The organism is Sphingorhabdus buctiana, from assembly GCF_042680825.1.
GTDB lineage: Bacteria > Pseudomonadota > Alphaproteobacteria > Sphingomonadales > Sphingomonadaceae > Sphingorhabdus_B > Sphingorhabdus_B buctiana.
This window is the reverse complement of record NZ_JBHUEL010000004.1, coordinates 114876-226444: the sequence shown is the minus strand read 5'-3', so window position 1 is coordinate 226444 and position 111569 is coordinate 114876. Positions and strand designations below refer to the sequence as shown.

At 56.8% G+C, this 111569-nt stretch carries 116 protein-coding genes, 1 tRNA gene and 1 other RNA gene (2 of these 118 cut by a window edge); 66 read left to right on the top strand and 52 right to left on the bottom strand.

Annotated elements, in window-relative coordinates:
- The 3 genes from ACFSAG_RS06210 to recA form a co-directional block, all read left to right on the top strand.
- Window positions 1-617, top strand: the final stretch of a protein-coding gene (locus ACFSAG_RS06210) for a M13 family metallopeptidase (protein WP_381512521.1). Its footprint begins 1429 nt before the window's first position; 617 of the gene's 2046 nt are visible here — the last part of the coding sequence; its start codon lies off the left edge, out of view; it ends in the stop codon at window positions 615-617.
- A 99-nt stretch (window positions 618-716) separates the two neighbouring features.
- The gene (locus ACFSAG_RS06205) at window positions 717-3044 is read left to right on the top strand and encodes a hybrid sensor histidine kinase/response regulator (protein ID WP_381512831.1); all 2328 of its coding nucleotides are present in this window, start codon (window positions 717-719) and stop codon (window positions 3042-3044) included.
- Window positions 3045-3184: 140 nt separating this feature from the next.
- On the top strand, window positions 3185-4279 hold the full coding sequence (gene recA, locus ACFSAG_RS06200; RefSeq protein ID WP_374611454.1) for a recombinase RecA: 1095 nt from the start codon (window positions 3185-3187) through the stop codon (window positions 4277-4279).
- A 113-nt stretch (window positions 4280-4392) separates the two neighbouring features.
- Here recA and ACFSAG_RS06195 read toward each other — a convergent pair whose 3' ends face one another.
- The gene (locus tag ACFSAG_RS06195; RefSeq protein WP_381512517.1) at window positions 4393-6426 is read right to left on the bottom strand and encodes an elongation factor G; all 2034 of its coding nucleotides are present in this window, start codon (window positions 6424-6426) and stop codon (window positions 4393-4395) included.
- 225 nt (window positions 6427-6651) lie between these two features.
- On the opposite strand from ACFSAG_RS06195, the gene ACFSAG_RS06190 reads away from it, so the two are divergent.
- The 3 genes from ACFSAG_RS06190 (at window position 6652) to alaS (ending at window position 10826) form a co-directional block, all read left to right on the top strand.
- Window positions 6652-7470 (top strand): class I SAM-dependent methyltransferase, encoded by an 819-nt coding sequence (locus tag ACFSAG_RS06190; protein ID WP_381512515.1) that lies wholly within the window; start codon window positions 6652-6654, stop codon window positions 7468-7470.
- A gap of 18 nt (window positions 7471-7488) precedes the next feature.
- Window positions 7489-8115 (top strand): glutathione S-transferase family protein, encoded by a 627-nt coding sequence (locus ACFSAG_RS06185; protein ID WP_381512513.1) that lies wholly within the window; start codon window positions 7489-7491, stop codon window positions 8113-8115.
- Window positions 8116-8180: 65 nt separating this feature from the next.
- Window positions 8181-10826 carry an alanine--tRNA ligase gene (gene alaS / locus ACFSAG_RS06180; RefSeq protein ID WP_381512510.1) on the top strand — a complete coding sequence of 882 codons (2646 nt, stop codon included), beginning with the start codon at window positions 8181-8183 and terminating at the stop codon, window positions 10824-10826.
- Here the strand turns inward: alaS and ACFSAG_RS06175 are convergent.
- The 4 genes from ACFSAG_RS06175 to ACFSAG_RS06160 all read right to left on the bottom strand — a co-directional run bounded on the left by ACFSAG_RS06175 (window position 10804) and on the right by ACFSAG_RS06160 (window position 16403).
- Entirely contained in the window at window positions 10804-12594 is a 1791-nt protein-coding gene (locus tag ACFSAG_RS06175; RefSeq protein ID WP_381512507.1) for a cation:proton antiporter domain-containing protein, read from the bottom strand. The genes alaS and ACFSAG_RS06175 overlap by 23 nt on opposite strands.
- A 40-nt stretch (window positions 12595-12634) precedes the next feature.
- Window positions 12635-13858, bottom strand: coding sequence for an NADP-dependent isocitrate dehydrogenase (locus tag ACFSAG_RS06170; protein ID WP_381512505.1), 1224 nt, complete (start codon window positions 13856-13858; stop codon window positions 12635-12637).
- Window positions 13859-13980: 122 nt separating this feature from the next.
- A complete protein-coding gene (locus tag ACFSAG_RS06165; protein ID WP_381512502.1) occupies window positions 13981-15711 on the bottom strand; it encodes an N-acyl-D-amino-acid deacylase family protein in 1731 nt (576 codons plus the stop codon).
- Window positions 15712-15740: 29 nt separating this feature from the next.
- A complete protein-coding gene (locus tag ACFSAG_RS06160; protein WP_381512500.1) occupies window positions 15741-16403 on the bottom strand; it encodes a GntR family transcriptional regulator in 663 nt (220 codons plus the stop codon).
- Window positions 16404-16521: 118 nt separating this feature from the next.
- On the opposite strand from ACFSAG_RS06160, the gene ACFSAG_RS06155 reads away from it, so the two are divergent.
- From ACFSAG_RS06155 to ACFSAG_RS06145, 3 genes are read left to right on the top strand one after another with little or no spacing between them, the layout of a single operon-like run.
- Entirely contained in the window at window positions 16522-17256 is a 735-nt protein-coding gene (locus tag ACFSAG_RS06155; protein ID WP_374611435.1) for a phosphatidylserine decarboxylase, read from the top strand.
- A gap of 32 nt (window positions 17257-17288) precedes the next feature.
- Window positions 17289-18059 carry a CDP-alcohol phosphatidyltransferase family protein gene (locus ACFSAG_RS06150; protein ID WP_381512496.1) on the top strand — a complete coding sequence of 257 codons (771 nt, stop codon included), beginning with the start codon at window positions 17289-17291 and terminating at the stop codon, window positions 18057-18059.
- 54 nt (window positions 18060-18113) lie between these two features.
- On the top strand, window positions 18114-19442 hold the full coding sequence (locus ACFSAG_RS06145; protein ID WP_374611430.1) for a DNA recombination protein RmuC: 1329 nt from the start codon (window positions 18114-18116) through the stop codon (window positions 19440-19442).
- A gap of 3 nt (window positions 19443-19445) precedes the next feature.
- Here ACFSAG_RS06145 and ACFSAG_RS06140 read toward each other — a convergent pair whose 3' ends face one another.
- From ACFSAG_RS06140 to ACFSAG_RS06110, 7 genes are read right to left on the bottom strand one after another with little or no spacing between them, the layout of a single operon-like run.
- The gene (locus tag ACFSAG_RS06140; protein WP_381512492.1) at window positions 19446-20249 is read right to left on the bottom strand and encodes a TrmH family RNA methyltransferase; all 804 of its coding nucleotides are present in this window, start codon (window positions 20247-20249) and stop codon (window positions 19446-19448) included.
- A gap of 4 nt (window positions 20250-20253) precedes the next feature.
- Window positions 20254-20532: an HPr family phosphocarrier protein gene (locus tag ACFSAG_RS06135; protein WP_374611426.1), complete on the bottom strand. Its 279-nt coding sequence runs from the start codon at window positions 20530-20532 to the stop codon at window positions 20254-20256.
- Window positions 20529-20933: a PTS sugar transporter subunit IIA gene (locus tag ACFSAG_RS06130; protein WP_374611424.1), complete on the bottom strand. Its 405-nt coding sequence runs from the start codon at window positions 20931-20933 to the stop codon at window positions 20529-20531. The genes ACFSAG_RS06135 and ACFSAG_RS06130 overlap by 4 nt, the downstream gene beginning before the upstream one ends.
- A 44-nt stretch (window positions 20934-20977) precedes the next feature.
- Window positions 20978-21913, bottom strand: a complete 936-nt coding sequence (rapZ, locus tag ACFSAG_RS06125) for an RNase adapter RapZ (protein WP_374611422.1) — start codon at window positions 21911-21913, stop codon at window positions 20978-20980.
- Complete coding sequence (locus ACFSAG_RS06120) at window positions 21910-22389, bottom strand: HPr kinase/phosphorylase (RefSeq protein WP_381512487.1); 480 nt, start codon at window positions 22387-22389, stop codon at window positions 21910-21912. The genes rapZ and ACFSAG_RS06120 overlap by 4 nt, the downstream gene beginning before the upstream one ends.
- A complete protein-coding gene (locus ACFSAG_RS06115) occupies window positions 22386-23969 on the bottom strand; it encodes a sensor histidine kinase (RefSeq protein WP_381512484.1) in 1584 nt (527 codons plus the stop codon). The genes ACFSAG_RS06120 and ACFSAG_RS06115 overlap by 4 nt, the downstream gene beginning before the upstream one ends.
- On the bottom strand, window positions 23938-24645 hold the full coding sequence (locus tag ACFSAG_RS06110; protein WP_381512480.1) for a response regulator: 708 nt from the start codon (window positions 24643-24645) through the stop codon (window positions 23938-23940). Before ACFSAG_RS06110 ends, ACFSAG_RS06115 begins: the two co-directional genes overlap by 32 nt.
- Window positions 24646-24830: 185 nt before the next feature.
- Between ACFSAG_RS06110 and ACFSAG_RS06105 the strand changes: the two genes are divergently transcribed.
- Together ACFSAG_RS06105 and ACFSAG_RS06100 are read left to right on the top strand one after the other, a co-directional pair.
- Window positions 24831-26432 (top strand): phosphoenolpyruvate carboxykinase, encoded by a 1602-nt coding sequence (locus tag ACFSAG_RS06105; RefSeq protein WP_381512477.1) that lies wholly within the window; start codon window positions 24831-24833, stop codon window positions 26430-26432.
- Window positions 26433-26469: 37 nt separating this feature from the next.
- Window positions 26470-26919 (top strand): hypothetical protein, encoded by a 450-nt coding sequence (locus ACFSAG_RS06100; RefSeq protein ID WP_381512474.1) that lies wholly within the window; start codon window positions 26470-26472, stop codon window positions 26917-26919.
- A 6-nt stretch (window positions 26920-26925) separates the two neighbouring features.
- Here ACFSAG_RS06100 and ACFSAG_RS06095 read toward each other — a convergent pair whose 3' ends face one another.
- From ACFSAG_RS06095 to ACFSAG_RS06085, 3 genes are all read right to left on the bottom strand, one after another.
- Complete coding sequence (locus ACFSAG_RS06095) at window positions 26926-28794, bottom strand: DUF885 domain-containing protein (protein WP_381512471.1); 1869 nt, start codon at window positions 28792-28794, stop codon at window positions 26926-26928.
- A gap of 113 nt (window positions 28795-28907) precedes the next feature.
- On the bottom strand, window positions 28908-29357 hold the full coding sequence (locus tag ACFSAG_RS06090; protein WP_374611411.1) for an NfeD family protein: 450 nt from the start codon (window positions 29355-29357) through the stop codon (window positions 28908-28910).
- A 1-nt stretch (window position 29358) separates the two neighbouring features.
- Window positions 29359-30276 carry an SPFH domain-containing protein gene (locus ACFSAG_RS06085; protein WP_374611409.1) on the bottom strand — a complete coding sequence of 306 codons (918 nt, stop codon included), beginning with the start codon at window positions 30274-30276 and terminating at the stop codon, window positions 29359-29361.
- Between the two features lie 80 nt (window positions 30277-30356).
- On the opposite strand from ACFSAG_RS06085, the gene ACFSAG_RS06080 reads away from it, so the two are divergent.
- The 5 genes from ACFSAG_RS06080 to ACFSAG_RS06060 are packed head-to-tail and all read left to right on the top strand — an operon-like array spanning window position 30357 to window position 35970.
- Window positions 30357-31187, top strand: coding sequence for an HpcH/HpaI aldolase/citrate lyase family protein (locus tag ACFSAG_RS06080; protein ID WP_381512466.1), 831 nt, complete (start codon window positions 30357-30359; stop codon window positions 31185-31187).
- A gap of 13 nt (window positions 31188-31200) precedes the next feature.
- The gene (locus ACFSAG_RS06075) at window positions 31201-32700 is read left to right on the top strand and encodes a M28 family peptidase (RefSeq protein ID WP_381512464.1); all 1500 of its coding nucleotides are present in this window, start codon (window positions 31201-31203) and stop codon (window positions 32698-32700) included.
- A 60-nt stretch (window positions 32701-32760) separates the two neighbouring features.
- Window positions 32761-34227 (top strand): IMP dehydrogenase, encoded by a 1467-nt coding sequence (guaB, locus tag ACFSAG_RS06070; protein WP_381512462.1) that lies wholly within the window; start codon window positions 32761-32763, stop codon window positions 34225-34227.
- A gap of 9 nt (window positions 34228-34236) precedes the next feature.
- Entirely contained in the window at window positions 34237-35421 is a 1185-nt protein-coding gene (locus tag ACFSAG_RS06065; RefSeq protein WP_381512459.1) for an RsmB/NOP family class I SAM-dependent RNA methyltransferase, read from the top strand.
- 36 nt (window positions 35422-35457) lie between these two features.
- Window positions 35458-35970 (top strand): tetratricopeptide repeat protein, encoded by a 513-nt coding sequence (locus tag ACFSAG_RS06060; protein WP_374611399.1) that lies wholly within the window; start codon window positions 35458-35460, stop codon window positions 35968-35970.
- A 1-nt stretch (window position 35971) separates the two neighbouring features.
- On the opposite strand, the gene ACFSAG_RS06055 is transcribed toward ACFSAG_RS06060, so the two are convergent.
- Entirely contained in the window at window positions 35972-36448 is a 477-nt protein-coding gene (locus ACFSAG_RS06055) for an RNA pyrophosphohydrolase (RefSeq protein ID WP_381512455.1), read from the bottom strand.
- A 10-nt stretch (window positions 36449-36458) separates the two neighbouring features.
- Window positions 36459-37412, bottom strand: a complete 954-nt coding sequence (locus ACFSAG_RS06050; RefSeq protein WP_374611395.1) for an alpha/beta hydrolase — start codon at window positions 37410-37412, stop codon at window positions 36459-36461.
- Between the two features lie 165 nt (window positions 37413-37577).
- Between ACFSAG_RS06050 and ACFSAG_RS06045 the strand changes: the two genes are divergently transcribed.
- The 4 genes from ACFSAG_RS06045 to ACFSAG_RS06030 are packed head-to-tail and all read left to right on the top strand — an operon-like array spanning window position 37578 to window position 42989.
- Window positions 37578-39464, top strand: a complete 1887-nt coding sequence (locus ACFSAG_RS06045) for a 2-oxoacid:acceptor oxidoreductase subunit alpha (protein ID WP_374611393.1) — start codon at window positions 37578-37580, stop codon at window positions 39462-39464.
- Window positions 39461-40477: a 2-oxoacid:ferredoxin oxidoreductase subunit beta gene (locus ACFSAG_RS06040; RefSeq protein ID WP_381512450.1), complete on the top strand. Its 1017-nt coding sequence runs from the start codon at window positions 39461-39463 to the stop codon at window positions 40475-40477. Before ACFSAG_RS06045 ends, ACFSAG_RS06040 begins: the two co-directional genes overlap by 4 nt.
- 56 nt (window positions 40478-40533) lie before the next feature.
- A complete protein-coding gene (locus ACFSAG_RS06035; RefSeq protein WP_381512447.1) occupies window positions 40534-41493 on the top strand; it encodes a metal-dependent hydrolase in 960 nt (319 codons plus the stop codon).
- A 56-nt stretch (window positions 41494-41549) separates the two neighbouring features.
- Window positions 41550-42989, top strand: a complete 1440-nt coding sequence (locus ACFSAG_RS06030) for a cryptochrome/photolyase family protein (protein WP_381512443.1) — start codon at window positions 41550-41552, stop codon at window positions 42987-42989.
- Here ACFSAG_RS06030 and ACFSAG_RS06025 read toward each other — a convergent pair.
- Together ACFSAG_RS06025 and purF are read right to left on the bottom strand one after the other, a co-directional pair.
- On the bottom strand, window positions 42945-43649 hold the full coding sequence (locus ACFSAG_RS06025) for an SDR family NAD(P)-dependent oxidoreductase (RefSeq protein WP_374611387.1): 705 nt from the start codon (window positions 43647-43649) through the stop codon (window positions 42945-42947). The genes ACFSAG_RS06030 and ACFSAG_RS06025 overlap by 45 nt on opposite strands.
- A gap of 3 nt (window positions 43650-43652) precedes the next feature.
- Complete coding sequence (gene purF / locus ACFSAG_RS06020) at window positions 43653-45104, bottom strand: amidophosphoribosyltransferase (RefSeq protein ID WP_381512439.1); 1452 nt, start codon at window positions 45102-45104, stop codon at window positions 43653-43655.
- 145 nt (window positions 45105-45249) lie between these two features.
- On the opposite strand from purF, the gene hisI reads away from it, so the two are divergent.
- Window positions 45250-45609, top strand: a complete 360-nt coding sequence (hisI, locus tag ACFSAG_RS06015; RefSeq protein WP_374611385.1) for a phosphoribosyl-AMP cyclohydrolase — start codon at window positions 45250-45252, stop codon at window positions 45607-45609.
- Window positions 45606-46136, top strand: coding sequence for a hypothetical protein (locus ACFSAG_RS06010; RefSeq protein ID WP_374611383.1), 531 nt, complete (start codon window positions 45606-45608; stop codon window positions 46134-46136). The genes hisI and ACFSAG_RS06010 overlap by 4 nt, the downstream gene beginning before the upstream one ends.
- Before the next feature lies 1 nt (window position 46137).
- Here the strand turns inward: ACFSAG_RS06010 and ACFSAG_RS06005 are convergent, their stop codons facing one another.
- Window positions 46138-47103: an SPOR domain-containing protein gene (locus ACFSAG_RS06005; RefSeq protein WP_381512435.1), complete on the bottom strand. Its 966-nt coding sequence runs from the start codon at window positions 47101-47103 to the stop codon at window positions 46138-46140.
- Between the two features lie 281 nt (window positions 47104-47384).
- On the opposite strand from ACFSAG_RS06005, the gene ACFSAG_RS06000 reads away from it, so the two are divergent.
- Genes ACFSAG_RS06000 through ACFSAG_RS05990 form a run of 3 tightly spaced genes read left to right on the top strand, consistent with a single transcriptional unit; the run spans window position 47385 to window position 50147 of the window.
- Window positions 47385-48101: an AAA family ATPase gene (locus ACFSAG_RS06000; RefSeq protein ID WP_374611379.1), complete on the top strand. Its 717-nt coding sequence runs from the start codon at window positions 47385-47387 to the stop codon at window positions 48099-48101.
- 21 nt (window positions 48102-48122) lie between these two features.
- On the top strand, window positions 48123-48716 hold the full coding sequence (locus tag ACFSAG_RS05995) for a hypothetical protein (RefSeq protein WP_374611377.1): 594 nt from the start codon (window positions 48123-48125) through the stop codon (window positions 48714-48716).
- Between the two features lie 33 nt (window positions 48717-48749).
- Window positions 48750-50147 (top strand): SPOR domain-containing protein, encoded by a 1398-nt coding sequence (locus ACFSAG_RS05990; RefSeq protein WP_381512432.1) that lies wholly within the window; start codon window positions 48750-48752, stop codon window positions 50145-50147.
- Window positions 50148-50185: 38 nt separating this feature from the next.
- Here the strand turns inward: ACFSAG_RS05990 and ACFSAG_RS05985 are convergent, their stop codons facing one another.
- Genes ACFSAG_RS05985 through ACFSAG_RS05970 form a run of 4 tightly spaced genes read right to left on the bottom strand, consistent with a single transcriptional unit; the run spans window position 50186 to window position 54011 of the window.
- On the bottom strand, window positions 50186-51403 hold the full coding sequence (locus ACFSAG_RS05985) for a dihydroorotase (RefSeq protein WP_381512430.1): 1218 nt from the start codon (window positions 51401-51403) through the stop codon (window positions 50186-50188).
- Window positions 51400-52395 (bottom strand): aspartate carbamoyltransferase catalytic subunit, encoded by a 996-nt coding sequence (locus ACFSAG_RS05980; protein WP_374611371.1) that lies wholly within the window; start codon window positions 52393-52395, stop codon window positions 51400-51402. The genes ACFSAG_RS05985 and ACFSAG_RS05980 overlap by 4 nt, the downstream gene beginning before the upstream one ends.
- Before the next feature lie 48 nt (window positions 52396-52443).
- Window positions 52444-52902: a Holliday junction resolvase RuvX gene (gene ruvX / locus ACFSAG_RS05975; protein ID WP_381512426.1), complete on the bottom strand. Its 459-nt coding sequence runs from the start codon at window positions 52900-52902 to the stop codon at window positions 52444-52446.
- Window positions 52899-54011 carry a DUF3089 domain-containing protein gene (locus tag ACFSAG_RS05970; protein ID WP_381512424.1) on the bottom strand — a complete coding sequence of 371 codons (1113 nt, stop codon included), beginning with the start codon at window positions 54009-54011 and terminating at the stop codon, window positions 52899-52901. The genes ruvX and ACFSAG_RS05970 overlap by 4 nt, the downstream gene beginning before the upstream one ends.
- A 139-nt stretch (window positions 54012-54150) precedes the next feature.
- On the opposite strand from ACFSAG_RS05970, the gene gatC reads away from it, so the two are divergent.
- The 5 genes from gatC to ACFSAG_RS05945 all read left to right on the top strand — a co-directional run bounded on the left by gatC (window position 54151) and on the right by ACFSAG_RS05945 (window position 58978).
- Window positions 54151-54438, top strand: coding sequence for an Asp-tRNA(Asn)/Glu-tRNA(Gln) amidotransferase subunit GatC (gene gatC, locus ACFSAG_RS05965; RefSeq protein ID WP_115548257.1), 288 nt, complete (start codon window positions 54151-54153; stop codon window positions 54436-54438).
- Complete coding sequence (gene gatA / locus ACFSAG_RS05960) at window positions 54438-55922, top strand: Asp-tRNA(Asn)/Glu-tRNA(Gln) amidotransferase subunit GatA (protein WP_381512419.1); 1485 nt, start codon at window positions 54438-54440, stop codon at window positions 55920-55922. Before gatC ends, gatA begins: the two co-directional genes overlap by 1 nt.
- 1 nt (window position 55923) lies before the next feature.
- Entirely contained in the window at window positions 55924-57396 is a 1473-nt protein-coding gene (gene gatB, locus ACFSAG_RS05955) for an Asp-tRNA(Asn)/Glu-tRNA(Gln) amidotransferase subunit GatB (protein WP_374611364.1), read from the top strand.
- 107 nt (window positions 57397-57503) lie between these two features.
- Window positions 57504-58100 carry a hypothetical protein gene (locus tag ACFSAG_RS05950; protein ID WP_381512416.1) on the top strand — a complete coding sequence of 199 codons (597 nt, stop codon included), beginning with the start codon at window positions 57504-57506 and terminating at the stop codon, window positions 58098-58100.
- The gene (locus tag ACFSAG_RS05945) at window positions 58097-58978 is read left to right on the top strand and encodes a hypothetical protein (RefSeq protein WP_381512413.1); all 882 of its coding nucleotides are present in this window, start codon (window positions 58097-58099) and stop codon (window positions 58976-58978) included. Before ACFSAG_RS05950 ends, ACFSAG_RS05945 begins: the two co-directional genes overlap by 4 nt.
- A gap of 24 nt (window positions 58979-59002) precedes the next feature.
- Here ACFSAG_RS05945 and ACFSAG_RS05940 read toward each other — a convergent pair whose 3' ends face one another.
- Window positions 59003-59452: a hypothetical protein gene (locus tag ACFSAG_RS05940; protein WP_381512410.1), complete on the bottom strand. Its 450-nt coding sequence runs from the start codon at window positions 59450-59452 to the stop codon at window positions 59003-59005.
- Here ACFSAG_RS05940 and ACFSAG_RS05935 point away from each other — a divergent pair.
- From ACFSAG_RS05935 to ACFSAG_RS05895, 9 genes are all read left to right on the top strand, one after another.
- Complete coding sequence (locus ACFSAG_RS05935) at window positions 59438-59824, top strand: hypothetical protein (RefSeq protein ID WP_381512407.1); 387 nt, start codon at window positions 59438-59440, stop codon at window positions 59822-59824. The genes ACFSAG_RS05940 and ACFSAG_RS05935 overlap by 15 nt on opposite strands.
- The gene (locus ACFSAG_RS05930) at window positions 59821-60282 is read left to right on the top strand and encodes a M48 family metalloprotease (RefSeq protein ID WP_381512404.1); all 462 of its coding nucleotides are present in this window, start codon (window positions 59821-59823) and stop codon (window positions 60280-60282) included. Before ACFSAG_RS05935 ends, ACFSAG_RS05930 begins: the two co-directional genes overlap by 4 nt.
- Window positions 60279-60986, top strand: coding sequence for a M48 family metalloprotease (locus tag ACFSAG_RS05925; protein WP_381512400.1), 708 nt, complete (start codon window positions 60279-60281; stop codon window positions 60984-60986). Before ACFSAG_RS05930 ends, ACFSAG_RS05925 begins: the two co-directional genes overlap by 4 nt.
- A 47-nt stretch (window positions 60987-61033) precedes the next feature.
- Window positions 61034-61603: a hypothetical protein gene (locus ACFSAG_RS05920; protein ID WP_381512398.1), complete on the top strand. Its 570-nt coding sequence runs from the start codon at window positions 61034-61036 to the stop codon at window positions 61601-61603.
- A gap of 104 nt (window positions 61604-61707) precedes the next feature.
- Window positions 61708-61792 (top strand) — tRNA-Leu (locus ACFSAG_RS05915).
- An 86-nt stretch (window positions 61793-61878) separates the two neighbouring features.
- Entirely contained in the window at window positions 61879-63384 is a 1506-nt protein-coding gene (gene tig / locus ACFSAG_RS05910; protein WP_381512395.1) for a trigger factor, read from the top strand.
- 175 nt (window positions 63385-63559) lie between these two features.
- Complete coding sequence (locus ACFSAG_RS05905) at window positions 63560-64195, top strand: ATP-dependent Clp protease proteolytic subunit (RefSeq protein ID WP_381512392.1); 636 nt, start codon at window positions 63560-63562, stop codon at window positions 64193-64195.
- Window positions 64196-64344: 149 nt separating this feature from the next.
- Window positions 64345-65607, top strand: a complete 1263-nt coding sequence (gene clpX, locus ACFSAG_RS05900) for an ATP-dependent Clp protease ATP-binding subunit ClpX (protein WP_381512389.1) — start codon at window positions 64345-64347, stop codon at window positions 65605-65607.
- Window positions 65608-65866: 259 nt separating this feature from the next.
- On the top strand, window positions 65867-69166 hold the full coding sequence (locus ACFSAG_RS05895; RefSeq protein ID WP_381512386.1) for a TonB-dependent receptor: 3300 nt from the start codon (window positions 65867-65869) through the stop codon (window positions 69164-69166).
- Window positions 69167-69218: 52 nt separating this feature from the next.
- Here ACFSAG_RS05895 and mtgA read toward each other — a convergent pair whose 3' ends face one another.
- The 3 genes from mtgA to ACFSAG_RS05880 form a co-directional block, all read right to left on the bottom strand.
- A complete protein-coding gene (mtgA, locus tag ACFSAG_RS05890) occupies window positions 69219-69920 on the bottom strand; it encodes a monofunctional biosynthetic peptidoglycan transglycosylase (RefSeq protein WP_374611344.1) in 702 nt (233 codons plus the stop codon).
- 51 nt (window positions 69921-69971) lie between these two features.
- Window positions 69972-70877: an RNA polymerase sigma factor RpoH gene (rpoH, locus tag ACFSAG_RS05885; protein ID WP_381512383.1), complete on the bottom strand. Its 906-nt coding sequence runs from the start codon at window positions 70875-70877 to the stop codon at window positions 69972-69974.
- A gap of 68 nt (window positions 70878-70945) precedes the next feature.
- Entirely contained in the window at window positions 70946-71887 is a 942-nt protein-coding gene (locus tag ACFSAG_RS05880) for an RluA family pseudouridine synthase (protein ID WP_381512380.1), read from the bottom strand.
- 22 nt (window positions 71888-71909) lie between these two features.
- Here ACFSAG_RS05880 and ACFSAG_RS05875 point away from each other — a divergent pair, with 22 nt between their 5' ends.
- The 12 genes from ACFSAG_RS05875 (at window position 71910) to ACFSAG_RS05820 (ending at window position 81136) form a co-directional block, all read left to right on the top strand.
- Complete coding sequence (locus ACFSAG_RS05875; RefSeq protein WP_381512377.1) at window positions 71910-72314, top strand: M67 family metallopeptidase; 405 nt, start codon at window positions 71910-71912, stop codon at window positions 72312-72314.
- Between the two features lie 61 nt (window positions 72315-72375).
- Window positions 72376-73014 (top strand): histidine phosphotransferase family protein, encoded by a 639-nt coding sequence (locus ACFSAG_RS05870; protein ID WP_381512374.1) that lies wholly within the window; start codon window positions 72376-72378, stop codon window positions 73012-73014.
- An 87-nt stretch (window positions 73015-73101) separates the two neighbouring features.
- Window positions 73102-75495 carry a chemotaxis protein CheA gene (locus tag ACFSAG_RS05865; protein ID WP_381512371.1) on the top strand — a complete coding sequence of 798 codons (2394 nt, stop codon included), beginning with the start codon at window positions 73102-73104 and terminating at the stop codon, window positions 75493-75495.
- Window positions 75496-75930 carry a chemotaxis protein CheW gene (locus tag ACFSAG_RS05860; RefSeq protein ID WP_374611333.1) on the top strand — a complete coding sequence of 145 codons (435 nt, stop codon included), beginning with the start codon at window positions 75496-75498 and terminating at the stop codon, window positions 75928-75930. It begins immediately after the preceding gene.
- 106 nt (window positions 75931-76036) lie between these two features.
- On the top strand, window positions 76037-76399 hold the full coding sequence (locus ACFSAG_RS05855; RefSeq protein ID WP_381512368.1) for a response regulator: 363 nt from the start codon (window positions 76037-76039) through the stop codon (window positions 76397-76399).
- 10 nt (window positions 76400-76409) lie between these two features.
- A complete protein-coding gene (gene cheB, locus ACFSAG_RS05850; RefSeq protein ID WP_381512365.1) occupies window positions 76410-77498 on the top strand; it encodes a chemotaxis-specific protein-glutamate methyltransferase CheB in 1089 nt (362 codons plus the stop codon).
- A 41-nt stretch (window positions 77499-77539) separates the two neighbouring features.
- A complete protein-coding gene (locus ACFSAG_RS05845; RefSeq protein ID WP_381512362.1) occupies window positions 77540-78361 on the top strand; it encodes a CheR family methyltransferase in 822 nt (273 codons plus the stop codon).
- A gap of 41 nt (window positions 78362-78402) precedes the next feature.
- A complete protein-coding gene (locus ACFSAG_RS05840; protein WP_381512359.1) occupies window positions 78403-79092 on the top strand; it encodes an N-acetylmuramoyl-L-alanine amidase in 690 nt (229 codons plus the stop codon).
- A gap of 4 nt (window positions 79093-79096) precedes the next feature.
- Window positions 79097-79465, top strand: an RNA gene (rnpB, locus tag ACFSAG_RS05835) — RNase P RNA component class A.
- A gap of 102 nt (window positions 79466-79567) precedes the next feature.
- The gene (locus tag ACFSAG_RS05830) at window positions 79568-79843 is read left to right on the top strand and encodes a hypothetical protein (RefSeq protein ID WP_381512357.1); all 276 of its coding nucleotides are present in this window, start codon (window positions 79568-79570) and stop codon (window positions 79841-79843) included.
- Between the two features lie 77 nt (window positions 79844-79920).
- A complete protein-coding gene (locus ACFSAG_RS05825; RefSeq protein WP_381512355.1) occupies window positions 79921-80550 on the top strand; it encodes a Yip1 family protein in 630 nt (209 codons plus the stop codon).
- Between the two features lie 52 nt (window positions 80551-80602).
- Window positions 80603-81136: a J domain-containing protein gene (locus ACFSAG_RS05820; RefSeq protein ID WP_381512353.1), complete on the top strand. Its 534-nt coding sequence runs from the start codon at window positions 80603-80605 to the stop codon at window positions 81134-81136.
- Window positions 81137-81142: 6 nt separating this feature from the next.
- Here ACFSAG_RS05820 and ACFSAG_RS05815 read toward each other — a convergent pair whose 3' ends face one another.
- The 10 genes from ACFSAG_RS05815 to ACFSAG_RS05770 form a co-directional block, all read right to left on the bottom strand.
- The gene (locus ACFSAG_RS05815; RefSeq protein WP_381512350.1) at window positions 81143-81544 is read right to left on the bottom strand and encodes a SufE family protein; all 402 of its coding nucleotides are present in this window, start codon (window positions 81542-81544) and stop codon (window positions 81143-81145) included.
- Between the two features lie 26 nt (window positions 81545-81570).
- On the bottom strand, window positions 81571-81813 hold the full coding sequence (locus tag ACFSAG_RS05810; RefSeq protein WP_374611316.1) for a hypothetical protein: 243 nt from the start codon (window positions 81811-81813) through the stop codon (window positions 81571-81573).
- Between the two features lie 21 nt (window positions 81814-81834).
- Complete coding sequence (locus ACFSAG_RS05805) at window positions 81835-82113, bottom strand: hypothetical protein (protein WP_381512347.1); 279 nt, start codon at window positions 82111-82113, stop codon at window positions 81835-81837.
- Window positions 82110-82418, bottom strand: a complete 309-nt coding sequence (locus ACFSAG_RS05800) for a hypothetical protein (protein WP_374611311.1) — start codon at window positions 82416-82418, stop codon at window positions 82110-82112. The genes ACFSAG_RS05805 and ACFSAG_RS05800 overlap by 4 nt, the downstream gene beginning before the upstream one ends.
- A gap of 10 nt (window positions 82419-82428) precedes the next feature.
- Window positions 82429-82728, bottom strand: coding sequence for a hypothetical protein (locus ACFSAG_RS05795; protein ID WP_374611734.1), 300 nt, complete (start codon window positions 82726-82728; stop codon window positions 82429-82431).
- Window positions 82729-82772: 44 nt separating this feature from the next.
- Complete coding sequence (locus tag ACFSAG_RS05790; protein ID WP_374611309.1) at window positions 82773-83063, bottom strand: hypothetical protein; 291 nt, start codon at window positions 83061-83063, stop codon at window positions 82773-82775.
- Window positions 83064-83088: 25 nt separating this feature from the next.
- Window positions 83089-83472, bottom strand: coding sequence for an envelope stress response membrane protein PspC (pspC, locus tag ACFSAG_RS05785; protein ID WP_374611307.1), 384 nt, complete (start codon window positions 83470-83472; stop codon window positions 83089-83091).
- A 1-nt stretch (window position 83473) separates the two neighbouring features.
- Window positions 83474-83764, bottom strand: coding sequence for an envelope stress response membrane protein PspB (pspB, locus tag ACFSAG_RS05780; RefSeq protein ID WP_374611305.1), 291 nt, complete (start codon window positions 83762-83764; stop codon window positions 83474-83476).
- Between the two features lie 4 nt (window positions 83765-83768).
- Window positions 83769-84437 carry a phage shock protein PspA gene (pspA, locus tag ACFSAG_RS05775; protein ID WP_374611303.1) on the bottom strand — a complete coding sequence of 223 codons (669 nt, stop codon included), beginning with the start codon at window positions 84435-84437 and terminating at the stop codon, window positions 83769-83771.
- A gap of 124 nt (window positions 84438-84561) precedes the next feature.
- Window positions 84562-84744, bottom strand: a complete 183-nt coding sequence (locus tag ACFSAG_RS05770; protein WP_374611301.1) for a hypothetical protein — start codon at window positions 84742-84744, stop codon at window positions 84562-84564.
- A 173-nt stretch (window positions 84745-84917) separates the two neighbouring features.
- Between ACFSAG_RS05770 and pspF the strand changes: the two genes are divergently transcribed.
- Entirely contained in the window at window positions 84918-85985 is a 1068-nt protein-coding gene (pspF, locus tag ACFSAG_RS05765) for a phage shock protein operon transcriptional activator (RefSeq protein WP_381512341.1), read from the top strand.
- A 4-nt stretch (window positions 85986-85989) separates the two neighbouring features.
- Here the strand turns inward: pspF and ACFSAG_RS05760 are convergent, their stop codons facing one another.
- The 8 genes from ACFSAG_RS05760 to ACFSAG_RS05725 form a co-directional block, all read right to left on the bottom strand.
- The gene (locus ACFSAG_RS05760; protein WP_381512338.1) at window positions 85990-86619 is read right to left on the bottom strand and encodes a class I SAM-dependent methyltransferase; all 630 of its coding nucleotides are present in this window, start codon (window positions 86617-86619) and stop codon (window positions 85990-85992) included.
- A 115-nt stretch (window positions 86620-86734) separates the two neighbouring features.
- Entirely contained in the window at window positions 86735-87409 is a 675-nt protein-coding gene (locus ACFSAG_RS05755) for a nitroreductase (protein WP_381512336.1), read from the bottom strand.
- Window positions 87410-87473: 64 nt separating this feature from the next.
- Entirely contained in the window at window positions 87474-88037 is a 564-nt protein-coding gene (locus ACFSAG_RS05750; RefSeq protein WP_374611293.1) for a urate hydroxylase PuuD, read from the bottom strand.
- A 97-nt stretch (window positions 88038-88134) separates the two neighbouring features.
- On the bottom strand, window positions 88135-88770 hold the full coding sequence (locus tag ACFSAG_RS05745) for an inner membrane-spanning protein YciB (RefSeq protein WP_374611292.1): 636 nt from the start codon (window positions 88768-88770) through the stop codon (window positions 88135-88137).
- Window positions 88767-89693 carry a signal recognition particle-docking protein FtsY gene (gene ftsY, locus ACFSAG_RS05740; RefSeq protein ID WP_374611290.1) on the bottom strand — a complete coding sequence of 309 codons (927 nt, stop codon included), beginning with the start codon at window positions 89691-89693 and terminating at the stop codon, window positions 88767-88769. Before ftsY ends, ACFSAG_RS05745 begins: the two co-directional genes overlap by 4 nt.
- Window positions 89690-90931: a tRNA (N(6)-L-threonylcarbamoyladenosine(37)-C(2))-methylthiotransferase MtaB gene (gene mtaB / locus ACFSAG_RS05735; RefSeq protein WP_381512334.1), complete on the bottom strand. Its 1242-nt coding sequence runs from the start codon at window positions 90929-90931 to the stop codon at window positions 89690-89692. Before mtaB ends, ftsY begins: the two co-directional genes overlap by 4 nt.
- Window positions 90928-91734: a diaminopimelate epimerase gene (gene dapF / locus ACFSAG_RS05730; protein ID WP_381512331.1), complete on the bottom strand. Its 807-nt coding sequence runs from the start codon at window positions 91732-91734 to the stop codon at window positions 90928-90930. Before dapF ends, mtaB begins: the two co-directional genes overlap by 4 nt.
- A gap of 70 nt (window positions 91735-91804) precedes the next feature.
- Window positions 91805-93370, bottom strand: coding sequence for a putative bifunctional diguanylate cyclase/phosphodiesterase (locus ACFSAG_RS05725; RefSeq protein ID WP_381512328.1), 1566 nt, complete (start codon window positions 93368-93370; stop codon window positions 91805-91807).
- Between the two features lie 373 nt (window positions 93371-93743).
- Here ACFSAG_RS05725 and ffh point away from each other — a divergent pair, with 373 nt between their 5' ends.
- The 7 genes from ffh (at window position 93744) to ACFSAG_RS05690 (ending at window position 99187) form a co-directional block, all read left to right on the top strand.
- Entirely contained in the window at window positions 93744-95231 is a 1488-nt protein-coding gene (gene ffh / locus ACFSAG_RS05720; RefSeq protein ID WP_381512325.1) for a signal recognition particle protein, read from the top strand.
- A gap of 50 nt (window positions 95232-95281) precedes the next feature.
- The gene (rpsP, locus tag ACFSAG_RS05715; RefSeq protein ID WP_381512324.1) at window positions 95282-95761 is read left to right on the top strand and encodes a 30S ribosomal protein S16; all 480 of its coding nucleotides are present in this window, start codon (window positions 95282-95284) and stop codon (window positions 95759-95761) included.
- A 3-nt stretch (window positions 95762-95764) separates the two neighbouring features.
- Window positions 95765-96244 carry a ribosome maturation factor RimM gene (rimM, locus tag ACFSAG_RS05710; RefSeq protein ID WP_381512321.1) on the top strand — a complete coding sequence of 160 codons (480 nt, stop codon included), beginning with the start codon at window positions 95765-95767 and terminating at the stop codon, window positions 96242-96244.
- Window positions 96241-96945, top strand: a complete 705-nt coding sequence (gene trmD, locus ACFSAG_RS05705) for a tRNA (guanosine(37)-N1)-methyltransferase TrmD (RefSeq protein ID WP_381512318.1) — start codon at window positions 96241-96243, stop codon at window positions 96943-96945. The genes rimM and trmD overlap by 4 nt, the downstream gene beginning before the upstream one ends.
- A 42-nt stretch (window positions 96946-96987) precedes the next feature.
- Complete coding sequence (gene rplS, locus ACFSAG_RS05700; protein ID WP_374611275.1) at window positions 96988-97380, top strand: 50S ribosomal protein L19; 393 nt, start codon at window positions 96988-96990, stop codon at window positions 97378-97380.
- Between the two features lie 107 nt (window positions 97381-97487).
- On the top strand, window positions 97488-98513 hold the full coding sequence (locus ACFSAG_RS05695; RefSeq protein ID WP_381512314.1) for an aspartate-semialdehyde dehydrogenase: 1026 nt from the start codon (window positions 97488-97490) through the stop codon (window positions 98511-98513).
- Window positions 98514-98533: 20 nt separating this feature from the next.
- Window positions 98534-99187 (top strand): 2-hydroxychromene-2-carboxylate isomerase, encoded by a 654-nt coding sequence (locus ACFSAG_RS05690; protein ID WP_381512310.1) that lies wholly within the window; start codon window positions 98534-98536, stop codon window positions 99185-99187.
- Here ACFSAG_RS05690 and ACFSAG_RS05685 read toward each other — a convergent pair.
- From ACFSAG_RS05685 to ACFSAG_RS05675, 3 genes are read right to left on the bottom strand one after another with little or no spacing between them, the layout of a single operon-like run.
- On the bottom strand, window positions 99184-100743 hold the full coding sequence (locus ACFSAG_RS05685) for a DHA2 family efflux MFS transporter permease subunit (RefSeq protein ID WP_381512307.1): 1560 nt from the start codon (window positions 100741-100743) through the stop codon (window positions 99184-99186). The genes ACFSAG_RS05690 and ACFSAG_RS05685 overlap by 4 nt on opposite strands.
- Complete coding sequence (locus ACFSAG_RS05680; protein ID WP_381512304.1) at window positions 100718-101776, bottom strand: HlyD family secretion protein; 1059 nt, start codon at window positions 101774-101776, stop codon at window positions 100718-100720. Before ACFSAG_RS05680 ends, ACFSAG_RS05685 begins: the two co-directional genes overlap by 26 nt.
- Window positions 101769-102209, bottom strand: a complete 441-nt coding sequence (locus tag ACFSAG_RS05675) for a MarR family winged helix-turn-helix transcriptional regulator (RefSeq protein ID WP_381512301.1) — start codon at window positions 102207-102209, stop codon at window positions 101769-101771. The genes ACFSAG_RS05680 and ACFSAG_RS05675 overlap by 8 nt, the downstream gene beginning before the upstream one ends.
- A 102-nt stretch (window positions 102210-102311) precedes the next feature.
- On the opposite strand from ACFSAG_RS05675, the gene ACFSAG_RS05670 reads away from it, so the two are divergent.
- The 4 genes from ACFSAG_RS05670 to ACFSAG_RS05655 all read left to right on the top strand — a co-directional run bounded on the left by ACFSAG_RS05670 (window position 102312) and on the right by ACFSAG_RS05655 (window position 106165).
- Window positions 102312-103064, top strand: a complete 753-nt coding sequence (locus tag ACFSAG_RS05670; RefSeq protein WP_381512300.1) for an alpha/beta fold hydrolase — start codon at window positions 102312-102314, stop codon at window positions 103062-103064.
- On the top strand, window positions 103061-103591 hold the full coding sequence (locus ACFSAG_RS05665) for a hypothetical protein (RefSeq protein WP_381512297.1): 531 nt from the start codon (window positions 103061-103063) through the stop codon (window positions 103589-103591). The genes ACFSAG_RS05670 and ACFSAG_RS05665 overlap by 4 nt, the downstream gene beginning before the upstream one ends.
- Window positions 103592-103652: 61 nt before the next feature.
- The gene (locus ACFSAG_RS05660; RefSeq protein ID WP_381512294.1) at window positions 103653-105464 is read left to right on the top strand and encodes a M2 family metallopeptidase; all 1812 of its coding nucleotides are present in this window, start codon (window positions 103653-103655) and stop codon (window positions 105462-105464) included.
- A gap of 23 nt (window positions 105465-105487) precedes the next feature.
- A complete protein-coding gene (locus tag ACFSAG_RS05655; protein ID WP_381512291.1) occupies window positions 105488-106165 on the top strand; it encodes an SIMPL domain-containing protein in 678 nt (225 codons plus the stop codon).
- Window positions 106166-106171: 6 nt separating this feature from the next.
- On the opposite strand, the gene ACFSAG_RS05650 is transcribed toward ACFSAG_RS05655, so the two are convergent.
- The 3 genes from ACFSAG_RS05650 to ACFSAG_RS05640 form a co-directional block, all read right to left on the bottom strand.
- Window positions 106172-106954, bottom strand: a complete 783-nt coding sequence (locus ACFSAG_RS05650; RefSeq protein WP_381512289.1) for an SDR family NAD(P)-dependent oxidoreductase — start codon at window positions 106952-106954, stop codon at window positions 106172-106174.
- Window positions 106955-106962: 8 nt separating this feature from the next.
- Entirely contained in the window at window positions 106963-108396 is a 1434-nt protein-coding gene (locus ACFSAG_RS05645) for an AMP nucleosidase (RefSeq protein WP_381512287.1), read from the bottom strand.
- Between the two features lie 115 nt (window positions 108397-108511).
- On the bottom strand, window positions 108512-108991 hold the full coding sequence (locus tag ACFSAG_RS05640; RefSeq protein ID WP_381512284.1) for a peroxiredoxin: 480 nt from the start codon (window positions 108989-108991) through the stop codon (window positions 108512-108514).
- Between the two features lie 227 nt (window positions 108992-109218).
- On the opposite strand from ACFSAG_RS05640, the gene ACFSAG_RS05635 reads away from it, so the two are divergent.
- From ACFSAG_RS05635 to ACFSAG_RS05625, 3 genes are all read left to right on the top strand, one after another.
- A complete protein-coding gene (locus ACFSAG_RS05635) occupies window positions 109219-109707 on the top strand; it encodes a hypothetical protein (protein WP_374611252.1) in 489 nt (162 codons plus the stop codon).
- Between the two features lie 97 nt (window positions 109708-109804).
- On the top strand, window positions 109805-111202 hold the full coding sequence (ahcY, locus tag ACFSAG_RS05630) for an adenosylhomocysteinase (protein ID WP_381512281.1): 1398 nt from the start codon (window positions 109805-109807) through the stop codon (window positions 111200-111202).
- 113 nt (window positions 111203-111315) lie between these two features.
- Window positions 111316-111569 carry the beginning of a PAS domain-containing sensor histidine kinase gene (locus ACFSAG_RS05625; RefSeq protein WP_381512278.1) on the top strand. The gene runs 2110 nt beyond the window's last position, so 254 of the gene's 2364 nt are visible here — the first part of the coding sequence; the start codon lies at window positions 111316-111318; its stop codon lies beyond the right edge, outside the window.

Here is a 111569-nt window from a genome sequence, read left to right as displayed (position 1 = left end):
TCAACGCCTATGCCAATTTCAGCATGAACGAGATCGTATTCCCTGCGGCAATTTTGCAGCCGCCCTTCTTTGATCCGAAGGCAGATGCAGCCATCAACTATGGCGGTATCGGTGCAGTAATCGGCCATGAAATCAGCCATCATTTCGATGACCAAGGGTCGAAATACGACCAGAATGGGCGGCTTTCCGACTGGTGGACCGAGGCGGATGTCGCAGCATTCAAAAAGGCGAGCGAAGCGCTGATCAAGCAATATGATGCTTATGAGATTTTTCCGGGTGCCAATGTGAAGGGCGAATTTACCCTGGGCGAGAATATCGGCGATCTGGCAGGACTTACCGTCGCATATGAAGCGTACAAGGCGTCGCTTGGCGGCAAGGAAGCACCGGTAATCGATGGCTATACCGGCGACCAGCGCTTCTTCCTGGGTTGGGCACAGGTGTGGCGGCGCAACTATCGTGAGGCCAACCTCAGAAACCGGTTGATAACCGACCCCCACAGCCCTTCTGAACAGCGTGTTTGGGTGGTGCGCAACCTTGACAAATGGTATGAGGCGTTCCAGCCGAAAGCAGGACAGAAGCTTTACCTCGCTCCGGGGGAACGCGTTCGTATCTGGTAAATAAGGAACCCTAAATTGGCTGGCAGCCTTCCATCTTCGCAAATCGGAAAATCGGGGCGCGAAGGTGGCGGGGCTGCTGATGCCTATCGGTCCCATGCGATCATCATTGCGGCGGCGGTCGCGCTGTCACTGTTGCTCGTCTGGCTAGTGACGGGCGAAGCAATTTTGCTGGTCGTCACGGCGGCCGGTTTGATAGGTCTTGGCGGCTTCCTCTTTGTCGCTGCGCGTTTGCAGCGCCCGGTCGACGCGAGCGGCGATACCTCCCCTCCAGACTGGTCGGTCGCATATTCCGCAATTGAACTCGATCGCGCTGCCGTTGCTATCAGCGACCGGGCAGGGCGATTGCTTTGCGCCAACGGACGTTTCAACCTTTGGTTTGAAGGGTTGCAGGCCCCGCCCGATCTTGGCCTTTCGGAATCTGACCGCGAATTGTTGCTGAAAGCAGGGCGCTCCGCCTGGCGGGACGGTCGGGCAAGCGTAGATGCAATTTCCAAACGCGCAATCACCTATCGGGTCGATGTGAAGCGGACTGGCGCGGCGGACGAATATTTGTTGTGGCGCTTTGCACAGGTCGAAAGCATCAGCACAGAAGCGCTCGCCATCGACTTGGTCGCGGGCAAGGTGGGACGAGCTTTGGCCCAGGCCGGAGTCATGGCGGTCACCGTTGGCCCGGAGGGGCGGGTGCGTTCGTCAAATGCGGCATTCGCCTTGCGGGCAGCGGGCAGCGAAACCGCGAACATTGCCAACCGTGACTGCGCCGCACTGTTGCGAATGGACGAAAAAGGAACGGTCTATTTCGCCCGCGAAGGTCGCCATGCTTCGCCCATAAGGCTGCTTCATGTTCCGTTGTCTGCTGATGGACCTGATGGTGCCGCCATCTTGCTGGCACTGGATGACGATGGCCGCGCAGCACAAGATGGCGCGGGCCATATGCATGTCGAACAACTGCTCTCCAACCTGCCACTCGGACTTGCACTGGTCGACCGCGACGGACGTTTCCTTTTCGCGAATGATGCCTTTTTGCGTGTTGCCGGCGTGCATGATGGCAAGCTGCCCTCTTATCCGGGTGACCTAGTGGTCGCAGAAGATAAAGCCGCAGTATCGGATACGATCCGGCGCTATGCGGGTGGTCAATCGATGTCGGGCGATATCGCGGTTCGCCTCATCGATCAGCCCGATGAAGCAATTGCGCTTTCCATCGCAGGTCTGCGCGGCTTGGGTAATGCCGCTGTATTGCTGGGGCTCAAGGACAATAGCGAAGAGGTGAAGCTGAAGCGTCAGGTTGCCCAGGCGACCAAGATGCAGGCGGTCGGTCAACTCGCTGGCGGCGTTGCCCATGATTTCAACAATATCCTGACCGCCATCATTGGCTATTGCGATCTGATGCTGTTGCGCCACCCACCGGGTGACAGCGATTATGACGATATCCAACAGATCAAGAACAACTCGAACCGCGCTGCCAGCCTGACGCGCCAGTTGCTCGCTTTCTCGCGCCAACAGACTTTGCGACCGCAGATATTGCAATTGCCTGACGTGGTTGCCGAAGTTTCGCACCTGTTGAAGCGATTGCTGGGCGAGGGTGTCCAGCTTGAGGTCAATCATAGCCGCGGCATCGGCGCCGTGCGTGCCGACCCGGGGCAGCTTGAACAGGTGATCATCAACCTTGGGGTAAATGCCCGCGATGCGATGCCCAATGGCGGGACATTGCGGATAGAGACGAAACCGGTTTCTCCTGCTGACGTGCGAGCAATGCGCAGTGAGATCCTGCCTATAGGCGAATATGCTCTGCTCTCCGTATCCGATACCGGAACCGGGATACCGCGCGATCATATCGGAAAAATTTTTGAGCCCTTCTTCACCACCAAGGAAGTGGGGAAGGGCACTGGACTGGGCCTTTCGACCGTATACGGTATCGTCAAGCAATCGGGCGGGTTCATCTTTGCCGATTCAGAGGTTGGCAAGGGAACCCGCTTCGATGTCTATTTGCCCACGCATGTTGGCGATGTGAGCGCAGGCGAAGCAAAAGCCGAACCGGTGAAGGAAACGCCCGAAGAGGAAATGTGGGGCAATGCCAATATCCTCTTGGTCGAAGATGAGGATATGGTGCGCGCCGTCGCCGAACGTGCGCTGGTACGGCAGGGATATACCGTGGAGACTGCGCGCGACGGCGAGGAAGGGCTTCAGCATTTTGCCGACGGCAAGCGGTATGACCTCATCATTTCCGACGTTGTGATGCCCAATATGGATGGGCCGTCAATGGCGCGGAAGTTGCGAGCCGATTATGGCGACGTGCGCATCCTGTTCATGTCTGGCTATGCAGAGGAACAACTGCGGCAATCGATCAATCTCGATAATGTCCATTTCCTGCCAAAGCCATTTTCGGTCCAGCAGATTGCCGAAGCGGTGAAAAACGCGCTAAAAAATTGATGTATCTGTAATATAAGGATTATAATTTATTGTTCCACTCTTGTTCTATGAGAACAAAGGCGATACACAATGCTTAGTTCCTGTAATGTTCCGGTGGTGGGAATGGCAGGAACAGGGCACGCTATCCAAGGAGTGGAACAATGGCAGCAAGTCTTAAAGTCATCGAAGGGGATCAGGCAAAGACCATGAATAATGCAGAACGTGAACGCGCGCTTGAAGCTGCGCTGGCCCAGATCGACCGTGCATTCGGCAAGGGATCTGCAATGAAATTGGGCAGCCGAGAGGCTATGCAGATTGAGGCAATTTCGACTGGCTCGCTAGGTCTCGACATTGCCCTTGGAATTGGTGGCCTTCCCAAGGGCCGCGTCATCGAAATCTATGGTCCGGAAAGTTCGGGCAAGACCACGCTTACACTGCACGCCATTGCCGAAGCGCAAAAGGCGGGTGGTACGGCAGCGTTTATCGATGCCGAGCATGCGCTCGATCCGGTTTACGCGAAAAAGCTGGGCGTCGATATCGATAACCTGATCGTTTCGCAGCCCGATACCGGCGAACAGGCGCTGGAGATTGCGGATACGCTGGTGCGTTCCAACGCAGTCGACATTCTCGTGATTGACTCGGTTGCCGCACTTGTGCCGCGCGCCGAAATAGAGGGCGAGATGGGTGACAGCCATGTCGGCTTGCAGGCCCGCTTGATGAGCCAAGCCTTGCGCAAGATCACGGGTTCAATCAGCCGGTCGAACTGCATGGTAATCTTCATCAACCAGATCCGTATGAAGATCGGTGTGATGTATGGTTCGCCGGAAACCACCACTGGTGGTAATGCGCTGAAATTCTACGCTTCGGTTCGCCTCGATATTCGCCGCACCGGCCAGATCAAGGACCGTGAGGATATCGTTGGCAACACCACCCGGGTGAAGGTTGTCAAGAACAAGGTCGCGCCACCGTTCAAGCAGGTGGAATTCGACATCATGTATGGCGAAGGCATCTCCAAGACCGGCGAACTGCTTGATATCGGCGTCAAGGCCGGGTTGGTCGAGAAATCGGGTAGCTGGTTCAGCTATGACTCAATCCGTATCGGCCAGGGTCGTGAAAATGCGAAAATCTGGCTGCGCGAAAATCCTGAAATGGCAGCCAAGCTGGAAGCAGCCATTCGCGGCAAGACCGACCAGGTGGCAGAGGAAATGATGGTCGGCTCGCCTGAAGATGATGGAACCGAACTGATCGACGAATAATCGTCCACCGTCCCCCAAGGCTCTCTCCCAAGGAGCCGAAATGCGCACCACGCCTGATCGGTGCGCTCGGCCCGCCCCGGACCACCCTGGGGCGGGCCATTGCGTTTAGACCATCAAGCGGGTTCGAGCGTTGCTTGCTTGACGACCTCGTCCGCAAGTTTTCCGGAAAGTTCGGAGAGATGGTCGAATTTTGACGTGAAGGTTGCCAATCCCTGACTCAACGACCTCAATTCGGCATCTAGGCCGTTGAGGCTCGAAACGGGAAGGTGGGCTTCGACCATCTCCCAGCGTTGCCAATCGGGATGTGTTCCAAGGTTCAGAATCTGGCCGCGTCTGGACGAAACCACGGAACCCATTTTGGAACCTGTGCCCGGCGGGGCTGCAATTGCGACATGGACGACAGGTTCGAGCAAATAAGGTTGGCATTGCGCCAATGCCTCGCTCATCGCAAGCTTGCCTGCCAGCCTGAAGGCCAGCTCCGAACTGTCTACCGAGTGATAGCTGCCGTCGATCAGCGTCACGGCGACATCGACCACCGGGAAACCCAGTGGCCCGCGCTCCATCGCATCGCGAACCCCGGCTTCTACAGCGGGTATCCACTGCTTTGGCACAACCCCGCCCGAAATTTTCTCTTCAAAGACGAATCCCGAACCGCGTGGCAACGGCCGAACCTCGATCACAACATCGCCATATTGGCCGTGCCCACCGGATTGCTTTTTGTGCCGTCCCCGTTGCGTCACACCTTTCCGGATCGACTCGCGATATGCGACACGGGGGGCGTGGGTCACGACTTCGACGCCATAACGGCGCTTCAACCTCTGTAATGTCACATTCAGATGCTCGTCATTGACGCCCCGCAGCAACGTTTCATGGCTCGTCTTGTCCTGAGTCCATTCGAGCGCTGGGTCCTCTTCAACCAGCTTGTGCAGCGCTGTGGAGAGTTTGACATCATCTTGGCGATTTCTGGCGCGCAGTGCGACGGTTGCATTGCGCGGAGGCATGTCGATCAATTCTGCTGACCCAGCATCGCAGGTAGAACTGAAAATCATTCCGCAGCGCGCGGCATCGGCTTTCGCGATTGCAACAATGTCTCCCGCGTCGGCTGCCTGCAGTTTGTTCGTTTTGTCCCCTTGCACGGCGAACAAGGCGCCAGCGCGCATATCTGCCGACAGTTCGGCACCTTCATTCAAACCGCTCCCCAACACCCGAGCCAATGCCAACCGCCCGACTGCACCGCCATTTGCTACCTTGAACACATGCACGCCGTCGCCCTTGGTTCCCATTCTTTCGGCAGCCTGTTGGACTGATGGTGCTTCATGGCGGAGCATTTTCAGCAATCGATGGATACCAAAGCCGTTGAGCGCAGATCCAAACATCACCGGTACGACCCAGCCTGCACGCGCTTCCTCGGTCAGATCCTGCAAGACTCGCTCAAGGTTGGGCTGCTCATCCATCAGCAGTGTTTCGAGCAACGCATCGTCATGGTCGGCAAGTGTTTCGAGCATGTGGAAACGCTCATTTGCTTCACGTACTGCCAGATCCGCTGGGATATCGATCCGCTCGCTCTCTTTCCCCGGTACATAGCGATGGGCCCGCTCCAAGGCGATATCGATGAAACCGGTTATCTTTTCACACTCACGTATCGGAATCTGCCGCGCTACCAATGGCGGCCCGCTAATGGGCTGCATGGCGGCTAGCAAGTCGCGAATTCGGCCGCGCGCGGCATCGATCTTGTTCACGAAGACTGCATGCGGGATTTGGAGCGTTTCCAACCGGCGCAATATGGGTTCTGCAAGCGCCGCCCGCTCAGGTTCAGGGTCGACCACAACGATCGCCATGTCAGCACTTCCCAATGCGGCATAACCGTCCGCAGCAAAGCCCACCGAACCGGGGGTATCTATAATCGCAAACTTGTCTCCCAGATATTCGAAGCGGCTGAGGTTGATCTCGGTCGAGCCGCGCCGTGCGCGCGCTTCCGGGCTTGAATCGCCGATGGTGGTTCCGGCTTCGACCGATCCCAGCCGGTTGATTGCTCCCGCTGCGTACAACATCGTTTCCGAAAGGCTGGTCTTCCCGGATCCTGCCGGGCCAACAAGGGCGATCGCCCTTACTCCGATCGTTTTGGCGCCTTCGGTGGTGCTTGCCATCATTCGTCTCCTCTTGTCCAAGTGGAGCGTGCTGGCGCAGCCTTCAGGATGTGCGCCAACGCGCGACAAAAACATCAGGGGCTGGCAAATATGTCAGGGCGGGACGGGGGATTTGGCCGTGGCGCATTTGCCAGTCCCTGACCAGATGGATGCTGCGCCTAAGCGGGCTGAGTCGCAAGTGCAAAAGTGGTTGCACGCGCTGCTCCCTCGACTAGGGTCGACGGCATGACAGACAAGAGCGAATGGCAGGGGCAGGTTGGTTCGAGTTGGGCCCGGCAGTGGCAACGCACCGATCGCTCCTTCGCACCTTTGACCGCAATCTTGCTGGAACGAATTTCCAGTTTCGCAGATACAAGACGCATTGCAGACATAGGTTGCGGTGCTGGCGAGCTTTCAATCGAGCTTGCAGCTGCGCGCCCGGATACAGAAGTGCTTGGGCTGGATATCTCCCCCGATCTCATTTCGGCCGCATCCGCGCGCGGTTCGCATCACCCCAATCTGCGCTTCGCCGTTGCCGACGCGTCCACATGGAGCGATCTTTCCTCTGCGCCTGACCTTTATGTTTCCCGGCATGGCGTGATGTTTTTCGACGATCCCGTTGCCGCGTTTTCCAATTTGCACGGTTCAGCGGCGCCGCGCGCGAGTTTGGTTTTTTCCTGCTTCAGGAGCCCGAGTGAAAATGCCTGGGCAAGCAAGATTGGCGCGCTTGTACCGTCGGCACCCGCTGCCAATCCACATGCGCCGGGGCCATTTGCCTTTGCCGATTCTGCGCACGTTGCAGGGATATTGTCCGCGGCAGGCTGGGGCGACATTGCTTTCGAACCTGTCGATTTTGATTATGTCGCGGGAAGCGGTGAGGATCCTATATCCGACGCGCTCGACTTTTTTGGGCATATTGGCCCTGCAGCCCGCGCGATCCGGATGCTCGAAGGCGATGCCCGAAAACAGTTTCTGGACCGGCTGCGCATGCTCGCCGAAAGCCATCTGCAACAAGACAAGGTACGTTTTTCGGCCGCTGCCTGGATTGTTACCGCAAAGAAATAACCGATCGAGGAGAGAGACATGAGCCTTAAGGTCCATCACCTGAACAACAGCCGCTCGCAGCGCATCCTTTGGCTGTTGGAGGAGCTGGGGACCGATTATGAAATCGTCCATCACCAGCGTGATGCTGTCACGAACCTCGCCCCGCCAGAACTCCTCGAGGTCCATCCGCTGGGCAAGTCGCCGGTGATCGATGACAATGGACAGATCGTTTATGAATCCGCTGCGATCGTTGAATATCTGTGCGAACGCCATGGCGGGGCGCATCTGGTTCCTGCCCGCGGTACCGACGACCATATCCGCTACCTTGAATGGATCCACTTTGCTGAAGGGTCGGCGATGACACCGATCCTCCTCAATCTCTATACATCGCGTCTGGGCGATGCAGCCGCGCCGCTGCGACCGCGCATCGACCAGCAACTGGAAAGCCACTTCCGCTATATCGAAGACCGCTTGCTTCCGTCTGGTTGGCTGGTTGGTGACAGCATGACAGGTGCCGATATCATGGTCAGCTTTCCTGCCGAAGCAGCAGTCAAAATGGCCTTGGCGGAAGACAAGCCAAAGCTGACCGCCTATGTCGAAAAAATCCATTCTCGGCCCGCCTGGAAAACCGCGCTCGAAAAGGGCGGGCCCTATGCATATGCATAATCGCTGACACTAAGCGATATAACCGGCTTGCAGCACGCTTTGCCGTCGCCTAAGTCGCGGCTGCTATGACTTCGACCAATGACATCCGCCGCGGCTTCCTCGACTATTTTGGGGGCAATGATCATGATGTGGTGCCTTCCGCGCCGCTCGTGCCGTATAACGACCCGACCCTGATGTTCACCAATGCAGGGATGGTGCCGTTCAAGAATGTGTTCACCGGCCTTGAAACGCGCGCGCTTCCACGTGCAGCTTCGAGTCAGAAATGCGTGCGCGCCGGCGGAAAGCATAATGACCTAGACAATGTCGGCTATACCGCGCGCCATCATACCTTCTTTGAAATGCTGGGGAATTTTTCCTTTGGCGATTATTTCAAGGAACAGGCCATCCATCATGCGTGGACGTTGCTGACCAAAAATTGGGGCCTTAATCCCGATAAGCTGACGGCGACAGTCTATCACACCGATGATGAGGCGTTTGACCTTTGGAAGAAGATCGCGGGCCTTCCGGAGCATCGCATCATCCGCATCCCCACCAGTGACAATTTCTGGTCGATGGGTGATACCGGACCGTGCGGGCCGTGCAGTGAAATCTTCTACGATCATGGCGAGCATATATTCGGTGGTCCCCCGGGAAGCCCCGATGAAGATGGCGACCGTTTTGTCGAAATCTGGAACCTCGTCTTCATGCAATTCGAACGGCAGGATGATGGCACCGATGTGCCGCTGCCCAAGCCGTCCATCGATACCGGCATGGGGCTGGAGCGTATCGCCGCCGTCATGCAGGGCGTGCACGACAATTATGATACCGACACTTTCAAGGCGCTGATTGCTGCATCCGAGGAATTGACCGGAACTAAAGCGGAAGGCGAAAGCAAGGCGAGCCACCGCGTGATCGCGGATCACCTGCGTTCGACCAGCTTCCTTCTGGCGGATGGCGTGATGCCTTCCAACGAAGGGCGCGGCTATGTGCTTCGCCGCATCATGCGCCGCGCAATGCGTCACGCGCACTTGCTTGGTGCAAAAGAGCCCTTGATGCACCGTCTGGTCGGCAGCCTTGCCGCTGAAATGGGTGCAGCCTATCCTGAACTGCTTCGCGCCCAGCCGCTGATTGAAGCGACGCTGAAACAGGAAGAAACGCAGTTCCGCCGCACGCTCGACAAGGGCCTCAAGTTGCTTGACGAGGCAACCGCAAAAATGGGGCAGGGCGATATCCTACCTGGCGAAACCGCGTTCAAGCTCTACGATACATATGGCTTCCCCTATGACCTGACCGAAGACGCATTGCGCGCGCAGGGTTTTGGCATCGACCGCGAAGGTTTCGATGCGGAAATGGCGCAGCAGAAAGAACGCGCCCGTGCAGCCTGGAAGGGTTCGGGTGCCAAGGCTTCGGACGAAGTCTGGTTCGATATTGCCGAACGCGTCGGGTCGACCGAATTTACCGGCTACACCGCCAGCGAAGGCGAAGGGCAGGTGATGGCGCTGGTCAAGGATGGCGCTGAAGTGCAATCCGCCAAGGCAGGCGATAGCGTAACCCTGATCACCAACCAGACGCCATTTTATGGCGAAAGCGGTGGCCAGATGGGCGATGCGGGCAGCATTTCCAGCCTTTCCGGTTTTGCAGCGACGGTCAACGACACGTCGAAACCGCTCGGTCGCCTGCACGCGCACCAGCTTACCGTTGATGCCGGTGAAGTGAAGGTAGGCGACGTCGTCCAGCTCAAGATCGATACCGCGCGTCGGGATGCTCTGCGATCAAACCATAGCGCCACGCACTTGCTGCATGCCGCATTGCGTAACCGCCTTGGCGGCCATGTGACGCAGAAGGGCAGCCTTGTGGCACCCGATCGCCTGCGTTTCGACTTCTCGCACAACCAGGCGGTGTCGCCCGAGGAAATTGCGGATATCGAAGCGGAAGTGAACGCGCAGATTCGCCGTAACACCGCAGTGACCACGCGCCTGATGGCCCCCGATGAGGCAGTGGCGGCAGGCGCACTCGCACTCTTTGGCGAGAAATATGGCGATGAAGTCCGCGTTCTTAGCATGGGTGACACCGGCGGTGCCAATTATTCGGTTGAGCTTTGCGGCGGTACCCACGTCAACGCGCTTGGCGACATTGCCTTGATGACGATCGTCTCCGAAGGTGCGGTGGCAAGTGGTATCCGCCGCATCGAAGCATTGACTGGTGAAGCCGCGCGGCAGCATCTGGCGCGTCGCGAAGGTCAGTTGAAGGATATCGCATCGCTGCTGAAAACTGCGCCCGATGAAGTGGCGGCGCGTGTTGAAACGCTGCTTGCAGAACGCCGCGCGCTCGAAAAAGAACTGTCCGATACCAAGACCAAGCTGGCGCTTTCTGGGGGCTCAGGTCCCAAGGCCGAAGCCGAGAAGGTGGGCGATACCAACTTCATGGGTCAGGTCATCCCCGGTATCGAGCCCAAGGCGCTGCGTGGCCTGGCCGATGAGCAGATGAAGGCACTCGGTGGCGGCGTGGTTGCAATCATTGCGGCGAATGAAAACGCTAATACCGTTGTCGTTGCTGTATCGCAGGATCTTGTCGGCAAATTCTCTGCCCCTGATCTCGTTCGTGCTGCGACAGCGGCGATGGGCGGGCAGGGTGGCGGCGGCCGTCCGGAAATGGCCCAAGGCGGCGGCCCTGCCGGTAGCGATCAGGCGCAGGCAGGCATCGATGCGATCAAGGCTGCGCTGGCTGGCTGAGCCGCGAGCGCAGCTTTAATCGCGGGGCTTCCTCCAGCTCCGCACCTTCCTTGATAGCGCGGCGGAACTCGTCGCGCTTTTCATGGATTGACGCGATAACAGGCCCCATTGCCACGCCCAGGTCGACCAATACCGCCTCTGAAAGCTGCAACGAGCTTTCGAGCGTTTCCGGAACTGCATCGGTTGCGCCCGCCAGATAGAGTTCAGCTGCATGCTCTGCATCGCGCGCGCGCGCGACTATCGTCAGGTCAGCGAATTGCGCGCGGATCCGCTTGGTCACTTTAGCCGCAAGCACCGGATCGTTCATCGTGAGCACGAGGCCTTTGGCGGTTTCGAGGTTCAAGCGATTCAAGGTGTGGGCTTTCGCTACATCGCCGAAAATCACATTATAGCCTTCGCGCCGCGCGGCGATGACGGCATCGACGTTGTTTTCCACTGCAAGATAGGGCTGGTTATGCGTGGTGAGCATATCGGCAACCAAAATGCCGACGCGGCCAAAGCCTATCAATATCGTGCGCGGCTCACCCGTGTTGCCGATATCCTCCTCCAGCGCCAATCCGGTGGATCGCACTTCTATGCGGCGTGCCATATCGTGCCCGATACGCGCCAATATCGGCGTGATCATCAATCCGATTGCTGTTGTTACCTGCCAGAATTTGGCGGTTTCCGGATCTATGATTTGTGCCGCACTAGCCGCGCCCAATACGATAAGCGTCGTCTCGGATGGGCTGGCCATCAGCAGGCCGGTCTCCGTTGCAACCCCAGGACGTGCGCCAGCGAATTTCAACAAGCCGCTGACCACTATTGCATTGGCGAGCAAGGTTACAACTACCGCGGCCGCCAGTTTATCCCAATTGGTGATGATGAAGCCGATGTCGATCTGCATGCCGATGCTGATCAGGAAGACACCCAGTGCCAGCCCTTTGAACGGCTCGACGACGGTTTCCACCTCGCCCTGATAGTCGGTTTCCGCAATGAGCAGGCCTGCGATCAGCGCGCCGACAATCGGTGACAATCCGACCGCAGCGGTCGCAAGGCTCGAAAGGATGACGACAAGCAAGGTCGCCGATATGAACAGTTCGGGGCTCTTCGTGCGCGCAGCCTGCCCGAACAAAGGTGGCAACAAGAAACGGCCCGCGATTAGCATGACGATGATGACGGCGAGCCCCTGCCACATGACCGTGAACAGGCCGTCCCACCCGCTGCCACTGGCTGCTTGCGGTCCGAGTACGCCCAGTACGAAAATGATCGGGACGATCGCGAGGTCTTCAAACAGCAGCATTGCAAATGCTGAACGACCTACTGATGATGTTGTACCCGCTATCGGTAGTACAAGTGCAGTTGAAGACAATGAGAGGGCGAGGCCTAGACCTATCGCTTGGACAGGGCTGTAGCCGACTGCATATAGCGCACCGCCGATGAGGATGGCTCCTCCAAACAGTTCGGCTGCACCAAGCCCGAATACTTGCCTGCGCATGCGCCATAATCGGCGAAATGACAGCTCCAGCCCGATGCCGAAAAGCAACAGGATGATGCCGAATTCGCCGATGCGGGCAATATCTTCGATATCGGAAATGGTGATCCAGCGCAGCCACGGTATCTGGTCGGCCAATGCACCGAGCCCCATGGGGCCGACGAGGACGCCCACCAGCAGGAAACCGATGATAGGCGTGATGCGCAAACGCGCAAAAGCCGGGATAACAATCCCGGCGGCGCCCAAGATGATGAGCGTGTTATTGAGTCCTTCGGTATGTAACTCGGCGGCCATGCTCCCTTCTTAAGGGGAGCAAGCCGCCGATGTCAGCAACTTACTGCCAACTGCCCATTTTTTGTTCGAGATTGGCGCGAACCGCTTCGAAGAACTGCTCGGTCGTCATCCATGCCTGGTCCGGACCGATCAGGATCGCAAGGTCCTTGGTCATGGCGCCATTTTCAACCGTCTCGATGCAGACCTGCTCAAGCGTTTCGGCGAAGCGGGTGACTTCGGGCGTGTCGTCGAACTTGCCGCGATATTTCAGGCCGCCGGTCCAGGCGAAGATCGACGCAATCGGGTTGGTCGAAGTCGCTTTGCCCTGCTGGTGCTGGCGATAGTGGCGGGTTACGGTGCCATGCGCGGCTTCCGCTTCCACGGTCTTGCCATCGGGGGTCATCAGGATCGAGGTCATCAAACCGAGCGAGCCGAAGCCCTGTGCAACCTGGTCTGACTGGACGTCGCCGTCATAATTCTTGCACGCCCAGACGAACTTGCCGCTCCACTTCAGCGCCGAAGCGACCATGTCGTCGATCAGGCGGTGTTCGTAAACGATGCCCGCGGTGTCGAACTTCTCCTTGAAGCCTTCGGTTTCGAAAACTTCCTGGAACAGATCCTTGAAACGGCCGTCATAGGCCTTGAGGATGGTGTTCTTGGTCGACAGGTAGACCGGCCAGTTGCGGCCAAGGCCGTAGTTGAAAGAGGCGCGGGCGAAATCGCGGATCGAGTCGTCCAGATTGTACATCGCCATGGCAACGCCCGACGACGGGAACATGAAGACTTCTTCGTCGATCTTCTCGCCATTTTCACCGTCCCAAACGAGGCGCAGCTTGCCGGGGCCGGGGATGCGAACGTCGGTTGCCTTATACTGGTCGCCAAAGGCATGGCGGCCAACAACGATAGGGTCGGTCCATCCCGGGATCAGGCGGGGAACGTTTTCGATTACAATCGGTTCACGGAAAACAACGCCGCCCAGAATGTTGCGGATGGTGCCGTTGGGCGACTTCCACATCTTCTTCAGGCCGAATTCTTCGACGCGTGCTTCGTCGGGGGTGATGGTCGCACATTTCACGCCAACGCCATATTCGCGGATCGCATTCGCGCTCTCGACGGTCACGCGGTCGTCGGTCGCATCGCGATGTTCGACGCCGAGGTCATAATATTTCAGGTCAATGTCGAGATAGGGCAAAATCAGGCGTTCACGGATCCATTCCCAGATGATCCGGGTCATTTCGTCGCCATCTAGTTCGACGACGGGGTTCTTCACCTTAATTTTTGCCATGACGAAGCTGCTTTCCTTGGGGATTCTGTGTTGTTGTGGCTGCGCCATAGCAAAGTTTGCCAGCCAATCAACTGCCAGTAGGCGGCAGCGATTGGCTGGCGGAATAAGGCGCTAAGCCGGGATCAGGCGGCGAGTTGCATTGCGCTGCGGCGGACAAGCCTTCCGGGCAGTTCGCCGGTATGTTCACCGTTGCGATAAGTGATGCGGCCGTTGACGATCGTTGCGACTATGCCGTCGACTTTTTGCAGCATCCGCTTGCCGCCAGCGGGCAGGTCGTAAACGATCTCAGGTACGCGCAATTGCAGCCTGTCGAAATCGATCACGTTGATGTCCGCCTTCATCCCCGGTGCCAGCAAACCGCGATCGGTTAGTCCGACGGTAGCGGCGGTTTTCGAGGTCAGTTCGGCAATCGCTTTAGGCAGTTCAATGCGTTCATGTTCGGCTGCATCGCGTGCCCAGCGTTGCAGGAAATATGTCGGGAAGCTGGAATCGCAGATAAGGCCATAATGCGCGCCGCCATCTGCAAGCGCCATAACCGTATCCGGATGACCCAGCATTTCGCGAACGGCCGACAGATTGCCCTCCGTATAATTGGCGGCAGGCAGGTAGAACATCCGGCGACCGTCATCCTGAAGCAGCCGGTCATAGGCATATTCGTGAAGGCTGAGCCCAGCTGCCTGCGCGCGCGCCTCCATCCTGCTCGCGCGATCAGGTTCATAGTTAGGCCGTCCGTCCTCCCATTCACTGGTAGCGCGGAAAGCATCGATAAGCGCCAAAGTTACCGGATTGCTGTCTTCCGGGCTTTCGGAGAGCAATTGCGAGCGGAATTGCGGATCGCGCATTTTTGCAACGCGCTCTGCCAGCGGCAGTGCTGCAATCGCCTTGTAGCTGGGGTGAGAGCTGAAGGCATGGAGGCTGAGGTCAAGGCCATAGAACATTCCGACCGGTCGCGGCGCGACCTGTCCGCGCATTTGCAAGCCGTCCTGGCGGGCCTGCTCAAGCCCGCGAAGCATCGCGCGCCAACCGGGGCCGGGCTGGTTTGGAACATCGAGCAGTGTGAACGAAACAGGGCGCTTCCCATGCTCGGCCAAACCGCGAAGCAGCGCGAATTCTTCGCCAGCATCGTTGGATGGGGCAGGGATCATCTGAAAGACGCCGGCATTGGCTTCGACCAACCCGTCCATCAAGGCGCAAAGTTCGTCAAATTCGGAGTAAAGGCTGGGCGCGAGTTCTCCGGCGCGCGTGCGGTGCATCATGTTGCGTGAAGTGGTGACGCCGAATGCGCCTGCTTCGATAGCTTCCTTCACCAATGTCCGCATCTGTTCGAGGTCTTCGGCGGTCGGAGGTTCGTGGCGCGCCGCGCGCTCACCCATCACGAAGATGCGGACGGCCGAATGCGGCACCTGCGTAGCGACATCGACATCGAGTTCACGCTTTTCGAGTGCATCGAGATAATCGGGGAAGGTTTCCCAATTCCAGGGCAGGCCATCGACCATCACCACCTCTGGAATATCTTCAACGTCCTCCATCAATTTGACCAGCATGTCGCGCTGATGCGGGCGGCAGGGTGCAAAGCCGACACCGCAATTACCCATCAAAACGGTCGTGACACCATGGTTTGATGAGGGGGACATACGGTTTTCCCAAGTTGCCTGGCCATCGAAATGCGTGTGGATGTCAACAAATCCCGGTGTCACCAGCTTTCCATCGGCGTCGATTTCCTGCTTGGCGCTTCCTTCGACCTTGCCGACTGCAGCAATCTTTCCGCCGGAGACTGCGACGTCACCGGTAAAAGCCGGTTTACCACTGCCATCGACGATTACGCCGTTCCTGATGATCAGATCATATTGCATGCTGTCTCTCTCCCCAAAAATTCTGCCTGCTACAGTTGTTGCAGGGCTTCCCTGATGCTGCGGACATATTTCCGTGCTTGTTCCTCTGCATTTGCGGAATCGCCGGCAATGACTGTGTGCCCGATTTGCGCCAGTTCCTGCGCATGCCCTTTTCGAAAGTCGGCAAAGCCGAATTGTGCCCGCATCGCATGGACGCGAACCTGATCCATGATCCGGCTAAGTTCGGCATTACCGGCAATTTGGGAAAGCGCGCCAAACAGATGGCGGCGGGCGCGCATATAGAGCGCGCGATCATCGGATTGTGACGATTGCATCAATTCGTCGATAGCGGCGTCCAGCCGACTTGCATCAGCACCAGCGGCGATGCGGCGGGCGGCGCTGCGTGAAACCAGACCAAACAGCAATTCGGTCAATTCGAGCGTCATGATCGCGTCTTCGCGCGAAACATGCACGATATGTGCGCCTCGATTGGGCTCAAGAGCAACGATTCCAAGCGCGTTCAAATGCTGCAAAGCTTCGCGGATTATCTGTCGCCCTGCTGCATAGCGCAGGCACAAATCCGCTTCGACAAGGCGTTGTCCGGGTGCAAATCCACCACTTTCCAACCGATCAATAACGTCGCGCGCGATTTGCGCGGCGGTCATTCGCACATTCGATGCAGATCGTGTCGCTTCGGATCCAGTGATAGCCATTTAAACTGGCTATCGCTGGGCTCGACAGATTGTCAACAGATTGTCGACAATCCGGGGGTTTCGTAGCGTTCAAGCTAATAGTTGTAACATCGCGCCACAGTCCCTAGAAGGCGCTCGCATGACAAAACAGGAACTGACAAACCGGGGCACCGGGGTCGCAAAATGGTCGTTCCCTCCGGTTCATCCGGAAGGACGCAAGTTCGGACTGATCGCCGCTGCTGTAACCGCGATTTTCGCCTTCATGGCTTGGGAGACGCTTGCCTGGCCGATGGCGGGTATCACCATCTGGACGCTGGCATTTTTCCGCGATCCGGCCCGCGCAACCCCCGTTGATGACCGCTTCATCGTGGCTCCAGCAGACGGTCTTGTGACCTTGATCGAAACTGTCATGCCGCCGGTCGAGCTTGCTGGCCCTGCGGGACTGGGCGACCAACCGATGACGCGTGTCTCGATTTTCATGAGCGTGTTCGATGTCCATATCAACCGCGCGCCAATCCGCGGCACCATCAAACGCGTGGCCTATATCGCAGGCAAGTTCCTGAATGCCGACCTCGATAAGGCGAGCGAAGAGAATGAACGCCAGCATTTCCTTGTCGAGCGCCCCGATGGTGTGCGTATCGGCTTTACGCAGATTGCCGGCCTTGTCGCGCGCCGCATCATCGCTTTCGTAAAGGAAGGCGACGTGGTTGCCGCTGGCCAACGCGTGGGTTTGATCCGCTTTGGCAGCCGTGTTGACGTTTATCTGCCGCATGGCACAGCACCGCGCATCATCAAAGGCCAACGCTGCATTGCGGGCGAGACAATCCTAGCTGAAATCGGCGTGGACCAGGATCTACGTGCAATCGCCCATTGACACTGGCGGTCGCTGGCCTGAAACCGTGACGCATGGATAAACTCCAGAGACCGGGCATTTCGCTCCGCGCGATTGCGCCCAACGCCGTCACCGCAATGGCGCTGTGCACCGGCCTGTCGGGTGCATGGTTTGCGATGCAGGGCCGTTGGGAAGCTGCGATTGCAGCCATAGTCGGCGCAGGCATACTTGACGGCATGGACGGCCGCATCGCCCGTATGCTCAAGGGTGAAAGCAAATTCGGCGCGGAACTGGATTCGCTTTCGGATGTGACGGCCTTTGGCGTAACGCCCGCCCTCGTTACCTATATGTGGGCGCTGCAGCATATGCCGCGCTTCGGTTGGTCGATCACTGTGTTTTTTGCGCTGTGCATGGCCTTGCGTCTCGCACGATTCAATGCGCGGATTGACGTGCAGGATCAGCCCCATAAATCGGCTGGCTTCAATACCGGCGTACCAGCGCCGGCGGGTGCAGGGCTCGCCTTGTTCCCGATGATCATCTGGCTGGAAACGGGGCTGGATATAGCCCGCAACTATTATTTGGTTGCGCCTTGGTTGCTGTTCGTCGCTTTGTTGATGGTTTCCAGCATTGCGACATTCAGCTGGAAATCCATTCGTATCCCTGCCGACATGCGCTTTTTTGCCCTTGTTGCGATCGCGGGCTTTGCCGCCGCACTGATTACGGCGCCGCTCATCACCCTCGCGGTGGTTTGCGTGGTTTATCTGGCGCTCATCCCCCTCAGCATGTGGCGCTATGGATTGGTCAAAAAGGCACGCAAGTCCGCCATTCCCGCTGAAGGTGCTTGACCCAGCCAAGCAGGTGGCTATGTTCCGCTTTCGTTCCTTTGCAGGCGAAGTTCAGTGGATCCGATAGTTGCCATCATCATAGTCGTAACAGCATTGCTGCTGGGCCTTGGCATCGGCTGGGTTCTGGGTGGGCGCGTCGGGCGGGCAGGGGCGGAGACTACCACTCAGCTCCGTGCGATGCTCAACGAGGTCGTTGAAGAACGGGATGCTGCCAAGGATCGTCTGGCGCGGCTGGAAACCTCGCTTGAGGAGCGCGAACGCGGCTTTGATGAGCAGTTGAAGGCACTTTCAGAAGCCAAAGACTTGCTGTCGGCCCAGTTTGGCGAGATCGGGCAAAAACTTTTGGGTGAAGCGCAGCAGGCCTTCCTCCAGCGCGCGGATGAGCGTTTCCACCAGGCGGGTGAGAAAAATGAAGAGCGCTTGAAGCAACTTCTGGCTCCCGTGGGCGAACGGTTGAAGGCCTATGAGGAACAGGTCGGCAAGATCGAAAAGGAACGTACCGAAGCCTATGGCGCGCTCACCGGATTGATCGACCAGATGCGGGCAGGGCAGGAACGGGTACAAAGCGAGGCTGCACGCCTCGTCAACAGCCTGCGCAACGCCCCCAAGGCGCGCGGTCGTTGGGGTGAGCAACAGCTGAAGAACGTACTCGAAAGTTGTGGCCTTGCCGAACATGTCGATTTTGTCACCGAGGCGAGTGTTACCGTTGAAGATGGCCGGTTACGGCCTGACGCGATCGTGCGCGTTCCGGGCGGTCGCAGCCTTGTCATCGATGCCAAGGTCTCGCTCAACGACTATCAGGACGGTTTCAACGCCGATGATGATGAGACGCGGCATCTGGCCATGGCGCGCCATACCGCATCGATGAAGAACCATATCGAGGGGTTGTCGCGCAAAGCCTATTGGGATCAGTTCGATGATGCCCCCGATTATGTCATCATGTTTGTGCCCGGAGAGCATTTCCTGGCGGCTGCACTCGAACATGATCCGACATTGTGGGACCACGCATTCGAAAAGCGCGTTTTGCTTGCAACCCCGACCAACCTTGTGGCGATTGCACGTACCGTCGCCAGCGTGTGGCGGCAGGAAGGATTGGCGCGTGAAGCTAAGCAAATCGGCGCCTTGGGCAAGGAAATGTACGATCGCATCGCTGTTGCCGCACAGCATCTGAAATCGGTTGGCAGCGGACTGACATCAGCGGTCAACAACTACAACAAATTCGTCGGCAGTTTCGAACGCAATGTGGTTTCGACTGGTCGCCGCTTTGCCGAACTGAATATTGAAACCGGAAAACGCGAATTGGAAGAAGTACCGCTCGTAGAGGCGGTGCCACGTTATTCAGGCGATGGTGAGCAAGGTCTGCTTGCCTCGAACGAACAATAAAGTTCAGGCACGCCGGAACTGGTTAAGCACCTCATAGGCCATCACGGCCGTCGCAACCGCGGCATTGAGGCTGTCCGCCTTGCCCCGCATCGGCATTTTCACCAGCAGGTCGCATTCCTCTTCATAAGCTTCGGGTAACCCTTGGGCTTCATTGCCTGTCAGGATGAAGCATGGCGCGCGATAGCTGGGTGCCTGGTAATCGACATCGGTCTGCAAGCTGGTGCCGATCAACTGGCCGGGGCCATTGCGCAGCCAGGGAAGGAATTCATCCCACCGGCATTGCACCAGTTTTTGCGTGAAGATTGCGCCCATGCTGGCACGAACGGCCTCAACTGAAAAAGGATCGGTGGAATCATCGAGGAGGATTAAACCGCCTGCGCCAACCGCATCGCCAGTGCGCAGCATAGTGCCAAGGTTGCCGGGATCGCGCATCGCCTGCGCCACCAGCCAGATCTGTGCGCTGTTCCGGTCGAGCGATTCGAGAGGTGTGGCGGTTTCACGATAAACGCCGATGACTGTTTGCGGATTATCCTTGCCCGACAATTTCGACAGGATGTCGGCGCTGGTTTCGATGACGTCGCCACCGGCGGCAAGCACTTCGCCCTCGAGTGCTATTTCGAGGCTGTGGGCATCGCGATCAGAGCAACGAAACAGCATTTCGGGAAGGAAACCAGCTTCGCGTGCTTCGGTAAGGATCCGCAAGCCTTCGGCAAGGAAAAGGCCTTCACGCTTGCGGTGTTTCTTTTCACGGAGCGATCGTACCCGCTTGACCAGCGGGTTGGAAAACCCGGTAATTTCCCGGCGCATGGGATTAATCTTCGCCGAAGCCGTCTGTGACGAGTCCGGCGAGTTTTTCGAGTGCCATTTCGGAATCCTCGCCTTCAACATGGATGACGATATCGCTGCCCTTGGCGGCACCCAACATCATCAGACCCATGATAGAGGTACCGGTGACCGTTTGCCCGTCCTTTTCGACATGGACCTTAAGTCCATCGGGCAAGCGACTGACAAATGTAACAAATTTTGCACTCGCGCGGGCATGTAGGCCCTTCTGGTTAACGATGGTCAGCGTGCGACTGACCCGACTCACCGCGATGCCTCCAGCAATTCGGAAGCGACACTGATATATTTGCGACCTGCATCGCGCGCAGCGAGCACGGCATCCGACACGCTCATATTCTTGCGTGCGCTTTCAAGGCGGATGAGCATCGGCAGGTTGACGCCGGCAATCACCTCGATCTTGCCCACTTCGAGCAACGAAATGGCGAGATTTGAGGGCGTGCCGCCGAACAGGTCGGACAGGATGATAACGCCTTCGCCGCTATCGACATCCTTGATCGCCTGGGAGATTTCCTTGCGACGCGTTTCCATATCGTCGCGCGGTCCGATGCAGATGGTTGCAATCTGCTTTTGTGGGCCGACCACATGCTCCATGGCGACGACAAATTCGCTCGCCAATGTGCCATGGGTAACCAAGACAAGTCCGATCATGCGTATCCCGCTACCATATCCCTGTTAGAAACCCCAATTCTTCTTCAATCGTTATACATGGGGCGCGCCTGATTACCTTGCCATTCGAGCGCGTCAACAGGCCTTGAGTGGAGATTGCGATGTTTTACGCTTGGGGAGTAACCATCTTCGCGAAGCAAACGGGCAAATTCCTCGGTCACAAACACCGAGCGATGCCGCCCTCCGGTGCAGCCGAAGCCGATCGTGACATAAGCTTTGCCCTGTGCGTCGTATCGTGGAAGCAGGAAGCGCAATAGATCGGCAATGCGATCAAAGGCCTCCTGATAGCCTTCATCCGCCGATACATATTCTCCGACAGCGCGATCGAGCCCTGTCATCGGACGTAATTCCGGATCCCAGTGCGGGTTTTGCAGGAAGCGAAGGTCAAAAATGAGGTCGGCATTGGGCGGGACACCGCGCGAAAAGCCGAAACTGACCAAGGAAACGGTCATTTTGCCATCTGGCTGACGGAACCGGTCGCGAATTTCTGCCTGAAGGTCACTTGCCGACATGTGGCTAGTGTCAATCACCAGGTCCGACCAGTCGCGCAGCGGCTCCATCAACGCACGTTCTTGCGCAATCCCGTCGATGGCTGGTCGATCTTGCGCAAGCGGATGGCGCCTTCGTGTTTCCGAATAACGGCGCTCGATTTCAGCGCCTGCACAATCGACAAACAATGTCATGATTTCGACATCGTCGCGCTTTTGAAGCTGCCTTATCTCGTTGATCAAGCGCGTTGGTTCGAACCCACGGGTCCGGCTGTCAAATCCGATTGCCAATGGCATATCAGCATCGCCCGAACCTTCGGCTTGCGGCAGATCGAGCAGCGGCTTTGCGAGGCGTACTGGAAAATTGTCAATCGCTTCCCAGCCAAGATCTTCCAAGGTCTTGAGAACGGTCGATTTTCCTGCCCCAGATAGTCCGGTGACAAGCAAAATCCTGCTGGTCGTTCCTATGCTCACACCGCGCTCCGTTCGTAACCTTGCGTAAACAATCGCACTGGAACGCGCTTTTCGTCAATGATCCGTTTGAGTAGCATCTCGGCTTTCAGCGGTGCCGATTGTTCAAATGGGGTAAGCGGGTAGGCAGGAACCGACCAGCCCGAAAGCGAAACGACGCTGCTGTCGTCGGGTAATCGTTCGGCTACATCACCAAGGTTAAGTGCAAGAGCCAATGGCGCACTCTCCACATGGGGAATGTTCATGATCCCCACACCGCGCACCTCGATCATGCCGGCAATATTCGGCTTCGACCTGATGATCGGGCCGGTTTTGCCACTGACAATGTCGCAATAATCATCGCAGATGAGGGCAGCACCTCGATCTATGAGCCGCAAGGCCAGATCGGATTTGCCGCCACCGGACGGACCTGTCAGCAAGACACCCTGACCATTTATTGCGACAGCAGTCGCATGGACGAGGGTTGCGCTGTTATTCATCCCGCTGGCTCCGGCGCCTGTGCAGCGGGCAGGCTGATGCGGAAGCACGCGCCTTTCAAGCCATCCTCGCGATCGTCGACGCTGATGCTGCCATGATGACCCTCGATGATCGTGCGCGCGATAGCGAGGCCGAGGCCGCTATGCTTGCCAAAGCCTTCATTTTCTGGGCGGGCACTGTGGAAACGGCGGAAAACGGTTTCCCGCTCGTGCGGGGGAATTCCCGGTCCTTGGTCGCTAATCCTGATGATCACCTCATCGTCGCTGCGTGTCGCGGATATTTCCACCACGCCGTCCGGAGGTGAAAAGGATACCGCATTATCCAGCAGATTAGTGAGTACACGCTCGATGCGGATATCCTCTCCCATGACTACGGTTATCCCTCGGCGCGGCCGCGCAAAGGCAATCCGCACTGTTCCGTCTGCCGCTCGGTTTTCGCGTGCCTCCAGCAACTGTTCGATCATGTCACCCATGTCGATGGGTTCGAAATTGGCCTTGGCGAGTTGGGCGTCGATCCTGCTGGCGTCGGAAATGTCACTGATCAGTCGATCCATCCGCTGTACATCGGCATGCGCCACTGCCATCAATTGGGCGCGCAACGCCGGATCAGAGACGTTGTCGATTCCATCCAGCGCTGAGCGTAACGAGGCGAGGGGGTTTTTGATTTCATGCGCTACATCGGCAGCAAATGCCTCGGTTGCATCAATGCGCTGGCGCAGCGCGCTACTCATGTCGGAAAGCGCGCGGGCGAGCATGCCGATTTCGTCTCGGCGCGACGGCATGCGGGGAATGGTGACATCTGGCGAACGGCCAAGGCGCACCCGAACTGCCGCGCGCGCCAGATATTGCAACGGCCGCACAATGGTTCGCGCAAGGAACAGTGACAGCAGGACGGAGACCACCAACACCACCAGCATGAATATGCCGATGCTGAAACGCTCCGCCCGCACCAGAGAACGCACATCGCGCGGATTACCGGTCGTCAGCAATCTGGTTCCGTCGGGCATGATTGTCGCTGCCGAGACGACATGGGTCAAGTCTGGTGCAAAACGGACCAATGAATTGCCTAGGCCTGCTTTCAATTGACGCAATTCGGGCCAAGCCGCAGCGTTGTCCTTTGACGGTTCCTGGTAACTGGCCAAGTCGGGCGCTTGCACGAGGAAATCGAAGCCCATGTCCATCCAGCGGGCAGCGGTTTTCCTCCACGGCTCTTTGCTGGGGTCCGCCAATTGAAACGTCACACCAACCGCAGCCGCACTGTCATAAGTTTTTTCGCCACTCTGGTTATAGAGGCGCACCCGCGATTTCCCGTTCTTGGCAAAAGCGGAGAGTGTCGCTTGCGCATCTGCGGGAGACATTCTGGCGATGGCCGAGGCCAGCAGAACAACTTGTGTTTCAGCGGCTTCCTGGCGCTCAGCCACCAGCCTCGTCCGATAGCTGTCGAGGAAAAAGAGCCCGCTTGCCATCAATGCGAGTGCAAAAAGATTAACGGCGAGGATGCGCGACGTCAGGGATAGTTTGCGGCTCCAGCGTAACTGGAATCGATCAGTATCAGGCGTCTGCAAAGCGATATCCAGCGCCATAGAGCGTGTCGATTGCAGAGAATTCGGGGTCTATTTCCCGAAACTTCCGGCGCAGGCGCTTGATGTGGCTGTCTATGGTGCGATCATCGACATAGACGTCGTCATGATAGGCAATGTCCATCAACTGGCTCCGCGTGCGAACCACGCCTGGCCTAGCTGCCAGTGCTTCAAGAATGAGGAATTCAGTAACCGTAAGCGTTACCGGCTTGCCTTTCCATTTCACATGGTGACGGGCAGGGTCCATTTCCAAATCGCCGCGATGTAGCGGTTCGGGTTCATCCTTGCTTTCCTCTTCAAGGCTGCGGCTGCGCACCGCCGTACGCCGCAAGATTGCCTTGACGCGAGCAACCAGCAGACGCTGCGAAAAGGGCTTGGTGATATAGTCGTCGGCACCCATTGCGAGGCCGAGCGCCTCATCGAGTTCTTCATCCTTTGATGTCAGGAAAATTACCGGCATATCGGATTTTTCGCGCAAACGCCGAAGTAGCTCGAGGCCATCCATGCGCGGCATCTTGATGTCGAAAATGCCAAGGTCGGCAGGGTTCTCCAAAAGTGCTTTCAGCGCGGCCTCCCCATCGGGATAGAGGCGTGTGACATAGCCCTCCGCTTGCATGGCAATCGAAACCGATGTGAGGATATTGCGATCGTCGTCGACAAGGGCGATGGAGGCTGACATTGTCGCGCTTATAGAAAGGCATTGGGAAAGCATCAATGCCGGGCAGAAAGGCAATGTTGCAGGGTGTGACAATTTTCTTGAGTAAAATGCTGCGGGGAGCGTTTGACGAAAAGTCAGCGGTAGGTTAGGGGCCGCTACATTCCCCGTGCATACCTATGCACAGTCATTTTCAAAAGGAAGCCATCGTGTCCGTAACGCCGAACTTCTCGCTCGAAAAACAAGGCATTAACACCAGTGCTAAGATTTTCTGGAACCTCGGTACGGCTCCCTTGGTCGAATCGGCCCTGGCAAATGGTGAAGGCAAGCTGGCGAAAGACGGTCCGTTGGTCGTGCAAACCGGAAAGCACACCGGTCGTTCAGCTTCGGACAAATTCATCGTGCGCGATGCGAACACCGAAAGCACCATCCATTGGGGCAAGACCAATGTCGCGATGGACCCCGCACATTTTGCTGCACTGAAAGAGGATTTCTACGCGGCGCTCGCGGCCAAGGACAAGCTTTACGTAGCCGACCTGTTCGGTGGCTCGCAGCCCGAATATCGCGTCAATGTTCGCGTGATCAACGAATTCGCGTGGCACAATCTGTTCATCCGTACGCTACTGGTGCGTCCGGAAGCGAAGGAACTAGCCGATCTGGTTCCGGAATATACAATTATCGACCTACCCAGCTTCCGCGCGGATCCGGCGCGCCATGGCTGCCGCAGCGAGACTGTCATTGCGGTGAACTTTACCGAAAAACTGATCCTGATCGGCGGCACCGCTTATGCCGGTGAAATGAAGAAGTCGGTATTCGGCATCCTCAATTACTTGCTGCCCGAACAGGGCGTAATGCCGATGCATTGCTCGGCCAATATCGGCCCCAACGGCGATACCGCGATCTTCTTTGGCCTTTCGGGTACTGGCAAGACCACACTGTCGGCCGATGCCAGCCGCACGCTTATCGGTGATGATGAGCATGGCTGGTCGGACACCGCAGTCTTCAACTTTGAAGGCGGCTGCTATGCGAAGATGATCAATCTTTCGCCCGAGGCTGAGCCTGAAATCTATGCCACCACGAAGCGTTTCGGCACCGTGCTCGAAAATGTCGTTATGGATGCTGAGACCCGCGAACTTGATTTCAACGACAACAGCCTCGCTGAAAACAGCCGTGGTTCATATCCGATCGACTTCATTCCCAATGCGTCGAAGGACAATCTGGGGCCGGTACCGAAAAACATCATCATGTTGACCGCCGATGCCTATGGCGTGCTGCCCCCGATTGCGAGGTTGACGCCTGATCAGGCGATGTACCACTTCCTTTCGGGCTATACCGCACGCGTTGCCGGTACCGAAATTGGCGTGACCGAACCGACTGCTACCTTCTCGACCTGCTTTGGCGCCCCCTTCATGCCGCGCCATCCCAGCGTTTACGGCAATTTGCTGAAGGAGCGTATCGCCAAGGGCGGTGTTACCTGCTGGTTGGTCAACACCGGCTGGACCGGCGGCAAGGCAACCGATCCGGGCATCAGCCGAATGCCGATCAAGGCCACCCGCGCGCTGCTTAATGCGGCGCTCGACGGCAGCCTCAACAATGCCGAGTTCCGCAAGGATCCGAACTTCGGTTTCGAGTTCCCGGTCGCGGTTGTGGGTGTCGACAGCAAGATCCTTGATCCGCGCGAAGCCTGGGCCGACAAGGCTGCTTATGATGCAACAGCGCAAAAGCTTGTCCAGGCATTTATCGATAATTTCGAACAATTCGAGCAGCATGTCGATGAAGGCGTGAAGCAGGCGGCTCCTACCGCCGCATAAGGGCCCGGCCATTTCCGGGATTTTCAGGACCCCGGAAATGACCTATTTTTCACCCCGATTATTCCCTGATGACGCGAGCATCATCCATGTGGGTGAGGGGCTTTTGGCGCGCACATTGCCGCGCGAATTATGGACTCATGAAGCACATCTTGCCGCGTGTCTCTGGATCGTGCGCTGCCGACCAGAAATAGATGCTGAGCGCGAAATGCGCAGCATCATTTCGAGCTACAATGTCGCCGTCGGCGGTGTGAATGACGAAACGCAGGGCTATCACGAGACCATAACGCAGGTCTATGTCGCCGCTGTGCGTGCGCATTTGCAGAGCGTCGGCAAAACGCCGTTGTGCGAGGCGGTCAATTCGCTGCTGCTTTCACCCCGCGGGAGGCGGGAATTGCCGCTAGCACATTATTCGCCCGAACGGCTCTTCTCGATCGAAGCCCGGCTGGGATTTATCGAGCCTGATCTTGTTCCTTTGGCTGAGGTCTGAGCCGGTTCAGGTCTTGGCACCTGCAACATATTCGGCGACATTTTTGGCGAGCACATCGAGCGGAACATTGCCGCCACGCACCACTGTGTCATTGAAGTCTCGAAGGTCATAGCGGCTGCCCAATGCGGCTTGTGCCAATCCCCGTTGGCGAACGATTTCGCTGTGCCCGACCTTGTAACCGCAAGCTTGGCCCGGCCAACTGCAATAGCGATCGACTTCGCTGGCCACCTCAAGCGCGTTTGAGCCATTTTCCTCCACAAAGAATTTGACGCCCTGTTCGCGCGTCCAGCGCTTTGCATGCAGCCCGGTGTCGACGACAAGGCGGCAAGCGCGAAAAGCAAGAGACTGAAGATAGCCAAGGCGGCCGACCTGATAATCGTCGTAAAGACCAAGTTCGTCCGCCAGTTGCTCGGCGTAGAGCGCCCAACCTTCGCTATAGGCATTGAAGGCCAGCATGGTGCGGATCAGCGGCATCTGGTTCGCATATTCGCCCTGCCAGACGTGACCGGGGATGGCTTCATGGAAAGTAAGGTCGGGCAAGCTGAATTTGCTGTGCAGGTCAGTCGTGCGCAGGTTGATCCAGAACTTGCCGGGTATCGAGCCATCGATCGAGCCAGCCCCGCCATAGGCGCCAGGTGCGCCAGGCTCTTCCTCGGGCGGAAGACGCTTCACCTCCAGATTGCCGCGGACCAAAGTGCGGAAAGCCCGGGGCATCTCAGCACGGATCTTGCCTAGCCATTCCTGGATGAAGGCCATGATCTCGGCGCGACCTGCATCGCCTTCGCTGAATTTGAAGCGAGGGTCCTTTGCCAGCGCATTCATGCGTTCGCCGACCGAGCCCTGCGTATAGCCGAGACTTTTCAGGATCGGATCCATGCGGCCGTGCAGCGTGCGAAGCTCGTCCAGCCCCATCTGGTGCACCTCTTCAGGTGCCATGCGTGTTGTGGTGCTCGCGCGTAACGCCCAGGCGTAGAATTCATCACCGCGCGGGCGCGCCCACATGCCTGCATCCATGTTTGCCTTGGGCAATTGCGCCTTCAACTCGGCGAGTTGTCGTTCGAGCGCCGGTGCAACCAGATCGCGCAATATCTGCGTCGCGCGATCTGACCAGTTACCAGCAATCCCCAGCGCCTTTGTCCGCCGCGTGATGCTTTCGGCCAACCCGCCGCCCTGCCGCGCGCCGGCCAGGCTTTGTTCCATTTGTTTGATGGCTTTTTCGATAAGGAAAGCAGGCGCAAACAATCCTTTGCCTGCCGCATCTTTCAAACGCCCCGTCTCGCCATCCAATATCGCTGCATAGGCCGTCAGGCGCGCGAGATAGGCTTCGGCATCTGCCGAATTGCGGATGGGGTGGTCGCTATCGAGGAAACGGGGAGTATCAAGATACGCACCGACATTCTGGATGACGACATAAGGCGTGTTGCGCCAGCCGCCCACTGCGACGTCGCCATAGGGCAGGGCGAATCCATCCAGCGCCACGTCATATGCGCTTTCGACCACTGCGAGGCTTGTGCGGGTGGAATGATCGAGACCGGTTTTGTCGAACGCGCGCACGCGTTTCAGATCGGCGGCAAGGGTATCGGCTATCGCTTTTTGGCCAGAAGCTGAGCGATCCGCCAATTTGCCTCGCATTGCTGCGCGAGCGCCAGTGTCTATGCCTAGCGAAGTAGCGCCTTCGGGTGAATGCGCGAGAAGGTTATCCGCAATCGAGCCCAATAAGGCGTTGGCTCTCTCCGCGAGTGCTGGTTGCGGCGAAGGGGCCGAAGCAATGGCGGTTCCGGTGCGCACGCAGCCGCCCAAAGCCAGCGCAGCTGCCCCTGTGCCCAATGCTGCAATGGTCTGGCGTCGGGAAAAGTTTTGTAATGCTTCAGGCACGGGGAAGGCTCCTCAAATTGATCCCGGTTTGATAGCTGGCGCGCAGCGGCGGTCAATAGCATGGGCATTGCCGCCCAATGCATTTCGACGACCGACATCCCGACCTTTGGAGTTTAACCCAGCGGTTCAACTTTCAGGACTGCGCCCTCTGCGCCAATCACGCGGACCTTGGACCCGACAGGCGCGTCTGCGCCCCGGGCGTTCCATTCGCCATCGCCCACTTTGACGCGTCCTCTACCATCGACGATGGCTTCGATCACGGTGACAATCTCTCCGGTCAATCGCGCACCGCGATCATTGAGTGCGGGGTCCTCGGACTGGATCGGATTGTCTTTCAGGAAGCGCTTGCCTGCGTAGACCGTCAACACCGAGAGAACGGCAAAAAGCGCGACCTGCAAGGGCAGCGAAATCGGCAAAACCCATGAGAGCAGGCCGACGATGATTGCGGCAACCCCTAGCCACATCAGGAAAAAACCGGGCGCCAGCATTTCGATAACGCCAAGCGCCACACCCACCGATAGCCAGAACCAGTGGGGTTCGAGCGAAGCCAGCCAGTCGGCCATCTTACTTGCCCTTCTCGTTGGAAAGCGCATCCTTGGCGAGTTCGCCAATTCCGCCCAATGTGCCGATCAACTGTGTCGCTTCGACTGGGAACAGAATCGTCTTGCTGTTGGGCGATGTCGCAAACTGGCTGACTGCCTCAACATATTTTTGCGCAATGAAATAGTTGATGGCTTGCGCGTTTCCGCTGGCAATAGCATCGGAGACCATCTGCGTAGCCTTTGCTTCGGCCTCTGCTTCACGTTCGCGCGCTTCTGCATCGCGGAACGCAGCCTCCCTGCGACCTTCTGCCTGCAGGATCGCGCCTTGCTTTTCGCCTTCTGCCCGCAGGATTTCTGCGGCACGCAGACCTTCCGCTTCCAGGATTTGCGCACGCTTTTCACGTTCGGCCTTCATCTGGCGGGCCATGGCGTTGGAAATGTCAGCGGGTGGGCGAATGTCTTTCACTTCGACACGCGTGATCTTCACGCCCCACGGACTTGTGGCGTGATCAACAACGCCCAGCAAACGACCATTGATGTCATCACGTTTGGACAACGTCTCGTCGAGATCCATCGATCCCATGACGGTGCGCAGGTTGGTCGTCGTGATCTGCATGATCGCGACATACAGGTCGGAAACTTCATAGGCAGCTTTTGCCGCATCGAGCACCTGGAAGAACACCACGGCATCCACGCCGACCATGGCATTATCCTTGGTGATGATTTCCTGCCCAGGAATATCGAGCACTTGCTCCATCATGTTGATCTTGCGGCCGACGCGATCGACGAAAGGAACGATGAAGTTGAAGCCCGGATGCGCAGCATGGGTAAAGCGGCCAAAGCGTTCGATGGTATAGACATGGCCTTGCCGAACGACTGTGATCCCCATCATCAGGAATATCACTGCGAGTACCAGCAATACGATTACAAAGGTTTCCATGCCCACCTCCTATTTGACTGCCATCCATCTCCCAAATATGCGGGGACTTGCCAAGCGAAATCGGACAAGGTGCGCAGACTATGACATTGGTTGAAAAGCTGAAATTGGTGCGGACAGCCATGTACGTGCCGGCAATCAACGGACGCGCGCTTGAAAAGGCACGAGGCCTCGACGTCGATATGCTGATTATCGATCTTGAGGATTCGGTTCCCGCAGACCGCAAGGCAGAGGCGCGCGAAGCCGCCGTCGCCGAAGTTGCGAAAGGATTTCCAGGTAAACTGGTCGCCATCCGCCTCAACGGATTGGACAGCCCGGAAATTGAAGCCGATATCATTGCGGTCGAGCGATCGGCTGCGGATTGTTTCGTGCTGCCCAAGGTCGAAAGCGCTGCGGATCTGGACGCGCCTACCCAACGGCTGCCCAACCCTGTGCTCGCGATGATCGAAGGCCCACTCGGCCTCTATAATTGTCGCGAGATTGCCGCACATCGCTCTGTCGCAGGGCTTATTGCAGGTGTGAATGATATCTGCGCCGATATGGGTATCCGGCCGGGTCCCAATCGTGAAGGTCTGGAGCTTGCGCTTCAGACGATGGTGCTGGCTGCTGCAGCGGCTGGTAAACCTGCTTTTGATGGCGTGAACAACAAGCTGGATGACATGAGCGGACTGGACGCCGAATGCCGACAGGGCCGAGCCTATGGATTCACCGGCAAGACGCTGATCCATCCCAATCAGATTGCCATTGCCAACACAGCTTTCGGACCCAGTGTTGAGGAAATTGCTGCAGCTGAAGCAATTATTGCTGCTTCCACGGGTGGCGCGCAGCGGCATGAAGGCAAGATGATCGAATCGATGCATGTCGAACAGGCGCGCCGGACGATAGAACGTTCTCGACATACGGCGGGAAGTTAGACTAACTGCGCTGATGCGCGCGCTTCGTTTAACATCTTTCCTCCTTCTCACCAGCTTCACCAGCGTTGCTATTGTTGGCAAGCCCGTGACCGAATCCGAACTGCGCAAGCATGTGGAGATTTTGGCGTCGGACGAGTTTGAAGGCCGTGCCCCCGGAACCGAAGGTGAGCGCAAGACTCTTGCTTATCTGCAGAGGCAGTGGAGCACAGCGGGCCTGAAACCCGGCGCGCGCGATGGCAGCTGGTATCAGCCGGTCGATCTCATCCGGCGCGGCCCAAAACAGGCTACAGCCCAGTTCTTCGCAAAGGGCGAAAAACTGCGCGTAGTGAGCGACGATATCCTGCTGGTGGGTCGCGAAAGGCAGTACAAGGCAGACGCATTGCCCACCTTGTTCGTCGGACATGGCGTCAACGGGCAGGGCAAGGTTGTCGCGGACGTTAAAGGCAAGCTGGTCTTTGTGTTGGCCGATGATGCCGATTTTCTGCCGGCTGATATGAAATCAGCACGCGCGCGCCGCACTGCGCTGATTGATGCCGGTGCAGCAGGTGTTGTGTCCATATCGGGAGAACAATTTGATTTCCCCGTTTTCCGTCGTGCCATCCTCTCTCGCCCGATTACGTGGGAGGCGCGTGATAAGAGAGCCGATGTCGAAGGCGTAGTCAGCCCGCAATATATGGTGGCTCTGGTGACTGCTGCGGGCGGAGACTGGGATAAACTGCGCGTTGCCGCACGGGCCGCTGATTATGCCGGGCAGTCATTTGGACTCTCTGCCAATCTTGACGTCGAGACCGATGTCGAACGGATCAGAAGCAATAATATCATTGGCCGCATTCCAGGTAAAAAGTCCGGCAGCGGCGCGGTGATTTTCATGGGTCATTGGGACCATTTCGGTATTTGTCGCCCCGAAGCCGCCGAGGATCGCATCTGCAACGGCGCGGTTGATAATGCCAGCGGCATGGCTGTCTTGATCGAAGTGGCGAAACGCCTTGGTAAAGCCCGCTTTGATCGCGATATACTCTTCATTGGCACGACGGCGGAGGAATATGGCCTGATTGGCGCGCGTGCCTTTGCCGCTGATCCGGTGGTGCCGTTAGAACAGATCAAGGTAGTGCTCAACATAGACACGGTGGCCATCGCGCCCAAAGGCGCCAAGGTGGCCATTATAGGGCGCGGCAAAACCGATCTGGATGACGATATCGAAACGGTGGCGCGCAAACTTCGCCGCAAGATCGAACCTTCGACCGATGCCAATGCCTTCCTCCAAAGGCAAGATGGCTGGGCACTAACCGAGAAAAATGTTCCTGCGCTGATGGTTGGTGGATCATTTGCCGATCTCGCAAAGCTCGATGCTTTTCTGAAATCCGATTATCACGGCCCCGAAGACGAGGTTCGTGATGGTATCCAACTGGGCGGGGCAGCCGAGGATGCGGACCTGCACGTCGAACTGGGGCGCTATTTTGCCGACACCCGCAAGTACAAGCCCAAAAAGCCCGAGAAGGGGACTGGCGAATAATCGGTCTACTGTTTACATGGGCCGCCACGACTCGACACCCAGACAAAGCAAAGTGGCACCATGAAATCCGATAAAATCCGCCTTGGCCTAACCTTCGACGATGTGTTGTTGCAGCCTTGCGAGTCTGACATCCTGCCAAGCCAGGCTGATACCCGCACGCGGATAACCCCTGAAATCTCGCTCAACATCCCGATCATGTCTTCGGCGATGGATACCGTCACCGAAGCGCGCATGGCGATCGTAATGGCCCAGTTGGGCGGGATTGGCGTGCTGCATCGCAATCTGTCGATCGAGGAACAGGCGGCAGCTGTGCGTCAGGTGAAGCGGTATGAATCGGGCATGGTCGTTAACCCGATCACGATCGCGCCAAATGCGACGCTTGCCGAAGCGCAGGCGCTGATGCTGGAAAACCGGATTTCGGGCATCCCTGTGGTTGAAGCGAGCGGAAAGCTGGTCGGCATCCTTACCAACCGCGACGTCCGCTTTGCTGAAAACCCGATGCAGCCGGTGTCCGAACTGATGACGCGCGATAATCTCGCGACAGTTCAAGCCGGCGTTGCGCAAGAAGAGGCCCGGCGCCTCTTGCACCAGCGCCGCATCGAAAAGCTGTTGGTCGTCGACAATGATTTTCACTGCGTTGGCCTGATCACCGTCAAGGATATCGAAAAGGCCGTTACCTATCCCGACGCAACCAAGGATGCGACGGGCCGCTTGCGCGTCGCAGCGGCAACGACGGTGGGTGACAAGGGCTTGGAGCGCACCCGTGCGCTTATCGATGCGGAATGCGACGTAATTATCGTCGATACGGCCCATGGGCACAGCAAGATGGTTTCGGTCGCAGTGTCCGAAATCAAGAAAATGTCGAGCAAGGTTCAGGTCATTGCGGGCAATGTCGCCACTGCCGAAGCGACGCGGGCACTGATCGATGCTGGTGCGGATGGCGTAAAGGTCGGCATCGGGCCGGGCTCCATCTGTACGACTCGCGTCGTTGCGGGTGTTGGCGTTCCGCAGTTAACCGCAGTCATGGATTCGGCTGAGGAAGCCGCCAAGTCTGGCATTCCTGTGATCGCCGATGGCGGCCTTCGTACGTCGGGTGACCTCGCCAAGGCTTTGGCCGCCGGTGCGGCTAGCGTGATGGTTGGTTCGTTGCTCGCGGGAACCGAAGAGGCACCTGGTGAGACCTTCCTCTACCAAGGTCGGGCTTATAAGAGCTACCGCGGAATGGGATCGGTGGGTGCGATGGCGCGTGGATCGGCGGATCGCTATTTCCAGCAGGATATCAAGGATCAACTCAAGCTGGTTCCGGAGGGCATTGAAGGCCAAGTGCCCTATAAAGGCCCTGCTGCGGATGTAATTCACCAGCTCGTTGGCGGCGTGAAGGCTGCGATGGGTTATACAGGCTCCGCGACCATCGCCGACCTTCAAGAGCGTGCGCGTTTTGTGCAGATAACCAATGCCGGTTTGCGCGAAAGCCATGTCCACGATGTTACCATCACCCGGGAAGCACCCAATTATCCGACGCGTTGAGCTGCAGGCATGACGCCCGCCGCGAGAGTGCAGTCAGCGATCGAGTTGCTCGATGAGATAATCGTGGCAGCACGCGATAAGGGCGGCTCCGCGGATCGTGTGGCTGCGGCTTTCTTTGCTGCGCGCCGTTACGCCGGATCAAAAGACAGGCGTGCGATCCGCGATCTTGCATGGCGTGCAATCCGGGCATTTGGCGAACGGCCGGAAAACGGACGTGCCGCGATGGTCGCTTTGGCTGGTACCGATCAGGAGCTGGCGGCTCTGTTCGATGGCTCGGCCTATGGGCCGAAAGCTATTGATCCAAGCGAACCGAAAGCGTCGGGTGATATCGTGCCTGAATGGGTGAAGCCGCTATTTTCGGAACTGGTGACGGGAGACGAATTTCCGGCTTTGCTGGAGCGCGCGCCGCTCGACATTCGCGTGAACAGGCTGGTCGCTTGTCCCGCGCAGGTTCAAGCCCAGTTTCCCGAAGCGCAGCAAATGGAGGGCTGCACCGATGGCCTGCGTTTGCCGACAGGTTTTTCTATCGAGACGGAGCCGGTTTATCAAAGCGGTGCCGTTGAAGTGCAGGATTTCGGTAGCCAGTTGATCGCGGAACTGTGTGAAGCCAAACCTGGCATGACAGTGCTCGATCTGTGTGCAGGGGCAGGCGGGAAGACGCTTGCGCTGGCATCGCATATGGCGGGGGAGGGCAGGCTTATCGCTGCCGATACAAGCCGTGATCGCCTAACACAGTTGCCACCCCGCGCTGTCCGGGCAAAGGCTGAGTTTATCGAAACCCGCTTGCTCAACCCCGGTAAAGAGCTGGCAACATTGGATGATCTTTCAGAAGCGTGCGACATCGTCCTGATCGACGCCCCTTGTTCGGGCAGCGGAACCTGGCGCCGCAACCCCGAAACCCGATGGCGGCTGGAGCAGCGCGATCTGCAGCGACTAGTGACCGAGCAGGCGCGTCTGCTCGATATCGCGGCGCAATTGGTGAAACCCGGTGGCCGTCTGGTGTACGCCGTCTGTTCATTGTTCGCTTGCGAAGGCAGGGATCAGGCTGACGGCTTTCTGGAGCGTGCAAAAGGGTTCGAGCCAGATCTTGGATTGGTTCGCGCGGGACGGCGCGATGGCGCAGGTATCTTGCTAACCCCAGCACATGACGGTAGCGATGGCTTCTACATGGCGCGTTTGCACAAGCTATGTTAGCGGGGGCTATCGGTGCAAAGTTATTGGAATTTGATTATGCGTTTTTCGCCACCCGTCATCGCGCTGTCCGCCCTTTTCTTGGTGGCATCAAGCGCCAGCATCGGAAAAAAAGCCGACTATGAAATCGACCCGCAATCGATGGCCTTGGTCGCGGAAGGCGTTGCCTTGCAAAAGGCCGGAAAGCTTGATGAAGCATTGGGCTGGTTCGAAACTGCCTTGGCAGTCGATCCGCGTAACCGCTCCGCCTTTGTCGGCATGGCAGAGGTTTCAGCGCAGCAAGGCCTCAAAGGGAAAGCCATTTCCTTCTACAAAAGTGCACTGGATATCGAGCCGAACGACATCGCGATCATCGCGGCTCAGGGCGAATTAATGGCGTCGAAGGGTGCGCTTGACGCGGCAGGCAAGAACCTGGCCCGGTTGCAGATTTTGTGCCGTTCCAAGTGCAGCGAGAGTGAGCGGCTGTCTTCTGCGATCGAAAAGGCCAAGCTGAAGGATGCGGTTCAGGCTAGCGCTGTTGAAATCAAACCGACCGTCCAGCAGTCGAACTGATTCAAATCAGCGGGCCGAATTCCGCAACAACAGCTTCATAAATGCGCCGTTTGAACGGCACGATCAGCTTAGGCAATTCAGAAGCTTCAGCCCATTTCCACCGAGAGAACTCCGGATGGTGGGTTTCGATGTTGATGTCTGCATCGTCACCCTTGAATCGCATAAGAAACCACCATTGGCGTTGACCGCGCCAACGTCCGCCCCAGATGTTGCCCTGCAATTCTGGAGGAAGATCATAGAAATATTCTTCCTTGCTACGGGCAATCAAGTCCACATGGTGCGGAAACAGCCCGGTTTCTTCGCCCAGTTCCCGAAACGCCGCCATCTCCGGGTCTTCCCCATCGTCGATGCCACCCTGCGGCATTTGCCATGCATCGCCCGGATTATCGATCCGCTGGCCGACAAATACCAATCCCGACCGGTTCGCGAGCATAATACCCGCGCAGGGTCGGTAGGGCAGATCGTCTCCGTCGCTCATCAGCTGGGCCTCAGGCGTTTTCCATCACTTCGGCTAGCATCGCCTTCAATGCTGCAAGGTTTCCTGCAACATCCTCCTTAGAGGAGGGGATGGCCTTGCGCAGCGTAATGTGGCCATGGACATTGCCATCCGCGCTGCGATGCTGGACGTGAACGCCGGCCGCCTTCAATGACTCGACATAGGCCAAGCCTTGATCGCGCAACGGATCGAGACTTGCTGTGGTGACAAGCGAAGGGGGCATGCCTTCTTGCGAAAACCGAATCGGCGCACCGCGATAGTCATTTGCATCGGCTTGATAGGCTGCATGGAAATAAGCCATGGAATCGGCGGTGAGCAAAAAGCCGTCGGCAAAATCGCGCATGCTTTGCCAATCATCGCTATCGGTCACGACCGGATAGATCGGATGTTGGACCAAGACAGGAACTGCAGCTGGATTGTCCCGCAGGGCCATAGTGGTTGCAATGGTCAGGTTGCCTCCGGCGCTGTCGCCCGAGGTTATAAGTCCGGTTACTTGCAATCCCAATTCGGCGGGGCTGCCTGCAATCCAGCGTGTGGCTGCTTCGCAATCGACTGCGGCGGCCGGGAAGCGATGTTCGGGCGCGAGGCGGTAGTCGATGGAGACGACGGGCATATCGAGTTGCCGCGAAACTTCCGCACAATAGGGGCCATAAACGTCGAGATCGCCGATCACAAAACCGCCACCATGGTAGAAAACCATTACCGGACCGGCGCCCCGGCCTTCGCGGTTGTCATAGAGTCGCGCGGGAATCGCACCGGCTGGCCCGGGAATTGAAAGATCGCGAACGACGGCTATTTCTCCGAGTTCTTCCTCGGCCACAGAGCCCATGGCGACCATCATCCCGCGCGCTTCCGTAGCGGAAAGTTCGTGCATTTTGGGGCCCGGCTGTGCATTCAAAAAATCAAGAAATGCCTGTACATCGGGTCGCACAAAATGGTTGCTCATCGTCTCTCTCCTATTGTTCCTCGATCGAGGCATAACGCGAAGCAGATGGCGCGTCCATGGCAAAGCCCCGCTGTGCCACAAAACAGATTTCCTATTTGGATTTGGCGCAAAAGCGCGCATAAGGACGAATTAACAGGATAATTAAATTCAGCGGGACTTTACGAAATGGCTACTGCCGCGCGCAGCATCGACACCCAATCCCAAGCCGACATTCCCCATCCCGAAGCCGTAGTGGTCCGCTTTGCGGGGGACTCGGGCGACGGCATGCAGTTGACGGGTGGGCAATTCACCTTGTCGTCCGCCTTGGCGGGAAACGACTTTGCGACTTTCCCAGATTTTCCGGCCGAAATCCGGGCACCACAGGGCACGCTGTTTGGCGTGTCGGCGTTCCAGATCAATTTCGGTGCGTCCGAAATCGATACTGCAGGTGATGCGCCCGACGTCCTCGTCGCCATGAACCCGGCGGCGCTCAAGACCAATGTGAAGGACCTGAAGCCCGGCGGCCTCATCATTGCCGACGAGGGTGAGTTCAACGCACGCAACCTCGCCAAGGCGCAATATGATGTGAACCCGCTTGAAGATGGCTCACTCGGCAAATGGCAACTGGTTCATTTCAATATCAGCCAGTTGACGATGGATGCGGTGAAGCCATTTGGCCTCGGCAACAAGGAAGCCCTGCGTTGCAAGAATATGTGGACGCTGGGCCTTGCACTGTGGATGTTCGATCGTGATCGCGAACCGATCATTCAGTGGCTCAAGGACAAGTTTGCAAAGAACCCGGTCCTGGCCGACGCCAATATTGCCGCACTCAATGCTGGCCATGCTTATGGTGAAACAGCAGAAATCGGAAATCCCGGTGCCGTCGCCATTCCGCGCAAGCATGTTGATGCGGCTCCTGCCGAGCCTGGCCTGTATCGCACCATAAATGGTGCCGACGCCGCAGCCATGGGTCTTGTCGCTGGATGCCAGCTTGCTGGTGTGAAGATGTTCTTCGGCGGCTATCCGATCACGCCTGCCAGCTCGATATTGCACGCCCTCGCGCGGTTCAAGGAATATGGAGTAACCACCTTCCAGGCAGAAGACGAAATTGCGGCCATCGCCTCGGCTATTGGTGCATCTTATGCCGGGCAGCTTGGCGTTACTTCATCGTCGGGCCCCGGCATTGCGCTCAAGACCGAAGCCATCGGGCTTGCGGTGATGACCGAGTTGCCGCTTGTGATCGTCAATTCGCAGCGCGGCGGCCCTTCGACCGGCCTTCCGACCAAGACCGAACAGTCTGACCTTTACCAAGCGGTCTACGGCCGCAATGGCGATACGCCGTTGCCGGTTATCGCTGCTCGCTCGCCGGGAGACGTGTTCGATTGCGCGATCGAGGCTGTGCGCATTGCAACCCAGTTCATGACCCCGGTCATCCTGCTCACCGATGGCTATATCGCCAATGCAGCAGAGCCTTGGAAGGTTCCGGATATGAGCAGCTACAAGCCGTTCCCGGTCAGCTTCCTCGATCATGTGCCCGAAGGCGGGTTCAAGCCTTATGGCCGCGACAACAAGCTCGCCCGTCCTTGGGTGAAGCCCGGAACGCCAGGCTTGCTGCATCGCATCGGCGGTATCGAGAAGGAGGTCGATACCGGCCACCTCAACTACTCGCCTGCCAACCACCAGGCGATGACCGATATCCGCAAGGGCAAGGTCGATGGTATTGCCGCGCATATTCCGGCGCAGGATGTCTGCCTTGGTACCGAAGGCGGCAAATTGGCAGTTGTCGGTTGGGGCTCAACCTTTGGCCCGATCCATCAGGCGGTCCGTCGCGCACGCGCAAAGGGGCAAGATGTCAGCCACATCCACGTCCGCCATATATGGCCGATGCCGACCAATCTGGGCGACTTGCTGCGCAAATTTGACAAGGTAATCGTGCCTGAAATGAACACCGGTCAGTTCAAGACGGTGCTGCGCGATCAATATCTGATCGACGCCAAGCCGCTAAACAAGGTTTCGGGCCAGCCCTTCCGCATCCACGAAATTGAAGCCGCCATTGAGGAGGCACTCGCATGAACGACATGACCCCCATCCAGAAATCGTCGCCCAAGGATTGGGAGACCGATCAAGAAGTCCGCTGGTGCCCGGGTTGCGGAGACTATGCGATCCTGAAGGCCGTGCAGCGCACCATGCCCGAACTGGGCCGCAAGCCTGAGGATACGGTTTTCATCAGCGGCATCGGCTGCTCGTCTCGCTTCCCATATTATATGGAAACCTATGGCTTCCACACCATCCACGGCCGAGCACCGGCAGTGGCAACGGGCGTAAAGCTCGCCAATCCCGACCTCGACGTCTGGATCATTACGGGTGATGGTGACGCGCTGTCGATCGGCGGCAACCATACGATGCACCTTCTGCGCCGCAATCTTGATTGCCAGATCCTGCTGTTCAACAACGAAATTTACGGTCTTACCAAGGGCCAATATTCGCCCACCAGCCGTGTCGGCACCAAATCACCGTCGACGCCGTTCGGATCGGTTGATCGCCCGGCAACACCTTGTGCCTTCGCGCTTGGTTCCGGCGCGCGTTTTGTTGCGCGCGGATTTGACGTGTCAAAGCATCTGCCCGACGTTCTCAAGGCCGCGCACGCGCACAAGGGTGCGGCCTTTGTTGAAATCTTCCAGAACTGCATCGTTTACAACAAGGATGTGTTTGAGGATTTCGCAGCCCCGAAGGGTGCAGAGGCCCGCCAGCTCTGGCTGCAGGATGGCCAGCCCATGCTGTTTGATGACGGCAATAAGGGTATCGCGATGGACATGGATACGCTGACCTTGAAAGTCGTCGATGTCGCCAATGGTGATTGGCAGTCTGCGGGCGTCATCGTCCACAATGTGAAGAACCGCGCGCTCGCGCACATGTTGGTGGAAATGCCATTTGGCGAGTTCCCGATGGCGCTCGGCGTGCTCTACGACGATCCACGCCCGACCTATGACAGCGCGGTGGTCGAGCAGAATGCCAAATTGTCAGAAGGCAAGACGCCCGATTTGCAGGCCCTGATCAGCAAAGGCCAGACCTGGACGGTCGACTGACACATTGGTGCATTTGCTTAAGTGCAGATGGCTGCGTAACCGGTTAACTGTGTCAGATGGATAATCTGACACACAGCCTTGCTGGCGCGGTGCTTGGTCAAATGGGGCTGAAGCGCAAGACCGGCTTGGCGATGCCGACATTGGTGATTGCAGCAAACCTGCCCGATATCGATGCGGTCGCTGTCTTGCTCGGTGGGCATCATCATCTGGCTTTGCGGCGTGGCATCACCCACGGACCGATCGCCATGCTGGTGCTGCCCATCATTCTGTGGGCGTTGATGCTATGGTTTGACCGCTGGCAGGATCGCCGCGGCAAGCGGCCAGCAAACAGGCTTCCGGTTCACGGAGGTTGGCTATTGGCCTTGGCCTTTATCGGAACGATCAGCCACCCCGCGCTCGATTGGCTCAACAATTATGGCATCCGTTTGCTCGAGCCTTTTTCGAGCCAATGGTTCTATGGCGACACGCTGTTCATCATCGATATCTGGGTCTGGATTGCGCTTATCGCGGGCGTATGGATTTCGCGCCGACGTGAAAAGGCAGGCAGGGCTGACTGGCGAAAGCCTGCCACCGCCGCTTTCACTGCAATATTCACATACATCGCTGCGAACGGATTGCTGTCGGTTCATGCCGAGAAACAGGCAACGAAGCTATTGGTCGCGCGGCACGATACAGCCGATGAAAACTATCAGCCGCTGGTGGTTGCCAATGCCGTGCCCATCGAATTCTGGCGCCGCGAGATTGCATGGCGCGACGCGCTCAAAATGGGCGAGGGCAATTATATATTGGGTAAGGGCGCAACGTTGTCACCCGAGGCGCAAAGGCACCGGATGGACAAGCTTTCTACTGAGCCCCGGATTGCGGCGGCAGATCGCGAAGCACGCGATTTCCTGTTTTGGGCACGCATGCCCTTTGCCGAAACGGACAAGGAAGGAAAGGTCATCATTCGTGATCAACGCTTCGACAGTCGGGTGGTTCGAAACAATTTCGAGGTGGTGATTACCCCGAGGGATTAATCCCTACGCACTAAGCCCGTATCCGGATTTGAAGTCCGTGGCTGTAAAGGCCGCGCATGACATCAATTGTCTGGTTCCGAAGAGATTTGCGGTTGGAAGACCAAGCTGCCCTGCTCGCTGCAGTCGGGCGGGGCAGGCCTATTGCGCCTGTCTATATACTTGACGACGAAACCCCGAAGCACCGCCAAATGGGGGGTGCTTCGCGCTGGTGGCTCCACCACAGCCTGAAGTCGCTCGACGCCGCTTTACGAGCGCGCGGATCTCGCCTGATTTTGCGCAAGGGCCCTGCGGCGCAGGTGTTGGCGCAACTCGCACGCGAAGTGAGCGCTTCGGCTATTCATTGCTTGCGTCATTATGAGCCTTGGTGGCGCAATGCCGAACGTTCGCTTCAGGAAATCCTTCCCGTCGGCACTTCGCTGATCCGGCATGAAGGGCTGTATCTGATGCCGCCTGGCAGTGTGAAGACCGGCAGCGGCGGGCAGTTCAAAATCTACACGCCCTTTTGGCGTGCCCTCTCACAACATATGCCCCCGCCGCCGCCGCGTGCAGCACCCACGCACATTCCGGCGCCTGAAGCATGGCCAGGTAGCGACAATCTTGATGATTGGAAGTTGCTGCCATCCCAGCCGGATTGGTCAGGTGGAATGCAGGCATTCTGGAAACCGGGAGAAGATGGGGCGAAGGAGAGGCTTGCTGCTTTCTTGCCCAAGGCGGGGCGTTATCAGGAAAAACGGAACCTTCCGTCGATCCCGGGCACCAGCTTCCTTTCACCCCATCTGCATTTCGGGGAAGTTTCGCCGGCGCGCCTCTGGCATGCGGCGATGGATGCAGGCGGCTCGGTCGAAACCTATCTCAAAGAACTGGTTTGGCGCGATTATGCCGCCAATGTAATCCTGCAGTTTCCGGATTATGGAGCGCGCAACGCACGGGGTTCGTTCGATCATTTTCCATGGCGCAATATGTCCGACGAAAACGTTCGCCGCGATTTCCGTTTATGGACCAAAGGGCAAACAGGCTATCCGATAGTTGACGCAGGGATGCGCGAATTGTGGGCAACCGGTTGGATGCACAATCGCGTGCGCATGATTGCCGCGTCATTCCTGATCAAGCATCTGTTGATTGACTGGGTCGAGGGTGAGAAGTGGTTCTGGGATACGCTGGTTGACGCAGATTATGCCTCTAACGCCGTGAACTGGCAGTGGACTGCAGGTAGCGGCGTCGACAGCAACATGTTCGTTCGGATCATGGCGCCGTTGTCGCAATCAGAAAAATTCGATGCCGGTGCCTATATCCGGCAATGGGTACCCGAACTGGCCCATCTTTCGGACCCATATATCCATGATCCGGAAGAATTCGGAATGCGGCCAGCCGCTTATCCTTCAAAGATCATTGGCCATAAAGCCGCGCGCGAACGTGCGTTGGCGGCTTATGCAATGATCAAGGAAAGCGGATCAGTCGACAATGAGGCGGTGGCCGGTCTCGAAGCCGCCGAGTAACAGCTGGGCGATCGCTTCGCCGACGACAGACGGTTCCTTCAGAGTATTTGGATCTTCACCCGGATAGGCCTTGGCGCGCATAGCAGTTCGGGTCTTTGCCGGGTCGACAATGGCCACGCGCACGGACGAAAGGTTCTGCACTTCCTCGGCATAGCTGAGCGCGAGGTTCTCAAGCGCAGCTTTCGATGCGCCATAGGCGCCCCAATATGCTCGCGGCTTTTGCCCGACACTGCTCGTCAACACCACAACCCGTCCGGCATCGCTGGCGCGCAATAGGCCGTCAAATGCCGCAATCAAAGCCTGCTGGGCGAGCAGGTTCAGGGTCAGCACACGATTGAATTCGGCTGCATCGATGACGGGAACGGGTGAAAGCGTTCCAAGTATAGCGGCATTGAGTACAAGAATATCCAACTTGCCCCAACGTTCGCGCACTGCAGCGGCAAGCCTTTCATTGTTACCAGCCTCAGTCAAATCCATGGGAGCGATGGTTGCGCTTCCGCCCGCGTCGAAAATCCGCTGTTCAACGGCTTCAAGATCTTTGGCATTCCGCGCCGTCAAAATGACATGTACGCCCTCTGCAGCCAATCGCTCGGCGGTCGCCGCACCGATGCCGCGGCTTGCGCCGGTTACCAGCGCTATTCGTCCCTGCAATGCACCCATGGTCTAGCCAACCACTCGCAGCTTCAACTGCCCGGGGGAGCTGTGCTCGTCAAAATCGGTCAGCTTTGTTGGATAATCGCCGGTGAAGCACGCATCGCAATAGCGTGGGCAGGCCGGATCGCGCTGTGCTTCTCCCAGCGCCCGATAGAGACCTCCTATGGTCAGGAAGGCAAGGCTATCGGCATGGATGAATTCGCACATTTCGGCGATGTTCATGCGGCTCGCGAGCAGCTTTTCCCGCTCCGGAGTGTCTACCCCATAGAAGCAGCTGTTGGTCGTAGGCGGACTGGCGATGCGCATATGCACTTCAGCGGCGCCCGCTTCGCGCATCATCTGCACGATTTTGAGGCTGGTCGTGCCGCGCACGATCGAATCGTCGATCAGGACAATGCGCTTGCCTGCCACCAGATTGCGGTTGGCATTATGTTTGAGCTTCACACCCAGGTGGCGCACGCCATCGCCGGGTTGAATGAAGGTACGCCCGACATAGTGCGAGCGTATAATGCCAAGTTCAAACGGAATGCCCGATGCCTCTGCATAACCGATGGCTGCCGGTGTGCCGCTATCGGGTACCGGGATGACATAGTCTGCATCAACACCATTTTCCCGGGCGAGTTCGGCACCGATAGCCTTGCGCACCGAATAGACGCTGCTGCCATCAACGATCGAATCCGGTCGCGAGAAATAGACATGCTCGAAAATGCATGGCCGTGGATTTGCCGGGAAAAAGGGCTTGTGCGAACCGATTGCGCCTTCGCGAACAACAACGATTTCGCCGGGTTCGATGCTGCGAATGAAATCGGCGCCGACAATATCGAGCGCGACGGTTTCCGAAGCAAATATGATCGTTTCACCCAAACGACCCATTACCAGCGGACGAATGCCAAGCGGGTCGCGACACGCAATCATGCCCTCGGGTGTCATGCAAATCAGCGAATAGGCGCCCTCCACCTGTTTCAGCGCATCGATCAGTCGATCGAGAAGGCTCTTCTGCGAGGAGGTTGCAACCAGATGGATGATGACTTCGGTGTCCGAAGTTGATTGGAAGATCGAGCCACGGCGTACCAGCTCTCGGCGCAAGTGAACGGCGTTTGAAATATTGCCGTTATGGGCAACCGCAAATCCGCCAGTCGCCAGATCGGCATAAAGCGGCTGCACATTGCGCAGCGAGGTTTCGCCAGTGGTCGAATAACGCACATGCCCGGCCGCGATCGTGCCGGGCAAGCCGCGGATGACATCTTCACGGTCAAAATTGCCGGCGATATGGCCCATTGCGCGGTGCGTGTGGAATTCGCTGCCGTCAAAGCTGGTTATCCCGGCCGCTTCCTGACCACGGTGCTGCAAGGCGTGAAGGCCCAGCGCAACCATCGCGGAAGCGCCTTCGGCATTGTAAACGCCAAAGATACCGCATTCCTCGCGTAGTTTGTCGTCGTCGAAGGGATTGGTGGTGAGCATGTCCAAAGCGAATCCCGATTGCTGAAATTGCGCTGCATATAGGTATGCAAGGCCGCAATGTCTCCCCCCTTGTAACGCATACTATCCCAAAAAGCGCCTGCTACGACCGATTGCCAGCCCCCTTGGCGTCGGCTAGGCAAAGATCATGGCAGACGATCGCGAAACCGGGCTTGCGCTCAATCCGAAATTTGATGCGAATGGACTTATGACCGCCGTGGTGGTTGATGAGGCCGATGGTGCGGTGTTGATGGTCGGACACATGGACCGGGAAGCACTTGATATAACCCGTCAAAGCGGGAAGGTGACTTTCTTCTCGCGAAGCCGTGCGAAGCTGTGGACCAAAGGTGAGAGTAGCGGAAACTTCCTGCATCTTGTCGAAATGCGGGTCGATTGCGATCAGGATGCGCTGCTGGTGATAGCACGTCCGGATGGCCCTACATGCCACACAGGCGAACGAAGCTGTTTTTACCGGCGAGTCACTGACCAAGGGCTCGAGCGGTTGTGAAACTAGGTTTGTCAGCGGTGGCTCTGGTGGTCATGCTGACGCTGACCGGATGCGATGCCAAGGACACCAAAGCTTCTGGTGATCCGGATAGTGCGGGTGCCGCGCTTGATAAACTCGCCATCGAAAAAGGTCTGATACCTGATGGCCGATCGCTAGCTTTTGAGGGGCGCTTTGAAGCGCAAAGCGAATTGGGCACCGACAAATTCTGCGCCGTTTCGAACGGTGGATCAGATTATCGCGTGGGATTTCTCTCGGTGTACGGACCTGAAAGCAAATGCGAAGCTAAGGGAAGTGCTCAGCAGGAAGGCGACACAATCCGCATCAAACTGGAAGGCAAGGATGCCTGTTCCTTCACGGCCAGCTATGACGGAATAATCCTGCGCTTTCCCGGTAACGTCCCCGAAGGTTGTGCGAACTATTGTTCCAAGAATGCCAGCATGAGCGGAACACGCTATTATTTTGTCGAGCCCGGCGCAGATGCAGCAAAGCGGACCTTAGGCCGCGAACTCGACAGGCTCTGCGCCTGAATTACGGTGCGATAATCAGGCAGCCTTGGCCGACAACGGCACTTTTGACCTTTGTAAACATGGCTTCTGCATCGCTGCGGTTTGCAAATGGCCCCGCTTGCAAACGCGAGAGATTGCCAGCAGGTACCAGCGAGTAAGTCGTCCCCGATAAGCCGTCGACTTTTTGCTGCAAACTGGCCCACAGCTTTTTGGCATTCGCCTCACTACCAAATGCGCCCAACTGGATACGCCAACTGCCCGCGACAGCCGCGGGTTTCTTGGCCGTTTTTGCAGGTTCAGGCTGCGTTGTTTTGCCGTTCAAAGCTGGAATGGTGCCGGGGAAACCGGGTTCGACAGCCTTTGTCGTTTTTGAAGGCGGTACGTCGATCGGTTTTGCCACTGCAACTGGTGCCTTGGTGTTGATTGGAAAGCCCGTTACCTGCGCTGCTCGCTTTTGTGCCGTTGCCGTTTCAATTTCCCCAGCAAGCGCGACGCCCTTTTGGCGTTGTTCCAGCGGGATATATTTGTCCATTTCGGCAAGGTTGCGGCTTGCAGGGGCAAGTCCAGCTGCAGACGCGCGCGTCATCAACGCATAGGCACGAACCCAATCCTTTTGGATGTTCACACCGTTAAACAGTTCAGTGGCCAGCAGATATTGTGCCCTTGGTTCGCCCCGTGCTGACGATGCCTGCAGCAACGGCAGCGCTTCCTTGATGCGACCTTGGTAATGCAACAGGTGTCCCAAGCTGTCTGCGGCTTGTAGATGCCCTTGGTTGGCTGCGCGCTGATACCATTGCTCCGCTATTTTCAGATCCTGTTTGACGCCGCGGCCGAGTTTATAGGCTTGTGCGAGATTGAACTGCGCATCCGGGTCGCCTTTTTTTGCGGGTTCGCGCCATTCATTTACGGCTTTCGCATATTCGCCGCCTGACCATGCATCCACGCCTGCTTTCACATCTGCGACAGCGGGCCCGGCAAGCAAAGACATGCTGGTTACAAATAATGTTAAAGGCAAAGCCCGGTTCGGCATGGTCCACTCCGATCAGTATTTCGGCACCGGATAGTCGATGTCTGCTGATATTTGGTAAATTTGCAAGGTGAACGGCTTAACCTTTTACATGCATTAACGTTGAGTGATGCATCTGAGAGTTTTCACAGGCTGTCTGCTGACTGACTATTTTCAAGCCTGGAAAGGCGATGTCAGCGTTAACCGATTTTTAGGTGTGTTCTGTCACATCCTCTCCAAACAGCTTGCAAAAGGGGAATAATGTGAGGGTTCTCGCATTGGCATCGCAAAAAGGCGGATCGGGCAAAACGACATTGTCCGGCCATCTTGCAGTACAGGCACAATTGGCGGGCGCTGGCCCTGTCGTCCTCATCGATATCGACCCGCAAGGTTCGCTGGCGGACTGGTGGAACGAACGAGACGCTGATTTGCCAGCATTTGCGCAGACGACCGTAGCCCGCCTTGCGTCGGACCTAGCTGTCCTTCGTCAGCAAGGCTTCAAACTGGCCGTCATCGATACGCCGCCGGCGATCACCATGGCGATCCAGAGCGTGATTTCGGTGGCCGAGCTCATCGTCGTTCCGACCCGACCCAGCCCGCACGATCTTCGTGCCGTTGGCGCAACCGTCGATCTTTGCGAGCGCGCCGGCAAGCCGTTGATCTTCGTTGTCAACGCGGCCACCCCCAAGGCGAAAATCACATCGGAGGCTGCGGTCGCGCTGTCACAGCATGGTACTGTCGCTCCAATAACGCTGCATCATCGCACCGACTTTGCAGCTTCGATGATCGATGGTCGCACAGTGATGGAGGTGGATCCGCAAGGCCGCTCCGCCGAAGAAGTGCGCCAGCTTTGGTCCTATATCTCGGACCGTCTGGAAAAGAATTTCCGCCGCACGGTGTTCAGCGCACCCGCAGCTACCAACCCGCAGGTCGCACAGGCCCGTCCGATGGGCGGTTTTGGCCGCCGGGTCATCGGTTAATCAGGATTGGGGGCTATGAACATGAGCGAACCCAAACCGATAGCATCACTCTCCTCGGGCCTGCTGGCTCGAAAAGGTGCTGCACGCCCGGCCATGCGCCGTCCGGTGATTCAGAATAGCGGTGTCGCGGCGACCGCGGTACAGGATGACCTGGGCTGGAACGACATGGGTTATGATGTCGATCCCGATCCGACCACGCCGATGGATTATGAGCATGACCACGGATACAATCCGCTGGCCAATGCCGTCCCGGAAGTGAAGCCTGAGGTCAAGCAACAGCAGGAACGCATCGCAGAGCAACTGCAGGTGCAGGCCGAAGAGCTTGGCGTTGGTGGTTTTGACGAACCTGTCTCGCAAGTCGTGCCCATCATTGCCACCCGTCCAGTTGCCGCCAAAGCCCCGATTGTTCGGGAACGCGCAGCACCAGGAAGCAAAGGTAAATCTGCCTTCACGCTTCGCCTTGATGCAGACCGTCACCTCAAGCTTCGGCTTGCCTGTGCGGTCAGTAACAAGTCTGCCCAGCAACTCGTCACCGCAGCGCTCGATGCCTTCATCGAAGCGATGCCCGAAATTTCCTCGCTGGCGGCGCAAGTCCCCGGCAAGAAAACGGCCTGACATGCCAACCCTAACCAAGTTTGAGGTAAAGTCATGAAGAACAAGACTCTCGTAAAACTGGCATTATCGACCGCTGTGGTCGGGTTCACTGCCATGGGCGGGGCTGGCGTTGTCGCATCGAGCGCGGCCACGCATGCATCGGTGGATGTGCAAGCCAAAAAGGCACTTGGTTGGGCCAAGAAGGCGGAGAAGCTCTATGCCAAAGGCAAGATCGACAAGGCGTTAGGATATGCCGAGGCTGCTGTTGGAGGTGACCCCACTAACACGCAATACCGTGCGTTGCTTGCACGCATCTACATGGCGCAGGGGCGCTTTGTCGCTGCGGAGCGTACCTTCATGGACGTCATGGAACTTGGCCAAGTCGATGCCCGCGGCGTAATCGGCACTGCTCTTGCGCGGATCGCACAGGGTAAGGTGGAATCGGCTGTTTCGCTGGTTGATGCTAATCGCTCGATCCTCCCGGCGAGCGATTATGGTCTTGCTTTGGCACTGGCTGGCGACAGCAAGCGCTCGGTCGATATACTTGTTGATGCCATTCGCGCCGACAATGCAACCGCTCGTACGCGCCAGAACCTCGCGCTTGCATATGCCCTTGATGGCCGCTGGCGCGAAGCGCGCATCATGGCGGTTCAGGATATGCCGCAGGAACGTGTTGATGCGCGCATCGTTGAGTGGGCGCAATATGCACGCCCGGGTGCTTACCAGACCCGCGTTGCTGGCCTGTTGAACGTCACGCCGCGCACCGATTCTGGCCAGCCGGTCCATCTTGCCCTTGGCAAGACCAATGCGACTCCGGCCATGGCGGCGGTTGAAGCTCCGGCTCCGGTTGCCATCGCTGCTGCCGAACCCGCAGCGGAGTTTGCGGCAGTTGACCCGACTCCGGTTGCCATCGCTTCTGCCGAACCTGCGGCGGAACTGGCGGCCGTAGGCCCGGCACCGGTTGCAGCGGGCTATGAAGAAGCCGACGTCCGTATCGCTGCTGCAGTTGCTTCGATTTCGGAAGAAGAGGCGCCTTTGATCAAGGCGCCCGAAGGCCCGGCAAAAGCAGAAGAGTCGGCTCCGGCCGCTAAACCGGTGAAGCTTGCTCTTGCGGATACACGTGCACCGGCAGCGCCAGCCGCTGGGAAGTACCTTGTGCAGCTTGGCGCCTTCTCATCCTCGGGCAACGCCCAGAGGGCTTGGGCGCATTATAGTCGCAAGCACAAGATCCTGGGTGACTTTACCTCGTCAAGCTCAACCGTAAATATCAAAGGGCGGACGCTGACACGCCTCGCCGCTTCGGGATTTGGCAATTACCAGGCCGCTGCTGCAGCCTGCAGCCAGATCAAGCGTGCAGGTGGCGACTGTCTGGTGAAGTCCGTGAACGGCGCCGCGCCGGTTCGCATGGCTGCCAAACCGGCCCGCAAACCAGTCAAGATAGCTGCGCGATAAATTCCAAAACAATAACGGGTTGCGCAAAGGGCGGCGGATCAGATGATCTTGCCGCCCTTCATTGTTTTGCGCACCCGGCCTTGAACGGGCAGCTTGTCGAAAGGTGTGTTTCCAGCAAGAGCCGCCATCTTGTCGCTGTCTACCTGCCATGGGGCGTCACGATCGATAAAAATCAGATCGGCTTCGCGGCCGCTTTCGATGGCTCCTGCATTTACATTCAAGATGCGCGCCGGGTTGGTTGCAAGCAATTCGAAAAGCCGGCCAATCGAAATATGTCCATCGCGCACAAGATTTAGCGATAGTGCCAGTAAGGTTTCTGCACCGGCCATTCCGGGTGCTGCATCGGCGAAGGGAAGCCGCTTATCTTCGGGCCCGCGCGGATCGTGGCCCGAGGAAATTACGTCGATTGTTCCATCTGCAATGGCAGCGATGCACGCCAAACGGTCTTCTTCGCTCCGCAAGGGCGGGGAAAGCCGGGCAAAGGTACGAAATCCCGTCAGCGCGGTATCAGAAAGGAACAGATGGGCAGGGGTGATACCGCAGCTGATTTTCAGCCCGCGTTGCTTGGCAGCCCGAATGAGGTCAAGCCCTGCAGCGGTCGTAACCTGCCTGAAGTGAGTATGCGCTCCGCTTTCTTCAGCAAGCGCCAGATCGCGCTGGATCGCGAGCGTTTCGACCGTCGGCGATGCGCTGGGCAGGCCCAGCAGCGTGGCATTAAGGCCTGTTGTCGCGACTGCATTGCCAGCCAAGCCTGCATCCTCGCTATGCACGAACAGCGGCATATCGAGCATGGCGCAGTAGCGCATCAGACGCAGCATGACGCCCGAATCGGCTATCCAACGTCGACCGGTAGCTACTCCAAGCGCCCCGGCATCCTTCATCAACGCGATTTCGGCCATATGCTGGCCATCAAGATCCTTTGTCGCAGCCGCCAGCGGATGGACCCAGAAATCGGGTTTTCCTTTACGACCGGCAAAGCGGATCGTCGCCGGGTCGTCGTGCACCGGTGATTGGTCGGGCATCAGGGCAGCGCGCGTAATGCCACCAAAGCGGAATGCGGGTTTGTCTGTTGCAAAAACGCCAAGATCGATGATGCCTGGTGCAACAATCAATCCTTCGGCATCGATGCGTTCGCCCAAGGGATCGGCCTTGCCAACCTGGCCAATCCGTTCGCCCGCGACATGCAGATGTGCGGTTTCGGATTCCGATTTGCCGGGCAGGATGACTTGCCCGCCTAGGATGTTGGTGCCGCTCATGACCAGCCCTCCACCTTGCGGGCTCGCCGAGTCAAAATGTCGAGGCACGCCATGCGAACTGCAACCCCCATTTCGACCTGTTCGGTAATCGCAGATCGCTCAAGGTCGTCGGCGATGTGGCTGGCAATCTCGACCCCGCGGTTCATCGGCCCGGGATGCATTACCAGCGCGTCGGGTTTGGCAAGTTCTAGACGACGCGAGTCGAGCCCATAGAGGTGGAAGAATTCGCGGGGGGAGGGGATGAAATCCCCCTGCATCCGCTCATTCTGAAGGCGCAGCATCATCACCACATCGCTTCCGGGAAGTGCCGCGTCAAAGCTGTGGAAGGCCTCGACACCGAAACTTGAAATGCTTTCGGGCATTAGGGCAGGGGGCGCGACCACGCGCACCTGTGCACCCAGTGTTGTCAGGCTGATCATGTTGGATCGAGCCACGCGGCTGTGGAGGATGTCGCCGCAAATCGTGACGACCAGTCCATCAATCCTGCCCTTGCGACGGCGGATGGTGAGGGCATCCAGCAGGGCCTGCGTGGGATGTTCGTGCGTTCCATCACCGGCGTTGAGCACCGGGCAATCGACTTTTTGCGAAATCAGGTCGACCGCGCCCGAACTGGCATGGCGGATGACGATGGCATCGGCGCGCATGGCATTGAGCGTCATCGCGGTATCGATCAGCGTTTCGCCCTTTTTGGTACTCGACTGCGCGACATGCATGTTGACCACATCCGCACCTAGCCGTTTGCCAGCGATTTCGAACGAAAGCAGCGTGCGTGTGCTATTTTCGAAAAAGGCGTTGATGATGGTCAGTCCGCGAAGCCTGTCATCATGCTTGGTGGCACCCGATCGGTTGAGCGCAACCCATTGTTCGGCTTCGGCGAGAATAAACTCGATTTCCCAAGGTTGGAGCCCGGCAATGCCAAGGAGATGCCTGTGCGGGAAGGCGGCGGAACCTGCTGGAAAGCGGCCCGGTGAAGCGGTGGATGTCGATGTCATTAAAGCCAGTGCCTTAGGCGCGTTGGCGCAGACTATCAAGCGATCTGTTCAGGCGACCAATGCATCTATCGCGCCTTGCAGGATATGCGCTGCAGCGGCGCTATCGATCCGCTCGGCGCGTTTGGCACGGCTCAGATCGGCTTCGATCATCGCGCGTTCGGCGGCGGCGGTTGACCAGCGCTCATCCCACAACAGGATTGGCAACCCGAGATCATCAATATTACGTGCAAAAGCACGGCTCGATTGGCTGCGTGGGCTTTCGCTGCCATCCATATTGATGGGTAGTCCGATAACGATTCCTGCCGTCGGACGGGTGGCAAGCGCCGCCAGCAACCTTGCCTTATCCTTGGCGAATTTGCTGCGTACGATCAGTTCCGCTGGTGAGGCAAAGCTCCACCCAGCATCGCAAAAGGCGGTGCCGATTGTCTTGCTGCCGACATCAAGACCGATCAGGACGCCGCCATCAGGCAGTGCATCGCGAAACTCTGCGGCGTTGGTCGTGATCAACGCGCCAGGAATTTCTCGATCCTCCACAAGGCATCGGCGCGGACATTGGCCCAAAACAGCGGATAGTCGTAAACATGGTAATTGTTGCCCGGTAGCACATAGGGCCCCAGTTTCGGCGGATCGCCGATTAGCAGGAACCCACGCTGGTCGCAGCGGGCAGGGACGGCCGCCTTGATGAGCTCACCCGTTGTCAGGTCGTCCGAAGGTTTCAAAGTACCAAGATTCGCAGCCATGTCGGCTTCCGGTTTTGCTCCGCCCGTAAGCGGGTTGGTGCATAGCATCTTGCTGTTCGCGCGCGTTTGGCCGTTGAAACCGGTGGTGCTGTCATAGATTTTCAGAATGCGGGCATATTCGGCTGGCTCGGCAAAGCTCTGCCATGCCAATATGCATCCTGTCTGGTCGGGCGACGCGCAAGCCGGAAAACCCATTTCTGGCAAGTCGGTTGCCTCGGAAATAGGCCAGCCCACAGCATAAACAGCAACTATCCGCTTGGCGATTGGCTTTCCGGCGACGCGGTCTTTCAGCAGGTGGGTCAGGTGCAGTGCACCCTGACTGTGCCCTGCGAGGATGATCGGCCGGTCTTTCTGGACCTTGGCGACAAAATCATCAAAGGCGAGGAGGATATCGCGATACGCAGCGTCAAGCGCCATCTGGCCTTCAGGCTTGTCAGTCAGGAAGGCTCCAATCGCGGCCTGTCGGTAACGCGGCGCCCAGATTTCACCCGAAGCTGCAAATGGCGAGGCCAAGCCGCGGAGGAACATTTTCGCGCGTTCCTGCGAAAGTGCATCGTCGAGCGGCGCGTTCCAGTGGTTTTTCTCCATATAGGATGTGGGGTGAATGAAGAAGATCGCAGCCGGTCCGGGAACATCGATCGGCGGCGCACCCGCGGGTTGCCATTCGGTCACATTGTCTGCCCCATCACGTCCGCGTGCGAACCACATTTTGGGATCATCATAGATGTTGGTGGCGAACGCCTTTTGCGCTTCGAATTTCTTCGTCGGGACAAAGGCGTATTCGGTCAGTTCCTTTTCATAAATGCGCACGACAAAGCCGCCAGCGATCACCAGCATGATCAAGGCTGCGACGACATAAAGGAACTTGCGGGCCACTTTGAAAAAATCCGTTGTAACAAATTGCAGGGCGGCATTTAGCCCATTGGCGGAAAATAGCACCGGATATTTGAACGGGGGCTGAAAAGCACAGCTTTGGATGTTGATGCTGCGACTGCACAATGCTAGCGGCACCGGCATGTCAGTCGATAAAGATACCGTGAACAAGATCGCGCGGCTCTCCCGCATCGCGATCAGTGACGAAGAAGCCGACAAGATGGTCGGGGAGCTGAATGGCATCCTCGCTTGGGTCGAGCAATTGGGCGAGGTGGACGTCACGGGCGTAGAGCCGATGACCGCTGTAATCCCCAACCATCTGCGTCTGCGTGACGATGTCGTCACCGATGGTGATGTGCGTGAAAAGGTGCTCGCCAATGCGCCCGCTCGCGAGGGCAGTTTCTTTGGCGTGCCGAAGGTGATCGAATAATGACCGACCTGACAAAACTCGGTGTTGCCGCACTTCGTTCTGGCGTTGCCTCTGGCGAATTTACCGCTGTTGAAGTGGCTGAAGCGTTCAACGCCAGTGTTGCTGCAGCGAAGGCGCTTAACGCTTTCATCGTTGAAACTCCGGAAAAAGCGGTTGAGGCGGCCAAAGTGGTCGATGCCGACCGTGCAGCAGGTAAGCCGCTCGGAAAGATGGCTGGTGTGCCGATTGGCATGAAGGACCTGTTTGCGACCGAAGGCGTGCAAACCACTGCGGCAAGCCACATCCTCGAAGGTTTTGTGCCGACCTATGAATCGACCGTTTCGGCCAATTTGTGGAAGGCCGGGGCAGGGATGCTCGGCAAGCTGAACCTTGACCAGTTCGCCATGGGTTCGTCGAACGAGACAAGCTATTTCGGCAATGTGATTTCGCCTTGGCGGCGCAATGACGGCAGCAATGCTGCTCTAGCGCCGGGTGGCTCTTCGGGCGGTTCGTCCGCTGCGATCGCTGCGCGGCTCTGCCCTGCAGCGACTGGCACCGACACAGGCGGTTCGATCCGCCAGCCTGCGGCGTTCGTCGGCATCAGCGGCATCAAGCCGACCTATGGTCGTTGCAGCCGTTGGGGCATTGTGGCTTTCGCAAGCTCGCTCGATCAGGCGGGGCCAATGGCGCGCGATGTACGCGACTGCGCGATCATGCTGGAAGCGATGGCGGGTTTCGATCCCAAGGATTCAACCTCGCTCGACCTGCCGGTTCCCGAATGGGAAGCTGGCCTCAACAGCGATCTGCGCGGCAAGAAAGTCGGCATTCCCAAGGAATATCGCCTTGATGGTATCGACGAAGATATCGCCAAGATGTGGGATAATGGCATCGCCTGGCTGAAAGATGCAGGTGCGGAGATTGTCGAGATCAGCCTGCCGCACACCAAATATGCGTTACCTGCTTACTATATCATCGCGCCGGCAGAGGCTTCGTCGAACCTCGCCCGCTATGATGGCGTGCGTTATGGTCTGCGCGATCTACCCGATGGCGCTGGATTGCAGGATATGTACGCCGCGACACGTGCTGCCGGTTTCGGCGCAGAAGTGCGCCGCCGTATCATGATCGGCACCTATGTGCTTTCCGCTGGTTTCTACGACGCCTATTACACCCAAGCGCAAAAGGTTCGCGCGTTGATCGCCCGCGACTTCGAGAATGCGTGGAAGCAGTGCGACCTCATCTTGGCCCCAACTGCGCCGAGCGCAGCCTTCGGTCTGGGTGAAAAAACCAGCGATCCGCTGTCGATGTATTTGAACGACGTCTTTGCGGTTCCTGCTTCGCTGGCCGGGCTTCCGGCAATGTCGGTCCCGGGAGGTCTCGACAAGCAAGGCCTGCCGTTGGGGCTGCAAATCGTTGGCAAGGCCTTGGACGAACAAGGCGTGTTGAACGCTGGGCTGGCAATCGAGGAACGTGCCGGGTTCACGGCGGAAGCGGAGAAGTGGTGGTAATATGAGCGAATACCGCATCCAAGGCGTCACCGGTGAGTGGGAGGTCGTGATCGGCCTTGAGGTCCATGCGCAGGTTACCTCCAACGCCAAGCTTTTTTCGGGCGCGTCCGCCGCTTATGGTGGCGAGCCGAACAGCCATGTGTCGCTGGTTGATGCCGCGATGCCGGGCATGTTGCCTGTGCCGAACCGCGAGTGCATCCGTCAGGCGGTGCGCACCGGTATGGCGATCAATGCGCAGATCAACCGCTGGTCGCGTTTTGACCGCAAGAATTATTTCTACGCCGATCTGCCGCAGGGTTACCAGATCTCGCAGCTTTACCACCCGCTGGTGGGCGAAGGCGCGATCGAGGTGACGCTCGATGAGAAGGATCCGAACAGCCCGTCTCGCACGATCGGCATCGAACGTATTCACGTCGAGCAGGATGCCGGCAAGCTGATGCATGACCAGCATCCGACCATGTCCTATGTCGATCTCAACCGCTCGGGCGTTGCTTTGATGGAAATCGTATCGCGCCCCGATATGCGTTCTCCTGCAGAAGCAGGGGCTTATGTGAAGAAGCTCCGCTCCATTCTCCGCTATGTCGGTTCGTGCGACGGCAACATGGAAGAAGGCAGCATGCGCGCTGACGTCAATGTCAGCGTACGGCGGCCTGGCGAAGAATTCGGCACGCGGACCGAGACCAAGAATGTCAACTCCATCCGCTTTGTGATGCAGGCAATCGAGGTTGAGGCGCGCCGCCAGGTTGATTTGATCGAGGATGGCGGCACGGTGGTTCAGGAAACGCGGCTTTTCGATCCGAACAAGCTGGAAACCCGCTCGATGCGCTCCAAAGAGGACGCGCATGATTATCGCTACTTCCCCGATCCGGACTTGCTCCCGCTCGAGCTTGACGACGCGTTCCTTGAGGAATGCCGAGCATCGCTACCCGAACTGCCCGATGCAAAACGCGCGCGCTATGAGAATGAGCTTGGCCTCACGGCCTATAACGCGGCCGTGTTGACCGCCGAGGCCGAAACCGCCTTCTGGTTCGAGGAACTGCTTAGCCATGGCGTTGATCCTAAGCAGGGTTCGAATTGGTTGCTGTCCGAATTGTTTGGCGCGCTTAATAAGCTCGGCAAGTCACTTGACGAAAGCCCGGTCAATCCTGCCCAGGCTGCCGAGTTGCTCAAACTCGTCGCCGATGGCACGATTTCGGGAAGCATCGCCAAGCAAGTGTTCGAAATCATGCTCGAGACAGGGCAGGGTGCGGCCGTAATTGTCGAAGAAAAGGGCCTCAAGCAGACCAGCGATACTGGCGCTATCGAAGCAGTAATCGCCGAAATCCTCGCCAACAATCCCGGCCAGCTCGAACAATATCGTGCCGGCAAGGAACAACTGTTCGGTTTCTTCGTCGGCCAGACGATGAAGGCGATGCAGGGCAAGGCCAACCCAGGCGTGGTCAATGAGTTGCTGAAGAAAGCTCTCGCCAGCTAAAAAAACGGAGGCCCCCAAAATGCGGCTTCCGTTGCCCGGTTTAGCTTTTATAGCTCGGGCTGTTACAGGGTCGGATGTGGGCAAATTGGCCCAATAACGGGGGAATCATGCATAGATTGAGTCGTGCGCTCGTAGCGGGCGTTTGCGTTTTTGCCGCTGCTGCGGTGCAAGCTGAAAGCACTGAACTAAGCGCATCGCCATTTGGTGCCGTGGAATTCGACGCTGCCGAGGTCGCCTCGCTGCAAATGCCCAAGCTGGAATTCACGGCCACCCCGGAAGATACGGGCAATTACGACAAATATTACTATTTTCGTCGCAACGACACCGACTTTGCGACCGCATATGCCGACATAACCGAATGCGATGGCTATGCGCGTGCGCTTGTTTCAAGCTTCAAAGGCGCCGATGTACCCTATCCTTATGCGGGAACTCTTGCTGGTGCTGCCGGAGGAGTAATCGCCAATGCGATGATGGCGGCGATCTTCGTCCCCGGCGAAAAACGCCGCATGCGCCGCGTGAACATGCGCCAATGCATGGGATTCAAAGGCTATGACCGGATCGGGCTTTCCAAGGAATTGTGGGAAGAGTTCAATTTCGAGGAAGGGACCGGAGCCGAAGAGGAGGAGAGCCGATTGAAGGCACTTAAACTGCAGGCATTGGTTGCCGCATTTGCCCCTGCCGCTGGAAAGGTATTGCCGCGATGAAACCGCTTCTGACCTCAATCGCCTTAGCCACATCACTGCTTGCCGTGCCAGTATCGGCGAAAGAAAAGCCCCCGGTTTTCGTTGAAGCCAAGCCCGTCAAAGACAGCAAAACGGCTGTCACGATCAATCCCGCTAAAGCCTATGTTTATGTTCGCACATCCAACGCGATGCCACTGCATTTAGTTCGCATTCCGTCAGCGGATGACCAGACGGCTTATGAGAAACTGAAAGCGGCTGCTTTTGTCGAGGCGCGCGAGGATTATGAAACGGCGCTCAAAAAATATGAGCGTGACCTTGCACTTTCCAAGCAATCATCTGGCGTCAAGAAGCCGAAAAAACCGGTCGAGCCCACCGAAGCCAATTTCCAGTTCCTCTCGTTCGGGCAGCTTGCCAATTTCACGGTTGGCACGTTCAATCGTTTCCAAAGCAAGGGCGGTAGCAGCTATCTCCACGAAGTGACTCCCGGAACATATCGGATTTATGGCCAGGTCGATCCGCTTCTCGGATTTGGGGTGTGCTATTGCATGGGGAGTGTCACATTCGAGGCAAATGCCGGTCAGGTGACCGACCTTGGAAGCGTCGGCCCGGACCCGGCAAACAGCGAACCACCCGAAAAAGGGGATAGCAGTTCGCCGCGCTTTGCCGCCAACGCTTTTGCGTGGACACCAGTTGATGGTGAAACCGCAATTGATCCGCGTTTGGCTGCATTGACCCGTGTTCCCGCCGATTTCCGTGCAGCCGGAAAAACGCCCAACTATATGGGAATTGCGATATCGCGCATTCCGGCAATCAGCGGCGTCATTGGCTATGAGCGCGACAAGATTGTGGATCTGAAAGCGCAAAGCGGGACGGCACTCGCCGAAGCAGCTTCGCAATAGTCCAATCCGAACAATTCCGCGCCTTTAGAGATAAATAAGGCCTTGCGCGGCATGCGGAACGGCGCGAGAATTGGGTGTTGCGGCGTTCGGTCGTGCGGAGCAGTGATGGCCCGAGCTTTTCACATATTGGCTGCTATAGCGGCACTTTCGATTTCTGCGCCGCTGTCTGCTCAAATGCCGGTCGCGACCGAGAAGTTTGCCCTGCGAGAAGGCTTTGCTTTTTCCTCTGACAAACCCCGAATTCTGCTCTTTCAGCCTGAGATCAAGGTAGGGGAACAGACAACAGCGGGCATATTTCAGAACAATGCCGATTGGCATGCCGCTGCCAGCCGAGAGCTGACTGCAGCCTTGGTTAGGGCTGGTAACAAACGCGGTTTCGAGATGGTGTTGCACGAAGACAAGGGCCCAACTGGGCAAATCTTGATTGAACATCGCGCTTTGTTTCGGTTGGTGGTCAGTATGATCATCAGGCACAAATTGTTCGGCAAAGATCCGCTGCCATCCAAAGCCACTGCGTTCGATTGGAGTTTGGGAAACGGGCTGTCAGCGCTCGCTTCTCAAGCACAGTCCGATTACGGCCTTTTCCTATTGAACCAAGACAGTTTTGAATCGTCGGGTCGGCGCGCTGCCAAGCTGGTCGCGTCTTTGATGGGCAATCAGGATGCGGCCGGAACCCATTTTGCGTATGCCGCGCTGGTCGACTTGCGCAATGGCGACATTGTGTGGCTGGGTGTCGATTTAAGAGCGTCTGGCGATGTGCGAACCGCGGAAGGGGCAAGCCACCGTATCGGGCAACTGCTTAATGGCCTCCCTTCACCAGCTTCTGGTGAGGTTGGAGCGCAATGAAACGCTGGCTGAATTCGATCCTTATGACCGCAGCGGTTGCTTTGGGCGCAACTGCGCTTCCTGCCAAGCCGTTGGAGTTGCTGCCGTCGCATGCCGGTTACCAACCGAAAGACGCGCTCGAAAAGGGGCTCTGGCTCGAAATGGATCAGGCGGAGCAGCAAGTGCGCGTCTCCAAATTCCTCATCGAGGATCCTGAACTCAATGCCTATGTCAAAAGCGTTTTGTGCCGCGCGGTGGGCATCGAAAAATGCGGCAGTGCGCGTGTTTATCTGATCAGGACGCCGCAATTCAACGCGGCGATGGCCCCCAATGGCATGATGCTGGTATGGAGCGGCCTGCTGTTGCGTGCGCGCAACGAGGCGGAGCTGGCGACTGTGCTGGCCCACGAATTTGCGCATTTTGAAATGCAGCACAGCTGCAGTCGTTCCGCGATGTCAAGGCAAAGTCCGATGCAATGACTTGGGCAGGTTTTGTCCCGGGCGGGTTGCTGGCGCAGATCGGATTGATGGGATCGATGTTTCGTTTCAATCGCGAAATGGAAAAGCGGGCGGATATGGCTGCGCTCCAATATCTGAGCGATGCCGGCTACAACCCGATGGTCGCCTCACAAATCTGGGAACAGTTTCGCGGCGAAATGGAGGCGCAGGCCAAAGCGGGCAAAGCGGGAGCGTTGGCAGAAGAAGTAAATGACTTTTTCTCTTCGCACCCCAATACACAGGATCGGATGAATTATTTGCGCGCGGCGGCCCGCCAAAAGACACCAAACACAGATACCGGTGCCGCTCGCTATCAAGCCGCCATCGCCCCTTGGTGGCCGCGGCTGATCGATGACCAGATCAGACTAAACGACTTTGCCGCGACACATTATTTGCTCTCTGGCCTGTCGCGAGGACAATGGAGTGCCGAACTGCTCTATGCCCGGGCGGAACTGCATCGGGCACGAGGCAAAGTAGACGATATCGCGGCGGCAGAACGCGATTATCGTGCAGCGGCATCAGCCAGTCCCGAATTGGCGGAAAGCTGGAGAGGCTTGGGGCTGCTGCTTCTGCGCCAGGGCCAGGAAGTTGAGGGGCGACGCATGCTTCGCCGCTACCTCGAAAAAGCACCCGATGCTACAGATCGGGCGTTGATTGCAAGCATGGCTGGTGGGGCAAGGCATTGAAATTTATACCTTTCGCAATCTCGCTCTTCGCTTTGGTTGGGGTATCGATGCCGCTCAAGGCTGAGTGGACGGCGCTGGTATCGAATGAACAGCTGCCAGTAGCGGGGAAATCAATGAAGGTGCAGCCAATGGCGGGTTGGAACCGATCCTCGGCCAAGCCTTCAAGTCGAAGTGAACGGTGGACCCGTGATGGTCTCGCCCTCAACGAACTCACTTTCTTTGCCGATGTTCGCGACGGTGAAGCCCTCTATTACAAACCGCTGATGGCGGAGAAGGATTTGCCAAAGTTCCGGTCTGCAATGCTTCCCACCGAAATTGTCGAACTGTTCGAAAATTCCAATCGAATGATCCTTGCTTCTTCGGTTTTCACAATTGGCAAAGTCGAACCGGCCTCGTTGGGAATTCATTCGGGTGTGCGTTTTACTTATGAATATGCCGCACCTGATGAGGGACTTTCCCGCAAGGGAGAGGGTGTGGCTGCGGTCGTTGATGGCCGATTGTACCTCGTCAATTTTGTTGCGCCGGCCATTCACTATTTTGATCGCGACATATCCGAAATACGCCAAATGATTTCCACTTTGCAATTGCGCCCACCCAAGCGAACCGGGGGCCGTTAACGGCACGTCGCGCCGCAGAGCAAACCCGCCGTTTTCGGCACTTGCCCTAGGCGCACTTTGCCGTTAGAGGCACGCGACCGCACGGCCTATTCGGGTGTGGCGGAGCGGGCGTGGCGGAATTGGTAGACGCACCAGATTTAGGTTCTGGCATCGCAAGATGTGGGGGTTCGAGTCCCTTCGCCCGCACCATTCCGCAACCGCCCCGTTTCCAGCCAAGTCCGTCCAGAGATTTTTGACGCGCCACTGGCGCAGAGTTGAGGATTAGAGTTTTAGTTATGCAAGCCCAGGAAACCCAGAATGAAGGCCTGAAGCGGGCCTATCGCGTAACCGTCACCGTTGCCGACATCGAGGCGCGGATCGACAGCGAAGTTAAAAAGATTGCGCCGCAGGTGCGCATGCCCGGCTTCCGCCCCGGCAAGGTTCCGGCGAACCTCGTCAAGAAGATGCACAAGGATGCCCTGCTGCAGGAAGCGCTCAACAGCTCGATCCAGGAAGCTGTGCAAAAGACGATCAGCGATAACAAGCTGCGCCCGGCAACCCAGCCGCACGTGCACCTCGATCATGATTATGCGCCCGGCAAGGATGCAGTCGTTGATTTCCACTTCGAAGTGCTGCCGAGCATTCCTGAAGTGTCGATCGACAATCTCTCGATCGAGCGTTTGACGGTTGAAGCCGAAGGCGCTGAAGTCGATGCAGCTCTGGAACGCCTCGCATCGGGCCACAAGAATTTCGAAACCGCTGCAAAGAGCTATAAAGCAGCTGTGGGTGACGTTGTTGTCATCGACTTTGAAGGCAAGGTTGATGGCGTGCCGTTTGATGGTGGCAAGGGCGAGGGCATGTCGGTCGAGCTTGGCTCAGGCCAGCTGATCCCCGGATTTGAAGACCAGCTGGTTGGCGTGAAGGCCAATGACAGCAAGGTCATCAACGTAACCTTCCCTGAGGATTATGGCGCGAAGGAACTGGCAGGCAAGGCCGCGACCTTTGATATCGTCGTTGGCGAAGTGAAGAAGCCGGTTGAAAGCAAGGCGGACGACAGCCTTGCCGCTGCATTCGGCCTTGAAAGCATCGACAAGCTCAAGGAACTGATGAAGGTCCAGGTCGAGCAGGAGCTTAACGGCCTGACCCGCACCTATATGAAGCGCCAGCTTCTTGATCAGCTTGCCGCCGATCATGATTTCGAGGTTCCGCCCTCGATGGTAGAGGCTGAATTCGAGCAGATCTGGTCGCAGTTGGAGCAGGAAGCTGCCCGTGAGGAAGATCCGGAAGCTGCGCGCAAGGAAATGGAAGCTGAGCGCGACGATTATCGCGACATCGCTGTCCGCCGCGTTCGCCTCGGTCTGCTCCTTTCGGAAATCGGCCAGGCTAATGGCGTCGAGGTAAGCCAGCAGGAAATGAACATGCTGGTGACCCAGGCTGCACAACAATACCGTCCGGAAGACCGTCAGCGTTTCGTACAATATCTGCAGGAAAATCCGATGGCAGCGGCCCAGCTTCGTGCGCCGTTGTTCGAAGACAAGGTCGTAGACTTCCTGTTCGACAAGGCCAATGTCGACGAAAAGACGGTGACCCGCGCTGAACTGGAAGCTGCAATCGAAGCCGAACCCGAGGCGAAGCCTGCTAAGAAGGCTCCGGCGAAAAAGGCTGCTGCCAAGAAGGAAGCGGCCCCCGCCAAGGAAGAAAAGCCCGCGAAGAAGGCCGCCCCGAAAAAGGAAGCAGCCAAGGACGAGGGTGAAAAGCCGGCGAAAAAGGCACCTGCCAAAAAGGCTGCTGCCAAGAAGTAATCGCCATATGCGATCATTGAAGGGGCCCGGAGTGATCCGGGCCCTTTTCGTTTACGCTGACTACAAAGGCCTGATTGCAGGGCAGAATACCAATCTTAACCCTTTTCCTGCTTGAAACTTTCACCCGCTGCCCCGATGTAGGGCTAGAGCTTAACCACCAATAATAGAGGCGTTCATGCACGATCCGTTCCGCGATCCCACCCAGGCACTTGTTCCCGTCGTTATCGAGCAGTCGAACCGCGGCGAGCGCAGCTGGGACATTTTTTCGCGACTTCTGCGCGAACGCATCATCTTCGTCACGGGTGAGGTTGAGGATAATATGGCCGCCGTGATTACGGCGCAGCTGCTGTTCCTCGAATCGGATAATCCCAAGAAAGATATCTGGATGTACATCAACTCGCCGGGCGGCGTTGTAACCGCCGGCATGGCCATCCACGATACGATGCAGTATATCCGCCCGCGCGTTGGCACGGTGTGCATCGGTCAAGCGGCCTCGATGGGTAGTTTCCTTCTCGCTGCGGGTGAACCGGGCATGCGTATCGCCCTTACCAACGCGCGTATCATGGTGCACCAGCCTTCGGGTGGCGCACGCGGTATGGCGTCGGATATCGAAATTCAGGCCAAGGAAATCCTTCGTATCCGTAAGCGGATGAACGATCTTTACGCCAAATATACCGGCAAGCCTTTGAAGGATATCGAGAAGGCGATGGACCGCGATACCTTCCTGGAAGCCGATGAAGCCAAGGCCTTTGGCATCGTTGATGAGGTATTCGACAAGCGCCCGGTAACTGCGGAAGGCAGCGATAGCTGACAATAACTTCGCATCTTTACCGATTTTCCACCGCGTTTCTGAAACGAAATGGCGGGTTTTTCAGCTATTGCGAAATTGTGACATCGCGATAGGATGATAATGTTTGGGCAATTCATCTTAGGTTTTGCCCAGTTTAGTACAGGACGGTTATGACCAAGTTGAGCGGCTCCGACACCAAGAGCACCCTATATTGCTCCTTCTGCGGCAAATCGCAGCACGAAGTGCGCAAGCTGATTGCGGGGCCGACCGTCTTCATCTGCGATGAATGCGTCGACCTGTGCAACGATATCATCCGTGAAGAGACCAAAGGTGCTTTGACCGGCAAGAAGGATGGTGAGGTTCCGACACCGCAGGAAATCTGCGACGTATTGGACGATTATGTCATCGGCCAGTTCCAGGCGAAGCGCGTCCTCTCGGTCGCGGTGCACAACCACTATAAAAGGTTGAACCACGCGCAGAAGAACAATGATGTCGAGCTTGCGAAGTCGAACATCCTGCTGATCGGCCCGACAGGCTGCGGCAAGACATTGCTGGCCCAAACGCTGGCGAAAACATTTGATGTGCCATTCACTATGGCGGATGCGACGACACTGACCGAAGCCGGTTATGTCGGTGAAGATGTTGAGAATATCATTCTCAAACTGCTTCAAGCATCGGATTACAATGTTGAGCGCGCGCAACGCGGCATCGTTTACATCGACGAAATCGATAAAATCAGCCGCAAGGCCGAAAATCCCTCGATTACCCGCGATGTCAGCGGTGAGGGCGTTCAGCAGGCGCTGTTGAAGCTGATGGAAGGCACAACCGCCAGCGTTCCGCCGCAGGGTGGGCGCAAGCATCCGCAACAGGAATTCCTGCAGGTCGATACGACGAACATCCTGTTCATCTGTGGTGGTGCATTTGCCGGGCTTGAGAAGATCATTTCAAATCGCCTCGAAGGCAAATCGATCGGTTTCGGTGCCAATGTCGCCGACCCCGATGAGCGCCGCACGGGTGCTATCCTGAAGCAGATCGAGCCCGAAGATTTGCTGAAATATGGCCTGATCCCGGAATTTGTCGGCCGTCTGCCGGTTACCGCCACGCTTGAGGACCTTGATGTTCCTGCGTTGGTGAAGATCCTGGCTGAACCCAAAAATGCTCTGGTGAAGCAGTATCGCAAGCTCTTCGAGATGGAGAATGTCGGCCTGACATTCACCGACGATGCGCTCGAAGCGGTCGCCAAGAAGGCGATCGAGCGCAAGACTGGTGCACGCGGCCTTCGCTCGATTTTGGAGGCTATCCTGCTTGATACCATGTTCGAATTGCCTTCCATGCACGGGGTTACCGAAGTGGTGGTCGACAAGGACGTTGTCGAGGGCCGGAAAGAGCCGGTCCGCGTGTTCTCTGAAGCCGCCAAGGAAGACGCAGCTTAACTTTTTTTAAAGCTGTTGCTTGGCTGCAACACCCGGATTCGGACAAGCTCTAACTCTATCAAAATATGAGCTTTTGTGCGCCTGCCGCAATCAATCGCATGCGCTGGGCGGGTTACTTGATGCTGCAAAGCAGCAATTGTCATACTGTTGACACATGTTTCGAGCACCGAAGCGCCAGCCCGAGCTTTACCGAATCGACAGATTCGAGCTAACGGCGGCATATGGGGGCACAGCCCCTGCACAAATATAGGGGTTCAAGATGCAAATCCGTTATTACCTGGCGGCAGGCGTAGCCGCGCTCTCCATTGCGACCATGACGGCGACGCCGACTTATGCGCAGGAAACAACTTCGTCTGTTCGAGGCAGTGTGGAATCTACATCTGGCCCGGTTGCAGGGGCAACGGTTACCGTAGTTCACGAACCATCAGGTACAACTTCTACCACTTCCACAGCTTCTGATGGATCGTTTTCCACGCAAGGCCTCCGCGTTGGCGGGCCTTTCACCGTGACCGTCGATGCCAGTGGTTACCAAACCGCACAGGTTACTGACCTGTATCTGCAGGCAGGCACTCCTTTTCGACTCCCGGTGACGCTGGAAGCGGCACAAGAAATCGTCGTTACGGCGTCAGCGATTCGTGGAGCGCAGGAAACCTCCACTGGCCCAATTACGACTCTGGGACGTGAAGAAATTGAGGGCGTAGCTTCGATTAACCGCGACGTCCGGGATTTGGCGCGTCGTGACCCCTTCGCAACTATCGATCTCACAAATAGCCGTACAATTGAAATCGCAGGTCAGAATGGCCGCTTGAACCGCTTTTCGGTTGACGGTGTTGCATTCGGTGACGACTTTGGCCTTAATAATGGTGGCCTGCCTACCAACCGCGGCCCAGTCCCACTTGAAGCGATCGAACAATTTTCGGTTAAGGTCGCTCCGTTTGACATCACCGAAGGTAACTTCCAGGGTGGCGCCATCAACGTTGTTCTCCGCTCAGGCGGCAACAGGTTCCGCGGTGGTGGTTTCTTCACTTACACCGACGACAGCTTGACAGGCGATAAGACCAAAGGCGTTGGCGTCAACTTGACTCTTGAGTCCAAGCAGTATGGCGGCATCCTCTCGGGTCCGATCATTAAAGACAAGCTTTTCTTCATGACTGCTTACGAGCGTACTGAGGAATCAATCCCGTTTGATAGCGGACCCGCTGGGCAGGGCTTTGCTGCTCCGATCCCGGGTTTAACCCAGGCGCAAATCGATCAGGTAAGTTCGATCGCGGACTCTGTTTACGGATATGACACCCTAGGTGTAATTCGCAACGCTGATGAAACCGACGAAAAACTAGCGGTCAAACTTGACTGGAACGTCACCGACGATCACCGCGCATCACTGACTTACATCCGCAGCGTCGGCAACAATAGCTTTCAGCGTAATACCTCAACCAGTACAACTTCGCCGACGATTGGCTTGTTTTCAACTGGCTACCAGTTGACTGAAGAAGTTAACAGTGGCGTATTTCAGTTGAACTCGTCGTGGTCAGACAGGCTCTCAACCGAATTGCGTGTTCGCTACACCGATTATAATCGTGGCCAAATACCTTTTGGTGAAAAGACTATCGGCCAGATTTCGGTTTGCGCAGATGCAGTAAATGCCGGCAGCTTGACCTCATGTTCCACAGGTGTGCCGCGCATTTTCTTTGGACCCGACCAGTTCCGTCATGCAAATGAGTTAAACACTGAAAATCTCGGTGTGGAATTCAAGGCAATGCTGGATGCCGGCGACCACTCGATTAAGTTCCTGGCTGGCTACACCGATCTTAACACTTTCAACCTGTTCGTGTCGAACAGTCTCGGTGTCTACTATTTTGACTCGGTGCAAGATTTCCAGAATCGCCGCGCAAGCACGCTGACGCTTCAAAATGCGGTGCCGAGCCTCAATCCAGACGATGGCGCCGCTAATTTTGCCTCGCAAACTTACACCTTCGGTGTGCAAGATGATTGGCAGGTTACGGATGATCTCACCCTGACGCTCGGCGCACGATATGACCTCATGGGTAGCGACGATCGTCCTCCGCTCAACGCTAACTTCGTGGCCCGTCATGGTTTCTCCAATCGCGAAACCTTCGCAGGTAAAGGCGTGCTGCAGCCACGCTTTGGCTTCGATTGGAAGGCGACCGACCGTTTGATCGTTCGTGGCGGCGTGGGTGTTTTCGCTGGTGGCTCGCCTAACGTGTTTCTCTCGAACAGCTTCTCCAACACGGGTCAACTGACCAATCAAATCACCATTCTGCGCAATACCAGCGCGAATGGGTGCGATGTGCCCGGAACGGTTGTGAATGCTGCCCAGATTTGCAGTGACGCTTTGGTCAATGTCGATCTGGGGAGCTTTGATTCGAGTGTTACCAACTATCTGACCACAAATACCGCAGCGCTTGCTGCAGCTCCGGTGAATGCGATTGATCCGAACCTTAAGCTTGCGCGTCAGCTGAGAGCAACGCTCTCGCTCGACTATGATGCAGATCTTGGTCCGTTAGGTGACGGCTGGCTGTTCGGAGCGAACTTCCTTTATGGCAATGTTATGCAAGCCTATTCGTTCACCGACATCCGTTCGGTTGCAATCGGTACTTTGCCCGACGGCCGAGTTCGCTACAACATAATGCCAGGACAAACTGGTACCAACCAGGACTTGATCATGACCAACGATACGCGTGGTCGTTCTTATATAGGCGTGATCCGTTTCGAAAAGTCTTGGGATTTCGGCTTGAATATCGGCGGCAGTTATACCCGATCGGACGTCAAGGACGTGAACGCTATCACGTCTGCGACCGCTAGTTCGTTGTATGGCAACAATGCCATGGTCAACTCCAATGGCGCTGCTTATGGCCGCTCAATCTATGAGATCAAGGATCAGTGGAAGTTCAACGTCGGTTTCAAGACGGAGCTCTTCGGCGATAACGAAACGCGCTTCAACCTGTTTGGTGAGTATCGTTCGGGTCGCCCGTATAGTTTGACCTTGATCGATGCTGGCAGCGGTCGTTCTCCTGTATTCGGGACAGTCGGAACCAGCGGTAACCCGCTGGTGTATATCCCGACTGTTGGCGACAGCCGAGTGTCCTTTGCTACCACAACTGATGAAACCAATTTCAACGCGCTGGTAGCTCAGTTTGGCTTAGACAAGTTCCGTGGCAGCATTTTGCCAAAGAACAGTCAAACTTCGCCTGACTTCTTCAAGGTTGACTTGAATGTCAGCCAGGAGCTGCCAGTGCCGCTGTTCGATGGTGCGAAGATCAAGCTGTTTGCTGACATTGAAAACGTGTTGAATCTGATTGACAGCGACTGGGGTGCGCTGCGCCAGGTTCCCTTCAGCTACACGGCAGGTATCGCGACGGTGCAGTGTCTTTCTGCTGCTACTCCCACCGGTACCACTCCGGGAGCTGGCGTAGTAAACACGGTACCTACACAGCTGTGCGCGCAGTATCGCTATTCGGGTGTCCGCAATCCCAATGTGAACCTGGTTACGCGCCAGTCATTATATGGAATTCGCGTAGGTGTGAAGGTTAGCTTCTAAACCCGGCAGATCTAAACTATTAAGGGGCGCGGGGAATATCTCCGCGCCTTTTTCATTGGTAGATGCAGCTATCCAGCCCGTCGCGCTTTACGATATTGATGCGCGAAGCGATCCGGTTGCCATAACGGCGGGTGAAGCCGCTGGCGCCATTCACGGCGCGCTTTTTGGGTAAGGGCAGGGCGGCTGCCATGCGCGCGGCCTCCATTCGCGAGAGTTTCGAGGCGCTTTTCTTGAAATAGCGTTGTGCTCCGGATTCCGCGCCATAAGTGCCGATTCCAGTCTCCGCGACGTTCAGATACACCTCCATGATGCGCCGCTTTCCCCAAAAGGTTTCGATCAGAAAGGTGAAATACGCTTCCGGCACTTTGCGGACATAGCGAGTCCAGCCGCTGCCTTGCCACAGGAACACATTCTTCGCGGTCTGCTGACTGATGGTGGAGCCGCCGCGGATGCGGCCGCCCTGCTGGTTGCGCTGTATGGCTTTTTCAATCGCTTCGGTATCAAAGCCATTATGCTGGCAGAATTTGCCGTCTTCTGCAGCGATGACGGCGCGCACCAGATTGGGTGATATGTTGGAAAGCGGCTCCCAGTCGCGTTCAGATCCATTGCTGTCGAACAACATGGTCAGCGTCGTTGGCACTGGAACGAAGCGGTACAACAGCACCAGTGCAAAGGTGATTGCAAGGTACCAGAGCAGGCAACGAAAAAGGAAGGCGGAGAAACGGGCGACGGGCGAACGCTTTGCTTGGGCCATGGCCTTAGCTAGCGCGCGCCCGTAGCCGCGTCATCCATTTTTACTTTTGCCTCAAATGGCAGCGAGCAGCCGTTTGTCATTGGCAATGCGCAACATCGCCTTTTGTAGCTTTTCGAAAGCACGCACCTCGATCTGGCGCACGCGTTCTCGACTCACATTATATTCCTGACTCAACTCTTCGAGCGTTTTGGGCTCGTCGATCAGGCGACGCTCGGTCAGGATATGCTTTTCGCGCTCGTTGAGGCTGTCCATCGCTTCCATCAGCAGATGGTGGCGAACGTCGGTTTCCTGAGCTTCGGCTACGCGCTCATCCTGCAAGGGTTCGCTGTCGACCAGCCAATCCTGCCATTGGCCATCGCCATCCTCGCGCATGGAAACGTTCAGCGAGGTATCGCCGCCCATCGCCATGCGACGGTTCATTTCGATGACTTCGCTTTCCGAAACGCCGAGGTCAGTCGAGATTTTCGCGACGTCTTCGGGCCGCAAATCACCATCTTCGAAGGCCTGCATGTTATTTTTCATGCGGCGGAGGTTGAAAAACAGCTTCTTCTGCGCGGCGGTGGTTCCGATCTTGACCAGGCTCCAGCTGCGCAGGATGAATTCCTGCATCGAAGCCTTGATCCACCACATTGCATAGGTGGCGAGGCGGAAACCGCGATCGGGATCGAATTTCTTCACGCCCTGCATCAGGCCGACATTGCCCTCGGAAATCAGTTCCGAAACGGGCAAGCCATAGCCGCGATAGCCCATCGCAATCTTCGCCACGAGGCGCAGGTGCGATGAAACCAGCTGCGCAGCAGCGGCAGGGTCTTCATGCTGTTGGTAACGCTTGGCGAGCATATATTCCTGCTCTGGCGTCAGAACAGGGAATTTCTTGATTTCCGCAAGGTAGCGGTTGAGGCTGGCGTCCCCCCCAAGGGCAGGGATTGTTGCCGGAACATTTTTCGTCTCTGACATTTCTTCCTCTTTCTTGCCTGCATCGGGGCCTCATCAAGCACCCCTTTGTCAGACGGTTACGGTGAAACTCATACTCGAAGCGACGTTAGCAGAAGCTGAATATCCTCAGGCATCTTGCTTTCGAAACCCAGCTTTTCACCGGTAACAGGGTGAATAAACCCCAGCGACACGGCGTGCAAGGCTTGCCTTTCAAAATAGGACTGATTTGGTCCAAATTTAAATGCTTTTCGTCGATTATTATAAGTGGAATCGCCTATTAATGGATTGCCGATATGCGCCATATGGACGCGCACCTGGTGCGTCCTGCCTGTTTCCAACCGGCATTCCACCAGTGCCGCGTCCTTGAACTGTTCGATCGTGCGATAATGGGTTACCGCATGCTTTCCCCTGCCTTCGGGTAGTACCGCCATTTTCTTGCGGTTTGTGGTCGAACGACCGATCTGGGTCCGGATTGTACCGGCGGGCGGGGTCGGATGGCCGGCGACAACTGCGAGATAGCGCCGTTCGATGTCGTGCGCTGCAAACAACCGGGCGAGCCCTTCATGAGCCTTGTCGGTCTTGGCAACAACCAGCAGTCCCGATGTATCGCGATCGATGCGATGAACGATTCCCGGGCGTTGAACGCCGCCTATCCCCGAAAGCTTCCCTCTGCAATGATGGAGCAAGGCGTTGACAAGTGTGCCATCGCTATGGCCGGCAGCCGGATGGACCACCAAACCTGCGGGTTTATTGACCACAATCAGGTGTTCATCCTCAAATACAATGTCGAGGTCTATCTCCTGAGCCTGCGCTTTATCAGGCAGCGGGGCAGGGACGGTTAATGTGAAAGGCTGGCCCTCGAACTTCTTGCTCGATGCGTCTGTCACGGGGCGGCCAGCGACCAACAGTGCGTTGTCGTCCACCAAGGCTTGGATGCGCGCACGCGAAAGGCTGGGAATGGCTTCCGCCAGCGCACGGTCCAATCGTCCCGGGCCCAATATGCCGCTATGGGTAGTTTCTAGCCCCTCCATATCCTAGATGTGGGAAATGGCTGTGATTTTATCAAGTTGCATCAAGGTGGAATTGCTGGATTGGGCGTCAAAAGCCGGAACAGAGGAAGTTTGTGGCTTGCTTTTGGGTCAAGGGAATTTCGTTGAGCAGGCCGTGCTGACGCAGAATGTTGCAGAGAGCCGAACTCGCCATTTTGAAATAGACCCCAAAGCGTTGCTCGCTGCGAACAAGGCTAGTCGCAGCGGCGGCCCGCAAATCGTCGGCTATTTTCATTCGCATCCTGACCCTGTCGAGCCAGTTCCGTCGGATACGGATATCGCATCAGCGGCGAACGATGGACGGTTTTGGCTGATCATTGGTTGTGGTGAGGTCAAAGCATGGCTCCCGCGCCCTGATGGCGACGGCAAAATTGAAGCTTTTGAACCCGTTGCGATTATCGAGGGTTGAATCGTTGCCTTACAGGGTCCATTGCGGCTGACGTCATGACCAAAAGAGGTATTGTCTGACCATGTCCGACACGGAACTCGATCTTGCTGCTTTGCTGTGTTCGCGCCTTTGCCACGATTTGTTGAGCCCTGTGGGCGCAATGAATAATGGTCTTGAGCTGTTGGCGGACGAACATGATCCAGAAATGCGCAAACGGTGCATGGATCTTTTAGCGGAGAGCGCCAAATCGGCGGCGGACAAACTCAAATTTTTTCGTTTGGCTTTTGGGGCCGCAGGGGGTTTCGGTTCCGAAGTCGATCCAATGGAAGCCAAAGCGGTTATCGAACCATTGGTAACCGGAGACGGTCGCACTGCGCTCCATTGGGGTGTGCCCGCTGGCTTGATGCCCAAAAAAGCGGTCAAAGTGCTGCTCAACTTGGTCCTGATTGCGAAAGATGCGCTGGTGCGCGGTGGCGAACTCCACGTCGGAGCCGAAGGTCGCGAAAACGAGCAAGAAATCGTTATTCGCGCCACCGGTCCTCGCATCATTATGGACCAATCTGTACGCGATGCCCTTACCGGGGCACTAACCGAAAGCCAGATCGATTCCCGAACTGCCGCGGCGTGGATGGTGCGGGGTCTGTGCGCCAGCAATGGCGGTTTGGTCCAAATTGCGGCGCCTGACGAAACCCAGATAGTAATCGGCGCGATCGTCCGCTGACACAAGGCCTCGCGGGGCAGGGTGTAAAGCCCTTTTTAACCAAGATATTCCATAAAGCCGCTCTACTTTTATGGCAGGGCGCTTTGGATGGATGATCTGCGCGAAGAGTTTATCGCGGAAACACGGGAGACGCTGGAAATTCTGGCGGGTCAGCTTGTCCAATGGGAGAAGGATCCAAGCGACAAGAGCTTGATCGATAGCGCCTTCCGTTTCGTTCATACCGTTAAGGGAAGCTGCGGCTTCCTGGATCTGCCGAGATTGCTGCGGCTTAGCCATGCGGCTGAAGAATTGCTGAGCCATGCCCGCGACGAACAGATTGTCGTTTCGTCTGACATGGTCACCCCCGTACTTGCTGTAATTGATCGCATTTCTGAGCTTACCGAAGCGTTGGAGAGCGGGGAGCCGGTATTCGATAATGATGCCACTCTCATCGATGCGATGCTCGCCTTCCTTCCGGACAAAGGTACTCCTGCGATACCAGCGGCGGCGATCCGTCAATTGCATCAGGATGAGCCGGGCGAAGCCATCGACGAGGCAGCAAGCGCATCAAAGACCCGAACGGTGCGCGTTTCGCTGACCTTGCTCGACAAGCTGATGAACGGGATTTCTGATCTGGTGCTGGCACGCAATGAGGTATCGCGCCAGTTGCGCCGGGTCGGATCGGACAATGAAATTGATCAAGCCTTTGGTCGATTGTCATCGACGGTCGCAGAAATGCGCGATGCCATTGGCATGATGCGGATGCAACATATTGATCGGTTGTTCTCTACACTGCCGAGATTGCTGCGCGATATCTGTATCGAACTAGGCAAGCAGATCGAACTGACGGTCGAGGGTAGTGAGGTGGAGGTCGACCGCGAAATGGTCGAGGCGTTGCGTGATCCGCTAACGCACATTTTACGCAATGCCGCCGATCACGGTATCGAAGATCCCGAACAGCGTCGCTCCGTCGGCAAGGATCCGGTGGGGCATATCCGCGTTGTCGCCCGTCAATCAGGTAACCAGATCCTGATTGAAATCAGCGACGACGGTCGCGGTATCGATGTCGAGAAGCTTGGCCAAAGAGCAATTGCTCGCAAATTGCTAACCAGCTCACAATGGCAGAATATGCCCGAACGCGCCAAATTGGAGACGATTTTCGCGCCAGGTTTGTCCACTGCAGAGGCTGTCACGTCCATTTCCGGCCGCGGCGTGGGCATGGATGTTGTGCGTACCAACATGCATGCAATCGGCGGTTCAATCGATCTGGAAAACTACGAAGGCCAAGGGCTTAAAATCACGCTGCGTCTGCCTTTGACGCTTTCGATTATCGCCGGGCTGTCTTTGCGCGCCGGCGGGCAGATTTACGGCATTTCACGATCGGCGGTTGTCGAGATTGTTTCGGTTTCGAATCGTTCGGTAGAAATTGAAGAGATAGGCGGGATGCCGGTTGCCAAAGTGCGCGGGGAAAGGCTGGCCTACGCCAAACTGGAAACGATCCTTGGTGTTGCCGAAATGGAAGGCAGCCAGTCGGCACGTTCGCTGGTGATTATCAAACCGGCAGTTGGCGCAACCTTTGCGCTCGACGTCGAAGCGGTGGTCGATAATGAAGAGCTTGTGGTCAAACCGGGCGCGCCGCTCATCATGGCAACAGGGCTTTATGCCGGCACATCGCTCCCCGACAATGGAAAGCCGATGCTGCTTCTCGATGCCAGCGGCTTGGCGGCTGAGATCGGTGTTGAGCAGGACCTGTTCGAAATGGCAAATCGCAACCAGGTTACCGATGCCGAGCAGAACAAGCAGGATGCCGACTCCGGCCTGCTATTCCAGACACTGGATGGAACCGTGCAGGCCATCCGCCTCGCAGTGGTTGACCGCATCGAAGATGTCGACGGCAGTGCCTTCCACCAAGTCGGTGGTCGCTTGTGTGTATCGGTGGAGCAGGTGCTTTATGATGCCAAGGGGCTTAAGACGCTTCCCGATGCTGGAGCTACCGTTAAGATGCTTCGCTTGTCGGACGGAAGCACGAGCGTTTTTCTAGCTGTTGCTGATGTTATCGATATTTTTGCTCTCGACCGCGAAATTGCTCCATCGTTGCTGCCCGAAGTTTATGAGGGCATTGTGCATGTCGATGGAAAGCCGGTTGAAGTCCTCAACAGCTACAGCTTCTTTGAAGCCCGTCCCGGCGAAAATCCTATAGGTATCTCGCAAAGGCCGTTATGCTTTGTCGATGCGTCATGCGACGATGGCTGGGCCCAAAACATATTGGCTCCCCTGCTTTCAGCTTCAGGCTATGAGGTCAGCTTCGATCCCACCGACCAATCGCGCGCTGCGGTTGTGCTAGCCAATGGTGCCAATACTCAAAAAACAGTAGGCGACGGACGCGTGGTTGCGCTTCGAGACAGTCTTCAGGTGAAGGACGAAGAGCGCGGATCAATCTATCGATATGACCGGTTGGGCCTTCTGTCTGCGATCGAATCCAAAATTGCAGGAGCGCGGTAAATGGAAAAGCTGTTCCTGATTGCGGAAATTGCCGCAACGCCTGTCGCCATATGTTGTGACCACATTGAATCGGTCGTTAGGGTGAACGAGGTGGTGAACGTCCCGCGCGCCGATCCGGTCATCGCTGGTCTCTTCTCTATGCGTAGCCGGGTATTGACGCTGATCGATTGCCAGTATCGGATCAGCGGCACGCAAAAGCCATTTGAGAGAGGTTGTCCTGCGGTAATCGCCTCGATCAATGGGCACAGTTTTGGGCTGATGGTTGATCGCGTGCGCGACGTTGTTTCTGTATCTGATGATGCGGTCCTTGCCGCAACGCGCCTCAATCCGAAATGGTCAGGCCTGTGTAGCAGATTGGCCGAAATTGAAGATCATTTGGTGATGATTCTCGATCCCGAGAAACTGGTTTCGACTGACCAGCGCGCTGCGGCTTGAGCGAAACAAGCTAGCCCAACTTTTTTATCTAACCGACTTTCGCGTTAACCGGACAATAAGAGGCAATCATTATCCTCGACCGCAATGGATCAAGGAGTGAAATGTCATGAAGACCTGCCTTATCGTCGATGACAGCAAGGTTATCCGGAAAGTGGCCCGCCACATCCTGGAAACACTGCAGTTCGAGGTCGATGAGGCGTCGGACGGCAACGAGGCACTCAATCAATGCGCGGCGCGTGAACCGGACGTAATCCTGCTCGATTGGAATATGCCGATCATGAGCGGAATGGATTTCCTTCGCGCCTATCGCGCATCGCAAAATTCCGCGGCCAAGGTTATTTTCTGCACCACCGAAAATGGTATCGCGCATATTCAGGCGGCAATCGATGCCGGTGCGGACGAATATGTGATGAAGCCGTTCGACCGCGAAACGCTTGAGACAAAGCTGCAACTGGTTGGTTGCATCTGAAGCGACAGCCATGCGTGCTTCGCTCCCACAATTGAGTGCACCTACGAGTGCTTTTGAGCGTCCGATAAAGGTTCTGCTTGTCGACGACAGCAACGTCGTGCGGTCTATTTTTTCGCGCATGCTCGGCGAAAATGACGAGATCGAAATTGCAGGTGAAGCAGCCAATAGCGCCGAAGCCTTGCAACAACTGAGCCGCCTTCGGGTTGATATCATCCTGCTCGATATCGAAATGCCCGAACGTTCGGGCCTCGATGCACTTCCAGAGATCTTGGAGGCAGGCAATGGTGCTCGTGTGCTCGTTGTATCCTCCTTTGCCGAGGAGAATGGCCCGGCCGCTATTCGCGCGCTCGAACTGGGTGCATGTGATACGCTCGCAAAGCCGGGGCGTTTTGGATTTGCCGGGCGTTTCCCGGACATGCTCGTCGACAAAGTCGTCAGGTTGGGCAGTTCCATCCGCAAGGTTTCTGCACGCAGTTTACGGGACGAGGGCGACTGCGCGTCGTATGAACCTAACGGGGACATTCCTGCGCCCGAATGCATTGCAATAGGGGCATCGACTGGCGGCATTCCGATCATCTACGAAATTGTTCGAAACTTGCCAGATGCGCTCGACTGTCCCATTTTCATTGCGCAGCATTTGCCCGAAGCATTCATGGAATTTTTTGCTCGCCAATTGTCTGCGCAAACAAACCGACGCGTTTGCGTACCCAAGGCAGGCGAAGAGATTATGGAGCGGACGATATACGTCTCTCCGGGCAATGCGCATCTCACCTGTGCGCGCGGAGGCACGCGGCGGAAAATACAACATCTCGAACATTATGCCGGCAGTCGGTACAGTCCCTCGGTCGATGCGCTGTTTGAATCTGTTGCCGAAGTTTATGGTGATACAGCGTTGGCCCTGGTCCTGAGCGGCATGGGCAATGATGGCGCGACCGGAGCGCAGCAATTGTTCCGTCAAGGCGCGCGCATCATTGTGCAAGACGCCGACAGTTCGGTTGTTTGGGGAATGCCGGGCGCCGTTGCCAAAGCTGGTTTGGCGACTGCCGTCATGTCGCCGTCGCATATCAGCCGGCTTTTGGCCCGGGCGGTTACGTCGTGACAGTCTCGGTGCCGACGCGCGCAATCCAGAAACTATCCGAATTGCTTGCGCGCGAAACCGGTCAGCAGTTGCTCGCCAATAGGCACTGGCGCGTGGAGATGGCACTCAAGCCACTGATGCGGAAACATTCGATACCCAATATCGAAATGCTCGCATCCATTCTTGACGGCGACGGCGAGCCCGGACTTTTGAAAGAATGCGTGGAATCCATGGTAAACAACGAAACATGCTTCTTTCGAGACCAGGCTAATTTTGCGCTTCTGACCGGGCCGGTCATGGATTCGCTGCGAGATGCACGAAGCAACAGCAAAAGGTTACGTATCTGGTCTGCCGCTTGCTCGACTGGGCAAGAGCCTTATTCGCTTGCGATGTCTTTCCTTGAAAATGCCGAGAAATGGCGTGGCTGGAACATCCAGATCTTGGCTTCCGACATCTCGACCATGGCACTGGGTAAGGCACGAAAGGGCCAATATTCCCAGTTTGAGATCCAACGCGGCTTGCCAGTAATGCTGATGCTCAAATATTTCGACCAAGTCGACGGCGATTGGCTGGCCAAACCAGAAGTTCGCAAAATGGTGACCTTCGCCCAGCATAACCAGCTCGATAGCGCCCGCCATCTTGGGCAGTTTGACATCATCCTCTGCCGGAACATGCTGATGTATCTGTGCGAAGGCAAAAGGCGAGAAGTGCTGGATAAGCTGACATCGGCATTGGCATCGGAAGGCGTTCTGATGCTCGGCGCGGCTGAAACGGTGATTGGGCAGACGGATAAGTTTTCTGCATCTAAGGAGTTCCGCTGCTTCTACATTCATTCCAAGAATGCGGGCTCTGTGCCTTTAGCGCATAAGAGGATTGCGGTGTAAGCGGCCCTTGCATCCGTTTGTGTGGCGCTTATGACGGGCATATGATCTGGTATCCGTCCCCGAATTTCGGTGAGCGCACTTTGCCCATCACCATGCTCGTCCTGCATTATACCGGAATGAAAAGCGGTCCGGAGGCAGTCGAATGGCTGGCCAATCCTGCATCCAAGGTCTCGGCGCATTATGTCGTCGAAGAAGATGGGCAGATTATCCATATGGTGCGTGAGGAACACCGCGCGCAGCATGCCGGAGTATCCTATTGGCGCGGCGTGACCGACTGCAACAGCGCAAGCATCGGCATCGAGATTGTCAATCCCGGGCACGAATGGGGCTATCGCCCATTTCCGGAAGAGCAAATGGCAGCACTGGTTCCCTTGGTAGCCGAAATTACCAGAACCTATGCAATTCCAGCGCGTAATGTAGTCGGGCACAGCGATGTCGCGCCCGCGCGCAAGGAAGATCCGGGTGAGCTTTTCGACTGGGAGAGGCTTGCAAAGGTTGGCCTCGCCATTCCCCGTCCGACGAAGAATTTGGTCGATCCCGGTTGGGGTGATGCGGCGTTTCTTTTGGCATTGGAACGCTATGGATATGGGATCGCTGACGGGCCCAAGGCTGTGGTTGCGTTCCAGCGTCGTTTCCGTCCCGAAAGGGTCGATGGCATCATTGATGGGCAATGCCGTGCAATATTGTGGAGCCTTCTATTGGAACATGAAGGCGGACCTGCTATCGGCTGACGCGCCAGAGGGCCGGGCGACCGTCGGCATTTCGCTTGCGAGGTGCGGGAGGAAAGTCCGGGCTCCAGCGAGGAACGGTGCCGGATAACATCCGGCTGGGGTAACCCAAGGGAAAGTGCCACAGAAAGCATACCGCCATGGCTTTGGCCGGGTAAGGGCGAAAGGGTGCGGCAAGAGCGCACCGCGCGGACGGCAACGTCAGCGGCATGGCAAACCCCACCGGGAGCAAAATCGAATAGGGGCGGCACATGGCATCCTCCTGCCAGTCGCCCGGGTTGGTTGCTTGACCCTGCACGCAAGTGTCGGGCTAGAGGAATGGTCGCCTATCCCCGTCAGGGGTGGACAGAACCCGGCTTACAGGCCCTCTGGCGCCTTTTTCCAGTACAGATAGATGCCGCCCAACAGGACGAGAATGATGGCTTCTACCACCATGGGCTCGATAACTTTTGGGCCGATCCCATCGATGGCGAGGCTGATGAAGCGGCCCAGCAGCGCCAGCGCTGGCAGCAACCAGGTCGCCAACAACCAGGTAGGGCTGCGTTTCCAAGCGGCTACCAATGCAAATATGCCGATTGCAAGGAACAAGCCCCCGATATCCGCTCTGATATTGGCGGCACCGATCGCGCCAATCGCCTTGATGCCACGCGCCGCTTCCAAAGACGCAACATCAAACCAGTGCTGGTTGAGCGCTGTTATCGAAAGCAAGCCGATTATGGCCACCAATAGGCGCGAAACCCCCATCATCGCTTAACCCTTCTTTTCATTTACTTATTGGCATATTTATGGTTTTCTCTGTGCAGAGGGTAACTTCTGCGGAGGGGAAAGCAAATGTCTTTAGTTGATCGAGCAAAGAACATCCTTCTCAATCCCAAGTCTGAATGGGATGTTATCGCTAAGGAGTCAGCCACCGTCGGCGGGCTTTTCACTGGATATGCTGTACCATTATCCGTGATGCCGGTTGTCGGTTCGGTAATTGCAATGGGGCTTTTGGGTATCGGTGCAGGATCACTGGCGCCCTTGGGTATCGCCTCTGTCGGCGTCGGAATTGCCGCAGGCATGGCAGCTGTCGGTATGGTCCTCGGGCTAGTTATGCTGTGGTTGATGAGCTTCATCGTCAACGCCGTCTCACCCAGTTTCAATGGCAAATCGGACATGGTGAGCGCGACCAAATTGATGGCCTATGCCTCGACGCCTTCATGGATAGGAGGGCTGATCGCGCCATTTCTTGGACCCGTCGGTGGGTTGGTATCGCTCGCTGCAATCGCCTATGTCGTCTACCTGATTTATACCGGAATTCGGCCAGTGATGGAGGTGCCCGCTGAAAAGGTCGCTGGCCTGACAGTCGTCATCATCCTGATCTACATCGTGCTTTCTATGATCCTGACGATGTTTATTGGCGCAATGTTGATTACCTCGCTGTTCGGCGGTGCCATGATGGCGGGCGCAACCAGCATCTGATTTTGCAGATTTCAACCTAGCATCCGGGCCATGCCATCGCTACAGCGGCGACATGGCCCGATCTTCTAGAAGCAATGACTGGGGATTCCCCCGTTGGCGTGGATATGGTTCCAAGCGCGAAACGCAGGCCGTCCGCCTGTGCGATCGGGTGGGGTGTGACCGGCAGGGCAATTGCCCTGCGCCCAAATCCCCCAATAGTCCGGAACGATGGATGTTCTGCGAGGAACATGCGGCCGAATATAATAAGGGGTGGGATTACTTTGCCGGCCTGACTGCCGAGGAAGCCGCGAAGCGCGAAGCCGACGAGAAGCGCGATTCGAGCGGTTACCGGGAATCGGCGCATTATGGCTGGGTCGGCCCCGGTGATGGCAGCCGCAGCCGCGATGAAATGCGCGCGCTCGAACTACTCGGCCTCGATCCTGACGCCGATTTTGATGAGGTCAAAAAGGCCTGGCGCAAAATTGCGAAGGAAACCCATCCGGATGTGCGGCCCAACGATGCCGACGCTGCAAAGGCATTTCAGGCAGGGCAGGCGGCATTCGATGTATTGCGAGCCGCAGAAGAACGTCGCGCCTGGAAAGGCTGACAGCGTTCAGGCGATGCGCGCAGCCGTTTCTCGGATCAGCGCAATCATGTTCGGAATGCCCTGCGTCCGGTTCGAACTGAGCTGGTTCTTGAGATCGAACGGCTCAAGCGCAGCTTCGATGTCGGCCGTGCCGATTTCCTCAGCCGACTTGCCTTCGACTGCTTTCAGGACCAGCGCGATGATGCCCTTGGTGATTGCGGCGTTGCTATCCGCAAGAAAGCTTAGCTGGCCGTTTTCATTTACCGGGTAAACCCAGACACTCGCCGAGCAACCGCGCACCAGCGTGGCATCGGTCTTCAAGGCATCGGGCATCGGGGGCAGCGCCTTGCCGAGATCGATCAGCAGGCGATAGCGATCATCGCCATCGAGAAATTCATATTCTTCGTAGATTTCGGCCAGCGCAGTCATGGTTGCTGCGCTTATGGCCTTGGCGTTCAGATATCAATGCCTGCGGCAATGGCTTCTAGCTTTTTGACGCGCTCCTTGAGGTCGGCGACTTCGATGCGCGAAACTGCGGACGGCGCTCCATCATGGTTGGGGCGGTGCTGGCTTTCCATTTCCATTCGCTTCAATTCGATCCAATCGCGCCATCCGCGCAGGCTGGCAGCAGCAATGATGCCAACGGTGGCCAACGCCAGGATGCTGATGGTCAGGTAGAAGCTGGGGTCCTGTGGCATGGTCCTTCCTTCCTTCGATGATTAGCGATCGCGCAAGGCTTCGATTTCACGGCTGACGTCCAGCGCGCTGCTGTTATCGGTTGCGATGCGCTCAAGCACCTTGATGCGTTCTTTGAGTTCGGTGATTTCGTTTTGCAGCGCCTGCGTATCTGCATTGCCGATCAGGCGTTGGGTCTTGTTGCCCAGCATGTCCTTATCTTCGACGATACCATATTTGCCTTGCTGCTTGCTTTGGATGATCTTGCCGATCGTGATGATGGCAATGATCGCAACCACCATCGTAAAAGGGTCTCCGATCATTTGATTACTTCCTTTTCATGCGATGGTTCCAAATTCAGAGGTGTCGTGCGCAAGGCTTCGATTTCCTTGGCCAGGCTATAGCCCTGGTCGGTAACGATGCGTTCAAGCACTGCCACGCGATCTTCCAGACGCCCCTTGTCAGCGGCATATTGGGCCGCTTTTTCGGCAATATTCTGTGCATCGAGCTCCATCTGGCGCTCTTTCATCTTGAGCCATGGCCGGAAAATGGCACCGGCAAAAATTGCCAGCAGGCCGCAACTGATTCCGAGTATCGGAATCAATGCGAATATGGTGTCTGGGCTCATTTTCCGGTCCTCAGTTCGTTGGGCCGCGCAGGGCTTCAATTTCGGAAGTCAGGCGATGGGTATCGTCAACGACGATCTTCTCGACACTGGCGAGACGATCCTTGATGGAACCCAACTCGGCGCGCAGTTGCGCATTTTCCTGGCTGAGAAGGCGGACGCGCTCGAGGGCTTCCTGGTCGTTTTTGGGGTAAACTTGCTGCCCCCAGGCGCCATCAAGCGGATAGCCATTTTTGATGCGCAGCCATGTGGTAATCACCCAGCCGGCAGTCCCGACCACAACAATCAAAGTGATTGGCAGAGACAGTCGCATGAGCGTTTCGCCAAGAGTTGGATCCATGATTTCCTCCACTAATCTTATCGGAGTTGTTCTATTTCTTCCGACAGTCTGTGCGACTTGTCGGTGACGATGCGTTCCAAAACTGCGACCCGTTCTTCCAGACGGCTGACTTTGCCCTGCAGGGCTTCATTTTCGTTGGTCAGCAATCCGATCTTGCGCTCTGCATCCGGCAGCTTCTGGTCTGTCTTGCCGCCCCACTCGTCTTCGAGTGGGTAGCCATGCCGAGCGCGTATCCAATTGTTCAAAATCCATCCGCCATAACAAATGGCGATGATTGCGATGACAAAGGTCGGTCCTCCCCAGTTCATCGTCGGTCTCCCTCTAATATCCTAATCAGCGCAGGCTTTCGATTTCGTCGGCCAGCTGCTTGTTGTTGCTGACGTAAAAGGTTTCCATGTCAGCAAGGCGACGGTCGATTTCGCGGAAGCGTGAACGGATGTCGCGGGTGGTACGGGCAGGGGACTGGCGTACACCCTGCCAGAATTTCTGCTCTTCCTTGTCTGCTGAATACAGGTGGATCGGCTTGTTATCGGCCATCCAGGCGGTGATCCAGTAGGCAATCAGTGTCCAGGGGAAGCCGCCCATCAGGGTCAGCATCACTGCGCCCAATCGAACCCATAGGACATTGACCCCTGTATAGTCCGCAATCCCTGCGCAGACGCCTTTCCATTTCCCGTTTTGCTTATCGAGATAGAATTTGGTGTGCATGCCGGACATCTCAGTTCTTCCTCTCTAGTCGGCGAATATTGTCGAGCTGGGCATATTCTTCGCTCTCATGGTCAAGGCGGCGAGGATGCCAGTCAGGATTGTCAGCAGCGACAAGGCGTTCCACCGTGTCGAGCCGTTCTTCAAGCCGGCGGGCCAGCTCGTGCATGTCTCCGAGCATGCGTTCGTCGTCGTTGGTCAGCGTCGCGGCAGTTTTCCACTTGGTGACATAGTGCATGATCAGCCAGGGAAGCCCGATGAAGAGCATTCCGACGACAAAAATTGGTACGAGGATATCTTCCATCTGGTCAGCCCTTCTTCATAGCTTTTTTCATGGCTTCGAGTTCGGCATCGACTTCGTCGATCGCATTGAGCGCGTCGATTTCTTCACCCAGTGTCTTGGGTCCGTCGGCGCCGATGGCGAGGGCATCTGCATAACCCTGCGCTTCATCGACCCGGCGTTCGAGATCGTCGAACCGGCTGAATGCATCGCGGACCTTGTCACCATTATACATGGTGCGCAGCTTGACTTGGTTTTCGGCGCTTTCGAGCCGTGTCATCAACGCGTTCTGGCGGGCGCGGGCGTCGATCAGCTTTTTCTGCAGCTTGTGAATGTCTGCCTCTGATGCCTTGAGGGCATCGTCAAGCACGGCGACTTCGGAACGAAGCTGGTCTGCCATGTCGACTGCTTTCTTGCGTTCGACCAACGCAGCCTTGGCCAGATCTTCACGATCCTTTGAAAGTGCGAGCTGGGCCTTGTCCGTCCAGTCGGCCTGGAGATGGTCAAGCTTCGCGATATGGCGCTGCAGCTCTTTCTTGTCGGCGATGGTGCGCGCGGCAGAGGCGCGAACCTCTACTAGTGTTTCTTCCATCTCCATGATGATCATGCGGATCAGCTTCGCCGGGTCTTCCGACCTGTCGAGCAGGTCGGTGACGTTGGCGGCGATGATATCGCGTGTCCTGGAAAAAATGCCCATTGGGTAACTCCGGAAATTGAAACGATCGATCGATTTATACTCTGCTCTAAAAGGGGGGACCGGGGCAAGCTCGGTTAGGGGAGCTGGGGGTGAGCTTTCGCGCCCCGGTCGACGGCGTGTGGGGTCAGGCAAGATAGGCACTAACGCCGACAGGCCGGTAGGACTGTTCTGCTGCATGGTGGCTGGCATCTTTCTGCTGAATGACAAAGGACGAAAGCCCGAATGCGATAAGAAGCAGCATCGAGATCGACGCGCCGACGATTGTTCCTGTCGGCTGCTGGGTTTCGGTCTGGTGTAGCTTTTGCATTTTCTTCCCTCTTGGTTTCGGCCTTTGTGTGGCTTGCCAAACATATAGCAGGAGGCGTGCCAATTTCAGGAAATGGCCGTTTTCTGCGGTTTTCGTCACGATATCGGCGAGATTATCGCTTTGAGCCTAGGTAAATGTTGCCAAATGATGGTGAAATATGCCAATAGTGCGGAATGGAACGAGGGGTTCAATTCATTGGGCAATCTTCAGCCTTCCTCGATGCTGTCGAGCGGGCGAGCCGAGCTGCGCAATTGAACCGCCCGGTATTGGTAATTGGTGAGCGAGGAACCGGCAAGGAACTGATCGCCGAACGCCTTCACCGACTCAGTTCACGGTGGGATGGCCCGCTGGTTACGATGAACTGCGCCGCTTTGCCTGAAACACTGATCGAGGCGGAGCTTTTCGGACATGAAGCGGGCGCCTTCACCGGCGCTACACGTGCGCGTGAAGGACGTTTTGAGGAAGCGCATGGTGGAACCCTGTTCCTCGACGAACTCGGCACATTGAGCATGGGCGCGCAAGAACGCCTGCTGCGCGCGGTCGAATATGGTGAAGTCACGCGCATCGGCTCTTCAAAACCCGTCCGGGTCGATGTGCGAATTGTCGGCGCGACCAATGAAAGCCTGCCAGACATGGTCGATCGCGGCAAATTCCGCGCCGACCTGCTTGATCGCCTGAGTTTCGAGGTGGTCACTCTGCCGCCGCTTCGCGTGCGCGAAGGCGATATTGAGGTGCTTTCCGAATATTTCGGCAGGCGCATGGCAACTGAACTGGGCTGGGATGGCTGGCCCGGATTTGGTCCTGTCGCGCGCCGTGCGATGGAAAATTACAGTTGGCCCGGCAATGTGCGCGAGTTGCGCAATGTCGTCGAGCGCGCAGTCTATCGCTGGAATGATCCCGGTCAGCCGGTCGATTATGTACAGTTTGACCCGTTCGAGAGCCCGTGGATTCCAAAGGCCATGCCGTTGTCGGCATCACGCGACGATGAAAGCGGCGGAGGCTTGGCCAATGGCCAAGCCAATGGTGACGGGGCCACACGCCATTCGACAGACTTCACCGCATTGAATGAAGCCGCGATCAAGGTGGGTGATTTCAGAGCGACGACTGAAGCCTTTGAAAAGGCGTTGCTTGAGCAGGCACTGGCGCAGAACCGGTATAACCAGCGCCAGACCGCAAAGGCGCTGAACCTGACCTACGACCAGTTACGCCATAGCCTCAAGAAGCATGATTTGCTGGGATAAGACCCTAATTTTTAGCGACTACCAACCGATAGCCCACGTCGAGTGCATCAATTTCCATGAGGTGGCCATAACGCCGTTCCCACGTGCCATTGGTCAGATCAGCCTCCAGCTGCTGTAATGCTACGTTCGCGCCGTCAATCTTCCAGAAAGACGACATGCCCTTGCGGATGACCGGATCAAGATATGCCTTTGGCCGCTGCCAATAGGCGTAAAGGAAACCATCGCTGCAGTCATGTGGCACCAGTACAGGCGTGATCGAGACCGGCCCCATCCAGCGCGAATAGTCTGCCATTTGCGGCATCTGTCCTTGGTCGAGTTCTACAAGCTGCGGAAGATAGTCTGTCAGCCAGCATCCGCGATACGAAGGATCGAACGTCAACAGCACGATGGGGCCACGCGTCACCCGCCGCATTTCGACCAGCCCTGCGGCCTTGTCAGGCCAATGGTGGATGGTCAGGACTGCCATTGAAGCGTCGAAGTGCTTGTCAGGATATGGTAATTTGTCCGCAGTGCCTTGAATGGCGGGCGCTGCCCCCGGCTCGCGTTGAGCAATCATTTCGGCAGATGGTTCGACAGCAACAACCTCGCGATCTTGCGGCTCATAACTACCTGTACCGGCGCCGACATTCAGCACGGACCGGAAGTCCCCCAACGCGGCATGTATGTACGCCCCAATCCGCGGATCAGGGCGTCGCAAGTTAGCGTAATCAATGCCTATCTGGTCATAGTCGGCATTGCTCTCCATTCGGTCAATCAAACCCCACAAATGTAGCCGCTTCGGCGACCGATTTGCGCGGAGGTACGACCGAATTGGACGGGAAATCCATATCGGGCCATCCCAACGCGATGCTCTTCATGATGACTTGGTCGTCGGCAATGCCGGCATGTTCGCGGACAACCGGGGATTGCATGATGCCCTGGCTGTTTATCACGGTCCCAAGCCCGCGCGACCAAGCGGCGTTGACCAAGGCTGTCGCGACTGCACCGCAATCGAATGGGGTATCGTCGCTGCCATCCAATACCTTGTCATAGGTGATGATGACGCAAACAGGGGCATCGAACTGGCGGAATCCGCGCAATACCCAATCCTGCCGCTTTTCGGCATCATCGCGTGCAATGCCCATCGCGCCGAACAGTTGTTTGGCGACCTCAACCTGGCGCTCGCGATGCTTGCCTTCGAAAGCCGAGCCGGTGCGGAATTCGCGCGATTGCGGAACCCCGGCAAGCATGCGTTCGGTATTCCCGCGGCGAATACGATCTAGCGGCTCCCCCGTGATGACATAGAAATTCCATGGCTGGGTATTCATCGAGGAAGGCGCGCGCATCGCGAGCGTCAGGATCTCTTCGATCAACTCCCTCGGAACCGGATCGGGTTTATAACCGCGTATGCTCCGACGGCCGAAAATTACTTCATCATAATTCACAACATCTCTCCCCGTTAAAAAAGGCGGCTCTGAGGCCGCCTTTTTCTCTATTCTGTCTTTGCGTTTAGCCGCCGTTGAAAGCAATCATTGCATAAAGCATCGGCAGCGACAGCAGCGTATTCGTGCGCGAGAAAATCATGGCGCGGGTGGCTGCTGCGGCCTTGGTCGCGTCATCGGCCTCAACCATGCCGAGTGCCTTTTGCTGTGCCGGCCAGATCACGAACCAGACGTTGAAAGCCATGATGAGGGCGAGCCACATTCCAATGCCGATAAGACGGAAGTTCTCGTTTAGCGTAAGCGCGTCTACCAGATAGCCCGCGCGCAATGCGATGATCAGGCCGAAAAGAACCGTCAGCGCAGCACCCCAACGGAAGAAGAACAGTGCGGCAGGCGCAATATGCTTTGACACGCCGGGCTTCAGCTCCGCCGGAACCTTGGGCATGGTCGGGATCTGCACGAAGTTGAAGTAATAGAGCAGGCCGATCCAGAGGATGCCAAAGAAAGTGTGCAGCCAGCGGATGGTCTGTTGTTCCAGATCGCCATTGGCCGGAACCATGAAGATCAACGCAAGAGCGGCAACAAAGCCTACCCCAAGCACCGCGTGCAAGTTACCGAAAAACTTAGCCATAATTCTTCCCCTTTTGGCTTGGTTAACCCGAATGGCGAAAGCCTAGCCAAGCATTGCCTGTGTTACAAGGGGAAGGGTGGGATTGTTTGCTACGGGATTATCCCTGCGGCGGAGTGGCCGGTTCGTCGCCGAGTTTCAAACCATGTTTCAGTAGCATGGGAATGTTCGCCATTGCGAACAGGAATGTGACGATTGTGACGCCCCATACTTTGAGCGTGAGCCAAAGATCGAAGCTCAGAAATGCGCGCATTGCTTCATTGGCCAGTGCCAGGGCCGCGAAAAACAGGCCCCAATTCAGTGAGAGCTTGAGCCAGCCCACTTGGTCGAGGCCGTCATAGGCTGCCTCAAGCACATATTTGAGCAGTGCCTTGCCGCGCATCCATCCGCCGATCAGCAGCAGTCCAAAAAAGGCGTAAATCAGCGTCGGTTTGATCTGGATGAAGCGTTCGTCATGGAACCACAAAGTCAATCCGCCGAAAAACACGCCGAGCGCGGCAGTGAGTTTCAGCATCGGGGAAATCTTGCCGAGCTTCCATTTGGAAACGATGACCGCGATCGTGATTGCGACCATGAACACGCCAGTGCCAATGATAGCGCCCTGTTTCGGGTCCGCATCGGAGTGGCCCAGTTTTGATGCGACGAAAAAGAGGAGCAACGGCCCGAAATCGAGCAGGAAGTTCAGCAGGCCATGTTTCGGCTTTTCAGACGCGGTGCTGGTCGGATTTTCGCTCATGCTGTTCCTGCTATCGCTTTTGCAAGGTCGCGCGCGTCGAACGGGCGCAGGTCCTCGATCGTTTCACCCACGCCTATCGCATGGATGGGAAGGCCGAACTGTTTCGCGGCGGCCACCAAAATGCCCCCACGCGCGCTGCCATCCAATTTGGTCATCACCAGCCCGTTCACTCCGGCAACTTCCTTGAATATCTCGATCTGGCTCAGCGCATTCTGGCCGGTGGTTGCATCGAGCACCAGCACCACATTGTGCGGTGCCGCCGGATTGAGACGCCCCAGCACTCGGCGGATTTTGGCGAGTTCATCCATCAGCTCGCGCTTATTCTGCAGGCGGCCCGCGGTGTCGACGATCAACACGTCGATGCCTTCGGCGGTTGCCTTTTTGACCGCATCGAATACCACACCAGCCGCATCACCGCCCTCTGGCCCACTGACGATGGGTACGCCGATGCGATCGGCCCAGATTTTCAATTGCCCGATGGCTGCCGCGCGGAAGGTGTCGCCAGCAGCAAGCATGACACCATAATCCTGTTCGAGGAACAGATGCGCCAGCTTCGCGATGGTCGTGGTTTTACCGGAGCCATTGACCCCGATAACAAGGATAACCTGCGGGCGCGGAAAGGCATCGATTTCGAGCGGTTGCGCAACGGGGGCCAATATTTCGGCCAGTTCGTCCTCAACGATCTGGCGGATGCCCGCTTCATCGATGCCCTTTTCAAATCGCTCGCTGGCCAGTTTTCCGCGAATTTGCGCGGCTGTTGCCGGCCCAAGATCCGATACGATCAACGCCTCTTCGATGTCGTCGAGGGTTTCGGCGTCGAGCTTGCCTTTGGTTATCAGGCCTGTCAGGTTTTCGGTGAGTTTGCTTGACGTTTTCTTGAAACCGCCAAACAGCTTTTCGCGCCAGCCGGGTTTCTCACTCATGCAGTGACTTTCCCTTGCAGCCGTCCATTTTCAAGTCCTTCGATAACAGCCGAAACGATGGCACCTTCGGGCACCTTGCAGTCGAGTTCGACATAGGCGAAATTTTCCGAATGGCCAGATGCACCGCCAGCCTCGACAACAATTTTTTGTGTCGATCCGATCAGCGATGCCAACCAGCCCGCCCGCCTCACGGCAACAGCCTCGCGCAATCGCTTTGCCCGGTCCTTGATTTCGCGCGCAGGCACTTGCGGCATTTTGGCGGCGGGCGTCCCCACTTTTGGCGAATAAGGGAAGATATGTCCGTGCACTATGTCGCACTCGTTGACCAATGCCAGGCTATTGGCGAACATCGCCTCGTCTTCGGTTGGAAAGCCGGCGATGATATCGGCTCCAATGGCAATATCAGGGCGTGCGGCCTTCATGCGAGCAACGATTTCGATCGCCTGCTCTCGACTATGGCGGCGCTTCATTCGTTTGAGAATCAGGTTGTCACCTGCCTGCAGGCTGAGATGGATGTGCGGCATCAACCGCGCCTCGCCAGTGATCAGGTCGAACAGGCGTTCATCGATTTCGACGCCATCGATCGATGACAGCCGCAAGCGGGGAAGGGTAGGCACATGCCGCAAAATCCGCTCGACCAGCAGGCCAAGATTGGGTTGGCCGGGCAGGTCATGGCCATAGCTGGTAACGTCCACTCCAGTCAGCACGATTTCCGAAATTCCGCGATCGACCAGCTTCTGGACATGCTCGATAATCTGCCCTGCGGGCACCGAACGGCTGTTTCCTCGGCCATAGGGGATTATGCAAAAGGTACAGCGATGGTCGCACCCTGTCTGGACTTCGACAAAGGCGCGGGTGTTACCTGAAAATGCGGTGGCCAGATGCGGCGCAGTTTGCCGCACCGCCATGATGTCGCTCACCTGTACTTTGGGACCATCCAGCGCGAACAGAGCGGGCGATTGCTTTTCCATATTTCCGATAACGGCATTTGCCTCTGCCATCGCTTCGAATGTTTGCGGCTCGACCTGCGCCGCGCAACCGGTCACGATGATGCGGGCATCCGGGCGCCTTTTCCGCGCCTGCCGGATCGCCTGACGGGTCTGGCGCACGGCTTCGTTGGTTACGGCGCAGCTATTGACGATGACCAGGTTGGATACATCGCCCAATTGCTCTGCAAGCGCATGGCTTTCTGCCAGGTTGAGCCTGCACCCCATGGTAATGATTTCTGGACTGCTCAACCGAACTGGCTCCAGTCGGCGGTGCCTGTGAAGACGTGGGTAGCGGGGCCTTCCATTTCGATCGGCCCACCTTCTTTCCAATCGATGCGGAGTTCGCCTCCAGGCAAGCTAACGCTGACTGGCGACTGCACCCTGCCGCTGCGGATCGCGGCGACAGCGGTTGCACAAGCACCTGTGCCACAGGCTAGCGTCAGCCCGACGCCGCGCTCCCAAACGCGCAGCTTTATCGTCTGTTGATCTACAATAGTGGCAACATTGACGTTGATCTTTTCAGGGAACAGCGGATCGGTTTCGATGATCGGGCCTAGCCGTTCGAGGTCGACTTTGTCGCAGTCATCAACGAAGAAAATGGCGTGCGGGTTGCCAACATTGACTGCCATTGGGCGTTCCAGTGTTTCCCATCCTACAGGCATATCACGCGTGTCCATCGGCATCGCCAATGGAATCAGCTCCCATTCGAACGCGGGCGGGTTCAGCAATACCGAAGCACTGCTATCCTGCGGGCGCGTCTTCAAAATGCCGGCCACTGTCTCGATATCTGCCGGTTTGGCCAGCAAGGTTGCGACACAGCGCGTTGCATTTCCACAAGCTTCGACCTCACCACCATCGGCGTTGAAGATGCGCATTTTTACGTCCGCGGTGCTCGAAGGCTCCAACAGGATCAGTTGGTCACATCCGATGCCGGTCCTGCGGTCGGCAATGGCATGCGCGCGCGGCCCAGTCATCTCGACGGGATCGTTGCGGGCATCGATGACAACGAAATCATTGCCCAGCCCGTGCATCTTGTGAAAAGGCGCTGCCATAGCGGCTGCGCATTAGGCGATTGGGCGCCCCTAAGTCCAGCAAAAGCCGGGCAGGGGAATTGAAAGTTACCTAGCCCGCTGCCTGTTTCCTGTTGTCGATCACAAATGCGGGTTGGTCCGTTTCCGGTCGTTCTGCCAGATTGGACGACTTGCGATTTACCAGTAGGTTTTTCTTGGCAAGCAGCTTGCGAACATTTTCGATCGACATGGGCTGGCCAAAATACCAGCCTTGCCCCTTTGTGCAGCCGAGTTCGCGCAGCTTTTCGACCAAGGTCTGTTCTTCGATACCTTCTGCGGTGATCGGAACGCAAAGGCTGGAGCCCAAGCCAGTTATGGCTTTTACAATGGCTGCGCTCTCTGGATTTTCATGCATTGTCGAGACAAAGCTGCGATCGATTTTAATGCGATCGAACGGCAAAGCGCGAAGATGCGCAAGCGAGCTGTAGCCGGTTCCGAAATCATCCAGGGCAATCTGGATGCCTTGGTTTTTCAGGCTCCCTACGATGGACTGGGCAAGGCTGAGATTCTTGAACAACGAACTTTCGGTGATTTCGACTTCAAGCCGATGCGCAGGAAATCCGGTCTCGACAAGGAGTTTCACGATTTTCTGGGCAAGCCAGGGGTCCTTGAGCTGCACTGGTGAAATGTTCACTGCGATGGTGAGTTTGGGATCCCAGTTCTTCGCTTCCAGCATCGCTTTGCGAATGATGCTGAGTGAGAGGTCGGCGATCATGCCCGTCTCTTCGGCGACGGGGATAAATTCATCGGGCGGAATGAGCCCGCGCATCGGCGACACCCAGCGGGCGAGCATCTCAAAGCCCGCAAGTTCGCCCGTTTCCAAATCGATCTGCTGTTCGAAATAGGGTACGAATTCCTCGTTGGGTATGGCTGACCTAATATCTGCCTCGAGCGAGTTGCGGGTGCGGAGTTCGACTTCCATGCCGTTGTCGAACCAGCAAAATCCGTTGCGGCCATTTTTCTTGGCTGCATAAAGCGCAATATCTGCGCGGCGAATAAGCATGTCGATGCCATCGCAATCCAGCTCTGGCCGGCTTATCCCGATCGAAGCGGTTATGTTGTGATCGGTGTCGCCGATGGTAATCGGGCGAGACAATATTTCGATCAGATCCTCAGCGACGCGATCGACAGTTTCGGGGAATTCGGGTTCGAAAACCATGCATATTCCGAACTCGTCCCCACCCAGGCGGGCGAGAACACTGGAGGGAGACACAGTATCGCGCATGCGATCGGCTACTTCCCGCAGTAATTGGTCGCCGCTGTCATGGCCGTAAATGTCGTTGACCTTTTTGAAGCCATCAAGGTCGACCATCATGAATGCGACCGATTTACCCCGCCGTGATGCACGGTTGGTGAGTTCACCGGTCTTTTCCTTGATTGCGCGGCGATTGAACAAATTGGTCAGGGGATCGGTAATGGCGAGGTGCTGTGCGCGGACCTCTGCCTGACGGTAAACATCGACTTCTTCGCTAAGTGCGCTGGTACGGCGCCAGATCAGAAGGATGAGTGCGATATTGAGCAAAAGCGCAGAAACCATCGCTTGATCGGTGGTGGTGCCTTTGCCGAAATATTGTGCCACGAGCTGTGTGCCGACCGAACCGCCGATGTAAACAAACATCAGCAAAGCGCCAAAAATGGCAATCGTGCTCGCTCGAGAATTGGCTTGAGCCCTTATGACCTGCCCATCTTCACCAATTTCCGGCCGTTTTTTTCGCGTCGCCCGCATGTTCATTCATTCCCTGAAGCGTTGTTCTTATTGGGATTGAAAGGTCAAAATAAGGTTAATCCGATTAGAATCATTGTCCAAACTAGCCTGCGGTGCGCCCGACAGTCTTTGTGCGCTTGCATTTTTTTGTGAACGCGATTAACGGACTGCCCAGCAGGAGCCATGGCTCCCCCCATTTGATGTGCTGGAACATCATACGCCGGTCAGCGAGGTTTCGCCCACCGGCGTTTTGTGTGTTCCCGGCAGGTTTGACTAAGGAAGTTTGATGTTCGACAAGCTGAGCGACCGGTTGGGAGGCGTATTTGATCGCCTGCGCGGTCGTGGTGCGCTGAACGAAACCGACGTTCGAGAGGCGATGCGCGAAGTTCGCGTTGCCTTGCTCGAAGCCGACGTCGCACTTCCCGTCGCACGTGAATTTGTCGACAAGGTAACCGAACAGGCCGTCGGACAGTCGGTCTTGAAGTCGGTTACTCCCGGACAGCAGGTCGTCAAGATCGTCAACGACGCGCTTGTCGAAATGCTGGGTTCGGATGCCAGCGAACTGAACCTTGCTGTTGCTCCGCCTGCCATTATCATGATGGTTGGCCTCCAAGGCTCGGGTAAAACGACAACAACTGCGAAAATTGCAAAGCTTCTCAAAGAGAAGGAGCGCAAGAAAGTCCTGATGGCATCGCTGGACGTCAACCGTCCGGCAGCGCAGGAGCAGTTGGCGACGCTCGGTACGCAAGTCGATATCGCAACCTTGCCGATTGTTGCTGGCCAGCAGCCGGTGGACATCGCGAAGCGTGCGATGCAGGCGGCGAAGCTACAGGGTTTTGATGTCCTGATGCTCGACACTGCCGGTCGCTTGCATGTAGACCAGCAGTTGATGGACGAGATGAAGGCTGTAGCCAACGTCTCGACGCCTCAGGAAATCCTGTTGGTAGTAGATTCGCTGACCGGTCAGGACGCGGTGAACGTTGCGCAGAATTTCAGCGAGCAGGTCGACCTGACAGGTGTCGTGCTCACGCGCATGGACGGCGATGCCCGTGGTGGTGCTGCGCTCTCGATGCGGGCCGTTACCGGAAAGCCGATCAAATTTGCCGGCGTTGGCGAGAAAATGGATGCCATCGAGGCGTTCCACCCGGAGCGTGTTGCCGGCCGCATCCTTGGCATGGGCGACGTGGTCGGCCTTGTTGAACGTGCCGCGCAGGTTGTCGATCAGGAAGAGTCCGAAAAGCTCGCCGCCAAAATGGCGAAGGGCCAATTCGACCTCAACGATCTGCGCGCGCAATTGCGTCAGATGACCAAAATGGGTGGCCTGGGCGCGCTGGCGGGCATGATGCCGGGCATGAAAAAGGCCAAGGCAGCGATGCAGGCTGGTGGCATGGATGACAAAATCCTTGTCCGCATGGATGCGATCATTGGTTCGATGACACCGAAAGAACGCGAAAAACCGGCTTTGTTGAATGCGAAGCGCAAGATCCGCGTAGCAAATGGTTCGGGCACCACGGTGCAAGACGTCAACCGCCTCCTGAAAATGCACCAGGAGATGGAGAGCGCAATGAAGCGCATCAAGAAAATGGGCGGGCTCAAGGGCCTCGCTGCGCTGTTCGGCAAGTCCGGAGGCGATCTTGGTGCGACGATGGAGGGAATGCACGGGCTACCACCCGGATCGCTGCCCAAGGGAATGGGCGGAATGCCCGGATTGCCTGGAAGTGGCGCGGGCGGATTGCCGCCTGACATCGCACGGTTGTTGAACAAGAAAAAGTAATATTTAACAGTAATACAAAGAATTATATCAGAAAGGTAAAGGTAAATATCATGGCTTTGGCAATGCGTTTGTCGCGTGGCGGTTCGAAAAAGCGCCCCTACTACAAAATCGTCGTCGCCGACTCGCGTGCACCGCGCGACGGCAAGTTCATTGAGCGTATCGGTAGCTACAATCCGCAGCTTCCCAAGGACGATGCAGGCCGCATCATCCTCGATGCAGACCGTGCGAAGCATTGGCTCGCTGCTGGCGCGCAGCCTTCGGATCGCGTTGCCCGCTTCCTCGATGCCGCTGGTGTCAAGGAGCGCAAGGCTTCGGTAAACCCGAAGAAGGGCGAACCCGGCCAGAAGGCAAAGGATCGTGCGGAAGACAAGGCTGCGAAGCTTGCTGAAGCTGAAGAAGCTGCCGCAGCTGCTGCTGCCGCTCCAGCGGTTGAAGAAGCAGTCGCTGAAGAAGCCGCTCCGGCTGAAGAAGTTGCTGCTGAAGAAGCACCCGCAGCTGAAGAAGCCAGCGAAGAAAAGGCTGAGGGTTGATCCTTGGCTGAAAAGACCGTCACGCTTGCGGCCGTTGCCGGTGCGCATGGCGTGACGGGCGAAGTCCGATTGAAGCTGTTCACCGAAAGCGTGGACAGCCTCAAACGGCACAAAAGCTATAATGGCGGCGCACTGACATTGAAGTCGGTGCGTGCGCACAAGGGCGGAGCAATAGCCCGTTTTGCCGAAATTAACGATCGCAACGCTGCGGAGACACTTCGCAGCACATTATTGACCGTGTTGCGCTCAGAACTGCCAGCATTGGCCGACGGCGAATATTATCATAGCGATCTGATCGGGTTGCGCTGCGTCTCTACCGAAGGCGAAGATCTAGGCACCTGCATTTCGGTCGAAAATTTCGGCGCAGGCGATATTCTTGAAATCGAAAAACCGGATGGCAAACGGTTCATGGTGCCCATGAATGCGCAGGCTGTTCCCGAATGGGGTGAGCGGATAGTCGTTGAGGCGGTCTTCGTTCAATGACCTTCCAGGCGCAGATTTTGACGCTTTATCCGGAGATGTTTCCTGGCCCCCTAGGTGTGTCCCTGGCTGGCCGAGCATTGGCCGAAAAGAAATGGACTTGTTCACCTATCCAGCTGCGCGACTTTGCGACCGACAAGCATCGCACCGTTGACGATACGCCTGCTGGTGGTGGGGCGGGGATGGTGCTCAAGGTTGACGTCATGGCGGCAGCGGTTGACCATGCTATTGAAAAAGCACCTGATTTGCCAATCGTGGCGATGACTCCACGCGGAAAGCCAGTCACGCAGGACCGCATTCGCGAATTGGCGAATGGACCCGGAGTGACCATCCTTTGCGGACGATTTGAAGGTTTCGACGAGCGGCTTTTCGATGCCCGACCGCAAATCGAACAGATAAGCATGGGCGATATCATCCTTTCCGGCGGGGAAATGGGCGCTTTGATGCTATTAGACGCTTGCATTCGGCTGCTTCCCGGCGTAATGGGCGCGCCCGATAGCGGGGTTGAAGAGTCCTTTGAACAAGGACTGCTCGAATATCCGCATTACACCCGACCTGCTGAGTGGGAAGGGCGCACGATCCCTGAAGTGCTGCGATCGGGGGATCATGCGAAGATCAAAGCCTGGCGGAAACAACAGGCCGAGACAGATACACGGCTACGCAGGCCAGACCTTTGGGAGCGTTACAAGAACGCTCGGGACTGACCTGCCTCTGGTGTGCAGTATGAAGAAGGAAGAAGACAGGCCATGAACCTGATCCAGACACTTGAGCAAGAGGCGATTGCCGAACTTGCCACCAAGAAGAACATCCCGGAATTCCGGGCCGGTGACACCCTGCGCGTTGGCGTGAAGGTGATCGAAGGTGATCGTACCCGTATCCAGAACTATGAAGGCGTGTGCATCGCACGTTCGAACAAGGGCATGGGATCGAATTTCACCGTCCGCAAGATTTCGTTCGGCGAAGGCGTAGAGCGCGTATTCCCGCTTTACAGCCCCAATGTCGAAAGCATCGAAGTTGTCCGTCGCGGCGCCGTCCGTCGTGCGAAGCTGTACTATCTGCGCGGCCGCACCGGTAAGAAGGCACGTATCGCCGAGCGCCGCGTCAACACTATTACCACCAAACAGGAGGCCGAAGGCTGATCCCGTCTGGTTGCGTTTAACCAAGATACCGAAAGGGCCGGGATCCGCTAAAGGGACCCGGCCTTTTTTCTTGTCCCGATAGCAAGTTCGAATACGAGGAAGTCAAAATGGGTTATCGAGTTGTAGTTGCGGGCGCCACGGGCAATGTCGGGCGTGAAATGTTGAATATTCTGGCGGAACGCGAGTTTCCGGCAGACGAGATCGCGGCCGTTGCATCGTCGCGTTCGGCAGGTGAAGTCATCGAATATGGCGAAACTGGCAAAACGCTCAAAATCCAGAATATCGAACATTTCGATCCCACGGGTTGGGATATTGCCCTGTTCGCCATCGGCTCGGACGCAACCAAGGTCTTCGCGCCGAAATTTGCTGCTGCTGGCTGCACCGTGATCGACAACAGCTCGCTCTATCGCATGGATCCGGATGTTCCCCTGATTGTTCCTGAGGTGAACCCAGACGCGATTGATGGTTACAAGGCGCGTAATATCATCGCCAACCCGAACTGCTCGACCGCGCAGATGGTGGTTGCGCTGAAACCGCTCCACGACGCTGCGAAGATCAAGCGCGTGGTCGTGGCGACCTATCAATCGGTTTCCGGTGCCGGCAAAGCGGGGATGGACGAACTGTTCGAACAATCGCGCGCGATTTTCGTGGGTGATCAGACCGAGCCGCAAAAGTTCACCAAGCAGATTGCATTCAACGTCATTCCGCACATCGACAAATTCCTGGAGGATGGCTCGACCAAGGAAGAGTGGAAGATGGTTGCCGAGACCAAGAAGATTCTCGATCCCAAGGTGAAGGTCACCGCAACTTGCGTGCGCGTACCTGTATTTGTCGGCCATTCGGAAGCGATCAACATCGAGTTTGAAAACGAGTTGTCAGCGGAAGAAGCGCAAAACATCCTGCGCGAAGCACCAGGCGTCATGCTGGTCGATAAGCGCGAGGATGGCGGTTATGTGACCCCGGTGGAATGCGTTGGCGATTACGCCACTTTCGTAAGCCGCGTGCGCGACGACTCGACCGTCGATAACGGCCTCAATCTTTGGTGCGTGTCGGATAACCTCCGCAAGGGCGCTGCGCTCAACGCAGTGCAGATTGCAGAGCTTCTCGGACGCAGGCACTTGAAGAAAGGCTGAATCCAGTTCAGGAGGTCGGCATGACACTTTCTGCCGACCTCTTCTTCTCGTTCCGCTCTCCTTATAGCTACCTTGCCATTGGCCGCTATCGTTCGATGATGGAGGAATGGGATGTCAACATCGTCTTGCGACCCGTTTATCCGCTAGCGGTCCGTGAGCCTGATTTCTTCGAGCGCAACCATCCAAACTGGCTGCGCTATACTTTCACCGACATGTTCCGTGTCGCCCAGTTCCACGGGATCCCGTTTGGACCACCACGGCCTGATCCGATTGTCCAAAATGTGATGACCCGGCAGATCGCCGAGGACCAGCCCTATATCTATCGCATGACCCGTTTGGGGCAGGCGGCAGCGCGTCGTGGCAAAGGGCTTGCGTTCGCACATGAAGCGGCAGCCCTCATATGGGGTGGTGCGGAAAACTGGCACGAAGGCGAGCATCTGGCCAAGGCTGCCGAACGTGCCGGGCTCGACCTGGCTGAACTGGATGCAGAAGCCATTTCGGAAGCGGAAGGCCTGGATGCGGAAATTCACGCCAATCAGGCTGCGCTTGAGGCAGGCGGCCATTGGGGTGTGCCTACCTTGGTGTTCGAAGGCGAACCGTTTTTCGGCCAAGACCGGATCGAAATGGCGCTCTGGCGGATGCAGCAAAAGGGCCTGGAAAAGCGCTCCGCTTAATCCGGAAGGTGCGGTGGAGGTCCGGTATCAGGCTTGATTGGGCGTATCAGCAGCACCAGCGGCAGGAACGCCAGCACCATATAAAACAGCAACTGGAAGTCGCTTAGGTAGGCGATCATTGCGGCCTGACGGGTAACCTCCATATCGAGCACGCGCATCACTGCGTCGCCGACTACGCCAAATCGGTCCGCCATGGATGGATCGATCACTTCAAAACTGGATGAAGTGATGCGTCCGCCCAATTCCTCGTGGCTCACCTGCATGTTTCGCGTCAGCATCGTGACGCTGATCGAGATTCCCAGGCTGCCGCCAAGGCTGCGCGCAAGATAGAGAAGGCTCGAAGCATCGGTTCGCACCGAAAGCGGAAGCGTAGAGAAGGCTATGACGTTGGTCGGCATGAAGGTGACCCCCATGCCAAATCCCTGGATCAGGCCCACAGTGATGAAGTGCCAAGCACCCATTTCCATCGCCCAGCCAGTCATCAGCCACATAGAAAAGGCCACCAGCGAAAAGCCTGAGAAGATGATCCAGCGGATATCAAGGAATGTGACCAGTCGACCGGCGGTAATCATGCCGATCAGGATGCCAATGCCGCGAGGGGCGAGCAATGCGCCGGTATCAAATACGGTGTAACCATAAATGTTTTGAAGCATCGGCGGCAGCAGCGCAAAAATTCCATACATCATCAGGCCGATGAGCGAGCCAAACATCAATGCCGTCAGGAAATTGCCGTTGGTAATCATGTTCGGATCGAACAGGGGTTTTTTTGTCGTCATGCTGTGGATCGCAAACATCCAGAAGGCAGCAATGGCCACGCCCAGTTCGATAATAATTTCCCAGCTTTCGAACCAGTCCTCATGCTGACCGCGATCGAGCATCAATTGCAAAGATGCGAGGCCCAACGCGAGCATGGCAAAGCCGAATATATCCAGCTTTCGATCGGTAATCTGGCGCGATGGCAAAAGCCACCACAGCAGCAACAATGTCGGAATTCCAATCGGCAAATTGATATAGAAAACCCAGCGCCAGTTGTAACTTTCGGTCAGCCAACCGCCAATCATTGGGCCGAAAATGGGTGCGATCATGATTCCCATTCCCCAGACCTGCATCGCCCTTGGAGCCTTTTCGGGTGGGTTTATATCGAGCAAGATGGTCTGTGACAGCGGCCCAATAAACGCAGCGCAGATGCCTTGCAGGATACGGAAAAGCACCATTTGCGTAAGGCTGGTCGCAACTCCGCAAAGCATCGATGCCACGATGAAGCCGGCGACAGCCGCAAGGAAGAGGTTGCGCGATCCGACCCGATCGGAAAGCCAGCCTGCTGCCGGCATCGCAACAGCACTGGCAAGGATATAGCTGGTTAGGACCCAGGTGACACTGTCGATCGTCGCGCCAAGGCTGGTCTGCATATGAGGGATGGCGACATTGGCGATGGTCGAATCCAGTATCTGGATTATCGACGCGCCCATCACCGCCAGTGTAAGCAACCCCTTATGTTCAACCGGCAGGGCTGCCTTTCCAGGCGTGTAATTATTTGCTGGTGTCGATGCGGACATAGGCCGACAACCCGGCGATCATCTGGCGCTTGGGTTTCTCCGTGATTTCAATCCGCACCGGAACACGTTGTGTGACCTTCACCCAATTGCCACTGGCATTTTGGGCTGGAAGTACCGAGAACTCCGATCCGGTTCCTGCTCCGATGCTGGCGACCCGGCCTTTTACTTTCAAACCCGGATAGGCATCAAAGCTGATTTCAGCAGGCTGGCCAACGCGCATCTTGGCAAGATCGGTCTCCTTGAAGTTGGCCTCAACCCATCCCTTACCGTTGGTAACGATGGTGAGCGCGGGCAACCCCTGAACCATCATCTGTCCATATTGCAGGCGGTCTGCCTGGCTGACTATGCCATTTGCGGGTGCCCGCACTTCGGTTTTGGAAAGATCAAGCAGGGCCTTATCACGCTGGACCTGACCGGCGAGAACACCGGGATTGACGCCGGGAGCTGCGGCACCAGTTGCCAATGCAGCACGTGCCATTTTAGCGTCGGCTTCGGCGCGGGCAAGTTTGCTTCGGGCGGTGGACAGCGCATGCTCGGCAGCCTGCAATCGCGCCTTGGTCGTGAAACCGCTCTGCATCAGGGCGGACTGGCGCTTATATTCTTCAGTAAAGAACGCGACATCGTCACGGGCAGCATCGATATCGACACCGCTATTGCCCAAATCGGTTTCAAGCGTTGTAACCTTGACCTGCGCGGCCGCGATCGATGCCTCCGCCTGCGCTATCGCGATTTTGAATGGATCGGGATCAATCCTGAACAACAGGTCGCCAGCCTTTACGTGCTGGTTTTCCTTGACCGCGACTTCAACAATCCGGCCGCCAATTTCAGCCGCGACCGAGACCTTGTCCTGTTGGACATAGGCATTGTCGGTCGAAACATAGTGATCATTGGCGACGTAATAGACGATGCCACTAATCGCCAAAGCCAATGGAACCGAAATCATGACCAGAAGTCGCAACCATTTGCGTGGATGCTTGATCGGTCCAACGTCTTGTTGTGCTGCCGGCTTCATCTGCGCATCCGCTTCAGCCATTTGCGGCCTCCGGCGACTTGCGGGTGAGGTTCAATCTTATGATATCCAGCATGGCTTCCAGGTCAGCTTGTTGTTTGTCGGTAAGGCCTGAAACAGCATCTGCGAACAATTCGGTCGCAAGCGGTTTCAAGTCGTCAAGTCGGGATTCGCCGGTGGGGGTAAGATGAATCCGCCAAGCACGCCGGTCGTTAGGGTCTGCCCTGCGTTCAACCAGTCCCGCGTCCTGCAAACGATCAATCATCCGGCCGAGTGTTATCGGCTCGACATCCATCATTTCCGCCAAGGTAACCTGCGTGCTGCCGCCAAAGCGGTTGAGCAGCCCCAATACGCGCCATTGGGGGCGCGTGATGCCCTTGTTGCGAACGCGCTCGTCAAAAGCGCGCCGCATGAGACGGGCGGTATCGCCAATCAGGAATCCAAGATCCTCACTCATAGCATGGTATATAATAGCAATGCTTATTATAGGCAATGCTCTTGCGTTCATCGAGCGGCGGATTAAACCGCCAACCGAATAAGAAAGTAGCGCGAGGCCAAAATGATCACCGAGTTTTTCGACGCGTCTGACGGCATTCGCATTGCCTATCGCGAGTTGGGGGAGGGGCGTCCGCTCATCCTCTTGCACGGCTATTTCAGCGAGGCTGACACCAACTGGATTAAATATGGCCATGCTGAACTTCTCGCTGAAGTTGGCTTTCGCGTAATCATGCCCGATTTGCGGGCTCATGGCCTGAGCGGCAAACCGCATGATCCTGCCCACTATCCGAAGGATATCCTTGCCGAAGACCAGTTCGCATTGATCGACCATCTGGGGCTCAACGACTTTGATCTGGGCGGCTATTCACTCGGAGGGCGAACGGTTGCCCGTATGCTCGCCAAAGGGTGTCGCCCGCGCCGGGTTGTCATTTCGGGCATGGGGCTTGAAGGCCTGTCCAACACCGGCAAAAGAGCTGGCCATTTCCGGAATGTGCTCGAAAATTTGGGCAAGCATGAACGCGGCTCGCCTGCTTTCATGGCGGAAGCATTCCTAAAGACCACCGGTGGTGATCCGGTTGCGCTGCTCAACATATTGGATACATTCGTTGATACGCCTGCAGAAACACTCAAGACGTTCGATCTGCCCATTGGTGTGATTTGCGGCGAAGAAGATAATGATAACGGCTCGGCACGCGATCTGGCCGATCTGTTACCTCAAGGAAGGCTGATCGCTGTGCCGGGTAACCACATGAGTGCGGTTATCAAGCCAGAATTGGGGCAAGCATTTCGGGCCTATCTGCAGGAGGGGTTATGAGCGGGGAGACTCCACAGGAAAAGGCGTTCTGGCGTTTCTGGCTATCGGGGTTGATGCTGTTTGCGTTGATGATTGCGCTCAATCCGTCAATTTCAAATGGCGCTGCACCGATGGGAATTTCGGACCATCAGGCTGCCGCTACTGCGGCAAGGGTGAATGAAATCCAGGCTGCTTGGCAGTCGTATGGAGTGCTCTGGCTCGCGCGCCTTAGCATGGCCATCGACCTGCTTTTCATAGGTATATACAGCTGGGGTGCTTGGCAGGGTGGAAAGATGATACGTGCATCGACCTCTCCCGGGCTTGCGAGGCTTGGCCTCGCGATCATGGCCGCAGCTGCGCTGTTTTGCGTAACCGATTATATGGAAACCACCTCGCAATTCATCCAGGTGATGCGGTTTGAAGGGAGCGATGTGCTCGCAGGATTGGCCGCTACAGTCCGGCCCGTGAAGACCGTTGCCTTCCTCGTAACTTTCGCCGGTCTGCTAGCGGCGCTCCTGCTTCGACGAATGGCACGCCGCAGCGCTTGACCTCTATTGCGCACAGGCGCAGGGATGGCCTCAGAAAGTTATATCTGGGGAGCCATTCCAAATGAGAAAGTTCGTATCCTCCGTTGCTCTTGCCGTTGCCCTGGTATCCACGCCGGTCATGGCGCAAGAGGCGACGCCCACTGTCTCCGAAGCTGAAGCGTTTATCGCAAAGGCAGAAAAGGATCTGTACGATTTCACCGTCGAAGCCGGACGTGTGCAGTGGATCAATTCAACCTATATCACCGATGATACCGATGCCCTCGCAGCCAGATATGGCGAGATCGGCACCGAAAAAGCTGTCGCTTATGCACTCGAAGCGGCCAAGTTTCAGAATGTCGCAGGCCTTTCGGCAGAAACCAAGCGCAAGCTGGACATCCTGCGCGGCGGGCTCGTCTTGCCTGCGCCAACGAAAGAAGGTGCAGCGGCGGAATTGAGCACCATCGCCACCAAGCTCCAGTCGGCTTACGGCAAGGGCAAGGGCACGCTGAACGGCAATGCCATCAATGGTTCGGATATCGAAGCAGCGATGGGAACCAGCCGCAATCCCGAAGAACTCAAGGAAATGTGGACGAGCTGGCACGACAATGTCGGCAAGCCCATGGGCAAGGATTATGCCCGCCTGGTAGAAATTTCCAACGAAGGTGCCAAGGAACTTGGCTTCAAGGATGTCGGTGCGATGTGGCGTTCGGGCTATGATATGCCTGCTGACGACTTCGCCAAGTTGACCGATAAATTATGGCTCGAAGTAAAGCCGCTTTATGACGAACTCCACACTTACACGCGCAACAAGCTCAACGAAAAGTATGGCGATGCCGTCCAGCCCAAGACCGGGCCCATCCGTGCTGACCTTCTCGGCAATATGTGGGCACAGGAATGGGGCGGCATCTATGACATCGTCGCTCCTGCGGGTGCCGGCGATATCGGCTATGACATTGGCGAACTGCTCAAGGCCAAAGGTGTCGACGAAATGGGTATGGTCAAGATTGGCGAGGGCTTTTTCTCGTCACTCGGCTTTGAACCGCTCCCGAAGAGCTTTTACGAACGCTCACAATTCCTGAAGCCGCGTGATCGCGAAGTGGTTTGCCATGCGTCGGCTTGGAATATCGATAACGTCGATGACCTGCGCATCAAGATGTGCATCAAGGTGAATACGGACGATTTTGTCACGATCCACCATGAACTTGGCCACAACTATTACCAGCGTGCCTATAACAAGCAGAGCTACCTGCACTTGAACGGCGCGAATGATGGCTTCCATGAAGCGATTGGCGATGCCATCGCGCTTTCGATTACGCCTGAATATCTCGTCCAGATTGGTTTGCTCGACAAATCCAAGGTGCCGAGCGCTGACAAGGATGTTGGCCTGTTGCTGCGCCAAGCGATGGACAAGGTTGCCTTTCTGCCATTCGGCCTTCTGGTCGACAAATGGCGTTGGGGTGTGTTTAACGGGTCGATCACTTCGGCAAATTACAACAAGGGCTGGACTGATCTGCGAACGCAATATCAGGGCATTGTTCCGCCCGTCGAGCGTCCTGCCGATGCGTTCGACCCCGGCGCAAAATACCACATTCCCGGCAACACGCCCTACACACGCTATTTCCTGGCCCGAATCCTTCAGTTCCAGTTCTACAAGGCTGCGTGCGATGCTGCCGGGTGGAAGGGGCCGCTGCATCGTTGCTCATTCTATGGCAACAAGGAAGTCGGTCAAAAGCTGAACGCCATGCTTGAAATGGGTGCGTCGAAACCTTGGCCCGATGCGCTTGAAGCCTTTACCGGCAGCCGCGAAATGTCGGGCAAGGCAATGATCGAATATTTCAAGCCCTTGATGGATTGGCTGAAAAAGCAGAATAAGGGCCAGAAGAAGGGTTGGTAAGATTCTTGGGGGGAAATGGCATCATGCGAAACTCGATTGCTTGCCTTGCACTGGCACTTTCGGTTCCTGGTGCCGTTTCCGCCCAATCGGTCAATTACCAATCGCAGCTCCTGCTCGGAGAGGTCGTACTCAATATCTCGGGCTCGGGTAGTTACACCCAGAGAGGCAATATCGCCTATCTGAGCGGGCAGATGGTTTCTGATGCAGCCAGTGCGGCTGATGCAGAAGCGATGAACCAGCAGAATTACGAGTTGCTGGTCAGCAGCCTTGGCGCGCTTGGTGTTGGCCCGACCCAGATCCGCAAGCTGAAACTCGACAGCAAAAGCCCGCCGACCGCCGGTCAGGTCCGTTCGGTCTGGCAGGTTTATGTCGAACTTTACGACCAGTCGAGGATGGGAGAGATCATTTCCGCCTTGGAAGGGGGCGAGGTGCGGTCGATCCAGCCCGCACAATATGATGTCACCGACCGGACGGCATTGATGACTTTTGCGCGCCAGCGCGCAATCGACGATGCCAAACGTCAGGCCGACGCCTATGCCACCGCGTTGACGATGGTGGTGCGCCGGATCACGCGCATTGATGAAACGGCATCGGGCATTTCAACGAATAGTGGCACTGAGGGCGATGTCGTCGCCACTGCCAATGTCAAAATCGATTTCGTCCTAGGCCCGATGTTCAGCCCGGGTTCCGGAACTCCCTGACCAGCGTCAGGCGTTCCGCGCCATCAACCCGCCATCAACCGGGATTACTGCACCAGTAATGAAGCTGGCTGCTGGCAGGACGAGGCTGAGCGTCATGTGCGCGACCTCCTCAGGCCATGCATAGCGACGCAAAGCCGTCCGCCGTTTGGCGTAAAGCATCTTGTCTTCCTCAGGCACATTGTTCGTCATTCCGGTGCGGATCGGGCCGGGGCAGATGCAGTTGACGGTTATGCCTTCCTTACCAAGATCGACAGCCATGCCGCGCGTCAGGCCGGTAACGCCGGTTTTGGCAGCCACATAAGGCGTGTCGCCGGGTGTGGCACCAAGTCCTTCGGTTGATGCGATATTGACGATCCGTGCGGCGTCGCTCTCGCGCAGCCAGGGCAAAGCGGCGCGCACCGTCCGCTGATGCGCGGTTAGCAGTATTGCGAGCGCACGATCCCAGACCGCATCATATTGTTCACCCGCATCAAGCGGACAGAATGCCGAAATGCCCGCGTTGTTGACCAGTATGTCGATGCCGCCAAATGTCTGGGCGACCGAAGCGACCACGTCGTTGATCGCATCTACGTTTGAGACATCGAGTGCAAATGCCTTTGCCGTACCGCCATTTGCCTCGATTTCCGCGACCACTGCATCGCAAGCGGATTGATCGAGGTCGGTGACCGCGACTTTAGCGCCCTCGCTGGCAAACAGGATCGCGGTGGCTCGCCCCATTCCGCTGGCTGCGCCCGTAACGATTGCAACACGCCCGGCAATTGAGCGGGACAGGGGAGGGCATTGTTCCATGATTTATCTCAGCGGAATGGTGGTTCGTTGAACGCGCGCAATTTGCGGCTGTGCAGACTGTTGCCAGCTTCGCGAAGCAACTCGCAGGTCTGGATACCAATTTGCAGGTGCGCCGCGATTGCTTCTTCATAGAAACGGTTGGCTTGCCCCGGCAATTTGATCTCTCCATGCAGCGGCTTGTCAGAGACGCAGAGCAACGTGCCATAAGGAACGCGGAAACGATAACCTTGCGCTGCAATTGTCGCCGATTCCATGTCGATGGCAACCGCCCGCGATTGCGAGAAACGCAGCGCGCTGTCGGTGTAGCGCAATTCCCAGTTGCGATCATCAGTGGTGACGACCGTGCCGGTGCGCATCCGCCTCTTTAGATTGGCGCCGCTCGCACCCGATACCTGCACCGCGGCGGCTTCCAATGCTTGTTGCACTTCTGCAATTGGCGGGATGGGAATTTCGGGCGGCAGCACCCGATCAAGGATATTGTCATCTCGCAGATAAGCATGGGCGAGCACATAATCGCCGATGCGCTGGGTGTCGCGAAGGCCGCCGCAGTGCCCGATCATCAACCACACTTCGGGGCGAAGCACGGCGAGGTGATCGCAGATGTTTTTTGCGTTGGATGGACCGACACCAATATTGACCAGCGTGATGCCGCTCTCGCCCTCTGCCATCAGGTGATAAGCGGGCATCTGGTGCTTGCGCCAGGTGCTATCCGCAACAAGCTGTGCATGGTCATCGGTCGCTTTATCGACATAAAGCCCGCCGGCACCGGACAAGGCGGTGTAACGACCTTTGCCAACCTGCTGGCACGCCCAACCGACAAATTCATCGACGTAACGATGGTAGTTGGTGAACAGGATATAGCGCTGGAAATGCTCCGCTGGTGTTCCCGTATAGTGCTTCAGGCGAGCAAGAGAGAAATCGGTTCGCAGTCCGTCAAAAAGCGAGAGCGGCGAGCCGTCTTCATCGGCGATCAAAAGGCCGTCAGCGGCTTCGTCCCCGATGTCGGCCAGTTCGGTCGCCGGAAACCATTTCGATAATTCAGTCGGAGAAACATCGCCCAGTTCGAGCCCGTCGAGCACATAGGGGAAGGGTATTTCCTGCTTGCCCGGGCGGACATGCATTTCAAGCTCATACTGGTCGACGAGCAAGTCGATCTGGCTTTCCAGATAATCCTTGAAGATTTCGGGTCTGGTGAGCGTGATGCAATAGGTGCCCGGCTTTTCGAGCCTGCCAAATGCGAGGTTGGCAACATTCCCGCGCTGCGTTCCGTGATAGCGGATAACCAGTTCAGGATAGGCAAAGGCCCCGATCGCGCGATCGGCCATGTCAGGCAATGTGCGATCTTTGAGATAGGCTGTCAGTGCATCGCGTAAGCGCGCGACGGATGCATCATAGTGGTCGGTGATTTGGCGGATTATTTCTTGTGTCTGTTTATTGGCCATGAAGGCGGATTCTCCATTTCCGGCAATTTGGCAAGCAAAAAGGGCGGAGCAAGCCCCGCCCTGATGTCGATGCGGTGGTTCGCCGCATCTGGATTATTGATGTTACCAGCTTGTTTCAGAGCTGTTCGAGCATGTGGTCGGCAGAGCTGACCTTGAAATCGCCCGGGGCTTCAACATTGAGCTGCTCAACGACGCCGTCGTTGACAACCATCGAAAAACGCTGCCCGCGCTTGCCCATGCCAAAGCCCGATCCGTCCATGGTCAGGCCGACAGCTTCGGCAAAGTCGGCATTGCCGTCTGCGAGCATGGTGATGTCTTCCGAACCGCCGGACTTGTTCCACGCGCCCAATACGAATGCGTCGTTGACCGCGGTGCAAGCGATTTCGTCAATACCCTTGGCTTTCAGATCTTCGGCCTTTTCAACGTAACCCGGAAGGTGGCGTGCGGAGCAGGTCGGCGTAAATGCGCCAGGAACCGAGAAAAGGGCAACCTTGCGGCCCGCGAAATATTCCGAACTTTGTACCGGTTGCGGACCATCGGGGGTCGCTTTTACCAGTTTCACATCGGGCAGTTTATCACCTACTTTAATCGTCATGGCTGTTCCTTCCTTGGGCCAATTCTAATGCGTTGTTTCACGCATTAGGATATGGATGTGATGAAGCAAATAGGGATTGCAGCATTTGGTTCCAAGCCCTTGGGTTGAAATGCGTTGCACTTCAGACACAGTTGGCATGGTTAATTCGATTTCACCGTGCAGGTTGAAATTTCGGTAAACACGTCACCCCATGTTGCCAACTCCACGTCAGATGGAGGGGCGTTGACATGAAAAAAGTAAAAGGGAGCTTTTGGGCATTATTCTCAGCCTTCGCGCTGGCTGCAACTCCGGCGCAAGCTTGTTGGACCAGTGCCGAACAGGATGCGGCACGGATTGCGAACATGAACCAGATGTTGATGGTATCTGCACTCCGCTGTCGTTTCGGAAACGATAATTTCTTAAGCAGCTACAACAGTTTTGTGCGTCAGAATAACGATGTGCTTGCCGACCAGCACGGCATCATTAAAGCGCGTTACGCCCGATCTATGGGCGAGAAAGCATCTTTTGCCGAGCTTGATCGCTTCATGATTGCATTGGCCAATTATTATGGCGGCGGGCATGGCGACCCCGATTGCGCAAAGCTTGATAAGCTTTCGAGGGAGCTGTCCCGGGGCAAGCAGGATGTAAAACTTCTGGCGCAACTTGCTGATGATGTCGTTGGCGTTCCGCATCAGGCGAAGCACGCATGTGCAATTACAGTCGCTTCGCGCAAATGAAGTTAGGCATATAAAGCAATCTTTATATTCGGATTGCTTATCGGCAATATCTCCGCTAGGGGGCTGGCAATCACAATCCCCTAGTTGGAGTTTTCCTGTGTCGACTGATTATGTAGTTGCCGACATCGCGCTCGCCGATTTTGGCCGCGCTGAAATTGCAATCGCCGAAACCGAAATGCCGGGCCTTATGGCTCTCCGCTCCGAATATGGTGCGTCGCAGCCTCTGAAAGGCGCGCGGATCACGGGTTCGCTGCACATGACGATCCAGACTGCGGTACTCATCGAAACGCTGGTTGCTCTGGGTGCGGAAGTGCGTTGGGCGACGTGCAATATCTTCTCCACACAAGATCACGCTGCCGCAGCCATTGCTGCGCGTGGCATCCCTGTGTTCGCGGTCAAGGGCGAGAGCCTCGCCGAATATTGGGACTATGTCGGCAAGATTTTTGATTGGGATGACGGCACCGGCCGCACCGCCAATATGATCCTCGACGATGGCGGCGACGCAACAATGTTTGCTCTTTGGGGCGCTCGCATCGAAGCAGGTGACGAACTGCCCGAGCCTTCCAATGCCGAAGAAATCGAATTCCAACGCGCGCTCAAGGCCTTTGTAAAAGCAAAGCCGGGATACCTCACCATGTCGGTGGCACACATTAAGGGCGTTTCAGAAGAGACCACCACCGGCGTCCACCGCCTTTACCAGATCGCCAAGGATGGCAAGTTGCCTTTCCCGGCGATCAACGTGAACGATTCCGTGACCAAGTCGAAGTTCGACAACCTCTATGGTTGCAAGGAATCGCTGGTTGACGCGATCCGCCGCGCCACTGACGTGATGCTAGCCGGCAAGGTTGCCTGCGTGGCCGGTTTCGGTGACGTCGGCAAAGGCTCTGCCGCCTCGCTGCGCCAGGGTGGCGCCCGCGTGATGGTTACTGAAATCGATCCGATCTGTGCCCTGCAGGCGGCCATGGAAGGCTATGAAGTCGTCACCATGGAAGAAGCTGTGCAGCGCTGCGATATCTTCGTCACCGCAACCGGCAACGAAGACGTCATCACCGCCGAGCATATGAAGGCGATGAAGCCTATGAGCATCGTCTGCAACATTGGCCACTTCGACAGCGAAATCCAGATTTCGGCGCTCGACAATTACAAGTGGACCGAAGTGAAGCCGGGTACCGACCTTGTCGAGTTCCCCGACGGCAAGCAGATCATCGTGCTGGCCAAGGGTCGCCTGGTGAACCTGGGTTGCGCAACCGGCCACCCGAGCTTTGTAATGAGCAGCAGCTTCACCAATCAGGTGCTTGCCCAGATCGAACTTTGGACCAAGAGCAGCGAATATAAGAACGAAGTTTATGTTCTGCCCAAGCACCTCGATGAGAAGGTCGCAGCGCTGCACCTCGAAAAGCTGGGTGTGAAGCTGACCAAGCTTTCACCAAAGCAGGCAAGCTATATCGGTGTTTCAACCGAAGGACCGTTCAAGCCTGAACATTATCGTTACTGATAGCTGTCTGATCCAACTACGAAGAAGGCCCGTTTGCGCGGGCCTTTTTTGTTGCGTCGCGCCCGCTTTCGTTGCACCGCAGCGGTGTAAGTTTATTTCCAGACGGGACAAAGATGTTGGGCGAAAGCCTGAAAACCGCACTGATGGGTTTGCTGCTGGCGGCTTGGCTGGTTGCGGCGGCTGTGGCCATTTGGAAAGGCCTTTCCATGCAGCGTGCGGCGCGCGCATCGTTGCGCCAAACGTCTCGCCTAAGCCGTCTGATAGAAACGGCACCTGCCTTTCCGGCGATTGTTCGGGCGGATGGCAAGCTTGAGGCGTCCGACCGGTTTTTCCGCCTGCTGGGGCTTGATCGGCCTTTGCCGACGCT

Bases quoted from the DNA above. Each gene is read 5' to 3' on its own strand.
- ACFSAG_RS06175 (WP_381512507.1), bottom strand. From the start codon at position 12,594: ATGGCCGCCGAGTTACATACCGAAGGACTCAATAACACGCTCATCATC.
- gatA (WP_381512419.1), top strand. From the start codon at position 54,438: ATGACCGACCTGACAAAACTCGGTGTTGCCGCACTTCGTTCTGGCGTT.
- ACFSAG_RS05660 (WP_381512294.1), top strand. From the start codon at position 103,653: ATGAGAAAGTTCGTATCCTCCGTTGCTCTTGCCGTTGCCCTGGTATCC.
- ACFSAG_RS06085 (WP_374611409.1), bottom strand. From the start codon at position 30,276: ATGGAAACCTTTGTAATCGTATTGCTGGTACTCGCAGTGATATTCCTG.
- ACFSAG_RS06040 (WP_381512450.1), top strand. From the start codon at position 39,461: ATGAACGACATGACCCCCATCCAGAAATCGTCGCCCAAGGATTGGGAG.
- ACFSAG_RS06055 (WP_381512455.1), bottom strand. From the start codon at position 36,448: ATGAGCGACGGAGACGATCTGCCCTACCGACCCTGCGCGGGTATTATG.
- purF (WP_381512439.1), bottom strand. From the start codon at position 45,104: ATGCTCACCACCAATCCCTTCGACGACGACAAACTACGCGAGGAATGC.
- ACFSAG_RS05805 (WP_381512347.1), bottom strand. From the start codon at position 82,113: ATGATCGGAGACCCTTTTACGATGGTGGTTGCGATCATTGCCATCATC.
- ACFSAG_RS06150 (WP_381512496.1), top strand. From the start codon at position 17,289: ATGGATAAACTCCAGAGACCGGGCATTTCGCTCCGCGCGATTGCGCCC.
- ACFSAG_RS05880 (WP_381512380.1), bottom strand. From the start codon at position 71,887: ATGGAGGGGCTAGAAACTACCCATAGCGGCATATTGGGCCCGGGACGA.
- ACFSAG_RS05810 (WP_374611316.1), bottom strand. From the start codon at position 81,813: ATGCCACAGGACCCCAGCTTCTACCTGACCATCAGCATCCTGGCGTTG.
- ACFSAG_RS05750 (WP_374611293.1), bottom strand. From the start codon at position 88,037: ATGGCTAAGTTTTTCGGTAACTTGCACGCGGTGCTTGGGGTAGGCTTT.
- ACFSAG_RS05830 (WP_381512357.1), top strand. From the start codon at position 79,568: ATGAAGCGGCCCAGCAGCGCCAGCGCTGGCAGCAACCAGGTCGCCAAC.
- ACFSAG_RS06090 (WP_374611411.1), bottom strand. From the start codon at position 29,357: ATGGCCGACTGGCTGGCTTCGCTCGAACCCCACTGGTTCTGGCTATCG.
- ACFSAG_RS05840 (WP_381512359.1), top strand. From the start codon at position 78,403: ATGATCTGGTATCCGTCCCCGAATTTCGGTGAGCGCACTTTGCCCATC.
- ACFSAG_RS06110 (WP_381512480.1), bottom strand. From the start codon at position 24,645: ATGTCAGCCTCCATCGCCCTTGTCGACGACGATCGCAATATCCTCACA.
- ACFSAG_RS06140 (WP_381512492.1), bottom strand. From the start codon at position 20,249: ATGCGCCGGGAAATTACCGGGTTTTCCAACCCGCTGGTCAAGCGGGTA.
- ACFSAG_RS06065 (WP_381512459.1), top strand. From the start codon at position 34,237: ATGACGCCCGCCGCGAGAGTGCAGTCAGCGATCGAGTTGCTCGATGAG.
- ACFSAG_RS05640 (WP_381512284.1), bottom strand. From the start codon at position 108,991: ATGACGATTAAAGTAGGTGATAAACTGCCCGATGTGAAACTGGTAAAA.
- ACFSAG_RS05745 (WP_374611292.1), bottom strand. From the start codon at position 88,770: ATGAGCGAAAATCCGACCAGCACCGCGTCTGAAAAGCCGAAACATGGC.
- ACFSAG_RS06075 (WP_381512464.1), top strand. From the start codon at position 31,201: ATGCGCGCGCTTCGTTTAACATCTTTCCTCCTTCTCACCAGCTTCACC.
- ACFSAG_RS05935 (WP_381512407.1), top strand. From the start codon at position 59,438: ATGATCATCAGGCACAAATTGTTCGGCAAAGATCCGCTGCCATCCAAA.
- ACFSAG_RS05670 (WP_381512300.1), top strand. From the start codon at position 102,312: ATGATCACCGAGTTTTTCGACGCGTCTGACGGCATTCGCATTGCCTAT.
- gatB (WP_374611364.1), top strand. From the start codon at position 55,924: ATGAGCGAATACCGCATCCAAGGCGTCACCGGTGAGTGGGAGGTCGTG.
- ACFSAG_RS05815 (WP_381512350.1), bottom strand. From the start codon at position 81,544: ATGACTGCGCTGGCCGAAATCTACGAAGAATATGAATTTCTCGATGGC.
- ACFSAG_RS06155 (WP_374611435.1), top strand. From the start codon at position 16,522: ATGACAAAACAGGAACTGACAAACCGGGGCACCGGGGTCGCAAAATGG.
- pspA (WP_374611303.1), bottom strand. From the start codon at position 84,437: ATGGGCATTTTTTCCAGGACACGCGATATCATCGCCGCCAACGTCACC.
- rplS (WP_374611275.1), top strand. From the start codon at position 96,988: ATGAACCTGATCCAGACACTTGAGCAAGAGGCGATTGCCGAACTTGCC.
- rpoH (WP_381512383.1), bottom strand. From the start codon at position 70,877: ATGTCAGAGACGAAAAATGTTCCGGCAACAATCCCTGCCCTTGGGGGG.
- ACFSAG_RS06170 (WP_381512505.1), bottom strand. From the start codon at position 13,858: ATGGCAAAAATTAAGGTGAAGAACCCCGTCGTCGAACTAGATGGCGAC.
- ACFSAG_RS06160 (WP_381512500.1), bottom strand. From the start codon at position 16,403: ATGGCTATCACTGGATCCGAAGCGACACGATCTGCATCGAATGTGCGA.
- ACFSAG_RS05680 (WP_381512304.1), bottom strand. From the start codon at position 101,776: ATGGCTGAAGCGGATGCGCAGATGAAGCCGGCAGCACAACAAGACGTT.
- ACFSAG_RS06165 (WP_381512502.1), bottom strand. From the start codon at position 15,711: ATGCAATATGATCTGATCATCAGGAACGGCGTAATCGTCGATGGCAGT.
- ftsY (WP_374611290.1), bottom strand. From the start codon at position 89,693: ATGAGTGAGAAACCCGGCTGGCGCGAAAAGCTGTTTGGCGGTTTCAAG.
- ACFSAG_RS05690 (WP_381512310.1), top strand. From the start codon at position 98,534: ATGACACTTTCTGCCGACCTCTTCTTCTCGTTCCGCTCTCCTTATAGC.
- ACFSAG_RS05795 (WP_374611734.1), bottom strand. From the start codon at position 82,728: ATGCGACTGTCTCTGCCAATCACTTTGATTGTTGTGGTCGGGACTGCC.
- ACFSAG_RS05905 (WP_381512392.1), top strand. From the start codon at position 63,560: ATGCACGATCCGTTCCGCGATCCCACCCAGGCACTTGTTCCCGTCGTT.
- ACFSAG_RS05860 (WP_374611333.1), top strand. From the start codon at position 75,496: ATGGAAAAGCTGTTCCTGATTGCGGAAATTGCCGCAACGCCTGTCGCC.
- ACFSAG_RS06100 (WP_381512474.1), top strand. From the start codon at position 26,470: ATGACCTATTTTTCACCCCGATTATTCCCTGATGACGCGAGCATCATC.
- ACFSAG_RS06030 (WP_381512443.1), top strand. From the start codon at position 41,550: ATGACATCAATTGTCTGGTTCCGAAGAGATTTGCGGTTGGAAGACCAA.
- rpsP (WP_381512324.1), top strand. From the start codon at position 95,282: ATGGCTTTGGCAATGCGTTTGTCGCGTGGCGGTTCGAAAAAGCGCCCC.
- ACFSAG_RS06045 (WP_374611393.1), top strand. From the start codon at position 37,578: ATGGCTACTGCCGCGCGCAGCATCGACACCCAATCCCAAGCCGACATT.
- ACFSAG_RS05985 (WP_381512430.1), bottom strand. From the start codon at position 51,403: ATGAGCGGCACCAACATCCTAGGCGGGCAAGTCATCCTGCCCGGCAAA.
- ACFSAG_RS05675 (WP_381512301.1), bottom strand. From the start codon at position 102,209: ATGAGTGAGGATCTTGGATTCCTGATTGGCGATACCGCCCGTCTCATG.
- ACFSAG_RS05635 (WP_374611252.1), top strand. From the start codon at position 109,219: ATGAAAAAAGTAAAAGGGAGCTTTTGGGCATTATTCTCAGCCTTCGCG.
- ACFSAG_RS05645 (WP_381512287.1), bottom strand. From the start codon at position 108,396: ATGGCCAATAAACAGACACAAGAAATAATCCGCCAAATCACCGACCAC.
- alaS (WP_381512510.1), top strand. From the start codon at position 8,181: ATGACTTCGACCAATGACATCCGCCGCGGCTTCCTCGACTATTTTGGG.
- ACFSAG_RS05925 (WP_381512400.1), top strand. From the start codon at position 60,279: ATGACTTGGGCAGGTTTTGTCCCGGGCGGGTTGCTGGCGCAGATCGGA.
- ACFSAG_RS06050 (WP_374611395.1), bottom strand. From the start codon at position 37,412: ATGAGCAACCATTTTGTGCGACCCGATGTACAGGCATTTCTTGATTTT.
- ACFSAG_RS05870 (WP_381512374.1), top strand. From the start codon at position 72,376: ATGTCCGACACGGAACTCGATCTTGCTGCTTTGCTGTGTTCGCGCCTT.
- ACFSAG_RS05800 (WP_374611311.1), bottom strand. From the start codon at position 82,418: ATGAGCCCAGACACCATATTCGCATTGATTCCGATACTCGGAATCAGT.
- ACFSAG_RS06120 (WP_381512487.1), bottom strand. From the start codon at position 22,389: ATGAATAACAGCGCAACCCTCGTCCATGCGACTGCTGTCGCAATAAAT.
- hisI (WP_374611385.1), top strand. From the start codon at position 45,250: ATGGCAGACGATCGCGAAACCGGGCTTGCGCTCAATCCGAAATTTGAT.
- ACFSAG_RS06035 (WP_381512447.1), top strand. From the start codon at position 40,534: ATGGATAATCTGACACACAGCCTTGCTGGCGCGGTGCTTGGTCAAATG.
- ACFSAG_RS05790 (WP_374611309.1), bottom strand. From the start codon at position 83,063: ATGAACTGGGGAGGACCGACCTTTGTCATCGCAATCATCGCCATTTGT.
- ACFSAG_RS06195 (WP_381512517.1), bottom strand. From the start codon at position 6,426: ATGGCAAGCACCACCGAAGGCGCCAAAACGATCGGAGTAAGGGCGATC.
- ACFSAG_RS05950 (WP_381512416.1), top strand. From the start codon at position 57,504: ATGCATAGATTGAGTCGTGCGCTCGTAGCGGGCGTTTGCGTTTTTGCC.
- ACFSAG_RS05920 (WP_381512398.1), top strand. From the start codon at position 61,034: ATGCCGCTCAAGGCTGAGTGGACGGCGCTGGTATCGAATGAACAGCTG.
- dapF (WP_381512331.1), bottom strand. From the start codon at position 91,734: ATGGCAGCGCCTTTTCACAAGATGCACGGGCTGGGCAATGATTTCGTT.
- ACFSAG_RS05855 (WP_381512368.1), top strand. From the start codon at position 76,037: ATGAAGACCTGCCTTATCGTCGATGACAGCAAGGTTATCCGGAAAGTG.
- clpX (WP_381512389.1), top strand. From the start codon at position 64,345: ATGACCAAGTTGAGCGGCTCCGACACCAAGAGCACCCTATATTGCTCC.
- ACFSAG_RS06005 (WP_381512435.1), bottom strand. From the start codon at position 47,103: ATGTCTTTGCTTGCCGGGCCCGCTGTCGCAGATGTGAAAGCAGGCGTG.
- ACFSAG_RS05770 (WP_374611301.1), bottom strand. From the start codon at position 84,744: ATGCAAAAGCTACACCAGACCGAAACCCAGCAGCCGACAGGAACAATC.
- pspF (WP_381512341.1), top strand. From the start codon at position 84,918: ATGGAACGAGGGGTTCAATTCATTGGGCAATCTTCAGCCTTCCTCGAT.
- guaB (WP_381512462.1), top strand. From the start codon at position 32,761: ATGAAATCCGATAAAATCCGCCTTGGCCTAACCTTCGACGATGTGTTG.
- ACFSAG_RS05695 (WP_381512314.1), top strand. From the start codon at position 97,488: ATGGGTTATCGAGTTGTAGTTGCGGGCGCCACGGGCAATGTCGGGCGT.
- ACFSAG_RS05865 (WP_381512371.1), top strand. From the start codon at position 73,102: ATGGATGATCTGCGCGAAGAGTTTATCGCGGAAACACGGGAGACGCTG.
- gatC (WP_115548257.1), top strand. From the start codon at position 54,151: ATGTCAGTCGATAAAGATACCGTGAACAAGATCGCGCGGCTCTCCCGC.
- ACFSAG_RS06190 (WP_381512515.1), top strand. From the start codon at position 6,652: ATGACAGACAAGAGCGAATGGCAGGGGCAGGTTGGTTCGAGTTGGGCC.
- ACFSAG_RS05650 (WP_381512289.1), bottom strand. From the start codon at position 106,954: ATGGAACAATGCCCTCCCCTGTCCCGCTCAATTGCCGGGCGTGTTGCA.
- ACFSAG_RS05685 (WP_381512307.1), bottom strand. From the start codon at position 100,743: ATGTCCGCATCGACACCAGCAAATAATTACACGCCTGGAAAGGCAGCC.
- tig (WP_381512395.1), top strand. From the start codon at position 61,879: ATGCAAGCCCAGGAAACCCAGAATGAAGGCCTGAAGCGGGCCTATCGC.
- mtgA (WP_374611344.1), bottom strand. From the start codon at position 69,920: ATGGCCCAAGCAAAGCGTTCGCCCGTCGCCCGTTTCTCCGCCTTCCTT.
- ACFSAG_RS05895 (WP_381512386.1), top strand. From the start codon at position 65,867: ATGCAAATCCGTTATTACCTGGCGGCAGGCGTAGCCGCGCTCTCCATT.
- ACFSAG_RS05995 (WP_374611377.1), top strand. From the start codon at position 48,123: ATGAGCGAACCCAAACCGATAGCATCACTCTCCTCGGGCCTGCTGGCT.
- ACFSAG_RS06115 (WP_381512484.1), bottom strand. From the start codon at position 23,969: ATGGCGCTGGATATCGCTTTGCAGACGCCTGATACTGATCGATTCCAG.
- ACFSAG_RS05825 (WP_381512355.1), top strand. From the start codon at position 79,921: ATGTCTTTAGTTGATCGAGCAAAGAACATCCTTCTCAATCCCAAGTCT.
- ffh (WP_381512325.1), top strand. From the start codon at position 93,744: ATGTTCGACAAGCTGAGCGACCGGTTGGGAGGCGTATTTGATCGCCTG.
- ACFSAG_RS05980 (WP_374611371.1), bottom strand. From the start codon at position 52,395: ATGACATCGACATCCACCGCTTCACCGGGCCGCTTTCCAGCAGGTTCC.
- ACFSAG_RS05655 (WP_381512291.1), top strand. From the start codon at position 105,488: ATGCGAAACTCGATTGCTTGCCTTGCACTGGCACTTTCGGTTCCTGGT.
- pspC (WP_374611307.1), bottom strand. From the start codon at position 83,472: ATGTCCGGCATGCACACCAAATTCTATCTCGATAAGCAAAACGGGAAA.
- trmD (WP_381512318.1), top strand. From the start codon at position 96,241: ATGACCTTCCAGGCGCAGATTTTGACGCTTTATCCGGAGATGTTTCCT.
- ACFSAG_RS05725 (WP_381512328.1), bottom strand. From the start codon at position 93,370: ATGTTTGTTTACATCGGCGGTTCGGTCGGCACACAGCTCGTGGCACAA.
- ACFSAG_RS06060 (WP_374611399.1), top strand. From the start codon at position 35,458: ATGCGTTTTTCGCCACCCGTCATCGCGCTGTCCGCCCTTTTCTTGGTG.
- pspB (WP_374611305.1), bottom strand. From the start codon at position 83,764: ATGGAAGATATCCTCGTACCAATTTTTGTCGTCGGAATGCTCTTCATC.
- ACFSAG_RS05820 (WP_381512353.1), top strand. From the start codon at position 80,603: ATGGCCCGATCTTCTAGAAGCAATGACTGGGGATTCCCCCGTTGGCGT.
- ACFSAG_RS06185 (WP_381512513.1), top strand. From the start codon at position 7,489: ATGAGCCTTAAGGTCCATCACCTGAACAACAGCCGCTCGCAGCGCATC.
- ACFSAG_RS05930 (WP_381512404.1), top strand. From the start codon at position 59,821: ATGAAACGCTGGCTGAATTCGATCCTTATGACCGCAGCGGTTGCTTTG.
- ACFSAG_RS06080 (WP_381512466.1), top strand. From the start codon at position 30,357: ATGACATTGGTTGAAAAGCTGAAATTGGTGCGGACAGCCATGTACGTG.
- recA (WP_374611454.1), top strand. From the start codon at position 3,185: ATGGCAGCAAGTCTTAAAGTCATCGAAGGGGATCAGGCAAAGACCATG.
- cheB (WP_381512365.1), top strand. From the start codon at position 76,410: ATGCGTGCTTCGCTCCCACAATTGAGTGCACCTACGAGTGCTTTTGAG.
- ACFSAG_RS06025 (WP_374611387.1), bottom strand. From the start codon at position 43,649: ATGGGTGCATTGCAGGGACGAATAGCGCTGGTAACCGGCGCAAGCCGC.
- ACFSAG_RS05990 (WP_381512432.1), top strand. From the start codon at position 48,750: ATGAAGAACAAGACTCTCGTAAAACTGGCATTATCGACCGCTGTGGTC.
- ACFSAG_RS05665 (WP_381512297.1), top strand. From the start codon at position 103,061: ATGAGCGGGGAGACTCCACAGGAAAAGGCGTTCTGGCGTTTCTGGCTA.
- ACFSAG_RS05945 (WP_381512413.1), top strand. From the start codon at position 58,097: ATGAAACCGCTTCTGACCTCAATCGCCTTAGCCACATCACTGCTTGCC.
- ACFSAG_RS06130 (WP_374611424.1), bottom strand. From the start codon at position 20,933: ATGATCGGACTTGTCTTGGTTACCCATGGCACATTGGCGAGCGAATTT.